The organism is Teichococcus aerophilus, from assembly GCF_014490485.1.
GTDB lineage: Bacteria > Pseudomonadota > Alphaproteobacteria > Acetobacterales > Acetobacteraceae > Pseudoroseomonas > Pseudoroseomonas aerophila.
In genome coordinates, this window is record NZ_JACTVA010000001.1 from 1 (window position 1) to 114,374 (window position 114,374).

The window sequence follows — 114,374 nt, forward strand, 5'->3', positions numbered from 1 at the left end:
TGGCGGGCGAGCCGCCCAACCCGGCTGCGCCGCCGCCCGGCTGCCGCTTCGCCGCCCGCTGCCCCTCGGCGCGCGAGCTGTGCCGGCAGGAGCCGCAGCCGGCCTTGCGCGGCATCGCCCAATGCCACGCCAGCGCCTGCCATTTCGCGGAATCCCTGCCGCCCTTCACCCTGCTCGCGGAAGCCGGTGCCACGCCGCCGGCCCTGGCCGCGCGCATCGCCGCCTACCGCGCGGCGCGGGACCAAGCGCGGATCGGAGCCACCCCGCCATGCGCATGATCGCCGGCCGCATCCTGGCGCTGCTGCCCGTGTTGTTCGGGCTGTGCGTGCTGTCCTTCCTGCTGCTCGCCGCCGTGCCCGGGGACCCGGTGACGGCGATGCTGGGGCTGGAGGCCGACCCCATCGCCATCGCCGCCCTGCGCGCCAGATACGCGCTGGACGACCCGTTACCGCTGCGCTTCCTCGCCTGGTTCTGGCAGGTGCTGCAAGGTGATCTCGGCCGCTCCATCCAGACCGGGCGGCCGGTGACGGCGATGATCGGCTCCGCCCTGCTGCCCACCCTGCAACTGGCATTAGCGGCGCTGGTCGTCTCCCTGCTCATCGCCATTCCGGCGGGTGTGGTCGCCGCCACGCGGCGCAACGGGCCATCGGATTTCGCTGCGTCCCTGATCGCGCTGTGCGGTTTGTCGTTGCCCAGCTTCTGGCTGGGTATCCTGCTGATCATGGGCTTCTCCATCGCCCTGCCGCTGCTGCCATCCTCGGGCCACGTGCCCTTCCTGGCCGATCCGTGGGAGGCGCTGCGCCACTTGGCCTTGCCGGCGCTGACGCTCGGCGCAGCCATGGCCGCCGCCACCATGCGGATGACGCGGGCGACGATGATCGAGATCCTCTCGGCCGACTACATCCGCACCGCCCGCGCCAAGGGCCTGCCCGGCCGCCGCGTAGTGTGGCGCCACGCCTTGCGGAACGCGCTGATGCCGGTGGTCACGCTGGTCGGCCTGCAACTTGGCCAGCTCATGGGCGGCGTAGTGGTGACGGAGAGCGTGTTCTCCTGGCCCGGCATCGGCAAGCTGACGGTGGATGCCATCTTCGCGCGGGACTTCCCGGTCGTGCAGGGCACCATCCTGGTCACAGCCACGCTGTTCGTGCTGATCAATCTGGGCACCGACCTGCTTTACACCGTCCTCGACCCCCGCCTGAGGAGCCGCCGATGAGCGCGATCGCCATGCGGGCACCGCTGTGGCTGCGCCTGTTGCGGGACCCGCGCGCGGCGCTGGGGCTGGGGCTGGTTGCGCTCGTGCTGCTGGGTGCGCTCGCCGCCCCGCTGTTGCCGGGCGCCGAGACGCCAGACTTCATGGCCACCCTCGCCGCGCCGGATGCCACGCACTGGCTGGGCACCGACGATCTGGGGCGGGACACGCTCTCCCGCATCCTGGCCGGGGCGCGGGTGTCGCTGCTGGTGGGGCTGTGCAGCGTCGGCGCCGCGCTGCTGCTGGGCGGCACCATCGGGCTGGTGGCCGGCTTCTTCGGCGGCTGGGTGGACATGGTGCTGATGCGGCTGATGGATGTGCTGCTGGCCTTCCCCGGCATCCTGCTGGCGCTGGGCATCACGGCGGCCCTCGGCGCCTCGGTCACCAACACCGTCATTGCCATCGCGGTGGTCAACCTGCCGGTACTGGCGCGGGTCGCGCGCGGCCAGGCGCTGGCGCTTCGGGAGCTGGATTACGTCAAAGCGCAGCGCGCGCTGGGCTTCGCGCCGCTTACCATCCTGTGGCGCGCGGTGCTGCCCAATGCACTCTCGCCCATCCTGGTGCAGGCCTCGGTGCTGCTGGCGGCCTCGATCATCACCGAATCCTACCTGTCCTTCCTCGGCCTCGGCGTACAGCCGCCGACGCCGAGCTGGGGCAACATGCTGCGCGACGCCATCGGCTTCCTCGACCAGGCACCCTGGCTCGCCTGGTTTCCCGGCCTCGCCATCTTCCTCACCGTGCTCGGCTTCAATCTGCTGGGCGACGGGCTGCGGGACCGGCTGGACCCGCGCGACTGAACACCCCTTCAACCCTCTCGTCGGAGCCTGCGCATGAACACCGTGACTGATCGTGGCGCCCTCGGCCGCCGCACCTTGCTGGCTGGTGCCGTCGGCCTGCCAGCCTTGCTCTCGGCCACGCGCGGCATGGCGCAGGGCGCTGCCGCCCGCACGCTCTCGATCGGGGTGGTGGCCGATCCGGTGACGCTGGACCCGGCCTTCTCCGGCTCCTTCTTCGAGAACCAGGTACTGTACAACCTGCACGAGACGCTGCTGGTCGCGGCGCCCGATGGCAGCATCTCCCCCGGCCTCGCCAGCTTCACGCAGCCGGACCCGCTGACCTACGTCTTCACCCTGAAGCCGAACCTGACCTTCCATGACGGCACCGTGCTGGATGCCGCCGCCGCCAAGGCGAATATCGACCGCTACCTGGACCCGGCCGTGGGCTCCATCCGCCGTTCCGATTTCGGCCCTGTTTCCGGCGTGAGCGTGACCGCGCCTCTGAGCTTCGAGATCAAGCTCTCCGCACCTTACGCGCCGCTGCCGCTGGTGCTGACCAACCGCGCGGGCATGATGGTTTCGCCCACGGCGGTAAAGGCGCTGGGCGCCGATTTCGCCGCGCGCGCCGTGGGCTGCGGCCCCTGGAAGCTCGCGAGTTGGACCAAGAACTCCGAGCTGGTCCTGGAAAAGTTCGATGGTTACTGGCAGGGCGCACCAGCGAATTTCGACCGCCTGCTGTTCCGCCCGTTGCCGGATGAGACGGTGCGGTTGGCCAACCTGCGGAGCGGTACGCTGCAACTGATTGATGCGCTGCCGCCGCAGGCTGTCTCGGGCCTGGCGCGCGAAGCCGCGCTGCGCGTATCGCAGATGCCGAGCCTGGGCTTCAACGCCTTCGCCTTCAACTGTACACGGCCGCCTTTCAACGACGTACGCGTGCGGCAGGCATTCACGGCCGCGGTGGACCCCGAAGTTGTCCAGCGTGTGGTCTACTTCAACACGGGGCGCCCGGCTCACGGCCCGCTTTCCCCCGCCGTGCCCTGGGCTTTCGATGCCTCCCTGCCCAACCGCGGCAACAACCCGGCCAGGGCACAGGCGCTGCTGAAGGAGGCGGGTGCCAGTGCGCCCGTGCCGGTGACGATCACCGTCACCAACTCGCCCGCCATGGTGCGCATCGCGCAGATCCTGCAAGCCCAGGCTGGCGCCGCCGGCTTCAAGGTGGAGCTGCGACAGATTGACCCCACCAGTCTGATCACCGTGCTGCGTCAACGGGATTTCGACCTGTGCATGGCACCGTGGTCTGGCCGCTATGACCCGGATGGCAACATGTACGCCTACTTCACCCAGGGCGGCCCCAACAACTTCGCCGGTTACGACAATGCGGAGCTGACGGCGCTCCTGAACCGGGCGCGCTCGCTCAGCGACCAGGGGGAGCGCGCCGCCCTGTACAAGAAGGCGCAGGGCATGGTGACAGAGGATTGCGCCATGCTGTTCGTGCATTTCGACGCCATTATCCAGGCGTCGCAGGCAAAGCTGCAATGGACGCAGTATCCGGATGCGGTGTTGCGCCTGTATGGCGCCAGGATGACCTAGATGCCCTCATCGGCCAAAGCTGTAGCGGATGCTGCTGCGGCGACACGCGGTTCGTGACATGCGCGGCGGCGCCGAGAGGACCCGTCACGCCGGGATCGCGCCTCGCCGGAGACGGGCAGCATCCGCATCGTGGACACAGCGGCAAGAGGCGCGATCCAACGTGAACTGAGGGTGGGATCGGGCCGGAGGTGATGGGCGCCGGCTTGATCTCCAGTCGGATAGCCTGGAGGCATGGCCGCTTTCGCGACGCCGGTCAGGTCGTCAACCTGGCGGGCGTCAATCGCGCGATAGGGACAGCCCCGCGAACAATGGTGCGTGCACGGAGAGCTTGCGGGCCATGAACTCAGTGAACAGCCGGACACGCTCCGTCTTGCGTGTCTCTCCCTGGGTGAGAAGCCAGACCGTTCCGTACATATGCAGGTCGGTGCCTGGCACCCTCACCAGCAGGGGGTCGGAATCGCCGATGAAGCACGGCAGTGTCGTGATCCCGAGCCCTTGCCGTACAGCAGCAATCTGCGCCGCGGCATCCGTGGTCCTAAAGGGAACTCCCGTGGTACGGACCTCACCCTCGCTGGCCCAGGCCGGAATGCCATGCATGCTGATGACGATCCAACGGATGGGATCAGGCGAGCCCGCACGCCACGCGGCTAGACGATCCCGGGACATATAGACGCCGCCGAACAGCTCCGGCCCCTTCAGGCCGTGCAGATTGAGCGGCAGGGTTTTGCGGTCGTAGACGACGCGGATCGCCACGTCGGCCTCCCGGTTGGTCAGGTTCGCCAACTCGCCGGACGACAGGATCTCCATCTCGATCTCCGGGTGCAGGCGCGCGAAGTCGGCGAAGTCCGGCATGAGCAGGTGTGCCGCCAGGATCGGTGTCAGCGTCACCCGCAGAAGCCCACGGACGCTGCGATCGCGCCCGAAGACGCGGGTTTCCAACTGGTGCGACGACGCCTCCATCTGCTCCGCGAGCTCCAGCACCTCCGTGCCCGCGGCCGTAAGGCGGTAGCCGGACGGCAGCTTCTCGAACATCTGCGCCCCGAGGCGCTCCTCAAGCTGGGCGATGCGCCGAAGCACGGTCGAATGGTTCACACCCAGGCGGCCGGCGGCGGCCCGTACTGAGCCGCCGCGCGCGGCGGCGAGAAAGTAGCGAATGTCATCCCAGTCGATCATGGTGCATTCCCGCGCCGCCAGTTGTGCCTTCCAGCGGCTCCTTCTAGCAGGCTGCACTGACGTGCGGCGGATTGCCGCGGCCTTCAATCATCCGGCCGGATGATTTTCGCACCACCGATATGCGCGGCCCCGCACTCACGCCCCATGTCGGCGAGCCCATCTTGGGGCTCTCGGGGATGTTCCTGCACAGCCAGAGACCCGAATGGCGCAACGAAGGATGGACCACATGGGCAGATTGAGTGGAAAGACCGCTGTCGTAACAGGCGGCGGTACCGGCATCGGGCGCGCCGCAGCGAGGCGGTTCATCGATGAGGGCGCATTCGTCTTCATCTTCGGCCGGCGGCAGGAGGTGCTCGATGCAACGGTCGCCGATCTTGGCCCCAACATTCGCGCGGTGAAGGGCTCGGTCTCGGACGAGGCTGACCTCGACCGCCTCTACGCGGCGGTGAAGGCCGAGCGCGGAAGCCTCGACATCGTCTTCGCCAATGCCGGGGCGGGTAGCCCGCTTGCGCTCGGCCAGATCACCGCGGCGCATATTGACGATACCTTCGATACCAATGTGAAGGGCACCATCTTTACGGTCCAGAAGGCGCTGCCGTTGATGGGGCCGGGCGGCTCGATCATCCTGACCGGATCGAGTGCCGGCACCACAGGCGCCCCGGCATTAACCGCGTACAGCGCGAGCAAGGCGGCGGTGCGCAACCTCGCGCGAAGCTGGGCGGAGGATCTGAAGGGCACCGGCATTCGGGTCAATGTGCTGTCACCTGGCGCGACGGCGACCGAACTTGCGAAGGAAGCCCTGGGTGAGGAGGGCCAGAAGGCCTACGGCGCGATGACTCCGCTCCAGCGCATGGCCGATCCGGAGGAGATCGGCGCCGTCGCCGCCTTCCTCGCTTCGCCGGATAGCAGCTTCATGACCGCCAGCGAAGTCGCGGTCGATGGCGGCCTGGCCCAACTCTGACGCGCTCGCACGGTGAGCTTCGTTGGAGCCGGCCGTGCGTGGTCAATAAAGGACACTTCATATGAGCTACGCAATTATCGGCTTCGGCAATCTCGGCAAGGCCCTGGCCAAGGCGTTTGCCCGCAAAGGCATCGAGGTATCCGTCGCAACCACGCGAGACCCGGAAAGCTTCGCATCCGATGCGGCTGCGATCGGGCCCACGGTCATTCCCGCAAAGCTGGCGGATGCGGTCAAGGCGGACATCGTTTTTCTGGCTGTCCGTTTCGAGTCTCATCCGGATGTCGCGAAGGTGCTGCCCAGCTGGCAGGGAAAGACCATTGTCGACGTAACCAATGCCTACGGCGTGCCTCCTGATAAGCTGGGAGGACAACCATCCTCCAGGTTCATCGCGCAGGCTTTCGCTGGTGCGAGGCTGGTGAAAGGCTTCAACCATTTGATCGCTGCCACCCTTGGCCAGGATCCGGCCGTGCAGGGCGGCGCGAGAGCTGTGTTCCTGGCGAGCGACGATGATGCCGCCGTGGCGGAGATTGCCACGCTCGCGGAAAGGCTTGGCTTCTCGCCGATCAAGCTGGGCGGACTGTCGGAAGGCGGGCTGCTGGTCCAGGCGCGCGGAAACAGCTGGGGTCATCTGGTCTTCAAGGATCTGGTCAAGTTCGACCGATGACGGCGATCTGCCGTCCGGCAGGGCCGCGATGCACGGATCGGCGACATGGTGATGAGTGCCGAAGGGCACTCACACCGTGAAGGGTTTCGTCGCCACGACTGGGGGCGGTGACCGGGATGGCCCGCTGGCACCGGTCGCCGAGGACCCCTCATGGATCGCCCTGTGCGAGGAATCGCGGCGGCGCAAAACGGCGCCCTGCATATGGGCGCTGTCCCGAAACCGATCCAGCCACCCGCGCCCTGTGTTCCGCAGGTTGCTCAGGCCAGGATGCGGATCGGTGCCCCCTGCTGCCACGCAGCGATATTCTCCACCATGTCGGTGAAGAACATGTCGTAGGTGCCCTGGGTGACGTAGCCCAGATGCGGGCTGAGCACGGCGTTGTCGAGGCGGCGCAAGGGATGCTCCGCCGGCAGTGGCTCGATGTCGTAAACATCCAGCCCGGCCGCGCCGATCCGCTTGTCCTGCAGCGCCTGTACCAATGCCGCCTCATCCACCAGCGGGCCACGTGATGTATTGATCAGGATGGCATCCGGCCGCATCAACGCCAGCTCCGCCGCGCCGACGATGCCGCGTGTCCGCTCGGACAACACCAGGTGCAGGCTGACGATATCGGATTGCCGGAACAGCGCCTCCCGCTCCACGCGGCGGGCGCCGACTTCGGCGCAGCGCTCATCGGTCAGGTTGGCGCTCCAGGCGATGACGTCCAGGCCAAACACCTTGGCCACTTCCGCCATGCGCCCGCCCAGGCGGCCCAGCCCCAGCAGGCCCAGCGTCCGCCCATGCAACGTGCGCCCCACCGTGCCCTGCCACAGGCCCTGGCGCATCCGCCTGTCCTCCAGCGGCAGGTGGCGCAGCGCGGCCAGGATCAGCGCCCAGGCCAGCTCGGTTGTCGCATGCAGGGATTCGCCGCCGCGCGTGTGGCAGACGCGGATGCCCGCCGCGCGCGCGGCGTCCAGGTCCAGCGTCCGGTTCTGGGCGCCGGTCACCACGATCAGCTTCAGCTGTGGCAGTTGTTGGATCAGCGCCGCTGGCACCGGCTGCCGTTCGCGGATCAGGCAGATCACGTCGTAACCCGCCAGCGCCGCGGCGGCAGCTTCCACCCCGCCCAGTGGCTGGGCCAGGAAATTCACCTGCACGTCCGGCCCCAGGCTGGCCCAGTCGGCCAGGCCGCGCCCCACCTGCTGGTAGTCGTCGAGAACCGCGATCCGCATCACGCCAAGGCTCCTCTTAGAACGTGATGGCTTGAGGCTGGATCACCGAGAAGCCTGAATCACGCGAACAACTACGGACGGAGAGCGTGATGCGTCTACGCACCTCGCTCTAGTCCAGCGTGATCTTGGCCCGCTGGATGACGGTGCGCCAGGAATCCATGTCTTCCTGCACCGTCTTGGTGAAGGCTTCCGGCGTACTGCCCACCGGCGTCAGGCCGAGGCCGGCCAGACGCTCCCGCACATTCGGCAGGGCCAATGCGTCGCGGAAGGCGGCGGCGATGCGCTGTACCACCGGGTCCGGCGTCCTCGCGGGGGCGAAGATGCCCAGCCAGTAGTCGACGGTGAATTCCGGCAGGCCGCTCTCGCGCGCCGTCGGCACCTGGGGCAGCAGGGGGGAGCGCTCGTCGCCCGTCACCGCCAGGCCGCGCAGTTGCCCGTCCAGCACCAGGGGGCGGGAGGTCTGCACAGTGTCGAACACGAACTGGATCTCGTTCGCCAGCAGCGCCGTCACGGCCGGCCCACCGCCTCGATAGGGCACATGCGTCGCCTCGATCCCCGCCTGTTGCGCGAACATCGCGCCGATGAGGTGACCGGAGGAACCGGTGCCGGCCGAGCCATACAGCAGCTTGCCCGGATTGGCCCGGCCATAGGCGATCAACCCCGCCACGTCGGTGGCCGGCAGGCGCGGGTTGGTGACCAGCAGGTAGGACCCGCGCACCGCTTCCGTCAGTGGCTGCAAATCCGTCATCAGCTTGTAGGGCAGGTTGGATTTCAACGACGGCTCGGTCGCGATGGCCGTGGTGTGCAGCAGCAGCGAGTAGCCATCCGGCGCCGCGCGCGCCACGTTCTCCGTCCCGATGGCGCCGGCGGCGCCGGAGCGGTTCTCCACGATCATCGCCTGCCCCAGCAGCGCCTGCATTTCCGAGGCCAGCAGCCGCGCCACGGGGTCGGTTGAACCACCCGGCGGGTAGGGCACCACCAGCCGCAGCGGACGATCCGGGAAGCCCTGCGCCAGCGCCCCACGCGTGGCGGCCAGCGGGAGGGCCGCGCTACCAAGCCCCAGCATCATCGCGCGCGAAAACGCACGGCGGTTCATCCGCATGGATCGTTCCTTCCTATCGGGGCCGGTCTTTGCCAGCCGTGGCGCGCAGGCGCTGTGCCGCAAAGCTAGCCACCAGGCGTCCGTACGAAAACCGCGCAGAACGCACATCATCCTTCCGGTAATCGGAACGATGGGGACGGGGGAAAGGCAGGGGAAGGAATTTCCCGGGCCCCTTCTTTTTTTCGAGTTAGGGGTGCGCTTGGGGGCGTGGCGTGGTGGAAGACGGCGAGCGGACGCGACACAGGCCGCCTTCGACATCAGGGTTATTCGCGGCTGAAGCCCAGCCGGCTTGCGCAGGAAAGAAGGACGGTATCTTCCCGGGCCTCCTGCAGCACCGGATGCGGGACCTCCTCCCGGAACAGCGCCGCCAGGAAGTCCAGGAAGGCGCGCAGCTTGGCGGGCATGTGGCGGGTTTGCAGGTACACGGCGTAGATGCCGTTCTCGAACTCCGAGTAGCTGACCGTATACTCTGGAAAGAGCCGCACCAGTTGGCCGGAGCGGAGCTCCCGGTGGATCGACCAGTCAGGCAGCAAGGCAATGCCGATGCCGGATTGCGCGGCGGCCACTACGGCGGGGCCGTTATCGGTGCGGAACGTGCCATCCACCGGCACCTCCGTCAGCCCGCCGGCCTTGTCCATGAAGCGCCGGACGGTGCGGCCCATATTGACGCGGTAGGTCAGGCAGTTCTGCCGCATCAGGTCCATCGGCTCCCGCGGCGCCGGGTGGCTGGCGAGGTAGCCGGGGGTGGCGCAGACGATCCGCTCGCTATTGACCAGCTTGCGCACCATCAGCGCGGAATCCACCAGCTTGCCGATGCGGATATCGACATCGACATTCCGCTCGATCAGATCGACCGGGGTGTTGGAGAGGGAGAGATCCACCCGTACCTCCGGATGCGCCGCCAGGAAGCGGGGCAGGGCCGGCACGATGTATTGCTGCCCCACCAGCATGCGGGAATGCACCCGCAGCGTGCCACGCGGCTGCAATTCCAGGCTGGAGACGCTGGCATTGGCTTCCTCCACCTGGTGCAGGATCTGCTCGGCCTGCCGGGCATAGAGCTCGCCGGCCTCGGTCAGGGTCAGGCGGCGGCTGGTGCGGTGGACCAGGCGGGCGCCCAACTCCTCCTCCAGCGTCTGCAGGTTGCGGGAGACGGAGGCCGGTGACATGCCGAGCAGCCGCCCGGCGGAGGACAGGCTGCCATTCTGCACCACGGTCACGAAGACCCGCATCGCCCGCAGCGATTCCACCGCATTTCCTCCCATCGTTCCGTTTTATGAAAAGAGACTACGTGCCCGGCGCCCATTTGCAAGCCACCGCCGCCTGCCTAGCCTTCCCGCCCAGAGCGAGGAGATGGCAGGCATGGCACTGGCGGGTGAGGGCAGGGCTGTCCTGGTAACCGGCGCGGCGCGCGGGGTGGGGCAGGCGATCGCTGCCCGGCTGCTGCACGATGGCTACAAGGTCGCGCTCTGCGACGTCACCCCCGGCGCGGCGGCGGAAACGGCGAGGAGCCTGGGCGCGGCGGCCGCCGGGTTTGATGTGGATGTGGGTGACGAAGCCTCGGTCGCCGCGCTGTTCCAGGCGGTCTCGGCCTGGGCGGGCGGGCGGCTATACGGGGTGGTGAACAATGCCGGCATCGCCCCCGCCGCGCCACCGCTGGTGGAAAGCATGGGGCTGGACCATTGGTCCCTGGTCCTGCGGGTCAACCTGAACGGCCCGTTCCTGGTCAGCCGTGCCGCCATTCCGCTGCTGAAGGCGCAGGGGGGCGGGCGGATCGTCAACATCGCCTCCCGCGCCGCGCGGACGCACTCACCCACCGTCGGCGGCGCGTATGCGGCCTCCAAGGCCGGGCTGGTGGGATTTTCCCGCAGCCTGGCGGGGGAACTGGGGCCGGAGGGCATCACCGTCAACGTCATCGCCCCCGCCCGCATCGCCACGCCGATGACACGCGGCGCGGCGGATACCGAGGCGCGGGACCAGCGCACCATCGACGCCACGCCGATGCGCCGGGTCGGCCAGCCGGAGGATATCGCTGGTAGCGTCGCCTTCCTGCTCTCCGCCGATGCCGGCTTCGTCACCGGGGCGATCCTGGACGTCACCGGCGGCTCCTTCATGGCCTGAACGCCTGATCTTTGCGGGAAGCGGAAGGATGCCAACCGGCCGAGGGGCGTTCCGCGCGGGATTCAGCGGTGATAGCCCTTGTCCCGAACGGCGCACCCACGACGCCGCCCTGGAGGACAACGCCATGCCGACCCGCCGCGCATTGCTGCTGGGCGCTGCCACCCTGGCGGCCCCCGCCCTGGCCACACGCCACGCCCTGGCACAGCCTGGCGTCCGGCCTATCCGCTTTGTCGTGCCCTTCGCGGCCGGCGGGGGCGCGGACATCGTCGCCCGCCTGTTCACCGAGGACCTCTCCCGCGCGCTGGGCGCGCCCGTAGTCATCGACAACCGGCCGGGCATGGCGGGCTCCCTGGGGGCGGACAGCGTCGCCAAGTCCGCCGCCGATGGCACCAACATCCTGATCTGCACCCCGGGCGTGCAGATGACCAACCCGTTCCTCTACCCGTCCCTGCCCTACAACGCGGAGACGGATTTCACTCCGATCATCCACCTGGCCGAACTGCCGAACCTGCTGGTGGTGCATCCCGCCGTCCCCGCGAAGAGCGTGGCGGAACTCGTGGCGTATCTGAAGGCCAAGCCGGGCTCGCTCAATTTCTCCTCCACCGGCCCAGGCTCCTCCAGCCACCTGGCGGCGGAGCTGTTCAAGGTGATGGCGGGGGTGGAGATGACCCATGTGCCCTACCGTGGCTCCGGCCCCGCCTTGATCGACCTGATGGCGGGAAGGGTGGAAGTGGCGGTGGATAGCTTCACGGCGATGATCCAGCCGGTGCGGGAGGGCTCGCTGCGCGCGCTGGGCATCTCCACCGTCGAGCGGCGGCCGGAATACCCTGACATCCCCGCCATAGCGGAGACGCTGCCGGGCTACGAGGCCTCCACCCTGCTCTACATAGCAGCGCCCGCCGGCGTGCCGCAGCCGGTGGTGCAGCGGCTAAATGCCGCCTTCAACGACATCCTGCGGACGCCGGGCATCCGCACCCGCTTCCAGGAGCTGGGCATGGTGCCGACCGGCGGCAGCCCACAGGCGCTGCAGGAGATCATCACCACGCAGACCGCGAAGTGGCGGCGCGTGATCCAGCTTTCCGGCGCCAAGGTGGAATGAGCCGCATGGACCTGACGACGCTTCAACTGCATGTCGCCGATGGCATTGCCACCGTGACGCTGGACCGCCCCCCGGTGAACGCCCAGAACCGCCGGCTGCGCGAGGACCTACTCTGGCTGTTCGATACGCTGAGCGACCGCGACGATATCCGCGCCGTCATCCTGACCGGTGCCGGCAAGAGCTTCTCGGCCGGCGCCGATATCAAGGAACGTGTGGGCCTGGTGCAGCAGCCGGGCGACTACCTGCGCCACAACCGGCTGACGCGGGAGTTCTTCCACTGCGTCGCCGATTGCGCCAAGCCGGTGATCTGCGCCGTCAACGGCCCCGCCATCGGCGCCGGCTTCGCGTTGATGAGCTGCTGCGACATCCTGCTGATGGCCGAGGATGCCTGGGTGCAGATGCCGGAGCTGGATGTCGGCCTGGCGGGTGGCGCGGCGTTCCTGCTGCGGCATTTCCCGCCTTCCGCCGCGCGCACCATGTTCTTCACCGGCCGCCGCGTCGCGGCCGCCGAGCTGTACCGCCGCGGCATCATCGAAGCCTGCCTGCCGCAGGCCGCGCTGATGGACGCCGCGCTGGAGTTGGCGCGCGAAATCGCCGCGAAGAGCCCTGTCGCGATGGCAAAGGCCAAGCACGCCTTTGGCACGGTGGAGGAAATGCCGTTCCGCGACGGCTACCGCTTCGAACAAGGCGTCACCGTCGAGTTGTCGCGCACCGAGGATGCGAAGGAAGCCCAGCGCGCCTTCGTGGAGAAGCGCAAGCCGGCCTTCCAGGGCCGCTGAGGGAGAGAACACACGCCATGGCCACCGGCCGATACACCAGCGACCTCGATACCGGCGATATGCTGGGCCCCGTCGAGTTCAAGCTGAGCACCTTCGTCGTGCGCGAATACTGCCACGGGAACGAAATGCACCACCCCTGGTTCCAGGATACCGACCGGCCGATGGTGCCACCGACCCTGGTGCATCTGCAGAAGCTGCGGCTCTACACCCATTCCTGCCCCGCCGGAACCGGCCCCACCGCCCGCGTGCACGTGGAATACGACGCCACCTGCCACGAGACGATCTTCGCCGAGCAGCCCTTGCGCGCGACCGGACGCGTCGCCCAGCGTTACGAGAAGCGCGGCCGCACCTATGTGCAGATCGAGATCGACCTGCGCGCGGCGGAAGATGACCGGCCACTGATCACCTACCGCGATACCGTCATCATCTCCTACAAGCCCGCCGCCGCGGAGGCCTCGTCATGACAACTCTGCAGCCCGGCACGGAACTGCGTGCCCACCCCCGCCGCATGACGCGGGAGCGCATGCGCTGGTACGTGGACCTGCTGCCCACCGTGGAAGCCGATGATGGCCGCGTGCATCAGGACGTGCCAACCATCCACGATGACGACGAATTCGCCCGCTCCCAGGGCCTGCCAGGCATCATCGCCGACGGCATGCTTTCCACCAACTGGCTGCTTTCCCTGCTGATGGATGCGTTCGGTGAGGACGCGCTGGCCCCCGGCAGCCTGCGCACCCGCTACATCGCCCCTGTGTTCGAGGACGTGGTGATTACCGCCGTGGCACGCGTGACCGCCGTGCAGACAGACCCCGATGGTACCGCGCGCTACGCGCTCGAACTGTGGTGCGAGGACGCGGAGGGCAAGAAGCTGACCGTAGGCGATGCCAGTGTCCGCGTGACCGGCTCTGTCGCGGAGCGGGCGCGGGCGCCGCGCTTCCTGGTGAGTGCCTGAGGGAAGAGGAAGGCCGGGGGAAGGAATTCCCCCGGACCCCCATCTTTTTTCTGGGAGTCTGGTGGCTGTGGCGGCGGCGGGCTTCTGGGGCATGCGCACGCAGCGGGCGGATCATCCCGGAGGCAAAAATGGTTACGCCATCCAGTGCTGCCGTTGGCCACCAAGCGCCTATCTGAAACTCGTAGAAGACAAAGAAGGGGTCCGGGGAATTCATTCCCCGGCCTTACTTCACTCGGCCGCCTGAGACGGAACCGCCCCTAACGCCCCGCCCGCCCTGAGCGCCGAGATCGCCTCTGCGCCGTAGCCAAACTCACGCAGCAATTCGTCGGTGTGCTCGCCATGGCGCGGCGGTGGGCGGCTGGCCTTGGTGGGCGTTTCGCTCATAGCAAAGGGGGCGGCGACCGATTTCACCATGCGCCCGCCCACCTGTTGTTCGACCACGGCGCCGATGGCGGCCAACTGCGGGTCATCCGCCGCTTCGCCCACACTGTTCACCTTGGAGACGTTGACCTTGGCGGCACCGAGGCGCTGAACCAGCTCCGCACAACTCATCCGGCTGGTGACGGCGGTCAGTTCGGTGATCAGCGTGTCGCGGTTCCGGCGGCGGTCGAAGGCGGTCTTGAACTCGGCGCGGTCCAGATGTGGGGCGTCCAGCGCAACGGTGAGGCGGCGCCACATATCGTCGGCGGGTGAGATGATGATGACGCTGCCATCGGTGGCCGGAAAGGCCTGGTTCGGCACGCTGAGGTGATTGGCGGTGCCCATGCGGCCGCGCACGGTGCCGTCCTGCCAGTACTCGGTGTAGAAATAGTTCATCAGATGCGCGCCGCTGCGCAGCAGGGAGGTTTCCACCCGCTGGCCCTGGCCGGTGCGTTCCCGGTGCAGCAGCGCCGCCAGGATGGCGGAGACCAGCCCCATGCTGGCATGCAGGTCCACCACCGCGGTGCCGGAGCGGACGGCGGGGCGGTCGGCCTCGCCGGTGATGCTCATCAGACCGCTATGCGCCTGCAGCGCCACGTCATTGGCGCCGAGATGGGACAGCGGTCCACGGTCGCCATAGGCGGAGAATTCGCAATACACCAGGCGCGGGTTGGCGGCGCGTAGCGCTTCGTAGCCCAGTCCGAATTTATCCATGCCGCCGGGGCGGAAATTATGGATCAGCACGTCGCATCGCGCCGCCATGGCCACAGCCACGTCGCGTGCCGCCTGTTGGCGCAGGTCGAGGACCATGCTGCGCTTGTTGCGGTTGAGGGCGAGGAAGGAGGGGCTGGCACCGAAGTCGCGCATCGCCTCGGCGGTCACGCCGAAGGTGCGGGCATCATCGCCGTGGCCTGGCTCCTCGATCTTGATGATGTCGGCGCCGAGATCGCCGAGGATCTGCGTCGCTGCCGGCCCGGCAAAGATGCGGGAGAAATCCAGTACGCGGATGCCGCTGAGCACGCTTTGCAATCGTCCGTTTCCCTCGCCCATGTGCGTCGCCTTTCATGCAGGCTACACCCGGGAAGGCGCCGCAAGAACCGCCGATGGCCGAGGAGCGCCTTTCCGCTTCCTGCAATGGTGGGCCCCGTGCATCCCGGTCTCGACAGTGTCGTCGTCGACCGGCGCTCGGACACGACAGGTCCGGCATCGACCTTGCCGTGTGCCATGGGGGCTACAGCATCAGCGCCGTCCGGTCTCCCCGCCGCTGCGCTTGCATGACGAAGCCGAGCACGCCCCAGGCCGGCGACGCCGGCCAGAACGGCACGGGTGGCGGCAGCAGGATGCTATGCAGTCCTCTCAGGCCGGGCATCGCCGCCAGGTGAAGTCCATCCTGGCGGATGCCTTTCATCCAACGCGCTCCAGATCCGGCAGAACCCAGTTCTTCGCGAAGAATGCAGCCTCCGGGTAATACAGGCGGAAATAGGCGAACCACCCGCGCCCCTCGGCGGTCGGGACCCAGTTGCTGTCCTGGCCAGAGGGCGCACGCGGGCCGAAAGAGAGGTCGATTGACCCATCCGCATTCTTGACCAGGGTGTTGCGGGAACCGCGGTCGGCGCGCTCGTGCGGCGTATCGATGAAGCAGCGTGTTTCCAGGTCGTAGGCCGTGACGGACCAGAACTGTCGCGCCGGCACATTGGCCGGGATGCGCAGGCGGTAGTGACGGCCGCCATCCAACCAGTCGCCGGCTGCATCCTTGTTGACACCCAGATAAACCTGCCCCGGGCCAGGCTGCCGGATGGCCATCGATTCCGCGGCGCCCACGGCCTCGTAGAACCATGTTGCACGCTCATCCAGCGCATCGTAGCCATCCTGGCGCTGATTGACATTGAACAGCATGAGCCAGTGCCACCTTCGGCCTTCCCAGAAGACGGCGCCGGGGAAGCGCTTCTCGACGTCCATGACGCGCGCGGTGGCTTCGCCCAGCAACGCGCCTTGCTCCAACAAGGCGGATTGCCGCGCATCGGGCTGGAAGGGTTCGCCTTTCCGGATGCCCAGCGGCCGCAGCATGGCCATGAAGAAACGGTCGCGCTCCTGCACCGGCTCGGCCTCCAGCACGGCGGCAAGGCGCTTCCAGAAGGCGATGCCGCGCGGCTGCGTGCCGCTCCATGCCCGGCCCTCCGGGCGTATCAGGCGGGTTGGCGGCGGTTGGTTCCGCTGGGCATAAGGATACAGGCGGTACTGGGCCAGCAGCGCGGCGCCAGCGGCGGGGTCGGTCGACAGGATGCGGAAGCCGTTGAAGACACTGTTGGTGGAGGACCGGAGTACATGATAGCCGGTTGACTGCGGATCATCCTGCCCTGGGCCGAGCAGGAGATAGCGGCCGCCCTGGCCACGGTCGGGCCCACCCTGGCCGTAATCCCCCACCGAACGCTGCCAGAAATCGCCGACGCCGCCGGCGGTCTCGCCGGCAGGCAGATCGATGACCAGCGGCCCGGTGCGGGCCAGGTCATGCAGGCCGAGAATATAGGGCGTCGTGGAGTTGGCGGTGAGGATGCCGAGCTTGTCCCTGAAGCTCTCGTACACAACCATGTCAGTCTCCGACACGCCGAAGACTGTCCTGTGCTGGTCTTGCCATTCCGCGAACGAGACGAGAGGCAGCGCCCAGATATAGGCCTGCACCGCGCGCTGCAGGTCCAGGTTGTCGAACAGCAGCTTGGTGGTGGCATCGTCCGGGTAGCCGCGCGCGAAGCGCAGGCGCCCGATCGATGTGTCCAGCCCGCCCGCCGGGGGCGCCACGAAGGGCGAATCCTTTGGCGAGGCGCCGCTGCCGGCGGTCTGCGCGACGGCGGGGAACGCGGCCAGGGAGAGGCCGATCTGCGCGAGAAGGCGACGGGAAACGGTCATCATGTAGACAGGCTCCTGCTCAATCGACACGGACAATGGCGGGCATGTTCCAATCCCCGGACTGCACTGCTGTGCTGGGCCCGTACATGCGCAGCACGACGTTGAACCCGCCCGAGGCGGGGCTGGGTAGCCAGTTCGCCTCCAGCTCCGGGCCCGGTGACGTCTTCTGCAGATAGAGCGTGACCGAGCCATCCGCCGCCGCCTTCAGCCCGGACCGGTCCCCGAGCGAGTAACGGTCGATCGGGTTGGCGGCGAGGAAGCGGCTGGGGAGGGTGTAGACTGTGGCCGACCAGAAGACGGAGGCCGGCGGCAAGTTCCCCTTCTCGAAGCGCAGCGTGTAGCGGTGATCGGCCGTGAGCGGCGCGCCATCGGCGTCCCGGTCCGAGCCGACATAGACGGCTTCCTGCTTGGACAGCCCGTACAGGCCCATGGCCGCCGCCACGGCGCGTTTCATGTTATCGTTGTGCAGTTCCTCCCGCGTGCCGAATAGGCCGAGCGAGGAGGTGGTGGTGGAGATGGCCTGCCGCAGCGCCGCCGCCCCCTGCGCCGCGCCCTGGGCAATGGCGTTCCGCAAGGGCGCTGGCAGGCTGGTGGCATCGAATGGCTTGCCACCGCCGATGCCGATGGTCCCGAAGCGTTGGAACAGCGCTGCCTCGCTGGGGTGGATGCGTGGATAGAAGCGCAGCAGCATGTTGAGATAAGCAACGAAATCGGTGCCCAGGGCCCGCTTCTCATCCCATGGCAGCCATTTCACTGGGGCCGGTGGTGGTGGCGCGGCCGTGTTGGCGAAGGCGCTGAGCGGACGCAGGCGATAGCCGGCCTGGATCTCCTTCAGGGCCGGGATATCGTCCTGGCCATGCAGCGCGGTTCGGACCAGCGCGGCGACGAACTGCGTCTCCGTCCGGTAGACCCGCTTGATGCCGGGCGGCAACGTGCCGTTCCATCCTGGTCCGGCAAACAGGAAGTTTCCGGCTTCCGTGCCCGTGGTGCGGCTGCCCAGAATGGCGAAGTTGTGGGTGAACAGATCGATGAACTGGCAGACATAGTAGCGGTCCTTCGCCACCTGCGGCACGCTGAGCACGACCGGCTCCGCCCGCAGGTCCAGCCAGGACCACGAGTATGGCGTGTCGTTGTTGGGGGTGACGACGTCGCGGTTCTCCGGTGTGAAGAACTGGGCGTAGTGGCGAAAGACGTTGAAGCCACCGACATATTCCGGCGTATGCGAGTCAAGGGCCTGCCGATACATCGTGTTGTAGTTCATGATCATGGGGTAGGCGTAGATCCACGCCTCCCGGGCCGTCGCCGTAGCGCTCTGCGGTGTGGCGCCTTGGACAGTCCCTTGGGCGGTGCTGCCGCCTGGTCGCACCAGAAGCCCGGCCGGGCCGGCCAGTAGCAGGAAGCGGCGGGAGAAAGCTGTATGATGCATGCGAACCATATCCTGCGTTTCGAAATCGCCGTCCTGAGGCCTGCCGCTGCGGCAGGTGGCGGAGTTGCGCCGACCCATCGGTCCCGGTGCGTGGTGGAGGGGCGCGCCTTTCACGCCGCTGCGGGCGGCGGTGCGCCGCATCAGGCGCCGCGTGATGCGGATGGCAGGTGAATCACGTAGATTGCCACTGGCGGGCCGCCCTCCGCTGCATTGCGTGCCGTCGTGGCTGCACTGCATGAAGGAAATCTAAGCTGGACGGGAGCCGGGTCGTATCAGGTGGAACCCTGAGGGCGGGGTGGAGAACGACGGAGGCAGCTTCACGGAAGCCGGGCTCAGGCTTGCGCCTTGACCGTGGCGATGACGATGGTGCCGCCGCCTTCTGCATCATTGATGCTCAGGCTGCCATTCAACTGGCGGATCCGCTCCGACATGCCGAAGATGCCCACGCCAAACTCCGTGATCGCGCGGCCATGGGCAGGGTGCATCGATACTTCCCGCCGCATCCCGCAGCCGTCATCCCGCACCATCAGCAGCAGCGTCTGCTCGTCCTCAGGCTGCAGGGAAACCCAGACTGTCGCGCAGCCGGCGTGCCGGATGGCGTTGGACAGCGCCTCCTGCACCACGCGGAACAGGGCGATCTCGACATCCCGTGGCGGCCGTTGCTCCATGATCGCGTCAGTGATGTGGACGTGGATGGCGATGCCGGTCTGCTTCATCAGCCCTCCCGCATACCAGTCCAGGGCCGCCCGGAAGCCGACATCGTCAAGCAGCGGTGGGTGCAGCAGGTAGGACACCGTCCTCACCTCCCGCTGGCTTTGCTGGACCAGGTCGCCCAGGCGCCGGAGCTCTTCCTCCGCAGGCTGGGGCATGTCGCCCAGCAGGCTTTGTAGTCTGGCCGCCGACATGGACGCGCCGGCCAGCAGCTGGGCCGTACTGTCGTGAAGGTCGCGGGCAATCCGGCGCCGCTCGTGGTCCTGGGCGTGCAGCAGCTGGGCGCTGATCTTGCGCAGGCCCTGCTTTGCCTCCCGCGCCTCGGTAATATCCTGTAGGCTGCCGAGTAATTGCGTGACATTGCCGGCCTTGTCGCGGGCAAAGACGGTTTCACTTGCCTGAAGCCAGCGCCAGCGACCGTCGTGGTGTTTCAGGCGGAATACCCGCTTCGCCTCAGCACCGTCGGACAAGCTCAACGCCATGGCCGCGGTGCGGTCGAACTGCTCGATATCGGCGGGATGAACGAGCAGGCGCAGGCCTTGGCTGCCGATCTTTGAAAGCGTTTCGGCATCATACCCCGTGACGGCGAAGACGCGCCGGTTGAGGTAGATCAGGTTCTGCTCGACGATATCGCGGATATAGAGGACGCTGGAGGTCGTGTCGGCGATCCTGGCGAAAAGATCGAAGGCCTGGTCCCGCCCTTCCTCGGTCTTTCTGCGATCCGTCAGGTCCACCAGGACGCCGGTGAGGCATGGATGGCCGTCCTGATGCACGATGCCGCCGCTGCCGACATAGAAGCGCAACGCACTCGTGCCGTCGCAGATACGAATTTCGAAATGCGCCGCCCTGCCGCTTCGCAGCGCGCTGTTCAGCTCAAGCAGCATGGCATCCCGGTCCGCCGGGTGAACGGACCGCATGCCCGGCAACGGGATGGTCCCCTGCGGTTCCCCGTCTGGCTGGTCGAGCCATTCGAGGTCACCCATGCCGGATGTCCATCGCCAGGGCACGATACCGGCAACGGAGCGTGCCTGCCGGAGCTGACCGCGGCTTTCCGCCAGGGCGGCGTCACTGCGTGTCTGCTGCGTGACGTCGCGTACGATGCCAAAGACCCTGCGAACCGGCGAGGGCGTGCCGTGAGGAGCACCCGAGGCTGTCAGCCGTACTTCGCACTGCCGCAGGTGGCCTGCGGCACCGAAGGACTGGATGAACGTGGCGCTGCCACCTTCCCAGCCACAGCGGCGGATGCCGGCCCGCAAGGCGGCAGCTTCCTGGGCGGCAAGCGCCATCCAGTCGGCCGTCTCGGGGGGCTCTGGCCGGCCTGCGATGCGCCAGAAGGCCGGGTTCGCCGCCACAAGGGCCACGTTGCCATCCCGATTGGCGTGGGCGATCAGCAGGCCGTCCTCCGCGTGATCCCAGAAGCCGGCCAGGCGCGCCTCGGCGTCGCTGCGGCGGAAGGATGCGAACCGCAGGGCGCTCTCCAACTTCCGGACCGGACGGGCAATGTCGGCCCGCAGGTGCCTGATGGTGCTGTCCATGACCTTGGCGAGGGCGAGCATGAACGCGATGATGCCGACCACATAGCCGGCGGAGATCAGGATTGGGTCCGACTCGACGAAACGGACGACAGCGGTCCCCTCCGTCAGCGCGGAGCGGTGAAACGCCATGCGCCGCGTGGTCGTCCAACCAGGCTTGACCAGGATGGTTCCTTCCTGCTCGGGACCGGCGTGGATGATATCCAGGCTGCCGGTGGGCTGTGCGGCGATGATGCGGCCGCCACGGTCGGCAAAACCCAACGTCCATGGGGTGTCCTCGCCGAGCGATTTCAGGATGTCGGTGAGGTGCCCGACCTGGATGACCTCCACCAGGCCGTAGTGGCGTCCGTTGGCGGCCGTCACCCGGACCTGGGCACCGAGTTCCGGGCCGCTGCCGGGTGGGAACCAAAGCATCCGGCCACCGCCTCCAGCCGACCCTGTGGCCAGAAAATCCGGTGCGGATGCCATCATGCCCGTTCGATTGCGGGACAGATGCGCCGGAGACATCCCGAACGGGTGAAGGGTATCGACGACAATCTGCCCCGTGTCGTCGTAGAGCAGGAACCAGTTGCCGGGTGGGCGTGCCGTCGCCTGCAACTGAGTGTGCAGCGCCGCGAAATCTTCCTCTCGCAGGCAGGGAAGCGCTGCTAGGGTCGTCAATCGGGCTATGGCCACCGCCGCTTCACGATCGGTCACCATGCTCATCGCGCGGGCCAGTTCCACCGCGTCGCGCCGATGCTCGGACGTCCTGGTGAGGACCCTGTTGATAGCTTCGGCGGACAGGGCGACGCCGACAACCAGCAGCGCAGCGGCCATGTACAGGCGCAGCCTGACCGCGAAAGGGGGCGCAAATCCGGTTCTGCCCACTCGCATCCCGATCGGCATCTGCGACCTCCAGATTGACCTACCTATACTGCCGGTTGTGTTCTACAGGACATCTCTACCAGGAGTACTAGGTAGCTCATTCCATCCAGCGGAACCATCGGAATCCGTAACGTTTTGAGATGAGTGCCTTCCGACGGGGATATCGCATTGTGGCTGCCGCCCTACCGTGCCTTCGCGGCTGCCGTTCGGGTGCTTCTCGCCGCAGCTCAGGCCTTCACGCATTGCCGGCATCCGGGCATCCTGGGCCTGAGGCGGTTCTTCAGCGGAGGGATTCGCGGCGCAGAGCGATACGCGGCCTACAGTCCTTATATCCGCGGCGCAGGGGTTCGCCCCGATCACGGTTCCCCGCCGCGACTATTAGACTCCGCGTTGTGACCCGCTCAACCAAGCCGAACGAAGCAAGGTGATATGCCGAAGGAACCTGCCCCGCTTCGTATTCTCCTCGCAGACGATCATGATGTTGTCCGCCACGGGCTGCGTTCGCTGCTGGAGAGCCATGAGGGCTGGCAGGTCTGCGCCGAGGCCCTGAACGGGCGGGATGCGGTGGATCTCGCAGGGCAGCTTCTGCCGGATATCGCGATTCTCGATGTCTCCATGCCCAGCCTGAACGGGCTCGACGCGACCAGGATCATCCGGAAGGCCTCGCCGAAGACCGAGGTCCTGATCTTTACCATGCATGAGAGCGAGCAGCTGATCCGCGAGGTCCTGGCCGCAGGTGCGAAGGGCTACCTGCTGAAGTCGGATGCCGCGCGGTCCGTTGTTGCGGCGGTGGAGGCGCTGGCCGCACACCGGCCCTACTTCAACTGGAAGGTCAGCGAGACCATCCTCGACGGTTTCCTCAGGGCTTCATCCACGACGCCGGTGGAGGGTGTTGCCGGCGAGCCGCTGACGCCGCGGGAGCGGGAGATCGTGCAACTGCTGGCCGAGGGCCTCAGCAACAAGGCCGTCGCCACGCGGCTCGACATCAGCATCAAGACGGTGGAGACGCACCGCTCCACCGTGATGCGAAAGCTCGATGCGCATTCGGTTGTCGACCTGGTGCGCTACGCCTTGCGGAACAACCTGACATCCATCTGACAGGGCCAGCGATGGCGTGGGTGGGCTGGCCGGGAACACGGCCGCCTCAGGTGTTCACCGGCAATAATCTGCCTCGTCTCAGGTCTTTGCCTGATCGTTCCTGTCTCGCTGGCGACATAAGCATAATGCCGCGCGTGCCAGCGATGCCTGGCAATGCCGCATCTGCGAGATGATTCATGCAGGAGGCAGAAGTGTCGCACAAACTGAACGGCGTGGTGGTGAGCACGCTGCTCGCCAGCCTTTCCCTGTATCCAGGCGGCGAGGCCGCCGCCCAGCCAGTTTCCGGCATCTATATCGGGGCCGGGGCAGGGTCGAACTGGTTGCAGGATAGCGATGTCAACGTCCGCGGCACAGCAGGCAGCGTGCTGCGCGGTGCGATCCCCGGCGCGGACTCCGACGGCAAGTTGGAGAGCGAGACCGGGTGGGTGGGCGTCCTGAGCGTCGGCTGGGGCTTCGGCAATGGCCTGCGGGCGGAGCTGGAAGGCAATTTCCGCGAGAACTCGACGGACTCCCTGTCCGGCTTCGGGGCCCAGCGCTTCAACAACATCGGTGGCAAGACGCGCAACTGGGGCGCCATGGCCAATGTGTACTATGACTTCGACCTGGAGGCGCTGTTCGGCGGGCCACGCTGGGTACAGCCCTATCTCGGCGCCGGCATCGGCTGGGCGCGGACGCAGCTGGATGGCGTGGATGGCGTCACCAGCAACGGCACCCGCCTGCTGATCGATGGTGAGGACGACGTCTTCGCCTATCAAGGCATCGCCGGCCTGGGTTTCCCGATCCAGTCGGTGCCGGGCCTGGTGATCACGACGGAGTACCGCTTCTTCGGCACCACGAAGCCGGAGATCGGCACCCGCGTCACCACCTCTGCCGGCGCCGTCGGCCGTGGTAATGTGGAGATGAGCAACGACAACCACTCGTTGATGGTCGGCCTGCGCTATGCCTTCAACACGGCCCCACCGCCGGCGCCGGTCGTGCCCATGGCACCGGCGCCTGCCGCCGCCCCGGCACCATCGCGGACCTATCTGGTGTTCTTCGACTGGGACCGCGCCGACCTGACCGACCGTGCACGCCAGATCATCGCCGAGGCAGCGCAGAACTCGGCCCGGGTGCAGACCACGCGGATCGAAGTGGCCGGCCATGCGGACCGCTCCGGCTCGCCGCAGTATAACCAGCGCCTGTCGCAGCGCCGCGCGGATGCGGTGGCCGCGGAGCTGACGCGCCAAGGTGTGGCCCGTTCCTCCATCATCGTTCAGGCTTTCGGCGAGAGCCGGCCCCTGGTGCCCACGGCCGATGGCGTGCGTGAACCGCAGAACCGCCGTGTCGAGATCGTTCTGCGCTAGAGCAGGATGCGTTCGCATCTGTCACGCATCATGCTCCAGGCCTTTGATGGGCGCGTGACCGGGGCTTCCGGTGATTCCGCCGGAAGCCGTCACGCTCTCAGGCGATACCGGGCCTGAAGTGGAGCATGCCCGCCGCAGGGTCGGCCGCGGACATGCTCTGAAAGCGAAGTGAAGCAACATGCCGCGCCGGGGGAACCAGGCGCGGCATGTGTCCATCAGGCTGGCGGGCGCCTGCCCTGGTCAGCCGGAATCACCCGGAGGGACACGGCCTCCGTGAAGGTGACATCGACCTCGTCACCCACGCGCAGCGATGGCAACAGGGCCTGCATGGCCGGATCCCGCAATGTCATTCGGCGCGGGACGCGGTCTTCGCCGATGAAGGCGACCGTATTGCTGGGCGCGTCCACGCCCTCGATCCTCACCCGCATCCGCTGGTGGTCGACGAACAGCCCGCCCGGCCGTTCGCCCGCCGCTGTCCGCGCCGCGGTGGCGGTGGATTGCGGCAACGGCTCGCCGGGCCGGGCGATGCGCGCGGCCACGGTGTTGACGACGTTGATGCTCACCCGGTCCCCGGGCCGCATCTGCGGCAGGTTCCGGACCTCGCGCGGGACATGCACGGTCAGCAGGTTGCCGGTCTCGCCCCGCAGCAGGACGGCGCGGTCCCGCATGTCGATCGTCTCGACGATCGCGGTGGCTCCGCCGGCATCCAGGATGGCGGCGGATTGCGCCAGGGCCGGGCCGGTGGCCAACGCCGCCACGATGCCAAGCAGGCCGGGCAGGGTAGACCGAGAGGGTTGGGCTGGCATGGGACGTCTCCTTCAACGGGGTTGGGTTGGGAGCGGAGATCCGGCGCCTCAGAACTTCGCGGATACCGCGAAGAACACACCGTCGCCGGAAGGCCGGTTCTGCGCGCCGAATTCGGTCACCCAGCGCAGGGATGCGTTGAGCTCGGTCTCGCCGATCTTGAAGGCGTACCGCGCCAGCGGACCGGCCGAGAAGGCGCGGCCCCGGAAGCCGCCGAGCTGCTGCGCCAGCCGGCCTTCATCGTCCTGCACCTGCTGCAGCGCCGATGCGGCGACGCCGAGGCCGAGACCCCCGCCGACATCCAGGCTCACCGACGTGTCCAGGTGGAGGATGGCGCCGCTGGTGTAGTCGGTCTTCGCATTCCGCGTGTTGATGTCGAGGCCGAGATTGAACGAGATGTCGAGGCCTGATGGCGGATGCAGGTAGGTGTAGGCAACGGTCGGCGTGAAGGTCCAGTAGTTCATGCTGACATTGGCCAGGGACGACGCATCGTACAGGCCTGTCGGCGCGAAGATGTCCAGCCTGGTCTGGAAGAAATGCGTGCCGCTTCGGTAGCCCAGGATGGCCGGGGACAGGATGATGTCGCCAGGATTGAAGTCGTTATCCGTGCGGGAGCGGCCGCCGGCATAGGCCCGTGCGCGCATGTACTGGACCGGTAGCGTCACGCCCATGGCGAAGGTGAAGTTCCCCATGTCGAGCTGCGGCACATACACGACGCCATAGGCCAAGCTGGCGAAGTCCACCTCCAGCCCCGCACGGATGGCGCCGGCGACCGGCAGGTTCAGCGAGTTGCTGGCGGATGCGCCGTAATAGAAAGCCGAGGTGCTCCAGTACACGCCCGGCTCCGGTGGCACGATGCCGGCCTTGGGGCCCGTATAGGCGCCGCTGATATAATGGCCGCCACCCCCTTCCGACGCCCCGGCGGCGGCCGGCGCCAGCGCGATACCGGCTGCGAGCAGAAAATAGGGGAGACGGGCATCCTGCCCATGGATGATTCGACGCATCGTCCGCCTCTCCCATTGCCTGGGCCACCTGGGCCGTGGCGTCGAGATTGAGGAAGAATCACCGGAACCGGCATCAGTGCTTCACCCGAACCGCATGCTGATTTTCGCTGTATGAAGACAGCCGCGCGGACACGCATGCAGCGCGTGATGCATAGCGGCGGCAATACGCGACTGCCTCATGCGGTAAAGTTCCATCCGGGGTGCAGCCCTTCGTATCCCGCGGCTTCTCCGCATCATTGCCATCAACGGATGATGCGGGAATGGACGGTGCCGCTGAACGTGCAGGCGGCGCGGATCGTCAGGATTGGCCCGGTGCCGGCCAGTATGCTTTTCGGACCCCTAGTTCCCCTGCGACGGCCGAAGACAGGCGCGGACTGGGGGTTTCGCTTCGGCATAGTTCCCTGTCCCGACCTGGAAGGCCTGTAGCCCGTGCTCAGCCCAGGGGCGGGGGCACCGCGATCCAGGCAACGGTGCCGCCTTCCATCACCGGCTGCAGCCAGTCCTGGCCGCAATGGTCGAAGCTGATGGGCCCGATGCGCTCCGGCTGGCAGCCTTCCGGCAGTTGCGCGAAGCGGGTGCCCAGCGCGTAGCGCGCACCCGGCGGGGTCGGTGCTGGTGGTGGGCTGGCCGGCTGCGGGGCTGCGGCGGCGGCCGCGCTCTGCGCCTGTCTCGCCGCCTGTTGCGCCTCGCTGGCCGCGCTTTGCGCTGCATCGGCCGATTGGCGAGCCTGGTCCGCAGCGGCAGGCGCGGCCGTCGCGGCAGACGGTGCGGGGGCCGCGACGATCACGGCCGGCGGGGCGTTGGCATTGCTGACGGCGCCGGCCACCAGGCCCGCCGTCGCCCCGGCCACCAGGCCGCCGGCAATCACCGCACCGGCATCCCAGCCCGAATTGCCGCCGACATAGACGGGGTAGGCCACGGGCGGTGGCCGGTATCCGCCGGCGGCGCCGGGCGGAACCGGCCGCGCGCCGTGGCCGGCGACCACGGTATTGCCGGCGTTGACCGTGACCTGCCTGCCTCCCTGGACCTCCCGGCGCTGGCTGGTGCGTTGGCGGGAATGGTCGGCGTGCTGAACCCCGGCGGGCCTGTTCGGGTTTGGCTGAGGCCGCCGCGCCCCCTCCGCCCGCTGCGGCCGTTCGCCGCGCGAATGGCTCCCTTCGGCGCGGCCGCCGCCAGCGTGGACGCGGCCGCCCGCTGCGGCGCGCGGCCCGCCACCATGGGCATGCCGTCCACCCGCGCCGGCTGGCGCATGGAAGCTACCGCCCTGCATCCCGCGCCCGCCATCTCCCAGCCGCGCCTCTGCCTGCGGCGCGGCCAGAACGCAGGAAGCGGCGATCAGCAGGACTGGCCCGCAAGACTTCATGGCGTGTCTCCTGCCTGCCGGACGGCGAAGGGGATCGGGCGTGTGCCGGGCGGCGGGGTGAACTGGAACAACCGTTCGGCGATCTGCGGCGCCACCCGCCAGGCATCGAAGCGCAGCAGCAGGCGCCGGCCATCCCGTACCACCGAGGCCAACAGGGGTAGCGGCAGGCCGGACTGATCGATCCACAACTCCCAGGCGGTCGGCCCGCTCTGCAGCACCAGATGCCAGGCCAGGCGGCCGGACACATGGGTGGTGGAGACGACATCGCCCGTGGTGCCGGGCGCCAGCCGGGCGTGCGGGTCGGCAACCAGTAATGCGCCCAGTTCCAGCGGCACGCCCAGCCGTTCCTGCAACAACGCCAGGGCGCCGTCGATGGATGGCGGGGCATCCGCCTGCGCGTAAGCCTGCTGTGGAATGGCATGCACCGTGACTTGGCGGCCATCGTAGTAGACGTCGGCCAGGACGGCGTCGCCGCGAAGGTCGGCGCGCAGCCGGTTGGGGCGCCGGATGGCGATGGTCATGTCCGTGAGGAGGGATGCGGTGCGGCCATCCGCCAGTTCCACCTCCCGCAGGCTTGTCACGTCGAGGGCCAGGCTGGGCGCACCGGCCAGGGCGGCGGACATCTGGCGAAGCAACTGGTCGGCTTCCTCGCTCAAAACTGGCGTGGGCGCCGGCTGCGCCAGGACCGGCGCGCCGCCCAGCACCAGCGCGAGCCCTGCGCCCGCCCAGGCATGAACGGCGCCGAATGCGGTCATGGCCGCGACTGCGAGCCCTGCTCGTAGCCCCGCGTATAGGCGCGTTGCTCGGACTGCCGGCTCTGGTCGTACAGGTAGCCGCCCGCGGCACCGACACCGGCGCCGATCAGGGCGCCCCAGCCGAAATCCCCCGTGAAGGACCCGATGGCGCCGCCGGCCAGGGCGCCGGCCCCGGCCCCGGTCAGGGTCCGGCGGCTGGTGTCATTCATATCGGCGCAGCCGGCGATACCCAGGCCGGCGGCGAGCAGGGCGGCGGCGAGGCGGAGCGAGCGGCGAGGCATGGCGGCTGTCCTTTCCATGGTGGCGGTCCTCACGGGTTTCGCCGCCCGCCACGGGCGGGAGGCGCGGCTGGCTGCGGCGGGCAGGGATAGGTGGCCTTGGCCCAGCGAGCGACGCCATCGATGGCGCGGTCCGCGGCGTATTGCGGGTTGGCCTGGGCCCAGGCGACCAGGGAATCCGTGACCTGCATCAGGCTCGGTGCCGGGGTGGGCGGGCAGAACAGCGGGCCGGGCCGGGCGGACGCCGGAAACACGGCGGCATGGAAGTCGCCCACGCCCAGCAGGTAGCCATGGCAGAACGCCAGTGCCTCCACCTGCCGTGCCTGCCCCGCAGGCGTGCCGCAGATCGCGGCCAGCTCACCGAGGGAGCGTGGCCTGGCGGTTTCCGGCGTCGGCTGGGCCAGGGCCGTGGTGGCGGATAGCAGGAACAGCCCGGCCGGAAGCCAGACCTGGTGTCGGCAGCGTGTTCGCACGGCATCCCTCCTGTTGCGGCTGCGGCGCGTGGCGCGATGTCCCGCCCGTGCCGGAGGAGAGCTTAGAGCGTGCGATCCGCGCCTGATGATCGGGTGAACTACCGACCGAACCGACACGGAGACCCGACTGGACGACGAGAATGAAGGCAGATGAGGCAAGTTTCCGCCATGCCTCGGTAGTTGGCCTGATAGCGGCCACCGGTCCTTCGCTCGAATGCTCCCCACGCCGCACATCGCTCAGGGGATACCCGCATGCCGCACCACCCGCCCCCCGGATCCCGTTGGCTGGCCTGGATGCTGGTGTTGCTGCTGGCCGCCTGTGCGGCGCCCGTGACCGTCGAGCAGACGGATACGCGCAGCTCCTACCACCGCCTCAACCGCAATGCCCTGTCCAGCAACGAGCCGAGCGAAGTCAGCCTGACCACGCTGCGCCAGCGGGCCCTGCTCGACACCTATGCGATGTTTCCGGTGGAGACGATCCGCGCCCTGCATGGCTGGATGCTGATCGACGAGGAGCCGGCGGACGACCTGTTCGCCCTCGCCGAGCTCAGCTACCTGCAGGCGCGTGCCTTGCAGGGGCGCGGGGAGGACGCCCGGCCGGACTACCTGGCCGCCACCCTCTACGCCTACGCCTTCCTGTTTCCCGATGACCCGCGGCAGCGGCCGGACCCTTACGACCCCAGGTTCCGCTGGGCGTGCGATCTCTACAACCTTGCCCTCAGCGCCGCACTTTCCAACCCCGACGGCACCAGCGCCGCGTTGCTGGCCGGCCGGTACGCCCTGCCTTTCGGCACCATCGACATCACCGCCGATGTCGCGGCGCTCAGGCTGGAGGAAGGGCAGGTCGTCTCCCTGGTGCCAACGATCAACCTGTCGGTGGCAGGCTTCCGCAATCTCTATCGCAGCGCCGGCATCGGCGCCCCGATGGCGGCAAGCCCGAACAGCCAGCCGGCCGCCAACGAGGGGCTGGAAGTCGCGCCCAGGTTGCGTGTGCCGACAGCTGTTCTGCTGCGGCTCCCCCACGCGAGGCAGCAGCTTGCAGGCCGGGCCTTGCAGGGCACGCTGTCGATGCACTCGATTTTCGAGGCGTCCAGCATCCGGATCGCCGACCAGCAGGTGCCGCTGGAGTTCAACCAGACGGCAGCACGCGCCTTCAGCGTGGCGCAGACCGCGCCGTGGAGCTCAGAACTGCGCGGCTTCCTGTTCGGGGATCTCTTTGCCGGCCGCGACACGTCCCGCCTGGCGGCGCTGGAGCCGCACCGGCGCGGACGCATGCCGGTAGTCCTGGTGCATGGCACGGCGTCCAGCCCCTTCCGGTGGGCCGACATGGTCAACGACCTGCAAGAAGATCGTGTGATCCGCGAAAATTTCGAATTCTGGTTCTTCGCCTACGCGACCGGAAATCCCATCCCGTACTCCGCCCTCGCGTTGCGGGACGCGCTGCAAGCGGCCATCCGGCAACTGGGAGGGGTGGCGGCGGACCCGGCGCTGGGCAACATGGTCGTCATGGGCCACAGCCAGGGCGGCCTGCTGACCAAAATGCTGGTCATCGACCCCGGCGATAGCCTTTGGAACGCCCTCAGCACCAAGCCGCTGGATGCGTTGACGCTCCGCCCCCAATCGCGCGACCTGCTGCGGCGCGCGCTGTTCCCGCAGCCGATGCCGCAGGTCTCGCGCGTCGTGTTCATCGCGACGCCGCATGGCGGCAGTTATGTGTCCGCCTACAGCATCGCGCATCTCGTCGGGCGCCTGGTAACCCTGCCGGCCGCCGTGGTGGCCGCAACCGGCGACATGCTGACCAACAACGCCTCCGCCCTTTCTGTGGACCGAAGCAACCTGCGGATCGGCAGCGTGTACGGCATGACGCCGGGCAGCATCTTCGTGGAAGCGTTGAGCCGGCAGCCCATGGCACCAGGCGTGCACGCGCATTCGATCATCCCGACGCTGGGTGGCGGCCCGCTCGCCGACCGTACCGACGGCGTGGTGGCGTATTCCAGCGCGCATATCCAGGGGGTGGAGTCGGAGCTGGTGATCGAGGGTTCGGGGCATTCGACCCAGGCCGATCCGCGCACGATCAATGAAGTCCGGCGTATCCTGCGGCAACACCTCGCCATCGTGTGCCGGGACACACGGCGCTGCGGTCCGCCGCGGCCGTGACATACCGGGTTGCTCCCCATCGTCTCAGGGCTTCCACTGATAGCGTGCATCGCCGCATACCCTATCGTTCCCAACGGCAGCGCCGCTCAACGACACGCGGCGCGGCCAAGGCAACAGGGAAGGGCAAGACATGCTACCGGACATCTCCCGTCGCGCTTTGCCAGGCATCCTAGCCGCGCTGCCCGCGGCCGCCGTGGCCCAGCCGGCCGGCCCAGCGCCGGCACCGCAGGGCACCCAGGCCAGCGTCGCCCTATCCGGGCTCACCGAACGAATGCTGCACCGCCGGGCTGTCGAGGCGGCGATCTGGGGCATGCCGGCGGTCAACTTCGAGCTGATGGCGCAGGCCATGGCGGATGCAGGGGCCACCTTCAACCAAGTGGTCTACTGGTCGCGTCCGCTCACCTGGAAGAACCAGACGCTCACGCCCAACCCCGACACGATCTACGTCATGCCGTTCTACAATACCAAGGATGCTGGCCCTGTCGTGCTGGAGATTCCACCCGCCGGCGAGGGTTCGATCACCGGCAGCATCGATGATGGCTGGCAGACGGCGCTGGAGGATGTCGGCCCGGCCGGCGTCGATAAGGGCGCTGGCGGCAAATACCTCATCCTGCCTCCGGGCTATCAGGGCGCAGTGCCAGACGGGCACATCGCCCTGCCGTCCGCCACCTATGCCGGCTTTGCGCTGCTCCGCTCCAACCTGCGGGGCGGTAGCGACGAAGATCGCGCGAGGGCAGTCCGCTATGGCCGGATGATCCGCTTCTACCCGCTCGCGCAGGCAGCGAGCCCGCCGGAGACGCGCTTCGTGGACGCGGCCGACATGCCGTTCGACAGCACGATCCCCTATGATCTGCGCTTCTTCCAGGCTCTCGACAGATTCGTACAGCGCGAGCCCTGGATTGAACGGGACCGCGCGATGATAGACCCGTTGCGCACGATCGGCATCGAGAAAGGCAAGCCATTCTCACCAGAGGCGAGGCAGCGCGAGATCCTGGCCGCCGGCATGCGCGAAGCCCACGAGTTCCTCGAAGCCAGCTACGAGGCCCTGTACACGCCCCCTTATTTCGAGGGTTCGCGCTGGGCGCTGCCGGTCAGCCCGGCCCTCGCCAAGGGGATGCAGACCAGCTTTGGCGACCGCGACAGCTACCCGACCGATGGGCGGGGCATTGCCTACTCCTTCGCATTCTTCAGCTCGAAGCATCTGGGGGAGGGTCAGTTCTACCTGCTTTCCATCCAGGACAAGGCGGGGCAGCCGCTGGATGGCAGCGCGACCTACCGCCTGCGGGTGCCTGGCGCTGTTCCGGTCCGGCTGTACTGGTCCGTCACGGCCTATGACCGCGTGACGCATGCCCTGATCCGGGAGCTGCCCTGGTCCAGCCGTTCCTCCAACACGCAGGGCCTGAAGCAGAACGGCGATGGGTCCGTCGATCTGCTGTTCGGGCCTGCCGCCCCGCCGGGCCAGCAGGAGAATTGGATTCCAACACGGGCCGACGGCCGGTTCGAAGTGATGTTCCGCTTCTACGGCCCGGAGCGTCCTTTGTTCGACAAGAGCTGGCGACTTCCGGATATCGAACGACAGTCGTAGGCGCGAGAGGGCGATGAGCTCATAGGCTGAAAGGGGAAGGCAGGAGATGCCTTCCCCGTGGTACCACCACCAGACCCGCGCCGGCCAACGCGACCGGCGCGGCTCCCGGATTATCGGTCAAACCATCAATACGCCGTCGAGCGCATGGCAGTATCCGTTGCTGGCCTGGATGTTCGTGTAGGTGATGGGGAAGCCAGCCAATCTTGGCTGCCCGCTACCGGTCACAAGGGTCAAGCTATAGCCGGCCTTGGTCCGGATACGCTGGGATTCAGACGTCCCCTCGGAGCCGCCGAAGCCGTTGATCATGGCGCTGAAATCGGTGATGTGGTTCAGCACGACCTTCCGGGCATACTCCTTGTCACCCCGGAAGCGCTCGACCTGCAGGGCGGGCACCCTCTCGATCGCCCCGTTCACCGGAATGAAGAAGCCGAAGCTGCCGGAAGCGCTGAATTCTTCTTCCAGCCCGTGGTTCTTGATGATCTCGGCAAAGATCGAAACCGCTGGCGCCGACTTGATGAGATCGAGCGCCGAGCGGGCCTGCGCAACAGCGCGGGACGGACGCAGCGCCAGAAGCGCCGGCGCAGCCACGGCAAAGCCGCCTGCGGCCAGGACGAAGCTGCGCCGCCGGACCGTTGGTGCGGCTGAGTTGGAAGGGGAGGTCGGGACCATAGGGCTGTCTCCATGTGGCGGCCCATTTCGTACGCAACCTGTCAGCCGGGCCTGCCAACGGTTGGTCCGACGCTACGGGCAGACCGAACCTGCCTTCGCGCAGGCTGACGAATCTACGCAATGACGGTAGTTCAGCTATCGGGCAAAGACCTGACAGGAGCGGAGACATTGCCGTAGCTGGGGCTGTACCGGGAACCAGGTGCCACTGACGGCGAAGGCAGTGGATCGACCCGAGGGTAGCAGCCCTGCTGGTCCGCACCGTTCGGTGGGACCAGCCTGCTCACGGCATCGCGGGATAGGGTGACCTTACAGGAGGCGCGGGCAGGGGCGCCTCGCCTCTCACCGTCGCCCTGGGGCCAAGCTTTCAGCCCAGCGCAGCGCAGGCGTTGGAGATGGAGCGCGCCGTCTCCATCACCAAGGTGGCGTATCGGCGTTCCATCTCTTCGAGCGCAATACGGGAACGGAGCGATGCCACGTTCACCGCCCCCAACGGTCGGCCGCGCCCGTTGACGATCGGCGCGGCGACGGCGACGTCGCCGTGATAGATTTCCTCGGCTGTGGTCGCATAGCCGCGTGCCGCGCTGAGGGTGATCTTTTCCATCAGTGGCTCCATCTCCCAGACCGTCGCTTCGGTCAGACGCTTCCGGTCCGACTGCAAAAGAACAGACCGTGCCTCCTCCGTCGGCAGGGTGGACAGGATGGCGATACCAAATGACGTGCAGTAGAGCGGCATCCGCGTCCCGATGGGCACATCCACATTCAACACATGTTGGCCCAGCAGACGGTTGACGAAAACGGTATCCGTTCCGTCCCGCATACTCAGATTGACCGTCTCGTGAGTCGTCTGGCTGAGATGCAGCAGATAGGGGCGCGCTACCGCGACCAGGGGATCGGTACCCAGGAAGCGTGCGGTAAGATCCATCACACGTACATTGAGCGTGAACCGCTTGCTGCGCGCGTCCTTGCGAAGATAGCCCAGTGGTTCGAGCGTGTGGGCGAAGCGTTGCGTCGCGCTGCGATCCAGCCCAGCGGCGATGGCCAGCTGTGTCAGGCTCAGGCTTGGGTTGCGGGCGTCGAAGGCGGAGAGCAGTGCGAAAGCCTTGCCAACCGAGCGGACGAGCAAGGGGTCCCGGTCCAAGTCAGGCTGCCGCGCCATCTGTGTGTCTTTCATCCCGGTCTCCCCCGTACCAGGGAGAGCCTGAGGCTACATTCATCGCTATGCAATAACTCAATGCGCAGTGCGCTTTTCCGCTTCCCACATCCCTGCGGATCGGCTGATAGTTGCGGCGGGAAGACACACCATCACCGGAAACCACGATCGGCGAAGCAAGCGTGACGGCGATAGGCCGCGCGTTCGCCAGCTGGATCGTCATGACACCCGCGCCTGCCGGCACGGGTAATGACGGAGGTTTCGGATGGCTGCGCGCAGGACGATGAGCCTTGGGCTTTCCATAGCCAATCTCGGCTACCATTACGCCGCCTGGCGCCATTCCGGCGTCCCCGCCGATGGCAACATGCGCTTCGCCCATTTCAAGTACTGTGCGCAGCTGGCGGAGCGCGGGAAGTTCGACCTGATTTTCCTGGCCGATTCCTCGGCTGTCAGGGACCTCGACAACACTGCCATCGCCCGGGAGCTGGAGCACCAGCTGGTCAAGCACGAGCCCATGGCGCTGCTGGCGGCCATGTCGACCTGCACCAGCCGCGTCGGCCTCGTGGCGACCGGTTCGACCACCTATAACGAGCCGTACAACCTCGCCCGGCAATTTGCCACGCTGGATAATCTCAGCAAGGGCCGGGCCGGTTGGAACATGGTCACCAGCTTCTCCATTGATGAAGCCCGCAATTTCGGCCTGGACCGTGTGCTGCCGTCCGACCACCGGCATGAGCGTGCCGCCGAATTCCTGGACGTTTTCAAGGGGCTGTTTGACAGTTTCGACGACGGCGGAATTCCGCGCGACAAAGCCAGCGGCATCTTCTTCGACCGGTCCCGCACCCATGTGCTGAACCACAAGGGCAAGCATTTCCAGGTGCGTGGCCCGCTGGACTGCGAAACCACGCCGCAACGGCAGATTCCCGTCTTCACGGCCGGAGACAGCGAGAACGCCCAGGAACTGGCCGCCAGCTCCGCAGATGTCGTCTATGGCGGTCAGCCGGATCTGGAATCAGCGCGCGCCTATTACGCCTCCCTGAAGGGGCGCCTGGCAAAATATGGCCGTACCCACGACGACCTGAAAGTGATGCCCGGCATCATGCCCTTTGTCGGCCGCACCATGGCGGAGGCGGAGGCGAAATTCGAGCGGATGCAGGCGATGATCCTACCTCGCCTCGGCCTCGGCCTCCTCGTGGTCAACGGGTTCCCCGACTATACCGGCTATGACATCGATGGCCCGGTGCCGGACATCGCCATGCCGGCCAATCGGAAGGGCCATTTCTCCTCGCCCCTGATGCAGAAGGTGAAGCAGGACGGCCTCACCATCCGCCAACTCTACGAGAAGGTTTCCGCCGGGTTCTGGCACATGGGCGTGGTGGGCACGCCAGAGAGCATCGCCGACCTGATGGAGGAATGGTTCACCACCGGCGCCGCCGATGGGTTCAACATCCAGTCGCCCTGCATCCCCGTCGACTCGGAGGATTTCGTCAATCTGGTGATCCCGGAGCTGCAACGGCGCGGCGTGTTCCGCACCGAGTACGAAGGCGCCACGCTGCGCGAGCATCTCGGCCTGCGGCCCGCTGTCAGCCGGCATGCCTTGCAGCCCCTGTACGCGGTGGGGGGCTGAGCCATGGCGCAGCGGATGATGCGGCTTGGCCTTTCCGTCGCCAACCAAGGCTACCACTACGCCGCCTGGCGCCTGCCGGAGAGCCCACCGGATAACGGCCTTTGCCTGGAGCATTACCTGAACTGCGCGCGGATTGCCGAGCGCGGCAAAATGGACTTCCTGTTCTTCGCGGACCAGGCAGCGGTACGCAACACCGATGACCCACGCATCCGTCGGGACATGGAGCAGGGCCATATCAAGCTGGAGCCGACGCTCCTCTGTGCCGCCCTGGCCGCCGTCACGGAGCATGTGGGCTTCGTGATGACGGCTTCCACCAGCTATTCGCATCCTTATGCGCTGGCGCGGCGGCTGGCCTCCATCGACCATATTAGCAATGGCCGCGCCGCCTGGAACCTCGTGACCAGCACCAGCGTGGACGAGGCGCGCAACTTCAACCAGCAGGGCCCTGATAGTTCAGCCAGTCGGCATGAGCGGGCCGCCGAGTTCCTCACCGTGATGCGCGGGCTGTGGGATAGCTGGGACGACGATGCCTTCATGCGTGACAAGGCCAGCGGCCAGTATTTCGACCGCGACAAATTTCACTTCCTCGAGCATCAAGGCGCGCACTTCAAAGTGCGTGGGCCGCTGGACACGGCACGGCCGCCCCAGGGCTCGCTACCCATCGTTACGGCCGGAACCTCCGCCAATTCGCAGGATTTTGCGGCCGAGCACGCAGATCTGCTCTACAGCGCCCAGCCAACACTGCCGCTGGCACAGGAATACTATGCGTCTGTGAAGCAGCGGATCGCGGCGCATGGACGGGCACCGGACGCGCTGCGGGTGATGACGGGCATCATGCCCGTCATCGGCCGAACGGAGGAGGAGGCGAGGGCGAAGTTCCAGCGCGCGCAGGATCTGCTCGACCCGCGCGTCGGCCACGGCATGCTGCTGATCAATCATTTCCCCGATCTCAGCCGCCTGCCGCTCGATGCGCCGGTGCCCGACCTTACTATGACGGACCACCACAACACGCCCGGCCGTGACGCCAGCTTCACCCTGACCATGATGGAACGGGCGCGGCGTGAGAAGATGACCATCCGCGACCTCCTCGCCGCCGTCTCCGCCGGCTTCTGGCATCTCGGCGTCATCGGTTCGCCGGACATGGTGGCGGATACGATGGAACAGTGGTTCAGCGAAGGTGCCGCCGATGGCTTCATCATCCAGCCGCCCTGGCTGCCCGGCTCGGCGGATGATGTCGTCGAACTCGTGATTCCCGAATTGCAGCGCCGTGGTCTGTTCCGCACCGAATACGAGGGCAGCACCTTGCGCGAGAACCTGGGCCTGCCCTGGATTCCCAGCCGATACACCATGCCCGGCGCCGCCTGACATCCCCTGTAACCGGAGACCGTGCCAGATGACTCTCTCCCGTTTCCCGAACCTCATCCTGCCACGCCGTGGCCTGTTGGGCGGCGCCATGGCGCTGGGTGGGGCGGCCGTGGCCGGCCTGCCAACGCGCGCGGGGTACGCGCAATCCGGCGTCGCGCCGCGCAAGGGTGGCGTGCTGCGTTTCTGCCGGCCCGATCCGCCGGACATGCTGGACCCGATGCAGACGAATTCCTTCTCCGGAATGGAATTCGGGCAGATGGTCTATGACAACCTGGTCACGCTGGACGACAAGGCCCAGCCAACGCCGCAACTGGCAACCGAGTGGACCGCCGAGAAGGGCGGGCAAGAATGGGTGGTCACCATCCGGGAGGGCGTGAAGTTCCATAGCGGCGACACCCTGACATCGGCGGATGTCGTTGCCACGATCGAGCGTTCCATGGATCGCTCGCGGGCTGGCGCGGGCCTGGGATGTTTCGGCCCGGTTGCCGCGGTTTCGGCGGAAGGCCCGCACAAAATCCGCGTGGCGATGACCATGCCATTCGGCGAGTTCCCCGTGGTGCTGGCGTACCGCGCCTGCCGCATCCTGCCGGCCAAGGGTATCGACAGCCTGCGCGATACGCCCAACGGCACCGGTCCGTTCAAGTTCAAGGATTTCCAGCCCGGCGCCTCCATCACCATGGAGCGGAATCCGGATTACTGGAACCCGGACGTGCTGCATCTGGATGGTGTCCGCATGGTCTTCATCCGCGAGGCCGTCGCCATGCAGGCGGCGATCCGTGGCGGGCAGGTCGATCTCATTACCCAGATCCCGCTGGAGACCTATCTGACCATGCGCAATGCGCGTGGCTTCAAGGCCTACTCGGCACCGACCGGCGACTATCACACCATCCAGATCATGGCGAACATGGACCCCTTCAAGAACGCCAAGGTGCGGGAGGCGTTCCAGTACATTCCAGACCGCAAGGCCATCGTTGCTTCCGCGCTGTTCGGCCAGGGCGTGCCCGGCAACGACGTCGTACTGCCGCCGGGAAGCTTCTATCTGCCGGAACTGCCGGTCATCGACCAGGATCTGCCGCGGGCGAAGAAGCTGCTGGAGGAGGCAGGTGTCTCCAACCTCACCATCGATGCCTACACCACCAGCGACCGCCAGCCGGCGCCGAAGATGATCCTGGCCTTCTCCGAGGCCGCCGCGAAGATCGGCGTCACCGTGCGGGTGCGGGACATTCCCTATACCGAGTACGCCGCCAATGTCGCGCGCAAGATGCCGATGTACTCCTCCTATTTTTCGGGATCCGCGACCTTGTATGATGCGATCTACAAGATCCATCACAGCAAGGGCATCTATAACTACGGCAACACGGAAGTCGCGCCAGGCCTCGATGGCAAGCTGGACGCCATGATAGCGGAGGTCGATACCGCCAGGCGCAAGGAGATCGCCGCCGACGTGCTGCGTCTGCTGCAACGACACAGCGACCGTATGGTGCCCTATTTCCGCAACTATGTCGGCGTGACCTCGGACAAGGTGCAGGGCTTCCAGCCGCCGAAGTACGGTACGATTGAGACCCGCGGCACGTGGCTGAGTGCCTGAACCATGCAGGCGCTCGGCTTCATCCTGCGCCGCGTGCTGCTTCTGGTCGTGGTGCTGTTCGCCGTGTCCGTCCTGACCTTCGCCATCGTCAACGTCCTGCCAGGGGATGTGGCGACGGCGGTGCTGGGTGACATGGCCACGCCGGATCAGGTCCTCGCCGTGCGTAAGACGCTTGGCCTCGACCAGCCCCTGGCTGAGCGCTATCTGCGATGGCTACTTGGCGTCCTGCAGGGGGATTTTGGCCGCTCCCTGCAACATGGGCAGCCGATCGGCCCCATTCTCATGGGCCGTCTCGGTAACTCCGCCATTCTCGGCCTGATCACGCTCGCCATCGCGGCACCGTTGGCCGTGGCGCTCGGTGTCATGGCCGCGCTGAAGCCAGGTGGAGTTCTGGATCGTGTGATCGGCGGCATCGCTGTCGGCGCCTATGCCCTTCCGGAATACGTCATCGGCCTGTTCGGCATCCTCGCCTTCAGCATCTGGTGGCCCGTCCTGCCCGGCTCCAGCCTGATGGACCCGAATGAGAATCCGCTGGCGCGCCCGGAAGCCCTGATCCTGCCCATCGGTGTCCTCATAACCGGCATGCTGGCCTTCATTAGCCAGGTCACGCGGGCCAGCATGATCCAGGTGATGGGCAGCGCTTATATCCGCACGGCGGTTCTCAAGGGTGTGCCGCGCTGGCGCGTGGTGATGAAGCACGCGATGCCGAACCTGCTTCCCCCGACCATCGCGGAGATCGGCATGTATTTCGGCTATGTCATCGGCGGCCTGGTGGTGGTCGAGACGCTGTTCTCCTACGCCGGCCTGGGCCAGTTGGTCACCAACGCGGTCAGTTACCGCGATGTGCCGGTCATCCAGGCCGTCGTGCTGATTGTCGCTGCCGCCTACGGCATCGGCAACCTGCTGGCCGATGTCGCCGCGCTGCTGATGAACCCGAGGCTGCGGTCATGAGCGGCGTAGCCCTGCCGGCCCACCGGCGCATCGTCTTGCCGCGCCTCGGCGTGGCGGATCTCGCGGGCGCCGCGATCGTGCTGGGGATGGTGATGCTGATCCTCGCCGGCGCGTCTCTCTCACCCTACTCGGCGACGGCCTTCAACCCGATGCACTCGCTGGAAGCGCCCAGCCTGGCCTTTCCCTTCGGCACCGATGAATTCGGGCGGGACGTGTTCTCCCGTGTGTTGGCCGGCGCTCGGCCGACGCTGCTGCTCGCCGTCGGCGCCGCCGCCCTCGGGGTGGCGCTGGGTACGGTGACGGGGCTCACCGCGGGCTACCGTCAAGGCCCGGTGGACGAGACCATCATGCGCTTCATGGACGCGCTGATGTCCTTCCCCGGCCTCATCCTGGCGATGCTGGTGGTGGTCATGCTGGGCCCGGCGCCCATCAATGTGGTGGCTGCCATCGCGCTGGTGTTCTGGCCGCGCTCAGCCCGCCTGGTGCGCAGCATCGTCGTCGACCTCGCCCACCGCGAGTTCATCGAGGCAGCGCGCTCGCGCGGCGAGAGGGCCTCCTTCATCCTGTTTCGCGAGTTGCTGCCCAATGTATTGCCCATCATCGTTGTGGATTTTTCCCTGCGCGTGACATCGGGAGTCCTGCTGGCGGCCTCGCTGGCCTATCTCGGCATCGGCGTCACGCCGCCAACGCCGGCCTGGGGCCTGATGGTACGGGATGGGCAACAGTTCATCGAGATCGCGCCGTGGCTCGTGGTCTTTCCCTGCCTCGCCATCGCGCTGGCCTCCATCGGCACCGTGTTGCTGGGTGAGCGGTTGCGGCACCGGCTGGCCCTGCCGGGTGGGGGACGCGCGCAATGACCGTCATGTCGAAGATCGAGCCGCCCGTCCTCGCGGTGCGTGACCTTTCCATCAGCTACGGGCCGCTCCAGGCCGTGCGCGGCGTATCCTTCTCCATCGCGCCCGGCGAGGCGATGGGGCTGATCGGTGAGAGCGGCTCCGGCAAGAGCAGCGTGGCCTACGCGGTCATGCGCTATATCAAGGGCCAGGCGAGCGGCGAGGTGCATGTCGCGGGGCAGGACGTCATGGCGCTGTCCGAGCAGGCGCTCGGCAAATTGCGCGGCCGCACCGCCGCCATGGTCTACCAGGACCCGATGAGCGCGCTGAACCCCGCCATCAAGGTGGGCGAGCAGATCGCCGAAGCCATCCGCCTGCACGGCAGAATCGGCAAGGCCCTAGCCTGGAAGCGCGGCGTTGCGCTGCTGGAGCGGGTGCATCTGCCACGCCCGGCGGAGATCGCGCATCGCTACCCGCACCAGCTTTCGGGCGGGCAGCAGCAGCGTGTCGTCATTGCCATGGCCCTGGCCTGCGATCCGCAGCTGCTGATCATGGACGAGCCCACCACGGGCCTGGATGTGACGACGGAGGCCGTCATCCTCGACCTGGTCAATGAGCTGCGCCGCGAGACCGGCGTGGCGGTGCTGTTCATCAGCCACAATATGGGCGTCGTTGCCCAGGTGTGTGACCGCGTCGGTGTCCTCTATGCCGGCCAGCTGATCGAGGAGGGCACGACGGAGCAGGTGCTGCGCCAGCCGCGCCACCCCTATACCGTGGCGCTGATGCGGGCCATGCCGGCCATTGACGGCCCGCGCCGTCGGTTGGCCGCTATTCCGGGCCGGCTGCCGGATTTGCGCAGCCCGCCTCCGGGTTGCATCTTCACCCCACGCTGCGCCATGGCCACAGCGGAGTGCGAGAGCCGCATGCCGGACCTGGCCAATAGCAGCGGCGGCGGCCACCGGAGCCGTTGCCACTATCGCGATGAGGTCGCGTTGCGCCTGCCGCCCGAGCCGCTGGTAGCCGAAGTGCAACTGGTCGAGGCGCGGCAGGAGCGTCCGCGTTTGCAGATCATCGCTGTCAGCAAGCAATTTCGTGCCCGGCCGGCGCTGCCGTTTATGCGCGGCCCCGCCCCGGTGCGGGCGGTGGATGATGTGACGCTGGACATTCCGCCGGGCCGCACCCTGGCCGTGGTGGGTGAAAGCGGCTCAGGCAAATCGACCCTCGCGCGTTGCGTCGCCGGGCTGATCGTGCCGGAAGATGGCGCCATCCGGCTGGAGAACGAGGTGTTGGACCCGTTGGTGCAGAAGCGCGGCCGCGCGGCGCAGCAGGCCGTGCAGTTCGTCTTCCAGAACCCCGACGCGGCGTTGAACCCGCACTGGACCGTGGCCGAGATCGTCGGCCGCCCCATGCGTCTTTATGGCGGGCAAGGGGAGGGCAAGGCGCTGCGCCATCGCATCATCGAGCAGTTGGAGGCGGTGAAGCTGGGCGAGCGCTATCTCGACCTCTATCCGCGCGAGATGTCGGGCGGTGAGAAGCAACGCGTCTCCATCGCCCGCGCCTTCGCCGGCCGCCCCCGGCTGGTGATTTGCGATGAGCCGACCTCGGCGCTCGATATCTCCGTGCAGGCCGCCATCCTGAATGAGTTGCTGGCGTTGCAACGCGAGAACGGCACTTCCTACCTCTTCATCTCGCACGACCTTGGCGTGGTGCGGCATGTGGCGCACGAGGTGGCCATCATGCGCCACGGTCGTATCGTGGAAAGCGGGCCGCCCGCCGCTGTCTTCGGCGACCCGCGCGAGGAATATACGCGTAACCTGATCGCGGCCATCCCGACGCTGGAGCGGCGCGAAGCCGCGCCGGCGCTGCTCACTGCCTGAATAGTATCGACAAGGACAGGATTTCTTCCATGGCAACCCGCAAGATGAGGCTCGGCATGTCGATGCGTGGCATCGGCTACCACCCCGCGGCCTGGCGGCATCCGGACGTGCCGGCCGATGGCACTCTGCGCATCGATCACTATGTCCGCAACGCGCAGACAGCGGAGCGCGGCCTGTTCGACATGATCTTCTTCGCCGACGGCATTGCGATCCGTGAGAAGGACCTGCCGCGCGGGTCGCTCGCACGCTCCGGGTTCGAGCTGGCGGAGATGGAGCCACTCACCCTGCTCCCCGCTCTCGCCATGGTCACAAAGCATGTTGGCCTCGTGACCACGGCGTCCACGACTTATAACGAGCCGTATCACCTGGCGCGGAAGTTCGCGACGCTGGACCTCATCAGCCATGGCCGTGCCGGGTGGAATATCGTCACCTCCTGGTCCGATGCCGAAGGCCGCAACTTCAACCGCGACAAGCACCTGGATTACGACACGCGCTATGAACGCGCCGCCGAGTTTGTCGAAGTCGTCAAGGGACTCTGGGATTCGTGGGAGCCCGGTGCGCTGGTCTATGACCGTGAATCGGGCGTCTTCTACGACGAAAGCCGGATGCATGAGCTGAACCATGTCGGCAAGCACTTCAAGGTCAAGGGTCCGCTCAACGTCGCCGAGATGCCGCAGGGACGGCCGGTGCTGTTCCAGGCCGGCGCGGCGGGGCAGGGGCGCGACATCGCCGCCCAGCATGCCGAGGTGATCTACGCCGCGCAGGACACGATCGGGGATGCAAAGACCTACTATGACGATGTGAAAGGCCGCCTGGCCCGCCACGGCCGCGACTGGGATGACCTGAAGATCATGCCGGCGCTCCGCCCGGTGGTGGGCAGGACCCGCGCCGAGGCCCAGGCGAAGTTCGACGAGTTGCAGGAGCTGCTGGATCCCATGGTCGGTCTCGCCCGCCTGTATAACGAGTTCGGCGATCTCTCGGGCTTCGACCTCGACGGCCAGGTGCCTGAGCCGCAGGGCGAGCCGCAGGTCCGCAGCGGCGCCGAGCATATCCTCGCCCGCGCACGTCGGCACAACCTCACTATCCGGCAGCTGGGGCGGCAGCTCGCGGGCGAGGGCAATTCCTGCGTCATCGGCACCGCCGCTGATGTGGTGGACCGGATGGAAGAGTGGTTCACTGGTGGCGCCTGTGACGGCTTCAATATCACGCCCAACGTCCTGCCCGGTGGATGCGATGATTTCGTCGAGCTCGTAACGCCGGAACTGCAGCGGCGCGGGCTGTTCCGCACGGCCTACGAAGGGCGGACCCTTCGGGAGAATCTGGGCCTGAAGCCCCACGTGAACCGCTATGAAGCCGCCCGCCGCGCCGCAGCGGCCGAGTAGCGACTGAGGCCTTCAGTTCCCGGCCACGTCAGCGCGCAAGGTTACGCTGATGCGGGCCGGGTGCAGGCCCGGTCCACCGAGGTGGGTCGCATGCTGGCGGAGCCGGCCCGCGCCCCGCAGCGGTTGAGGCGCGGCCACGCCCGGCTTGTGGCGTCGTGTCTGCGGGCATCCAGAGGCGATGCCGCGCGCGGGTCGCGGCACCGGCGGCGCGCCCGCTTCCCCCTGCGCATGTTCCGGTCCGCCGTCGGTGAGATTGCGCCACGGCGTTGGCCGGGAACGGCTGGGGTCAGGCTAATGGCCGATAGCTGGCGTCGTTTGCTTGCGGCCGCCGGGCGGGAAGCCATGGGCGCGGGCCGACCAGGCCAGGAACAGCGCAACCAGGATCAGGGACAGCACCGCCCAGGGGAACGAGATCACGCCCCAGCTGCGTAGCAGGACGCCGCCGAGAATTCCCCCGCCGGCTATGGCGGCGTTCCACGCCACCACGTTCACGGACAGGGCCACGTCCGCCCCGTCCCGGGCGCTGTCAGCAAGTGCGGTTTGCAGCAACGTTGCGGCACCGCCGAAGGTCAGGCCCCACAAGCCGACGCCGGCATACACCATGGCGGGTGATGCGGTCGTGATGCCGAATGCCAGCGCCGCCAGCCCGAACACGACCAGGCTGGCGAGGACTGCACTGCGGAGCGCACCCTCCACGACGCGGCTGGCGATCCAGATGCCCATCAGCGCCGTAATGCCAAACACCAGCAGGACGAGGTCGACCCGGTCTTCCAACCCGGCAGGGGCCACGAACGGCGCGACATAGGTGTAGAGAATATTGTGCGCCAGCATCCAGGCCATGACCACGCCCAGCACCGGGAGGACGCCCGGGGTCATGAGCACACGGGTCAGAGGCATGCGGGATGTCGCGGGCTGTCCGGGGTAGTTGGGGACCTTGATCAGCACCCAGCCGATCAACATCACCGTCAGCAACGACATGACGCCGAAGGCGGCTCGCCAGCCGATGGTGCCGCCCATCCACGTACCGAGCGGCACGCCGAGGGACAAGGCCAGCGGTGTCCCCACCATGGCGACAGCCATGGCCCGCCCTTGCAGATGCGGTGCTACCATCTGGCGCGCGTAGGCGCCCAGAATGCTCCACGCCAGCCCTGCCGAGATCCCGGCGAAGAACCGGGCAACCAGGGTCAGCCAGAAATCCGAGGAGAGTGCGGTGACGGAGTTGAACGCCAGGAAGCCGAGGATCGTCGCGAGCAGCACATGGCGCCGTGGCCAGCTGCTGGTGGCGATGGTCAGCGGAATGGCAGCGACGACAGACCCCAGCGCATAGGCCGTCACCAACTGACCGGCCATGGAGGGCGACACCGCGAGACCCTGGGATATCTGCGGCAGGAGACCGGCGGGCAGCGTCTCCGTGGCGATGCACAGGAAGCCGGTCATCGCGAGCGCCAGCAGCGCGGCCATGGGCAGTGTCCCTGACGACGGATCGGCTGTGGCATCCATGCGGGTCGGCTGGGTGTCCATGCGAATGCTCCAATTATGGATCGATTGATCCACAACTACCCAGCCGGCGGCCCCTGGGCAAGCCGTTCTGGACCGATTAATCTAGAAGTCAATGAGGGAGGTCATGATGCCGAGGACGGGGCGCCCCCGCGGGTTCGACAGGGACCAGGCCGTGGAAGCGGCGATGGAACTGTTCTGGGAACACGGCTACGAGCCGACCTCGCTCAGCCAGCTGAAGGCCTGCATGGGCGGCATCTCGTCGGCCAGCTTCTATGCCGCCTTCGGTTCCAAGGAGGCCCTGTTCCAGGAGGGTCTGGCCAGGTACCTGGCGACGCACGGGCAGGTCATGGCGCCCCTGCACGACCCATCGTTGAAGCCGAGGGAGGCGGTTGAACAGGCGCTGCGGCGATCGGCCCGGATGCAGTCGGGACGTGATCACCCGCTCGGCTGCTTCGTGACGCTCTCGGCCACCAACTGCTCCCCGGAGAACCGTCACCTTCGGGCACTGGTGCAACAGGAGCGGGAGCGAAACCGGACCGCGCTTGCAGACTGCATCCAACGGGCGGTGGATCGCGGTGAGCTGCAGGCCAAGACGGACACTGCGGGGCTGACCACCCTCTTCAACACCTTTCTGCTCGGCATCTCCCTGGAGGCGCGCGACGGCACGGAGCTGGAGAAGCTCGATGCGGCGGCATCACAGCTCATGCGGATGTGGGACGCACTCGCGGAACCAGAGCGTCCCTAGACGGGCGTGCGAAGGTGGGAGGTCGAGCCATTAACGGCTAGCCAGCCCCGCATCGGCAGTTCTGGCTCGCTCCGTCCAGCCGCACCGTTGCCGACCGGCCAGTTCCGGTTCTTCGCCCCGGCGCCGAATGTATCCATTCCTGCACGCCTGCTCCTCGGCATTGGCGGGCCAGCCCCTGCGCACGACACCGATCCGCCGCACCAGGCATTTTCGGCACCGGGCGATGGCCGGACTTCTGGTCCTCCGCGCGCCGTCCGAAGACCTGCGGTCAGGGGAATCAAAGTCCCTGTCGCCCTGCCGGCCGGCTGTGATCACAGTTTCGCGTGCGGGACGAAAAGGCGTGGGCTAAACCTCGAACTGATCGTTTTGCATAGAATATTACCCCCCAGGCTCGCGTGACCCTGCGCGGTGAATTATGATACGAATCCGAAAACATATTACGTGGCGGCGGTCGTCTTAATGGGCCATTGAGGTCCAGGTGACGCTCTTAGATGGACCCATCATGCTGATAGCCTTGACCATCCTGGCGGCCGTGGCCGCGTTCGGATCCTTCGCCTGGGGACTAAAGCACCATTTCCGGATCGAGGGCGGGATGCCCTCCCGGATGAGCCGGCTGTCCGCGTGCAGCACCGCGGCCTTCGTCCTCTTCGTGGCGCTCGTCCTGTTCCGGGGTGTCGGCTTCGGGACGGGTCTCGCGGGGATTGCCCTGTTCCTGGCCGGTGGCGCGCTGTTCTGGTGGGCGGTCCGCACGACCAAGACACGGCCACCGGCCATTGCCCATACCGACAACATCCCGACCATGATCCATATGCGCGGGCCCTACGCCTATTCCCGCCATCCGTTCTACCTGGCCTACAGCCTCGGCTGGCTCGGCACCGCCGTCGCTGGCGGGCCCATCCAGTGGCTCCCCGCGCTTCTCATCATCGGCTGGTACTACAAGACGGCGCGTGAGGAAGAGGTGCATTTCGCGACCTCGGGCCTGGCGACCGAGTATGCGCAGTACCGGAACAAGACAGGCCTGATCCTGCCACGCTTACGGTAATGGGGCCCACGGTGCTGAAGCTTGTGGCGCGGATCCGGGGCATCCTCGGCCGGATAAAGGACGTCATGGTCGTCCGGCCGCCGGCGAATGCGCAGGAAGCAACGGTCATGGGTGACCAGTGCAACCTGCTGTTCCTGCTCTGCAAGCTGTTCTCGGCCACCGGCTGCGTCAACGTCGTCGTCAACTCGATCGCCTTCGGCGTATCGCGCGACCCATTCATGATGGTGATGGTCGCGGCCATCCTCCTGCTCTACGCGGCCATCCTCCGCGTCGCCCTGCGATGGAAGCGGGAGAGGGACGACTACCGTTTTCTCTCGCAGGCCCAGACCCTGTTCACCGGCCTGGGCTTCGCGTGGGGGACGACCATCATCCTCTTCGCGCTCAACGGCACGGCGGACCAGACCGTCCTGCTGCTGGGCCTTGCCTCCGGCGTCGTCTCGACGCCCATCATCAGCGTGCCGATGGCTGTGGCCTTCGGGTTCTTCATCCCCAATGCCCTGCTGTCGATCTACGCGGTCTGCCTGGTCATGCCGCATGCCGACATGTTCTCGGCGACGGCCTTCATCTCGTTCTGCTGCTACGCCGCCATCGGCATCATGTTCACCAACATGACCTTCAGCGGCCGCTCGGAAGCCAGGGCCGCCCTGCAGCGGGAGATCGAGACCGTCAACGTGTTCCTGCGCGAGTACGAGCAGGGCTCGCCCGACTGGCTGTGGCAGACCGACCGCGATGGGCGGATCGCCGAAGCCACGCCCCGGATGGCCGAAGCCGTCGGGCTGGCGCCGGCTATCCTGAATGGCCGCAAGTTGGCCGGCCTCGTCTCCACTGTACGCGACAATGAGGGGGCGGAGGACCGGAACCGGCAGGACCTGGCCGGCTGCTTCCAGGACCGCCAGGCCTTCCGCGAGATGCTGGTCCGCCACGAAGGGGCCCATGGCGTCCGCTGGTCCCGGCTCACCGGCCATCCCGTCTATGACCACCGGGGCAGGATCGCCGGCTTCCGCGGCATCGGCCGCGACGTGACGGCCGAGCACGAGGCCCGTGAGAAGGTGAACTTCCTGGCCAGGCACGACAGCCTGACCGGGTTGCTCAACCGTCGCGCCTTTGTCGAGGTCGTCGCGGATCTCTGCAAGGAGAAGCGTTCCTTCGCGCTCGTTTTCATCGACCTGGATAACTTCAAGGGCATCAACGACACCTACGGCCACCATGCTGGCGACCAGTTGCTGCAAAGCATCGCCGGCCGGATTCACCACTCCATCCGGCCGCAGGATACCGGCGCGAGGCTGGGTGGCGACGAGTTCGCTCTGCTGGTCATGGGCGCGGATGGGGAGGAAGGCCTCGCGGTGGCCGAGAGGCTGGCGCAGCAGTTGGGGCAGACCTTCGCGGTGGACGGCATCAAGATCCACCCGGGCGCCAGCATCGGCGTCAGCGCCTGCCCGAAGGACGCCCACGATCCGCAGCGGCTGATGATGCTGGCCGATCTCGCCCTCTACAAGGCCAAGGAGCAGGGCAAGGGCAAGGCCTGCTTGTTCGAGCGCTGGATCGAGGAAGAGCACCACAGCCTGATCACCCGCGAGGCCGAACTGGCCGAGGCCATCCGGAAGGACCAGATCGGGGTGCACTACCAGCCGATCGTCGACCTCAAGTCGCACCGGATCGTCTCGGCCGAGGCACTGGTGCGCTGGAACCACCCGACCCGTGGCTGCATCCCGCCCAGCGAGTTCATCGGCACGGCGGAACGCTGCGGCCTGATGGAGGAGCTGGGCGAAGTAGTGCTGCGGACCGCCTGCCGCGACGCCATGACCTGGACCACGCCGATCCAGGTCAACGTCAATCTCTCGCCCCGGCAGCTCCGTTCGGGCCGCTTCCCGGAGATCCTGGCGCAGGCGCTGGAGGCAAGCGGGCTGCCGTCGGAGCGGCTGGGCATCGAGATCACCGAGAACGTCCTGCTGGACCAGGACGACAAGACCCTGCGGCAGCTCGATAGCATTCGCAGCCAGGGTGCGAAGCTGATCCTGGATGATTTCGGCACGGGATATTCGTCCCTCACCTACCTGCACGAGGTGGAGGTGGACGGCATCAAGATCGATGCCGCCTTCACCAGCAAGCTGCCGGAGAAGAAGGTCGCGATGATCTATCGGATGATCGCGCGCCTGGCCCTGGACCTGAATATCTACGTGGTTGCCGAAGGGGTGGAGGAGCCGAGCCAGATGGAATGGCTCAACCAGAACGGCATCCGCTTCGCCCAGGGCTACCTGCTGGGCCGCCCCGCGCCGTCGCCCCCCGCCACGCGGGTCGAATACCTGGCCTGACGGCTTGGGCTAGAACCGGTAGGTCAGGCCCACCGTGACGGAAATCGGGTCGGGATCGATGCCGACGCGCACCGGGGCACCACCCGCCACGCCCTTGGCGTCGAAGGAGAGCCAGGTCTTGCGGGCATCGAGGAAGGCGGAGACGCTCTCGGTGACATGGAACTGGCCGCCGAGCTGCACATAGGGCCCGGCATTATCGGCCACGTTGAGCTCGGACATCGAGCCGCCACGGGTGCGGAAGATCGCCGTGTAGCTGATGCCGGCACCGATGACAGGTTCGAACCGCCCCAGCCTGAACGGGTAGTACTGGGCGCCGAACATCACCGAACCATAGGTGACCTTGCGCAGCACGCCCTGGGCCGCGAAATCCCCCCGGCCATGCAGCGCCACGGTGGGCGGCAATCCGCCAAGGACGGACACGCTCCAGTTGGGCGCGAATCTCCAGCCTGCCTCGAAGGCCGCGAAGGAAACGCCGCCCAGCGCCACGCGCGCACCATCCAGCGGCTGGCCCGCCACGGAGGCGCGACCCGTCGTGCTGTAGGTGGCATGGCCGTAGCCCAGGCTGAGGAAGAAGGGCCGCTCGCCCTCCTGCATCTCCTGGGCGAAGCCTGGGCTTGGCAGGATGCCGGCGGCTGTGACGAGGGCGAAAGCAAGAAGGTGGGGAAGGCGTATGCTGGACGGCACTATCAGCATCCTGAACGCAGTGCGCGGGTTGTGCCATACGCCGAACGTATCTGGAAACGATATTCGTATCCTTAACCTTTAAAAATCCCCCGATATTTACATACGCCGCCGTCGGCCAAGGTCGTCCCTTGCAGGGGACGACCCGGTGACGGCTCAACGGGTGAGGGTGAGCCACACAGGCTCGCCCTTGTAGAAGCCTTCGAGGTTGTGGGTGGTGTCGCCCATCGGGTCCATCATCGGCACCTTCAGGCGGATCTGGTCGTAGCGGCGCCGGTCGCTCGCCATGAGGAGCATCTTGCAGCTGAGGCCGGGATAGGGCTTCGGCTCCGACGCGGCCGAATAGCCAAGGCGCTTGTAGAATGGCGCGTGGTTGGAGCGGACGCAGGCCAGGAAGATCTGCGTGTGGTGGCAGAGCGCGATGTAGCCGGCCAGCCGGTACAGCAGGAAGATCAGCCCCTGGTTGTTCTCGGCCTCCGGGCTGCGGACGAGGCGTGTTACCTCAATGGCCCGGCCGGCGAAGGCGTCATTCGGGCGGGCGTTCAGCAGGGCGCCGACTTCCTCGGGGAAGGTATCCATGGCGGGGGACGTGTAGTTGGTACCGCGTTCCAGCAGGCAGACGCGGACGGATGCGATGGGAACTTCGTCGCTGTAGAGGACCACCGTGTCCGCGTTCGCCATGTCATCGTAGTGATCGTGGAACAGGCCTGCCGGGTTCTCCCGGATGAAGCCGCCGGCCAAGTAGCTGCGGTAGCGCAGGCGGTAGGCGTCTTCCCGGACCTTGGCCGATACCGCCAGGCGCGCGGCATAGGTTGTGCCCCGGGCGGACGTCCCGGTAACGATATGCCGTTCCCGCGGTGGGGTTGGCTGGGTGAGCGCGCTTTGGGATACTCCCGCCGCAGTCGCCAACGTCATGGACTCAGGGCGGATGGTCTCGTTATCGTGCTGAAGCATCGTTACTCTCCTGTGGGGCTTTTGCCGCAGGCAGAGGGTAACTAGCGTTCGCAGCCAAAGCACCACTACGCTCGCTTCCGCACACCTCACGCCAACGGCCGGGAGCAGGCCTTTCGACCGTCGCGCGCCTGAAAACCGAATGATGTCAGGGCATGCCCCGATGGAGTGTCGGAAGCGGCCAAGACCGGGTAAGCCCGGCGCCGTGGCCTAATGTGAAGGGGATGACGTGAATCTCGAGGCGGTTAGGGACGTCGCGGATTTCCGGACGCTGGATGAGTCGGACGTCCTGATCGGCTATATGGACGGGATGGCCGGCCTGGTCGGCGCGAAGGACATGACGCGCTCCTATTGGCATGGCTGGCGCAACGGCGTCGTCGACGCTGGCTTCCTCGAACCCGACGAGGCCCAGTTGGAGCTTGACGCGGATTTCGCCAAGCTGGCGAGGATCTGACTGTCTGCCCTGGCCACCCCTGGTCGCCCGGGGCAGCGTCATGGTGCCCCTGTTCACTAACGGCGTTTATGCTTGTGGAGCTGGGGAAGCGGCCATAGCCCTCCAGGCGCAGGTGCTACGCAGGCCGATCCCTTCCGGACGAAGACCAGCGAGTGGGCCTACGGCAGTGCCGTGAAGAACGGTGCGGCACAGCGATACGCTGCGAGCCCGGCGACAGCTCAAGCTTGAAAAATCCCGAACGACCGATGCCGCAGCAGGCGGGCCGAAGCACCGGCTAACCCCGGCTGCCGCATGTCCGGATGCAACAAACCGCCGCGACCACTGGTTCTAGGAAGGTGCCCGGACGTGTCCGTGCCGAGGCGTGCTCAGGAGATGAGGGACTGGATGTTTTTCGACAGTTGGTTCGCCCTGCTCCGCGTGGTGGTGGTCGGAACCCTTGCCTACACGGCGCTCGTGGTGCTGTTGCGCACGTCCGGTAAGCGAACACTGGCCAAGCTGAATGCCTTCGACCTGGTCGTCACCGTGGCATTGGGCTCGACACTGGCCACCGTGATCCTGAGCAAGTCCGTCGTCCTGCTCGAAGGCGTGGTTGCTTTTCTTCTGCTGGTCAGCCTGCAATATCTGGTCGCCTGGCTCTCGGTCCGCTGGCCTCGCTTCAGTGATCTGGTGAAGTCCGAGCCAACCCTGTTGTTCCACCGTGGCCGCTTTCTTGACACCGCGCTGCGCGCCCAGCGACTCACCCGGGCCGAGATCCTGGCCGCCATCCGCAGCGCGGGCGCAGCAAGCGCCGAACACGTCGCGGCCGTGGTGCTGGAGACGGATGGCACACTGAGCGTCATCCGGGACACCAACGCGGCCGGCGGCACCAGCAGCCTGGCGGACGTCCACGGCGCTGGCAGCGACGGCCGCTAGAGACGCGCCACCCCACCGGCTGATCCGCGCCTTTCACACCGCGCACTCCGCCGCCGCAAGCCCTCGTCAGGCCAGACGGTGCTTGTCGAAGCTGGAGGCGGGAGGCCGCCTGGCCCGTGCTGAGGGGAGCACGGGCCAGCACGGTCAGCCCTTCGCGAAGCCGTACAGAGTAGCTGGATTATCGACCAGCACCCGCTTGCGTGCCGCTTCGTCCGGCACCCAGTCGGTCAGCAGGTCGAACAGCGCCGCGTCATCGGGCTTCTCGGCCGGCTCGGTGACATGCGGCCAGTCGCTCGCCCATACGCAGCGCTCCGGCGCGCCCGTCGCGTAACCCTGCGCGACGGGCACCGTATCGGACCAGCGGCCCGCCGGCCCCACCTTCGTGTCCATGTAGGCGCCGGAGAGCTTCACCCAGGTCCTGCCGCGCTCCATCAGCCGCCGGACCGTCTTGTAGCCGGCATGTTCCACGCCCTTGTCCATCGGGATGCGGCCCAGGTGGTCAAAGACGATCGGGGCGGGCAGACGCATGAACAGGGCTTCGTGCTCCGCGATCTGGTCGCCCAGCATGTGGATCTGCGTGTGCCAGCCCAGCGCCTGCACGCGTGCGGACAGCGGTTCCAGCATGTCGACCGTGGTGACGCCCGCCTGCACCAGGTTGAAGCGGATGCCACGCACCCCGGCTTCATGCATCTCGCGCAGCTGCGCGTCCGTCACGCTCGTATCCACGACCGCGACCATCCGCGCCCGCTCCGGCCCCAGCTCCCGCATCGCCTGCAGGTGCAGCCGGTTGTCGGTGCCGTAGGTCGAGGGCGTGACGAGCACGGAGCGCTGGGTGCCAAGCCGGCGCGCCAGCGCGCGGTAATCCTCCGGCGAGGCATCTGGCGGCCGCAACTGCGTGCGCGGGTCGGCCGGGAAGCGGGCATCGTAGACGTGGTGGTGGCAATCCGTCGCCAGGGCGGGCGCGGGCGTGCGCGGGGGCGCCGTTCCGGTGGAGAACTTCACCGGCCCGGCAACCCCTCTCACCATGTCGGTCGCCCCGGCGACAGGCTGGGCGCTGGCGGAGACGCCTCGCAGCACGCACCCGGCGGCAACCAGCCCGGCGCCGCCCAGGATGGCGCGGCGAGACTGAGGATGAGCCATTCGTTTTCTCCCATCGCGCCTGTTTCAGCCGGCGCTTGCGGGAGCATGCCAAGGGTCCGCGGGAAGGTCGACAGCCTTCATTCTCCGCGGCGCCTGACCCTACCGATGGATCTGGGCGAGCATGGCGGGAAGCAGCCACGCCCGCCCCGGCTACACCATGTGCTCCATCCGCATCGGCAGTTCGCGCAGCCGTCTTCCCGTCGCGTGGAAGATGGCGTTGCCGATGGCCGCGGCCACGCCCACCATGGCGACCTCGCCCAGCCCTTTCACGCCGGCCTGGTTCAGCAGCAGGTCCGGCCGGTCGATGAAGCCAACATCGATGCTGCCGATGTCGGCGTTCACCGGCACCACGTATTCCGCCAGGTCGTTGTTCAGCACGCCACCGAAGCGCGGATCGATCTCCGCTGCCTCGCGCAGCGCGGCACCGATGCCCCAGACGACGGCGCCGCGCACCTGGCTATCCGCCGTGCGCGGGCTGACCACGCGGCCGCAATCGATCGTGCTGACCACGCGCGGCACGCGAATGCGGCGGGTGGTGGGCTCCACGCGCACCTCCACGAAATGGGCCGCGAAGCTGAAGCTCACGAAGTCAGGGTATTCAGGGCCGCCGGCTGCCGGCAGCCCGTTCTGCAACCGGCCGAAGACGGCATCGGGCTGGCCCGGCGCGTGCCCCCGCACCTCGACCTCGATGTGCGGGCGGCGCAGGCGGGCCAGCATCTGGTGCAGGTCGCCCCGCATCTGCCGGCTGCCGCGCAGCTCAGCCAGGCGCTGCCGCACCTCCAGCGCCGCCTGGCGGACCACGGGAATGGCGCTGGCCGTGCCCCAGGAACCGGCGGTCAGGTGCTGGGGCACGGCCTCGGTATCGCCGACGCGGATATCGACGCGCGCCGGGTCGATCGACAGGTGCGCCATCAGCGTCGCCAGGATGGCGTTGCGCATGCCCTGGCCCATCTCATGCCCGCTGACGGACAGGCGCGTGGTGCCGTTCGCCCGCACCCGCAACCGTGCGATGGCGGGGGACATGGCGGCCTTGTAGGCGCCACTGGCCACGCCCCAGCCAACCAGCATGCCGTTCTCGTCCCGCATGGACCCCGGCTGCGGGGTCCGCCGCGCCCAGCCGAAGCGGTCCGCGCCCTGGCGCAGACAATCGGCCAGGAGGCGGGAGGAGAAGGGGCGGCCGGTGACCGGGTCGCGCGTCGCCTCATGCGCCAGCCGGAAGGCCAGCGGGTCCTGCCCGGTTGCATGGGCCAGCTCGTCCACCGCGCTTTCGAATGCGAAGGCGGCGGGGTGCTCGAAGGGTGCGCGCATATAGCCGGGGGATTGCACGTCGGTGCGCACCAGCCGCTCCGCGCTCCGGTAATTCGGGATGTCGTAGAGGCGGGATGTGATCTCGCTGAAAGTGGGGCGCAGCGTATCGGCGCGGCTGTTCTGCATGTCCGCTTCATAGACGGCGGCAACCATCCGCCCTTGCGCGTCGGCGCCGAGCCGGACGCGGTGCCGGCTGGCCGGGCGGAAGCTGGCGGTGTGGAACAACTGCGCGCGGGGCATCACCAGCTTCACAGGGCGGCCCAGCAGCATGGCGGCGCGCGCCACCAGCACCGTCTGCAACTGCATTGAGTTCTTCTGGCCGAAGGCGCCGCCCAGATGGGCGCTGTCCACCCGCACCTGCGCGGGATCGAGGCCAAGGGCGGCCGCGAGGCCGAACTTCACCGCGCCCGCGTTCTGCGATCCCTCATGAATGGACAGCACGCCGTCGCGCCATTCGGCCACGGTCGCTATCAGCTCCATCGGGTTCTGGAACTGCGCGGGGTGGCTGTACGCGGCGTCCACGCGCGTGGCGGCGGCAGTCCAGGCAGCCTCCGCATCGCCGACATTGTAGCTCTGCTGCGGCGGCGTCACCTCTTCCCCGGTTTCCCCCAGGGCGGCGGCGAAGGGCTCCGCCTCGCAGGTGGCGCGCACCAGGGCGGCGGCCGCGGTCGCGGTCTCCAGCGTCTCCGCCACCACCAGCGCGACGGGCTCGCCGCGATGCACCAGCCGGTCCGACAGCATGGGCTGGTGGCTCTGGAAGGCACGACCACCGCCCAGCAGGTAGCCGGCGGATGCCACCCCGGCGAAGTCCCGCCAGGTCAGCACCGCCAGCACACCGGGCATGTCGCGCGCCGCGCCGGTCTCGATGGCTGTGAGGCGGCCGCGCACGATGGGGGAGGGCACGGTCATGGCATGCGCCAGGCGCGGCAGCGGGGTGTCGGCGGCGTAGCGCGTCGCGCCACGCACCTTGTCCCGTGCATCGACCCGCGCGCGGTCGGGGAACGTGTTCTCGCTCATGGACGTTGGCTCCGTTCGGCGGCGATCATCACGGCGTCGGCCACGGCTTCGGTGCCCAGCACCACCTTGAAGCCGTTGTGGCGCCCGGGGCGGGCCGCGGCGAAGGCGGCGCGCCCGGCTTCCAGGGCCAGGGCACGATCCAGGCGGCGGCCGGCGAGCACCGCCTCGGCCTCCGGCACGCGCCAGGGCCGGGTGGCAACGCCGCCCAGCGCGATGCGCGCCTCCCGCACCACGCCTTGTTCCATGTCCAGCGCGACGGCGGCGGAGACCAGCGCGAAGGCGTAGGATTCGCGGTCGCGGATCTTGTGGTAGGTGGATGCGCGGCCGATCGGCCCGACGGGCACGCGGATGCGCAGGATCATCTCGCCCGGCTCCAGCACCGTCTCCTGCTGCGGCGCGTCGCCGGGCAGGCGGTGCAGCGCGGCCACTTTCAGGCTGCGCGCGCCGCGCGGCCCCAGCAGGTCCAGCGTCGCGTCCATCGCCACCAGCGCGACGGCCCAGTCACCGGGATAGACGGCGATGCAGGCCTCGCTGCCGCCGAGCAACGCATGGCCACGGTCCAGCCCTTCCAGCGCCGCGCAGCCGCTGCCCGGCGCGCGCTTGTTGCAGGGATAATGGGCACCGTTGCGGAAATACGGGCAGCGCGTCCGCTGCAACAGGTTGCCGCCGAGCGTCGCCATGTTGCGCAGCTGCTGCGACGCCGCCTTGGCCAGGGATTCCGCCAGCACAGGGCAGCGCCGCAGCACCTCCGGGTGCTCGGCCGCATCGCTCATCCGCGCGAGCGCGCCGAAGACCAGCTCATCCCCCGCAAACGCGATGCCGTCCAGGCCCGGGATGGTCGTGACGTCCAGCAGCGCGGCAGGCGTCTCGATATCCAGTTTCATCAGGTCATACAGGGTGGTGCCACCGGCGATGATGCGGGCCCCGGTGCCGGGCACCGCCTCTGCCGAACGCGCCTGGGTGTAGGTGAAGCGCTGCATCGCTCAGCCCTCCCGCATGCGTGTGGCGGCGTCCTGGATGGCGGCGACGATGCCGGTATAGGCGCCGCACCGGCAGATATTGCCGCTCATATACTCACGGATCTGCGCCGCGTCCGTGACGTGGCCTTCCCGCACGCAGGAGACCGCCGCCATGACCTGGCCCGGGGTGCAGTAGCCGCATTGCAGGGCGTCGTGATCGATGAAGGCCTGCTGCATCGGGTGCAGCGCGCCGCCCGGCGGCGCCAGCCCCTCGATGGTCAGCACCCGCCGGTCCTGCGCCTTGGCGGCGAGGGTGAGGCAGGAGGCGACGCGGCGGCCGTCCAGATGCACCGTGCAAGCACCGCACTGGCCGTGGTCGCAGCCCTTCTTGGCGCCGGTGAGATGCAATTGTTCCCGCAGCAGGTCCAGCAGCGAGGTGCGCGGGTCCACCATCGTGTCCACGGCCTTGCCGTTCACGCGCAGCACGAGCCGCAAGGTGGCGCCGGGGGTGGCCTGCGCCGCCTGCGCCGCCGCCGGAGCCAGGCCGGCCACCAAGGCGGCGCCCAGGCCGGCCTCCCGCCGAGTGAGGCAGGGGCTTATGGCCGGGGGCACGCCGGCCGGGTCATCGTCCATCGTCGTTTCCTCCGCTGTATGTCGGGTCACGCGGCGGTGCCGGGCGGCCGCCATATCGCCCGGCGGTAAGGCGTGGGCTCGATGACCCGTCGGTGCTGCCGCATTGTCGTGGTCGCGCATCTCTCCACTCCACACATCATGGAAAAGCGTACATCTTCGTCAGGACGGCACAATTCACCCGAAATCGACATCACGATTCGTCTGGAGCGAACAATCGACTATGGACAAGCTGGACGTCATGCGGCTTCTCGCCCGCATCGTGGAGCGCGGCAGCTTCAGTGCCGCCGCGGTCGACCTGGGCCTACCGCGATCCACGGTGACCGAGGCGATCAAGCAACTGGAAGCCCGGCTTGGCGTGCGGTTGCTGGACCGGACCACCCGCCACGTATCGCCCACCCTGGACGGGGAAGCCTATTACCGGCGCTGCCTGGCCATTCTGGCTGAGGTCGAGGATGCGGAAGGCAGCTTCTCCGACCGCAAGCCCCGCGGCCTGCTGCGCATCGACGTGCACGGCCGCATGTTCCGCCAGATCATCCTGCCGGCACTGCCGGACTTCCTGACCCGCTACCCCGAGATCGCGCTGCGCATCGGCGAGGGCGACCGCCTGGTGGACCTTGTGCGCGAGGGTGTGGACTGCGTCGTCCGCGCCGGAACCCCGGCCGATAGCGGCATGATCGTCCGCCGGCTGGGATTGCTGCGGGAGACAACCGTGGCGAGCCCGGACTATCTGGCGCGCCACGGTACGCCGCGCACCCCGAACGATCTGGCGGGGCATGAGATGATCGGCTTCCTGTCCTCGGCCACTGGCGATGTCCTGCCGCTGGAGTTCACGCGGGACGGGCAGGTGGAGATCAAGCTGCCGTGCCGCTTTACCGTCACGGCATCCGAGACCACCGTGGCGCTCGCGCGGCTCGGCTATGGCCTGCTGCAGGTGCCGCGCTACGGGGTGGAGGCGGACCTCGCGTCCGGTACGCTGGTCGAGGTGCTGCCGGATTTCCCACCCTCTCCCACGCCGGTATCGGCGCTGTATCCGCAGAGCAGACAGCTTTCCCCGAGGGTCCGGGTCTTCGTGGACTGGGTGATCCAGGTCTTCCGGCCATATCAGGGTTGAGGGGCGCAGCCGACGACGGCAGGCGTGCTGCGATCGCGATAGCCGCGAATTCCCGCGGGCAGGCGCTGTCTCCTGACCCATAACCGCATGTCATGACCCCTGGCTATGACTGCCGTGGACGCCTCTCGCCCGGCGCCACAGACTGCCGGCCAGCAGCAGGGAACATCGCATGCCCATGATGGTCGGGGTCGATATCGGCGGCACCTTCGCCGATTTCGTGGCGCTGGATCCGGAGAGTGGCCGCATCACCACGCTGAAGGTCCTGACCACGCCGCAGGCGCCGGGCCAGGACGTGGCGGCGGGGCTGCGGCGGCTGGCCGGCGAGGGCATCGCGCCCGGTGCCATCGCGCGCTTCGTGCACGGCACCACCGTGGGGGTGAACACCATCATCCAGCGGCGCGGCTGCCGCCTGGCGCTGCTCACCACCGCCGGCTTCACGGACATGCTGGAACTCGCGCGGCTGCGCATGGCCGATCCCTACAGCCTGTTCTGCGAGCGCCCGGCGCCGCTGATCCCGCGCGAGCGCGTCTTCGGCATTGCCGAGCGCATCGGCGCCGACGGCGAGGTGCTGCAGGCCCCGGCCCGGGCCGAGGTCGCCTCCGCCCTGGCCGCCGCCCGGCAGGCCGGCTGCGAGGGCATCGTCGTCTCCTTCCTGCACGCCTGGCGCAACCCGGCGCATGAAGACCAGGTGGCCGCCCTGGTGGCGGAGTTGGAGCCGGGCCTGGTCGTGTTCCGCGGCAGCGAGGTCTGGCCGGCGATCCGCGAATACGAGCGCACTACCACGGCCGTGCTCAACGCCTATGTCCACCCGCGCATCTCCCACTATCTTGACCGCGTGGCCGACGAACTGCGTACCGCCGGCATCCCGGCGCCGCTGCTGCTGACCACCTCGGCCGGCGGCACCATGACCGCGCAGGCCGGGCGGCGGGACTGCGTCGGCATGCTGCTCTCCGGCACCGCCTCGGGCGTCGTCGGCGCCGGCGTGGTGGCGCGCGCGGCGGGGGAGGCGGCGGTGCTGACGCTCGATATCGGTGGCACCAGCGCCGACATCGCGCTGCTGGAGGACGGCCAACCCTCCTTCGCCACGGGCCACGCGATCGGCGAGTTCCCACTGGCCATCACCACCGTCGCCGTCTCCTCCTCCGGCCAGGGCGGCGGCTCGCTGGTGCGGGTGGACGCGCAGGGCGTGCTGCAGGTTGGGCCGGAGAGCGCCGGCTCCACCCCTGGCCCCGCCTGCTTCGGGCGCGGCGGCACCGGCCTGACGGTGACGGATGCGGCGCTGCTCTGCGGCATCCTCGGCCATGGCGATCTCGGCTTCGGCGCCATCAGCCCGGAACTCGCGCTGGCCGAGGCAGCGGCGCGGCCACTGGCGGAACGCCTCGGCCTCGATATCCACACCCTGGCGGAGGGCGTGCTCAGTGTCGCCATCAGCGGCATGCTGGTGCCGGTGGAGCAATTGCTGGCCCGCGCCGGCATGCATGCCAGCGAATTGACGCTGATGCCCTTCGGCGGCGCCGGGCCGATGCTGGGCGCGCTGACGGCGGAGGCGGCTGGCATCGGCCGGGTGCTGGTGCCGGCGGTGCCGGGCACGCTCTGCGCCCTCGGCGCGCTGGCGGCCGCCATCCGCCGCGACACCATGCGCACCGTGCTGCTGCCGCTGGACGACGCGCACTGGGCCGGCATGGCCGCGACGCTGGACACGCTGGCCGCCGAGGCCGCCGAGGCGGTGCGGGCCATGGCCGGGCCGGGCGAGACCACCGTGGTCCGCGCCGCCGACATCCGCTACCGCGGCCAGTCCTTCGAGCTGACGGTGCCGCTGGACGCGGACACCGACCTCGCCGAGGCGGCCCGGCTGTTCCACGCCGCGCATGAGAAGAACTTCGGCCATGCTGAGGCGGGCGCGGCGCTGCAGGTGGTCAGCCTGCGTGCCTCCGCCTCCCGCGCCGCGCCGCCGATCGCCATGCCGCGGGAAGAGGCGGTGCCGCATGCCGCCGTGCCGCAGGGCCAGGGCCGCCTCTTCGCGCAGGGGCACTGGCAGCAGGCCGCGCTGTTCAACCGCGACGGCCTGGCACCCGGCGCCGCCTTCCGGGGCCCCGCCATCGTCAGCCAGTCCGACTGCACCATCCTGGTCCCGCCCGGCTGGGACGCGGAGGTGGACGGACTGCGCAACCTGATCCTGCAACACGGCGCCGGAGGGCACGGCTGATGCGCACCAATCCCGTCATGCTGCAGGTGCTGCGCAACCACGCGCGCGCCGCCGCCGAGAGCATGGCCACCACGCTCTACCGCACCGCCCACTCCACCTTCGTGAAGGAGACGGAGGACTTCACGATCCAGCTGCTGGACGCCGAGGGCAAGTCCTGCGCCGTGCCGGTGGACCTGGGCGCCACCTGGTACCCGGGGCTCGACTACGGCCGCGCGCTGCCGCTGGTGCAGGGCGGCTACCAGCCCGGTGACATCGCCATGACCAACGATCCCTATTCCGGCTTCCTCGCCACCCATTCGCCCGACATCGTCATGTGGAAGCCGGTGTTCCACGAGGGGCGGATCATCGCCTATGCGGGCGGGCACATCCACAACGTCGATGTCGGCGGCGCGGTGCCGGCCAGCCTGTCGCGCACCCTGACCGAGGTGCACCAGGAAGGCATCCGCATCCCGCCCGCCAAGCTCTACCGCGAAGGCGTGCTGGACGAGGGGCTGGTGCGCGTGATGCTCGCCAACGTGCGGGTGCCCGACCAGAACTGGGGCGACCTGAAGGCGCTGGTCGCCGCCGTCAACACCGGGGAGCGCCGCGTGCTGGACCTGGTGCGACGCTTCGGCGTCGACACGGTGGTGGACGGGCTGGCCGACCTGCTGGACTACGCCGAGGCGCAGGCGCGCGCCGTGCTGGCCGGCATCCCCGACGGCGACTACGACTTCACCGAATACGCCGACGAGGACGCGGCTGGCGGCAACCCGCTGCGCCTGTGCCTGCGCCTCTCCATCCGGGGCGATTCGGCCGATCTCGACTTCGCGGGCACCGACCCGCAGACGCTGTCCTCCCTCAACGTGCCGACCGGCGGGCACCCGCGCCACTCGCTGCTGCTGGTCGGCGCCTACTACGTGCTGTCCGCGCTTCATCCCGGCATCACGCTGAACTTCGGCACCACCCGCGCCTTCACCTGCCACGTGCCGGAAGGCAGCGTGCTGAACCCGCGCTTCCCCGCCGCCGTCGGCATGCGCAGCCTCACCTGCGGGCGGCTGCGCAGCCTGATCTTCGGCGCCTTCGCCCGCGCGGCGCCGGACCGGCTGCCGGCCGCGCCCGCCGGCGCCACCTGCATCGTCAACATGGCGGCGGAGAACCCGCGCACCGGCCAGCGCAGCATCTCCGCCATCGCGCCCATCGTCGGCGGCGGCGGCGGCATGCCGCACCGGGACGGCACCGATGGCTCCGGCGCCGACGCCGCCTACCTGAAGAACAGCCCGATCGAGATCACGGAATCCGAGGCGCCGGTCCGCATCCTGCGCTACGGCCTGATGCCGGATACCGGCGGCCCCGGCGCGCATCGCGGCGGCATGGCGCAGGTGATGGAGTTCCGCACCACCGCGCCGGATGCCTTCGTCACCGCGCGCAACCGCGACCGCTCGCTGTTCCAGCCCTGGGGCATCGGTGGCGGGCAGCCCGGCGCCGCCGGCTCCTTCACCCTCAACCCCGGCACCGCGGGGGAGCAGGACCTCGGCAACACCGACGCTCTGCGCCTGACCGCCGCCGATACGCTACGCATCGTCTCCCCCGCCGGCGGCGGCCGCGGCGACCCCTTCACCCGCGACCCGGCCGCCGTGCTGCGCGACCACCGCGCCGGTCTGGTCTCCACCGCGGGCGCCGCCCGCGACTACGGCGTGGCGATCGTGCAGGACGCGGTGGATGAGGCGGCCACCGCAAACCTCCGCGCCGGCCGGGTGGCGCCCCCCGCCTTCACCCCCGGCGCCTTCCGCGTCGCGCACGAGGCGCGCTGGACCCCCGCCGCCTACGCCGCCATGCACGAGGGGCTGGCGACTCTGCCGCCTGGATGGCGCCCCGCCATGAAGGCGACGCTCTTCGCCGCCGTTCGCGCGGCGCCGGAGGAGGCGGCGGAGGCGGTGATCCGGCGGATTCTCGCGGGGGAGCAGGCCCTGGCGGCGGAGTAGGGGGGCGTCCCCCAGGCTAGCGGGGGAAAGGTCAGGGGATGAATTCCCCTGAGACCCCTTCTTTTTTCCGATGAGTTCTTGGGCGTGCGGGCGGTTCGGTGTCGCGTCACTCATCGGCAACAGCGTCGTTACCCCAGCCGGTGGCGCTAGCGTGCCCGACGCGCCCGCAACAAAGATCAAATAGAAGATGGAGTTCGGGGAATTCTTTCCCCGACCTTCCCGCAACATCCCAGGACAGGCGCCCCACCCGATGAGCATCTTCACGGAGGATTTCTCGACCGACCCCTGGTGGTGGCAGGGTTTTCGTCCCCCCGAGGCGACGGGTGAACTGCCCGCCCGGGTCGGCACGCTGGTGATCGGCGCCGGCTATGCCGGCACCGCCTGCGCCCTGCGCCTGGCCGAGGCGGGGGAGGAGGTGCTGGTGGTCGAGGCCGGCGCGCTGGGCCAGGGGGCCAGCACGCGCTCGGGCGGGCAGGTCTCGGGTGGGGTCAATGTCGGCAAGGGGGCGTCGCGCAAGCCGGTGCCGGGGCACCGCAAGGCGGCGCTGCTACGGGACGCGGCGGCCGGGTTCACGCTGTTCGAGACGCTGCTGGAGCGGCACCAGATCCGCTGCGGCTACCACCGCACCGGCCGCATCAACGGTTTCTGGACGCCGGCCCACGCCGCCGGCTGGGCCGCCCGCCTGCCGGAGCTGAACGAGCACGCGCGCAGCGACGCCCGGCTGCTGGACCGGGAGGAAGCGGCGGCGGATCTCGGCACTCGGTTCTACCATGGCGGCGTGCTGATCAACCGTGCCGGGCACATCCAGCCGGCGGAATTCTTCGGCGGGCTGCTGGCGGCGGCGATGCGGGCGGGCGCGTGCTTCGCGGGCGGCACGCCGGTGCTGCGGGTGCAGCGGCTGCCCGGCGGCTACCGGGTGGAGACGCCGCGCGGCACCGTGCAGGCGGCGCGTGTGGTCTTCGCCACCAATGCCTATACCGGCGCGGCCGCGCGCGGGCTGGCGCCGGAGCTGCGGCGCAGCCTGGTGCCGGTGACCACCCACATGATCGCCACGGAGGAACTGCCGGAGGCACTGGCGCGAACCGTGCTGCCGGCCAACCGCGGCGTGTCCGAGACGCGGCGGGTGATCAGCCACTACCGGTTGTCGCCGGACGGGCGGCGGCTGCTATTCGGCGGCCGCGCCTCGTTCTTTCCGCTGGAGGAGCGGCGGACGGCGGCGCTGCTGCACCGGGCCATGGTGGCGCGCTTCCCGCAGCTCGCCGGCGTGCGGATCAGCAACGCCTGGGGCGGCCGGGTGGCGATGACGCTGGACCGCCTGCCGCATCTCGGCGGCGGCGAGGGGCGCTTCTTCGTGGCCGGCTGCCAGGGCAGCGGCGTGACCATGATGACCTATCTGGGCCACAGCCTGGCGGAGAAGATCCTGTCCGGCCGGAGCGATCCGGTGAATGCCTACGACGACGGGCTGCCGCCGCACCACCCGCTGTATGACGGCACGCCCTGGTTCATGCCCGTGCTCGGGAGCTGGTACCAGTGGCAGGACCGGCGGGAGCGGATGCCGGCGTGATGCGATGCGCCTGCAGCGCGTCCGCGACATGCTGCAGGAAGCGGTTGGCGAGGCGTGAGGTAGGCCGCAGCGTGGAGGTCACGACATTGACCGGCAGCATCACCTGCGGCGCGAAGGGCCGCCACACCAGCCCGGGGAAGCCGGCGCCTTCCATGTAGCTGTCCACCAACGCCACGCCGGCGCCGCGCAGCACCAGCGCCGGTGCCTGAATGGCCGTGGCCAGCTCGATCATCACGCGCCGCTCGGCGCCGTCGGTGGCAAAGGCCTCGTCCAGCAACTGGCCAAAATAGGTGCTGCTGCTGAAGGAGATCAGCCGCTCCCCGCGCAGGTCCCGCGGGCGTACCACGCTGCGTGCCGCCAGGGCGTGGCCGGGCGGCAGGGCGCAGGCGATGGGCACGGTGGCCAGGCTGTGCAGCACCGTGCCCGGCGTGACGACCGGCGAGAGGCACAGCCCCACATCCACATGGTTGCCCGCCACCAGTTGCGCCGCCGCGCTGGCGGGCACGAAATGCGACACCACCTTCACCTTCGGCAGCACCTGCGCGAAGCTCGCGACGGCCTGCGGCACGATGACGATGCCGATGGAGGAGGAGGCGGCCACCCGGAGCAATCCGCTCTCGCCGTCCCGCATCTCCGTCGCCGTGGTGCTGAGGCGGGCGATGTCCTGCATCAGCCGCGCGCTTTCGGGGAACAGGCTCTCCGCTTCCAGCGTCGGGTGCAGGCGGCCCTTGATGCGGCGGAACAGCGGCATCCGCAGCTTGTCCTCCAGCCGCTTCAGCGCTTTGCTGAGCGCCGGCTGCGATACGCCGAGCGATGCCGCCGCCTCCGTCAGCGAGCGTGACGACATGACGGCGTGAAAGATCTCCAGCTCGCGCGAAGTCATCGGCCTGCCCCTCTGTTGCGCGCAGATCATAACCGGATGTTATCGGTCGTCGACGCATCGTTGCTCGACAGAGGCGAAGCCGGCGCTTGACACTGCGGAAGAACCTCGCCGGAGCCGCCGCGCATGCCCGTCCGCGTCCTTCCCATCGCCCTCGCCCTCGCCGCCATGGTGGGGCTCGCCGGAGCGGCCCCCGCCGGCGCGGCGGATCTGCGGATCGGCACGCAGAATGTGCCGGTACTGGACCCGCACTTCCTGCTGCTGGACTCCAACATCGCCTACAACCAGCATATCTATGGTGCGCTGACCGAGACGGACGCGCAGGGCCGGCTGGTGCCGGATCTCGCGACCGAATGGCGGCCGCAGGGCGACAACGCGTGGCGCTTCACCCTGCGGCGCGGCGTCACCTTCCACGATGGCTCGCCCTTCACGGCGGACGACGTGGTGTTCAGCCTGAACCGCGTGCCGAACGTGCCGAACAATCCCTCGCCCTATAGCGGCCAGTTGCTCGGCGTCACCGAGGTCCGCAAGGTCGATGACTTCACGGTCGACATCGTCACCGATGGTTTCCTGCCGCTACTGCCGGCGCAGATCGCCAAGCTGTCCATCCTGTCCGAGCGCGCCATGGCAGGGCGCACGACGGAGGACATGAACCAGGGCCGCGCCGCCATCGGCACCGGCCCCTACCGCGTCACGCGAGTGGAAGGGCGCGAGCGGATCTTCCTCTCGCGCTTCGAGAACTACCAGGGCCAGAAACCGGACTGGGAGAATGTCGAGTTCCGCGTCCTGCCGTCGGAGGGCGCGCGCAGCGCCGCGCTGCTCTCGGGCGACGTCGACCTGATCGAGTTCGTGCCGTTGCAGGACGCGGCGCGGCTGGCGAAGACGCCGGGCATCACTGTGCATAGCGGCGGTTCGCCGCGCGTGATGTTCGTCGGCGTCAATGTCGATCCGAAGCTGGAAGCGGCGGGCGCGCCGATGCGCGACCCGCGGGTGCGGCAGGCCATCTCGCAGGCGCTGAACCGCGACGGGCTGGTGCGCAGCACGCTGGAGGGCTATGGCCGCGTCGCCACGCAGGTCGGCGTGCCGGGGATGCTCGGCTATCTGGAGGACCTGCGCCCCGATCCCTACAATCCCGACGCAGCGCGCAAGCTGCTGGCGGAGGCGGGCTATCCGGACGGCTTTACCACCAGCCTGGTCTGCCCCAACGGCCGCTACGTGGCGGATGCGCAGACCTGCCAGGCAGTGGGGCAGATGCTGGCGCGGATCGGCATCAAGGCGAGCGTCGAGACGCTGCCGGCCTCGGTCTTCTTCAGCCGCATCCGCACGGGGGCGAATTCCGCGCCGCTGTTCCTGACCGCCTGGAGCAACGTGATGGGGGATGCCGGCTACACCCTGAACAACCTGTACCACAGCTTCGACCGCGCGGCGAAGATGGGCAGTGCCAACCGCTCTGGCTACGCCGATGCCGAGACCGACCGGATGATCGATGCCGCGTTGCGCGAGGCGGATCCGGCGCGGCGGCTGGCGTTGCTGCAGGGTGCCGGGCAGCGCGGTATGGAATCCCGTGTGTTGCTGCCACTGTTCAGCGTTCCCGTGGTCCTCGCCTCCCGCAACGGCATCCGCTACGACGTCGGCACCAGCGGCAGTTCCGAGATGACCTCGGCGATGCGGGCACATCCGCGCTGACGCGGTTTCTGAGAGGGCGGTGTCCTCTCAAACTCTTCCGCAATTGACCATCTGCGGGGCTGGCACAGGTCGGCGGGTTGCCGGATGCGCATGCTGGTCAGCCTGGGAACATGGTCGTGGATGGAACCCCAGGCCAGGGTTTGATGCCGAGCGCGGTGATTGCCACACGGCACCGCCTCATGCCCGCGCCTACCATTCCTTCGTCCGCATCACGATGGAGACCACCGCGAGCACGGCGGGCACTTCGACCAGGGTGCCCACCACCGTGGCCAGCGCGGCGCCGCTTTCGAACCCGGACAGGACAATGGCGGCCGCGACTGCAACTTGAGGCGCCGATCAGGACGGTGGGGGCCGGCTACGCCGTGCGCCGAACCGCATTGGCGGTTCAGCGCATAGGCCAGCCCCGCTCTGAAGCAGGCCTGGATCAGGATAGGCACCGCCAGCAACAGGGATCTGTTCTCCCTGGAACGATACGCTGTGCGGTGCTGGACACGCGGCCGTGCGGTCAGGAACGCCGGCGGATACTCCAGAAGATTGGGAAGCCCGCCACCCGGTCCTGCAGGCTCTTCTGGAGTGCGGTGGATTTGTAGATGGCGCCGAGCGGTATGCAGGGCAGCTCGTCCATGCCAACGACCTGCATCTCCCGCGCAAGACGCTTCTGGTCTTCCAGAGTGGTGGCACCCAGCCAGGCGTTTCGTAGTTCCTCCAGCTTCGGCACGTCCGGCCAGCCGAACCAGGCATCCCGGCCGTTGCCGCGCAGCAGGATATGCGTGCCCGGATTCTCGAACCACAGGCCGGGGAAGGACCAGTTGGTGACGGACCAGCCACCCTTCTCCACCGGCTCCATCGAACGGCGGCGCTGCGTCACGCTGGCGGAATCCAGCAGGGTCGGCTCGAAGTTGAAGCCGAGGCGGGGGAAGAGGTCCGCCGTCACCTGTGCCATCGCCGCCGTGGCGACAGTGTCGGTGGGGCCCAGCAGCCGCACAGCTTCGTTGTTGTAGCCGGCTTCCTTGATCAGGCGTCGCGCCTTGTCGATGTCGCGGGGCCCCATCAACGGCTCCAGCCCGGCATCGCTCGCCATTGGGGAACCGGGCGGGAAGAAGCCGGTGCCGATGCGGAAGTTGCTTTCGTCTGTACCCGTGGCGGCCATGACGAAATCGGCCTGGTTGATGGCGGGCAGCAACGCCTGCCGCATCTTCTTGTTGTTGAACGGCGCGTGCAGCCAGTTCAGCCGCATGACGCAGACCAGCGGCAGCAGTTCCATCCGGCTGATATCGACATTGCGGTTCCGGCGCAGCAATTCCAGGATTTCCGCCGGCGGGTCGGAATACCAGTCCACCTCGTTCGTCTGCATCGCGGCGGCGGCGGTGGAGGCATCGGGGATGCGTCGCCATTCCACGCGGTCGAAATGCACCTGCTTCGCGCCGGCCGTCAGGCTGGCAGCGCCGTTGGCGGGCTTGTAGCCCGCGAACTTCTCATAGACGGAGATGTTGCCGAGCTGGAACTCATCCTGCTTGAAGCGGAAAGGGCCGGAACCGGTCAGGTCGGTGATCTGCTTGCTGGGATCGGTCTGCGCCACGCGCTCCGGCATGATGAAGGGTACGGGCGCACTGACCTGTGCCAGTACCTGGATCAGCAGCGGGAAGGCGCGCTTCAGGCGGAAGCGGATGCGGCGGTCATCCAGCGCGGAGAGCTCGTCCGTCAGCGCGTTGAGCGTCTGGCCCATGGGCGCCACGGCCATCCAGCGCTTCAGGCTGGCGACGCAATCCTGCGCCCGCACCGGGGCCCCATCATGGAAGATGGGCCCAGTCCGGAGGGTGATGGTGCAGACGCGGTTATCCTGCTCGTAGACGAAGCCCTCCGCCAATTGCGGCTGCGGCTTGAAGTCGCTGTCCATGCCGAACAGCGTGTCATAGACCATGTATCCGTGGTCACGGACGATGTCCGCCGTTGTCCAGATCGGGTCGAAGATCGCGAGGTCGGTATATGGCACGAAGCGCAGCACGCGCTGGCGCTCGGACTGCGCCAGGGCGGGGCGCTCCAGCACGGCACCGGCGGCCGCAGCGCCGGCGAGAAAGTGACGTCGTTGCATAAGCCTGACTCCAGTTGCCAGTGGCGTCGCCGTTTCAGGAAGTCTGATTCTCGGGCAGCAGAGTTTCGATCTCGCGCGTGGCGAGGCGAAGTGCCTGCAAGGCACGGTTGGCCTGCCGGCGCAGCACGACTCTTGCCATCCGTGCCTCGTCGGCGGGAAGGGAGGCCAGGCGCAGGGCTGGAGCCAGGCCCGGCAACAGGCGGGTGGCCCGGCCGAGGTCATAGGTGAAGTCGCTGCCGGCATGATGCAGCACCGGGTTGAGGTGTCGGGCGATGCGCAGCAGGGTGTCGTTGAGCGCAGCGCTGGGGGCGGCCTGCCGCAAACGGGCGGCGGTTTGCTGGAACACTCGCGTCTGGGCGATCAGTTCCACGATGCCCGGCGCCTCCGGCGCCGCTTCTGCATACTCACGCAGGCTGGCCAGGATATCGGCGGCGGTGGCGGTGTAGTCGAAGGGCAGGGCTTCGGCGTTGACCAACCCTTCCACCAGATGTCGGTACACCAGCGTGTCCTGCGCCAGGATGGCGGGATCGCACCGCTCGGCGGTATCCTGCGCCGTCTGCCACCACCAGGGCAGCCCGCTCTGCGGCAGGTGCTCGGCGCTGGCGGCGGGCAGGAAGCTGCTGACCTGGGCGCCGGAGAGGCCGATGCCGCTGAAGCTCTGGTCCGACCCGCGGGAGGAACGCCGTGGGTCCACATACTTGTCCTGCCGCTTCAGTGCCAAGCGGACGAACGCCTCTTCCTCATCCGGCAATTTACCGGCGACTGACTCGACGACACTGGCAGAGTAATCGGCCAACTCACCCGTCACATTACGCAGCGCCTTGGTGGTGGCCCCGCGCACACCGACGATATCGACATTCAGATAGGCGATGGCGTGGTCATACAGCGCCGCCCTGGCATGGTCGGCATACCAGGAGGAACCGGCATAGCCACCTTGCTCATGCCCGGTCCAGAAGGCGAAGCGGATGCCGTAGCGGGGCTTCTCGCCCTTCGCGTAGAGCCGCGCCAGTTCCAGTAGCAGCGCCACGCCGGCGAGGTTGTCGGTCGCGCCATCCTGCCAGGTACAGTAATGCGCGCCCAGCAGTACGAAGTGCGGCTCCCGACCAGCGATCTCGGCCACCGGCATGCGCACGTCGCGCCACTCGCGGCGCGTTTCCGCCAGCATATGCACCTCGGTGCCCAGCCGTGCGCGCAGGACCGCCCCGTCCCCGTGCGAGACCTGCACGGCGGGAATGGGCGGCAGCAACGCGACCTGCTCCGCCCCCGCAGGTGCGCCCCAGATGGGGGAGGCCTGAACAAAGTGCCGCTGCGGGCCAGTGGAAATGGCGATCAGCCCGACCGCGCCAGCCTTCGCCGCCGCCATGCAGGCATCGTAGCGCGCCAGCCCGTCGACCAGCACCACGCAACCCGTGAGGTCGCGCCCCGCCTTCAACTCGGCCAGACGACCGGTGACGCCGGCCGCGCCGGTATCGGCGGTAAAGGCCACGCCGGTCGCCTCCAGCACCGCGCCATCCAGCGTGACGGCGGAGCGGAAGGGCCAGCTGATATACGCCTCGAACCGGTGCACCTCATACGGTACGCCGTACCGGTCCAGCCGTGCGCCGATGGCGGCGCAGGCGGCTTCTTCCTCGGCCGAGCCAGGCAGCTTGCGGCCGAAGGCGCACAGCTCACGGACGGTGCCGTGCAGTTCGTCGGGGGAGATAGTGTGTTGCATGTTCATTGTGCCGGGCGGATGCCAGTGGCCAGGGTGTACTGGTCGCCGCGTGGTTCCATGGTCAGTCCCTGGCGCAGGCCCCAGGCGCCTTTCAGGTAGAACACCGGGATGGTAGCGAGGTCCTGCTCAAACACGATGCGCGTCGCCTGTTCCAGCACCGCCTGCCGTTCTGCGGGGTCGAAGGTGGCGGCGGCCTTGTCGATCAGGGCGTCCAATTGCGGGTTGCTGAAGCGGCCGAGATTGGAGGTGCCGCGCCCGCGCGCCGGGTCGAATGTCTGGACCAGGGAGGTGAAGGCATTGTCGGGCAAGCCGGCGGCACTGCCGAAGATGCTCATGGAGGCGGAGAATTCAGGCTGGCCATTCGCACCGGTCAGGGCGCGGCGGAAGAAGATGGAGGAAGGCAGCGCCTCCACCGTCGTGCGGATACCGATGGCGGTGAACATTTGCCCCATGGCCTGGCACGTCTTGGAATCACCGTAGAAGCGGTCGTTCAGGCAGTGCAGGGTCAGGCCGAAGCCCTGCGGGTACCCGGCCTGCACCAGCAGGCGGCGGGAGAGGGCAGGGTCGTAGCTCGCCGGCTGCACATCTGGCACGTGGCCGAGGAAGCCCGGCGGCATGTATTGCCCGGCCGGCACGGCGCCGCCTTCCATGGCGCGCTCAGCGGTGGCGGTGCGGTTGATGGCATGGCTCATCGCCTGCCGCACTTCCCGCCGGGCCAGCGGGTTCTCGGCCATGGGCTTGCCGTCGGGACCGGTGACGAAGTTGGATCGCGCACGGCTGTCCAACGTCAGGTTCAGCGCGAAAAGGGACGTCGCTGCCTCCAAGTGCGTCTTTCCGCCGCTGTTCCGCACGCGGTCGTACAGCCCGGCGGGCACGGCATCGACGACATCGACATCGCCGGAGAGCAGCGCGGCGACCCGGGCGCTGTCATTGCCCAGGAAGCGGAAGCTGACGCGGGACCAGGGCTGCGGGCCGGCGCGGTAATCCTCGTTCCGCTCCAACGTCACGTCCTGGCCGGGTGTCCAGCGGCCCCATCGATAGGGGCCGGTGCCGATGGCGGCGCGACCGCCGTTGAAATCCTCGCCCGTGGCGCCCTGCGCCGCGCGGGCGGAAGCAATGCCGAAGGTCGAAAGATTGTTCGGCAGCAGGGGGGAGGGGACGCTGGTGCGGATCAGCACCGTGTGTGGCCCGGCAGACTCGACTGAGGCGATGTCTCGGATGTAGGCGCGGTAGGTTCGCACGCCCTCGATGGTCTGCGCCCGGCGGATGGAAAAGACCACGTCCTCCGCCGTCAGGGGCGAGCCATCGTGGAAGCGCGCGTCTTCCCGCAACTTGAATTCCCAGGTCGTTGCATCGACAGGACGCCAGGAATGGGCGAGGCCGGGCGTCGGCTTCACCTGCGCATCCTGCACCACCAGGGGTTCCCAGACATGCAGTTGCACGTTCCGGCTGGGGGTGAACAACAGATGCGGGTCGGCGCTGTCGATCGCCGCCTTCATGCCGATCCGCAACTCCTGCGCCGCCGCCATGCAGGGCCAGGAGAGAACCGCCAGCAGAGCAGCCGAACGCAGGCTGCGGAAAGCGAGTGGGGCCATCAGACACGCCTCCGGAAGAGGAATTGGTACCGTGCACCCAACAGGGCATTTCCCGGTAATGAACCGGTGGTTCATTTTTGTCGTCGGGCAGATTGGTACCAGCCGGTAAGCGGGCCAGCAATCCGCTTTCAGTGATGGCGCATCGATTCTTTCAGACCGGACGCCGTCACCGTCCGGAGGGGTCCGCTATTAGCCGTGGCCCAGTGCCTGGGAGAGCTTCTGGCTGCCTTCCCGTGCCAGGGCCAGCAACTCGGAGGCTCGTTCACCCGCCGCCCGCACTAGCGGTGCCGCGATCAGCAGCGCCGCGACGACCTGGCCGCCCGCATCCACCACGGGCACGCCAACGGAAAAGGCTTCGGGCGAGACCTCGCCCCGGCTGAAGCAGTGGCCGCTATCCCGGATGCGGTCCAACTCCCGCAGCAAGGCCGTGGCCTCGGTGGGGGTTTCGGTGGTGAAGCTGTGGCGCTGGCTCGCCAGCACCGCGCGTTGCACGGCGTCCGGTGCATGCGCCAGCAGCACCTTGCTGGCACCGGCGTAAAGAGGCGAGGTGCCTCCCACCGTGGCGTGGTAGCGCACGATCCGGCTGGTTTCCCACTTGCTCAGGCACAGGCTCTCCAACTCCTGCCGCACGCGGATCTGCACGGTTTCGTCGCAGCGCTTGCCGATCTCCTCCAGCACCGGCTGGCCCAGCCGCACGAGGTCGATCTGCTGCTCGGCCCGTGCCGCCAGTCGCACCGCCTGGTAGCTGAGCCAGTAGGTCGCCTCGCTGCCCTTGCGGCGCACGAAGCCGGTAGCCTCCAGGGTCTGCAACAGACGGAAGGTACGGGCCTTGCTGTTGCCCGAGGCGCGCGCAAGGTCCGACAAGCCCAGGCCGGGCGTGTCGCCGACCAGGATCAGCAACCGCAGGGCACGGTCGGCCGCGGCGATCAGGTAGCTGTGGGAGCCGTCCTCGCCGTTATCCGCGGGCTCGGGCGGCGCGCTGCGCGGCTGTGTCGTGGTCGCCATGTCTCGTCGGCCCGTTCGTGGTTCCGCATGGGCGTAGCAGAGGCGGGCCGGCCTGTGGAGGTCAGGGGGCTTCCAGCGCCTCGATCGCAAGTCGCAGCGCATGGGCGGCGCGGTTGCTGGCCTGCAACGCGCTGACACGGCGGAACGGCGCCTCCGCCGTGCCTGCGGCATCCGCCAGGTGGCGCAGGGGCTGCAGGCTGGGCCAGGGGTGTTGCTCCAACGCCGGGTCGTGGCGGAAGCGGTCACCCTGCGTGTAATCCAGCGGCACCAGGGCGCGGGAGGCGCGCATCAACGCCGCGTTGAAACGGGACAGTTCCATGGCTCCGGCCGCGCTCGAGGCCAGTGCGGCAGCGGCATGCTCCAGAGCGTCGGTACGCTTCAGGAGCAGGGAGATATCGAGCAGATCCCCCAGCCGCGCCTGCAAGGATTGCAATTCGCCGCGCATCGCCCTGGCATGGTCCGCGTAATCCAGCGGCAGCAGCGGTGCCGTCAGCAGACGCCAGACGACATGCACGAAGACGCGCGTGTCCCGTGCCAGCCGCTCCGGGTCGATCTTGTCCAGCGTATCGGACGCCGTATGCCACCACCAGCCCAGGGCCATATGGGCTTGCGGGTCCGTGCCTTCTGGCCGCGCATGCCGGCTCAGGCTGTTGAAAATGGCAGGGATGCCGATGCCCCAGAAGCTCTGGTCGCCATTGCGGCCCGAGCGGACGCGCGCATAGTCCTGCCTGGCCTGGGCCGAAACGGCTTCCGCCGCCAGTGCCCACAGTTCCGACCCCGCGCCGGAATGGGCGAGGTCGTCAGCGCCGCGGCCGCCGGTGGAATCGGTGTTCACATGCGCGACGCAGCGGCGGTCCAACTCGTCCCAATACGCGTCGGCATACCAGGCGGAGCCGGAATAGCGGCCCTGGGAATGGCCGGACCAAAAGCAGAAGCGCAGGCCACGCTGCCATTCGCCGCGCCGCCCGGCGCAGAGACGCGCCACTTCCATCATGGTGGCGTTGGCGGCGCCATTGTCCATCACGCCCTGATGCCATGTGTCGTGATGGCCGGAGAACATCACGAAGGGAGCTTCCCCGCCTGCATCGGGACCGTCCAGCTCCGCGACCAGGAGAGGGGTTTCGCGCCAGCCGGTATCGACCTCGGCGAAGAGGGTGGCGTCCAGCGGGCCGCCTGCCCGAAGCCTGTCTCGCAGCGCCAGCCCGGCCTGCCGCTCCACCGTGACGGCGACGGTCGTCGGCAGATGCGCCCTCGTAACGTCCGAAGGGCTGCCCCAGACGGGGGAGATGCACATCTCGTGCAACTGGTCGTCGGGCGAGATGTGGAGCTGCCCAGCGGCACCGGCGCGGTTGGCCCGGGCCGTGGTGGCGGGCGTCGCCATCCCTTCGATCAGCACAATCTTGCCGCGCACATCCTGCCCGGCGAAATCCGCCGGCCGCCCCGTGCCGAGATCGGCCAGCGGCGCCGTCAGCCCGTCCGGGCCGGAGGAGAGGGAGAAGGAGTGGGTGATGCAGGGCAGCGCCATGCCGCCGGCCGTGACGCGCGCGGCACCGGGCAGGCTGATATAGGCGGGGTGGTGCAGCACGGTGGTGCGGTAGCCGAAGCTCTGCATCCGTGCTTCGACGAAGCGCAGGCTTTCCAGTTCTTCCGGCGTGCCCGCCAGCTTCACGCGCTCTGCCATGACGCCGAGGTTCCGCATCATCTCATCGGCGGAGACGGCTGAGGTCAGCTCGCACAGGCTGGCATGGGTCACAGGAAGCCTCAGTCTTGACGGCCTCTACTGTCGGCGGAAGTCTTCCCGGTGTCAATATTCTGAACCGTCGGTTCTCTGTGCGATCCTGCGCGCGACGCTTAAGACGGCACTCCGGTCGAAGGGTCACTCGATCAACCATGGCGTGCCGCAGGCGGTGATCGACGGCGCCCTCGCCGCAGCCAGGCAATTCCATGACCAGCCGCTGGAGAAGAAGCTGGAATTGCGGATCAATACGCATAACCTCGGCTACCTGCCCATGCGTGGCAACACGATCCGCCATTCCGGCCTGAACAAGAACAACATGGAGGAGAATGAGTTCGGCCTAGCCCCGCATACCGACACCGGCTTCATGACCCTGTTGGCGCAGAACGATGTGCCGGGGCTGAACATCGGCACGCGGGATGGGCGTTGGATTGACGCGCCGGCCATTCCCGGCACCTTCATCGTCAACGGCGGAGACATGCTGCGGCGCTGGACGAATGACCGCTTCCTGGCCACACCGCACCGGGTGATCAACCGCTCGGGGAAGGAGCGATATTCCATTCCGTTGTTCTTCGACACGACGCTGGATGACCCGATGTCCTGCCTGCCCAATTGCAGCAGCCCGGATAATCCGCTGCGTTATGAGCCGATCACGCTCATGCAATACATGCTGTGGCACCAGAAGAAGAACCTGGATGCCCTGGCGGCGGCCGATACGCCTGGCCGGTGAATGACCCAACTCCGGCGGTCCTGGCAGGGTCACCGGCTGGTTTCCCACACAGCGGCTGCGGACAGGTGACGCCCGCACGCTGGCATCATGTGCCAGCCGGGACATCCCGCGGACAGGTTGGTGCGAAGGTCCTGTCCGCTGCTGCTATCTCAGATGATTTCAGACACTTGGCGCTGGCGGATCTGCTGTAAGTTCCGGTGGTTGCCGTGGACCGGATCGCGGTGGGCAGCAGCCCGATGCAGGCCGTATCGCCCTTCCGGAATGCGTCGAGGCCGGACTGGCGGGCGCGCATGCCCTGCCAGGCAGTGGAGGCCCCGCAGCTTGCGGAGATTATTTTCAGTGATTAAGATCAAATAACTCAATTAAATCGTAAGAATGTCGGGTGCCGGAGCCTTGCTCCCCCCGAACATCACAGGGGACGCAGCATGACCCAGGGCCATCCCGAGACCATTGTTCTGCATGCCGGCTGGCGGCGGGACGAAGCCACCAAGGCCGTCGCGGTGCCGATCTACCAGACCACGTCCTACCAGTTCGACGACACCGGCCAGGCGGCGCGTCTGTTCGCCTTGCAGGAGCTGGGGAACATCTATACCCGCATCGGCAACCCGACGAATGACGTGCTGGAGCAGCGCGTCGCGGCGCTGGAGGGCGGCTCGGCCGCGCTGGTCGTCGCATCGGGCCAGGCGGCTTCCGCGCTTTCCGTGCAGAACCTGGCGAGTGTGGGCGACAATATCGTTGCCTCCACCGACTTGTACGGTGGCACCTGGAATCTTTTCGCCAACACGCTGAAGGGCCAGGGTATCGAGGTACGCTTCGTCGACCCCACGGATCCGGAGAATTTCCGCCGCGCCACCGATGACCGCACCCGGGCCTATTACGCGGAGGCGCTGCCGAACCCGAAGCTGGAGGTCTTCCCCATCGCCGAGGTCGCGGCCATCGGCCGGCCGCTCGGTATTCCGCTGATCATCGACAACACCGCGGCACCGTTGCTGATCAGGCCCTTCGACCACGGCGCCGCCGTGGTGGTGCATTCGCTGACGAAGTATATCGGCGGCCATGGCAGCAGCATCGGCGGTATCATCGTCGATGGGGGCAATTTCGATTGGGAAGCCCATCCGGCGCGCCAGCCCGCCCTGCACCAGCCTGACCCGTCCTATCACGGCGCCAGATGGGTGGAAGCCGCCAAGCCGCTGGGCCCGGTGGCCTATGTGCTGAAGGCACGGACGACGCTGTTGCGGGACCTGGGCCCGGCCCTCAGCCCCTTCAACGCCTTCCTGATCCTGCAAGGTCTGGAGACGCTGCCGCTGCGCATCCGTGAGCACAGCCGCAACGCCGGGCTCGTGGCCGATGCGCTGGCGGCCCATGCGGCGGTGAGCCGCGTCATCCACCCGGCGCACCACCAGGGCGAGGCCGCCGCGCGCAGCGCCAGGTACCTGACGCGGGGCCATGGCGGTTTGGTGGGCTTCGAGTTGAAGGGAGGGGCGGAAGCCGGCCGGCGCTTCATCGATGCGCTGAAGCTGTTCTACCACGTCGCGAATATCGGCGATGCGCGTTCCCTGGCGATTCATCCTGCCAGTACCACGCATTCCCAGTTGAGCGAGACCGAGCAGAAGGCGACGGGCGTGACGCCGGGTTATGTCCGGCTCTCGGTCGGGCTGGAACACGCGGATGATATCCTGGCCGACCTGAGACAGGCGCTGGACGCCGCCGCGCAGTCCGCCGGGTAAGCGGCGTGGCGGCCGGCCCCACCCAGTGGCGCGGCCTGCTGGCGGGGAGGTGGACCCACTGCTGACCGCTGCGGCACAGCAGATCCGGCGATCGACGGCCTGAACAGTTCCGGCATCACTCCACGCACCTCCGGCCGGATGATCCGGATTGCCAAGCCGCCAGCAGTGGCCGCAAGCCGGATCACGCGAGCGTCGTGCCGTACCAACGCACACACGGCGCCCGTGGGTCAGGCGGGGGAGAGCCGCTGCGTGGTCGTCGCCGTTTGCCCGATCGCGGCCCAGTCGTAGCGCATCGGCACCATGCGGCAGGCTGCCCACTCACTGGCCTGGTCTGTGTAGTGCGGGCTGCCCGGTTGGCCGGACGCGCCGTGGAACACGGCCCAGCGGCAGTTCTCCCATCCACCGACATCGAAGACGTAGCGGCACAGCGCGCCATAGGTCGCGGCCGGGCCGGCGGTGGGGACAAGGCCGATCGCCATCACCGTATCGCCATCGCCGCCCAGTGGCATGGCGGGCGGGTCCAGCAGCGCCGCCGCCTGCGGGAACAGCGGGGAGAGCGGGTGCTGGAAGGTGGGGCGGTGCATCTCGCCCCACGGGGTCGCGGGCGCTGCGGCGGTTTCTTCCAGCGCCGCCCGCAGCACGTCGTCCCAGCTCCAGCCATCCAGCATGGCGGCGTCGTCGTTCCGCAGCAGGGTCGGCAGCACCCACCACAAATTCCCGACCGCCGAGATGCCGGGCGGCACCGCCGCCCAGGCATGCGCGGTCAGGCCTAGCAGGCCGGAGCGGCGGGCCAGGATCGCGGTCATCGCCCGGCGCAGCGTGTTGTAGCGCCCGGCGCCGACGGAGTTCGCTTCCATCCTGCGGTCCCAGGCCAGCAGCTCCTCGCGCAGCGAGGCCGCACGCGGGTCGGGCGGGGTGGCCAGCGCGCGCAGCCGGGCCTGGAACAGCGCGGCGTTGGGCGACAGCGCGTCGGCGTGGATGGCGGCGGCGTCCTCCACCCCGAAGCGCGGCAGGGCGTCCAGCAACTCGGCGATGCGGGCTGCGCGGTAGGGCGGGTGGCAATCGGTGCAGAGATACGGCTCGGCATCCGCGACGACGCGGTTATTGGCGGTGACGATGGTGCCGCCGGCGGGGTCGATCACTTCCGGCATGGCCTCGTGCGGGATGTAGCCGTCCCACTCGCCCTCGCCGGTCCAGCCCGGAACGGCGAACCAGCCATTGGCGCGGGGGCGGAGCGGCACCATGGCGCGCACGCGGTGGCCGATGCGGCCTTCCACGTCGCCGGCGACCAGATTGTGGTCGATTAGCCCCCAGCCCCGCGTCGCCTCGAACAGCTCGGGCACGCTGGTGGCGCGTAGCATGCGGGGCAGGCAGTCGAAGGACAGGTCCGTATCGGCGAACTGGACGGAGCGCAGCACCAGCGCGGCGCCGGAAGCCGGGTCCCCGGCCACGACCGGGCCGTGGCGGGTCTCCTGGATCGTGACGACGCGGTCGGCCCCGCCACGCACATGGATGGTCTCGGTGCGGCTGCGCACGGGCTCACGGCCGTCGCGGAACAGGCAGTCGCCATCCTCGAAGCGTTCCAGGAACAGGTCGTGGATATCGACGAAGGCGTGCGTCACGCAGCAGGCGACGCGCGCATTGTGCATGAAATGCGGGAAGGCGGGCACGCCCGGCACGGTCAGGCCGACCGCGTCCCACTCGTCGCAGGCCAAGTGGTGTTGCGTGTACATGCCAGGAATCTCGAACACCCGGTGCGGGTCGCCGGCCAGGATCGGCCGCCCGGTGGCGCTGCGGCCGGGGCCGACGGCCCAGTTGTTGCTGCCGCCGCCCGTCTCGTCCGAACCCATGGCACCGAGCAGCGCCTCGATCGCCGGGCGGAGCGCGGCGAGGTCGGCCGCCATGCGGGCCCCCGTGGCACCGGGCGGGATGCAGAGCAGTTCGTTCTCGCCATCGTCGTAGCGCAGCTTGGCCGCGTTCTCGGCGCCCACCAGCGGCAGGGCCAGGATGCGCGCCAGCTTGAACCAGACGGAGCCCATCAGCAGGCCCAACCGGCGCATCACCGCAATGGGGTGCCAGCCCTCCCACGGTTCCGGCGTGGCGCCGAGCAATGCGTACTCGACCGGAAGCGGCGGCTGGGCGCCGAGAAAGGCATTCACGCCCTCCGCATAGCGGTCGAGCATCGTCCGCGCCTCGTCGCCCAGGGCGGCGTAGTCGCGCCGGCAGGCGGCCTCCATGCCCAGGCGGCGGCACAGCGCGTCGCTGCCGGCCGCCTCCGCGCCGAGCCACTCGGCCGCCCGGCCCAGGGCGCGGCGGCGGGTCAGCTCCATCTGAAAGAGCCTGTCCTGCGCATGCACGAAGCCGAGCGCGAAATGCGCGTCCGCCGCCGTGCGGGCCTTGATGTGCGGGATGCCCCATTCGTCCCGCTGCACCGTGACGTCGTCCCGCAAGCCGGGAAGCATCTGCGTGCCACGGGTGTCGGAGAGCGCGGCGCGCAGCGTGGTGTCGTCGATCATCAGGCGTTCCCCAGCCGCACGCCCCAGAAGATGGGGTAGGAGGATGCCACCAGCCCTTGCAGCCGCGTGCGGTAGCCGGCCGGGCGGGAGAACTGGCCCCACATCACCGAGGGCGTGGTGCGATAGGCATCTTCCTGGATGGCGGCGGCGATGCGCGCGCGGGCCGCGTCATCCGGCGCGGCGGCGAACTGGGTCAGCAGGGCGGACATCGGCTCGCTGCAGCTCCAGCCAGGGTAGTCGCCGCAATTGTTGGAGATGTAGAAATGGGTGAGCGGGGAGGCCATGTCGACGCCGTTGGAATAGACCGGGAAGATGCTCCAGCCCTCCTTCCGGCCCCGGCGCTGCAGGACCGTGCCCCAGTCCATCACCTGTTCGTCCACGGTGAAGCCGGCTTCGCGCATCCGCTGCGCCAGCATGCTGCCCGCCGCCTGGGAGATCGAGGCCGAGACCTGCAGCATCACCACCGGCTCGCCCTTGTAGCCGGTGCGGGCAAGGGCGGCCTTGCCGGCGGCGGGGTCGAAGGTGGCGGCCGCGGCGCCGGCATTGCTGCCCAGCGGGGCGTCGCACATGAAGAAGGCGGCGCAATGGTCCATCCGCAGATCCGGCGCGATGCCGGCGGCCTGCAGCATCTCCTTCTGGTCCACCAGTTGCCACAGCACGGCGCGCACCGCCGGGTCTGCGAAGGGTCCGCTGGCGGCATTCACGCGGAAATTGCCCTGGAACATGTCCAGGCCCTTCAGCGTCATCACCTTCACGCCCTGCGAGCGCGCCAGCATCGGCACCAGGTCGAAGGGCAGGTACTGCATGTAGTCGATCTCGCCGGCGACCAGGGCATTGGCGCCGGTGGTGTCGTCGCCGATGGTCCGCAGCACCACCTCCGGCACCTGCACCGTCTTGCCGCCGGAGAGGAAGTCGGACGGTTCCGGCCGGGGCACGTAGCCGGCGAACCGCGCCAGCACCATGCTGTCGCCCACCCGCCAGCGGTCGGCGGCGAAGCGGAACGGGCCGGAGCCGATGACCTCCTTGATCCGCCCATCCCCCGCCGCGGCGGCCACGCGCGCCGGCATGATGGCCGGCAGCGGCGCGTTGGGCTTGCCCAGCACGTTGAGCATCAGCGGGAAGGGCTTGGTCAGCGTGATGGTGAACACGCGCTCGCCCTGCGCCGCCATGGTGGCGCCGGCGGCCAGCAGCATGCGGCCCAGCGAGTCCCGCGGCGCCCACCGGGCCAGGGAGGCGATGCAATCCGCCGCCGTGACCGGCGTATCGTCATGGAAGCGCAGGCCGGGGCGCAGGGTGAACTGCCAGCGCAACTGGTCGGCGGAGACTTCCTGCGTCTCGACCATCTGCGGATGGATCTGCCCTTTGGCATCGCTGCCGTAGAGCATGTCGAACACATGGTAGGCGAAGGTCCGCGTGATGGCGGCGGTGGTCATGTGCGGGTCGAGGATGACGACCTCGGATTCCAGCATGACGGTGAGTGGCTTCTGCTGGGCCGCCGCCGGGCGGGGCAGAAGTGCCGCCGGGAATGCGAGGGCGGTCATGCCGGCCAGAACGCCCCGCCTCGATGCCGTGATGGTGCTCATAACGCCCCTCCGGTCTTGCGGCGCCCTGCTTGATCGCGGCCCGCTGTTGATACACGATATATCCGATATCAGGCAGGGCAAGACATTTCCGCGCCCTCCGCCCGCAGGAGGCTTCCCACGATGTCCGACGACGACCTTTCGTTCATGCCAGCCACCCAGGCGGCGGCCCTGATCCGCAGCGGCGCGCTCTCGCCCGTCGAGCTGACGCAGGCGGTGCTGGCGGCGGCCAGGCGGGTACAGCCACGGCTCAACCCCTTCGTCGTGCTGTTGGAGGAACAGGCGCTGGCCGATGCGCGCGCGGCGGAGGCGGCGGTGCGGCAGGGCACGCCGCTCGGCCCGCTGCACGGCGTGCCGGTCAGTATCAAGGACCAGGTGGATGTGCGCGGCGTGCGCACCACCAATGGTTCCGCCATCTTCGCCGGCAGTGCCGAGGCGGCGGCGGATGACGTCACCGTCGCCCGGCTGCGCGCGGCGGGGGCCATCATCTTCGCCAAGACCACGCTGCCGGAATTCGGCCACAAGGCGCTGACGGACGGGCCCGCCTTCGGCACCACGCGCAATCCGTGGGACCCGTCGCGCACCGCCGGCGGGTCCAGCGGCGGGGCTGCGGTGGCGCTGGCCACCGGCGTGGGGCCGATCGCGCTGGGGATGGACGGCGCCGGCTCCATCCGCATCCCCGCCGCCTGCTGCGGCGTGGTGGGGCTGAAGCCGACGCTGGGCTCCATTCCCTGGCAGCAGGGGGCGGATGCCTTCGGCAACTATACCTATGCAGGGCCGATGGCGCGCAGCGTCTCGGACCTCGCCGCCATGCGGGCGGTACTGACCGGGCCCGATGCCTCCGACCCCTGGAGCCTGGGCGCAGCGGACCTGCCGCTCTCGCCCGTCCTGGCGGGGCGTGACCTGCATGGGCTGCGGATTGGCGTGATCGAGCATGCGGCCAATGCGCGGTTGCAGCGGGAGATGGCGGCGAACCTCCACGTCTCCATCGCGGTGTTCGAGGCACTAGGCGCCCGTGCCGAGGCCGCCGGCAGCGAGATTGACTGGATGGAGATGCCGGGCCGCGTGATGTACCAGGCCAACTTCGCGATCTCCCAGCGCCGCCACCTGGCGGAATGGCGGGACCGCATGGACCCGACGTTGCTGGCCTTCATGGAGCGCGGCGAGGGCTTCAGCCTGACCGAGTTCCGCGAGGGCCAGTATGCCCGCACGCGGCTGTTCCACGCCGTTCAGCGCCTGTTCGGGCAGTTCGACGTACTGGTCACGCCGACGCTGAGCCGCACCGCCCTGCCGGCCGATTTCGACGCCGCGCATGACGAGGTGGAGGTCGAGGGCGAGTTGTGCGGCATCACGCGGCAGGGCTGGAGCAGCTACGTCTACCCCTTCAACCTGACCGGCCACCCGGCGCTGACGGTACCCAGCGGCTTCGACGATGCCGGGCTGCCGACCGGCGTGCAGCTGGTCGGCCGCTGGGGTGCGGAGCTGGACCTGCTGCGGCTGGGCGCGGTGTTGGAGGAGGCGCGCCCCTGGGCCGGCCGGCGCCCGCCGGAAGCCGCCTGACCCCCCGCGCGCGCCGCTGGCCGGCTGGGCGGGACGCGCCCCTGCTAGGCCACAGCCTGCAGAGGATCGGGGTCCGGCCCATCGGTGAAGGGGGCCTCGCTAAGCCGCCCGGCATCCAGGTCCTGCAGCAGGCGCAGCAGGGCCGTGCCGCCCTCGATCATGTCCGCCTGGATGGCGGCGCGGACCCCGGCGCCGTCCCGCGCCCGCAGCGCGTCCAGCACGTCCAGGTGCCGGTGGCGGCCGGGATAGCGGGGCGCCGCGTGCGGGTAGAGGTAGGTCAGCAGCGGGCCGTTGCGCAGCCACAGGCCCTGGATCAGGTGGAACAACTCCGGCATCGCCGCGGCCTCGTACAGCCGGGCGTGGAAGTGCCAGTTGCTGCGCACCGCCTCGGCCGCGTTGCCGGTCTCCTCCGCCTTCAGCAGCCGGTCATGCAGCTTGGCGAGGGCCGCGATGTCTCGCGCCGAGACCTGCGTGGCGGCGCGGGCGGCGGCCAGGCCTTCCAGCTCCAGCCGGATCTGTCGCAGCTCCAGGTACTGGGTGGCGGACAGGCGCGGCACGGTGAGGGAGCGGCTGGTCTGCAACGTCAGGGCGCGCTCCCGCACCAGCTGCATCACCGCCTCCCGCACCGGGGTCTCGGAGACGCCCATGGCCGCGGCGAGGTCGCGGATCTTGAGGCGCTGGTGCGGCCGCAGCCGGCCTTCCAGCAAAGCGGCGCGCAGGGTCTCGTAGACCCGGTCGTTCAGGCTGGTGCGGGTCAGGACGGGCAGAGAGACGGTCGGGGACATGGCGGCCAGGATATCCCACCACACCCCCGCAAAACTAGGCGTTGGCGCCACCCAGATGCTTTCTATATGATATATCCGAATAGCCCAGCAAAGGAGGCGCGGAATGACTGACAGCCACGTGGTCCCGCAGCCGAACAGCGCCGACCAGGCCCTGCGCGCCCGGGCAGAACGCGTCATTCCCGGCGGCCTCTGGGGGCACATGACAGCGCGCATCCTGCCCGAAGGCTACCCGCAATTCTTCGACCGTGCCGAGGGCTGCCACCTGGTCGATGCCGATGGCCGGCGCTTCGTCGACATGATGTGCTCCTGGGGTCCCATCGTGCTCGGCCACCACCACCCGGCGGTGGATGCGGCCGTGGCGGCGCAGGCGGCGCGGGGCGACTGCATGAACGGCCCGGCCCCGGTGCTGGTGGAACTGGCGGAGCTGGTGGTCGCCACCATCCCGCATGCCGACTGGTGCCAGTTCGGCAAGAACGGCACGGACGCCACCACCACCTGCGTCACCGTCGCCCGCGCCGCCACCGGCCGGCGCAAGGTGCTGGTGGCGCGCGGCGCCTATCACGGCGCGGTGCCCTGGTGCTCGCCCAGCGTGGCGGGCGTGACGGCGGAGGACCGCGCGCACCTGCTGTTCTACGACTACGACGACGTCGCCAGCCTGCATGCGGCGGCGGAGCAGGCGGGCGATGACCTCGCTGCCATCATGGCCTCCGCCTTCCGCCACGACATGGGGCAACCGCAGGTCATGCCGACGCCGGAATTCGCCCGTGCCGCCCGCGCGCTGTGCGACGAAACGGGCGCGGCGCTGGTGCTGGACGACGTGCGCGCCGGCTTCCGCATCGACCTCGGCGGCTCCTGGGAACCGCTCGGCGTGCAGCCGGACCTGTCGGCCTGGAGCAAGGCCATCGCCAACGGCCACCCGCTTTCCGCCGTGACGGGGCGCGAGCGATTCCGAGAGGCGGCGTCACGGGTGTTCTCCACCGGCTCCTTCTGGTGCGGCGCGGCGCCGATGGCGGCGGCGGTGGCGACGCTGACGGAGTTGCGCCGCGTCGATGGCCCGGGGCGGATGCGCGCCCTCGGACAGCGCCTGCGGGACGGCATGGCGGAGCGCGCGGCGCGGCACGGGCTGCGGATCGACCAGAGCGGCCCACCGCAGATGCCGACCATCCTGTTCGCCGACGACCCCGAGTGGAAGCGCGGCTTCGCCTTCTGCGCCGAAGCGCTGCGCCAAGGCGCCTACCTGCACCCCAAGCACAACATGTTCCTCTCCTGCGCCCATACCGAGGCGGATATCGACCGGGTGCTCGATGCCGCCGATGCGGGGTTCCGTCATGTCGCACGCTGAGATCACCGGGATCATGCCGGCCACCGCCGCGTTGCAGCACTGGGTGGAGCGCTTCGGCGCGGCGCTGGCGGCGGGGGATGCGCGCGGCACCGCCGCGCTGTTCGGCGCCGAGTGCTACTGGCGGGACCTGGTCGCCTTCACCTGGACGCTGTGCACCCTGGAAGGCCGCGAGGCCATCGGCGCGATGGTGGCGCGGCAGGCCGGGTTGGTTCGCCCTGCCGCCATCGCGGTCGAGGGCGAGGCGAAGCAGGGCGTGGATGGTGGCATCGAGGGCTGGATGACCTTCGAGACCGCCACGATGCGCGGCCGTGGCTATGTGCGGCTGCGGGACGGGCTGTGCTGGACCTTGCTGACCGCCGCCCGCGAGCTGAAAGGGTTCGAGGAGCGGGAGGGCCACCGCCGCGAACGTGGCGCCCCATCGCCCGACGAACGTGGCGGGCCGAGCTGGCTGGAGCGGCGCCAACGGCAGGCCGAAGCCCTGGGGCGCTCGGAACAGCCGGAGGTGCTGATCGTCGGTGGCGGCCAGGGCGGGCTTGGGCTGGGCGCGCGGCTGAAGCGGCTGGGCGTGCCCACCCTGATCGTCGATACGCATGAGCGGCCCGGCGACAACTGGCGCAAGCGCTACAAGTCGCTCTGCCTGCATGACCCGGTCTGGTACGACCACATGCCGTACCTGCCCTTCCCGGCGCACTGGCCGGTGTTCACGCCGAAGGACAAGCTGGGCGACTGGCTGGAGATGTACGCGACCGTCATGGAACTGGATTGCTGGAACCGGACACGCTGCACCCACGCCGCCTTCGACGACGCAGCCGGGCGCTGGACAGTGACGCTGGACCGCGATGGCGAGGCGGTGACGCTGCACCCCCGGCAACTGGTGCTGGCCACCGGCATGGCCGGCCTGCCGCAGCTGCCCAGCTTTCCCGGCATGGAGACCTTCCGGGGCCAGCAGCACCATTCCAGCCGCCACGCCGGCGGCGGCGACTATCGCGGCCAGCGCGTGGTGGTGATCGGGGCCAACAACTCCGCCCACGACATCTGTGCCGATCTGTGGGAGCACGGCGCGAAGGTGACGATGGTGCAGCGTTCCTCTACCCTGGTGGTGCGGACGGACACGATGCTGCGCCGTGGCTGGGGCGCCCTGTATTCCGAGGAAGCCACCGAGGCCGGGATCGACACCGACACGGCGGATCTGCTGGCGGCCTCCATGCCCTACCGCGTGCAGCCGGCGCTGCAACGCCCGGTCTGGGACGACATCGCACAGGAAGACGCGCCGTTCTACGACCGCCTGCGCGCGGCGGGCTTCCTGCTGGATTTTGGCGAGGACGGCTCGGGCCTCTCGCAGAAGTACCTTCGCCGCGGTTCCGGCTACTATATCGATGTCGGTACGTCCGAACTCATCGCGGACGGCCACATCAAGCTGGCGCAGGGCGCGGTCGAGGCGATCGTGCCGGAGGGCGTGCGGCTGGCCGATGGCACCGTTTTGCCGACCGATGTTATCATCTACGCGACCGGCTACGGTTCGATGAATGGCTGGGCGGAACTGCTGATTTCCAAAGAGGTCGCCGACCGGGTCGGGCCGTGCTGGGGCCTGGGCAGCGGCACCACCCGCGACCCGGGGCCCTGGCAGGGCGAGTTACGCAACATGTGGAAGCCCACCGCGCAGCCGAACCTTTGGTTCCACGGGGGTAACCTGGCGCAGTCGCGCCATTACTCCCGCTACCTGGCCCTGCAACTGAAGGCGCGGTTCGAGGGGATGGCCACGCCCGTCTATGAGCCTGCGCCCGAAGCGTAGCGTGCACAGGGCCAGGGCCTGCCGCGCACCGGGTGCGGACAGCGGCGGCTGGGGCGCGCGTCACTGGTGAAATGGGCAGGGAAGCGGTGCCCGCGGGCAAAGGCGCGGCGGATTACTGCGTGCGGAGTGCTTTGACGAAACGTTGTTCCATCACCTCCTTGCCCCATTGCTGGCCCGTCCGCTCCTCCACCAGTTGAAAGCCCTGCGCCTCGTAGAGGCGCCGGGCGGTGTGCAGGCCTTGGAAGGTCCAGAGGTGGATGGAATCGAAGCCTTGCGCTTCGCAGAACCTGAGCGCGGCCGACAGCAGCCGCGTCCCGGCCCCGCTACCCCGCGCCCCGTCGTCGACGATGAACCAGCGCAGATGCGCGATGCCGTTCCCCATGTCCTCGCCATCGATCGCCACGGTGCCGACGATCCGGTCGCCCCGCCGCGCCAGCCACAGGCCGTTGCAGGGGCGGTCGAGCCGGGCGGAGAACTCGGCGAGGCCGGACGCCACCAGAGCCTCGAAGGATGCGCCGAACCCGGCCTCGCGTGCGTAGTAGCGGGCATGCATCTCCGCGCAGCGCCCCAGGGCGCCGGGGCGGTATCCGGCGTCGATGCTGATGGAAGCAGGCGCTGGAGCCGCGCCCCGGCTGGCGGCGAGGGCATCCGCGTAGAGCCGCAGCCCCTCCACGATTACCCGGTGCTGGGCCGGGGGCAGATGTTCCAACGCCCCCGCCACCTGGCGGCGGGCGAAGCCGTTGATGGCGGCAACCGTGGCGCGACCCTGCGGCGTCAGGGAGAGCAGCTTGGCCCGGCCATCGTTGCCGGCCGGCGCTTCGGCCACCTCTCCGGCCTCCACCAGCTTTCGCGCCATGCGGCTGACGCTGGATTTCTCCAGGCCGAGAAGGCCTGACAGTGCGGCGGCGGTGACGTCGTCGCGCGCTTCGATCTCCAGCAAGGCATGGACGGCGGAAGGGGGCAGGTCCACGCCGGCCAGGCCCTCCCGCATGAAGCCAAGCTCACGGACCAGGCGGCGCGAGGCGTCGCGGATGGGCTCGACCGACGTGATAGCCACGATACCATCCCCTTGGCAATAAAGTTGCACGATACAACTATTAAAGAGGGCCGCCAAGCGATGTGATTGCCACAGGGGTGGGGCAGGACGCTGGCGCCCGCGATTGCCCAATCGGGCCCGCGGTGGCCCTGTTCCGTGGGAAAGCGACTAGCCATGCGGGTCAAAGCTCCGCATTCTTTCGCCTCCAAGAAAGAACTGGACAAACAGGTCCGGGAGGAACGTCGCATGATCACACGTCGCACCGCGTTCGCAGCGCTCGCCGGCGCCAGCGGGCTGTTGCCGGCCGGCCTTCGGGCGCAGGACGCCTATCCCAGCCGCAGCGTGACCATGCTGGTCGGCTTCGCTCCAGGCGGTGGCACGGACATCATCGCGCGGCTGCTGGCGCCATCGCTGCAGGCCGAGCTCGGCCAGGCCGTCGCGGTGGACAACCGGGCCGGCGCCAGCGGCACCCTGGCCGCCGCGGCGGTCGCCCGCGCGCGGCCCGATGGCTACACGCTGCTGATGGGCACGGTGTCGACCCAGGCCGTGGTGGCGCCGCTGATGCGCAACCCGCCCTATGACCAGAACAACGACTTCACGCCGATCGGCCTGGCCGGAACGGTGCCCCTGGCGGCGGTGGTGCCGGCGCGGGCGCCGTACCAGGACCTGAAGGGCCTGATCGAGTTCGCCCGGCAGAATCCCGGCAAGCTGAACTACGCGTCCTCCGGCATCGCCACGCAGCAGCATCTGGCGGCCGAGATGCTGTGCCAGGCTGCCGGCATCCAGATGACGCATGTGCCCTATCGCGGCACCGGCCCGGTCCTGAACGACCTGATGGCCGGTACGCTGGACCTGGCGATCGACACCCTGCCGACGCACCTGCCGCATCTGCGCAGCGGCAGCACGCGCGCCCTGGCCGTGACCACCGCCCAGCGCGTGCAGGCCCTGCCGGATATCCCCACCGTGGCGGAAAGCGGCTTCCCGGGCTTCGAGATTACCGTCTGGTACATGATGCTCGGGCCGGCCGGCCTGCCGCCGCAGGTGACGCAACGCTGCGTGCAGGCGCTGAACAAGGCGTTGCAGGAGCCTGCCAACCGCTCCCGGCTGGAAGAGGCCGGCTTCCTGCCCGGTGGCGGCAGCGCCGCCGACGCGGCGGATCTGGTGCGGCGCGAGGCAGCGCGCTACGGCGCCCTGGTGCAACGCGCCGGCATCCGCGTCGACTGAGCGGAGGCCGGGCACGGGGGCGGGAGGGCTGCGCCTTTCTGCCCCTCCCTGCCGTCAGAGTGCGATGGATTCAAACGGGAAGCGGGCTCACGTGCGGATGTCGGCACCCCCGAACACGATCTGGTTGCGGAGCTGCGGCTGAAACAGGTTGTAGAGGAAATTACGGCCGCCCCCGCTCGCCGTGTCGAGCAGCTCCAGATGCTGGGGTGAAAGGGCGAGGCCGAGCGCGGCCACATTGTCCGTCACCTGCCCGGCACGGCTCACACCCATCAGGGTGGAGGCGACGCCGGGCCGTCCCACCACCCAGGCCAGCGCGACGCGGGCCGGGCTTTCGCCCATCTCGTCCGCCACCTGCTTGAGGCCGGCGACGATGGTCCAGTTGCGCTCGGTGAACAGGCTGTCGCCGAAGGGGTTGTCGCCATCCAGCCGCTTGTCGTCCTCGGCGCGCGCGCGGCCGCCCGCCTCCGCCTGGTTCGGCACACCGCCCTGGCGCGGCTCGGCGGCTTCGACGGCGGCGCGGTCGTACTTGCCGGTCAGCAGGCCGTAGGCCAGCGGGCTCCACGGCACCAGGCCCATGCCCATCGCCTGGCCCAGGGGCACGTGCTCGTTCTCCACGCCACGCTCGACCAGCGAGTAGAAGTACTGCAGCCCGACGGGGGCGGGCAGCCCACGCAGCCGCGCCAGCGTGGCCAGCTGCGCGGCATACCAGGCCGGGGTGTTGGAAATGCCCCAGTAGCGGATCTTCCCCGCCTGGATCAGCGCCGCCATCGTCTGTAGCAGCTCCTCCGCGGGGGTGATGCCATCCCAGATATGGACCCAGTAGAGATCGATGAAGTCGGTCCGCAGCCGCTGGAGCGAGCGCCCGACCGCCGCGTGGATGTGCCGCGCGCCGTTGCCGCCCTGGTGGAACCCCTGGCCGGTCGCGAAGCCGGATTTGGTGGCGATCACCATCCGGTCGCGCAAGCCTTGCTCGGCGACGAACTGGCCAACCAGCTCCTCCGACCTTCCGGCGGAATAGGCGTCGGCGGTGTCGATGAAATTGCCGCCCAGCTCGGCATAGCGCTGGAAGATGGTGCGGCTGCCGGCCTCGTCCGCGCCCCAGCGCGCGGTACCGAAGGTCATCGTACCCAGGGCCAGCGGGCTGACCAGCAGGCCCGAGTGGCCGAGCGGGCGGTAGGTCTGAAGGTTCATCGGCATCACATCTCTCCCGGATACGCCGCAAAGATGGACTGTGGCCGGAGGGTCGATTAGTGCCTGAACGGCGCATGGGTTGCTGAAGGATTTTCACCAATGGACCGCGAGCTTTGGTCGGGCCTGGCCGTGTTCGCCGAGATCGTGGCAGCCGGCAGTTTCGCGAAGGCGGCGACGCGCCTTGGGCTTTCGGCATCGGCGCTGAGCCATGCCATGCGCGCTCTGGAGGGCCGGCTGGGCATCCGCCTGCTGGACCGGACCACCCGCTCGCTCTCACCCACCCGCGCCGGCGAGCAGTTGCTGCTGCGGCTGCGCCCGGCCATGGCCTCGGTGGAGGATATGCTGGCCGAGCTGGACCTGGCGCGCGACCGCCCGGTGGGGCTGGTCCGCGTCAATGCGCATCGGTCGGCCGCCGTCCACGCGGTGCTGCCTCGTCTTACGACGCTCGCGCGGCGCTGCCCGGACGTCGCGGTGGACCTCGTCGTCAGCGACGGGTTGGTGGACATCGTGGCCGAGCGGTTCGATTGCGGCGTGCGGCATTCCGGCGGGCTGCAGGCGGACATGATCTCGGTCCGGATCAGCGAACCCATGGAACTCGTCTTCGCGGCATCGCCGTCCTATCTCGACGCGCATGGCGCGCCGGCGACGCCGGATGACCTCGGTGCCCACCGGTGCATCAGCTACCGCCATACCTCCTCTGGCGCGCTCCATCGCTGGGATTTCGTGCGGGAGGGCGAGATGTTCGGGCGCGCGGTGCCCGAGACCTTCATCACCAACGATGTAGACGTGATGCGGGACGCGGCGCTGAGCGGGCTTGGCATCGTGTGCCTCCTGCGGGTGCAGGCCGCCCCCTATCTGGCGGACGGGTCGCTGACCGAAGTGCTGGCGGGATGGGCACCGATGCTGGCCCCCAACCACCTGTACTATCCCAGCCGCCGCCAGCCGAGCGCGGCGTTCCGCGCCTTCCTGGAGGTGATGCGGGCCTGAGGGCGCGGCCCTGCCTCACAGTGCGCGCCTGCAGGCCGATGCGCCGATGAACGTGCCGGACCATGCCACCTACTATGGCGGCACGGCCAACGGTTACACCGACTACCCGGCCCTGAGCGCCTGACCTCGCCGCGCGTCCGTCAATCAGGCCCGGCGGACGTTCCAGAACACCGGGAAGCCCGGCAGCACGCCGGTCAGGTCCTTGCGGTAGGACGTGGCGTAGAAATACTGGCCTAGCGGGATGTAGGGCACATCCTGGAAGGCCTGGCGCTGGATGTCCGCCGCGATGCGCTGTTGCGCGGCGACGTCCGGCGCATCCAGCCACTGGCCGCGCAACTCCTCGATACGGGGGCTGTCGGGCCAGCCATAGGAGGCATTCTCCCCGTTGCTCCACAGCAGCGCATGCGTGGCGGGGGTCGCCTGGTCCAGCCCGCCCCAGAAATTGCTCAGCACGCTCCAGCCGCCCTTGGCCGGCGCTTCCTTGCTGACCCGGCGCTGGACGACGCTGCCCCAGTCCGTCGGCTGGTAGTCGACGGTGAAGCCGAGCCTGGTCATCAGGTCCGCGGTGACGTCGCCGGCGGCCTTCAGGATGGGCAGGTCCGTGGCGCCGAGGACGACGACCGGCTCTCCCTTGTAGCCGGCGGCGAGGATGGCGGCCTTGGCGGCGGCCAGGTCACGCGGGCTGGTGAGGGCCTCGAGGCTGGCATCGGTCGCCATGGGCGTCTTGGGGCAAAAGATGCCGACGCCCTCGCCCCACAGGTCGGGATCGGTCCCCGCGGCGGCCTGCATGAAATCGGACTGCGTGACGGCGGAGAGCACCGCGCGGCGGATGGCTGGATTGTTGAACGGAGCTTGCAGATGGTTCATCCGCATGCAGCCGATATAGCCGGACTTGTCCAGCACCTCGACGGCGATGCGGCGGTCCCGCTTCAGCAGCGGCAGCAGGTCCGGCGGCGGCAGCTCGTACCAGTCCACCTCGCCGGCCTGCAGGGCGGAGACGGCGGAGGACGGTTCCGGCATCACCAGCCATTCCACCCGCTCGAAACTCGCCCGCTTGGGGCCAGCGGTGCCGGAGGGGGTGCCCTCCTCGCGCGGTACGTAGCCATCGAAGCGGGCATAGGCCACGCGGGCGCCGGGCACCCGCTCATCCGCCAGGAAGCGGTAGGGGCCGCTGCCCACCATCTCCGTCACCTGCTTGAAGGGATCGGTGCGCGCCAGCCGCTCCGGCATCATCGCCGCCATGTTGTTGGCGGTCTTGGCCAGCGCGGCGGGCAGTTGCGGGAAGGGGCGCTTCAGGCGGAACAGGATGGTCTTGTCGTCGGGGGCGGAGAGTTCCTCGGTCGCCGCCATCAGGGTGCGGCCGTAGGTGTCCCGCTTGCTCCAGCGCTCGATACTGGCGACGCAGTCCCGGGCCAGCACCGGGGTGCCGTCGTGCCACTTGAGGCCGGGGCGCAACGTCAGCGTCCAGCGCAGCCCGTCCGCCGCCACCTGGTGGCCGACGAGCATCTGCGGCACGGGGCGCAACTGCTCGTCCTGCCCATACAGGGTGTCGAACACCATGTAGGCGTGGTGGCGGGTGACGTAGGCGGGGGTCCAGACCGGGTCGAGCACGGCGAGGTCGGCCTGCGGCACGAAGCGCAGCGGCTTCGCCGCCTGGGCGCGGGCAAGGCGCGGCGCGGCCAGGGGTGCGGCCAGCAGCGCGGCGGAAGCGCCGATGAGGTCACGCCGTTTCATGATGTCAGGTCCTGTTCCGGGAAGTTGTAGATGCGGGCCGCATTGTCGTGGAACACCGCGCGCTGCTCAGCGGCGGTGAAGGGCTGCAGGATGGTGCGGATGCTGTCGCAGATGGCGGCATAGGTCATGGTGCGGCGGGCAACGGGGAAGTCGGTGCCGAACAGGCAGCGCGCGGGGCCGAAGATCTCCAGGATAGGCAGCACCACCTGCCGCAGCGCCTCCACGCTCGTGTCCGGAGCGTAGGCGCTGGCGTTGGAGAGCTTGATGGCGATGTTGGGCCGTGCCGCCATCGCCCGCAGGCCGTCCCGCCACCTTGCCAGCCCCTCGGCGTCCCGGTCGAGCGGCGAGCCGCAATGGTTGACGATGAAGCGCTGCTCGGGATGCTCGGCGGCGAGGGCCGCGAGGTCCTGCGCCTGATAGGGGTTCATCAGCAGCTCCAGCACCAGGCCGTGGCGGCGCAGCAGCGCCAGGCCCCGGCGCCAGGCGGGGTCGGCCAGTACCTGATGCTCGGTCCAGCGGCGGGCGGGGTCGGGGTGCCAGCGGATGGTTTCCCGCACGCCGATGACGCGGGGCGATGCGGCGAGCTGGCGTTCCAGCGTGGCCTCGGCATTCGCCGCCGCCAGAGGCACGGAGGCGATGTAGCGCCCGGCGATCTGGCCCGGGCGATCCAGCCCTTCCAGCCAGGCGGTTTCCTCAGCGGGGTCGCGCGAGCGGTCCCACAGCGCCTCGACATGCACGGAGCCGGTGACGCCCTGTCCCGCCATGTCGGCCAACAGGTCGGCGATCAGGTAGTCCCGCCGCAGGTAGCCGATATCGCCCAGCGCGCCGATGCCCTGGCCGGCGAGCCAGGGATGCCGCCCGAGCGAGAGGTCCCAGAGGTGGTGGTGGGCGTCGATGATCGGCCCTGCGTAGCGGCGCTCGCCCATGCTGTTCCTGCGGCTGCTGCGGAAGCATGCATGATTGCGCCGCTGGCCACGGTTGTCGCCCCGCGAATCGCGCCATTGGCGGAAAGGCCGGCGCGTGTCCCGCCTCCGGCTGCCTAGGCCCGGAACTGCGCCAGCAGGTCGGGCGCGCCCATCTGCCCGCCCTTGAGCATGATCTCGACGCCGTGCAGCGCCGGGTCGTCGCTATGGCCGTGGCACAGCGCGACGCCGGGGGCGATCGTCCCCGCGTGGGACAGGCCCCACAGATCCAGCGCCTGGACGCCGATGCTGGAGGTATCGCCGCCCGCGATGCCCAGGCGCCGTACCGGCCGCTCACGCATGGCGGCGGCAAGCAGCCGGGCGGTTGCCGCCGCGGCCTCGCCCGGGGGCAGGGGGGTGTCGCGCGGGGTCTCTGTCAGCAGCAGGACGTCCTGGCCGGCATCCAGCAGCCGGCCGGCCTCCCGCACCAGGGCCTGGATCGCGCCGGCATCCGCGGCCAGCCGCGCCGGGTCTAAGGTCAGGTGGCGGTAGCCCGAGGCCGCCTCCACCTGCGCGCGGGTGACGGGCGACAGGCTACCCGCCAGCACCAGCACCGGCCCGGGCTTCGGGCCCAGCGCCGGGCGGCCGGGCAGCCTGGCCCGGTCGGCGCACCAGGCCTGCGCCACGCTGCTCGGCCCCACCGCCAGCAGCGGGGCCCGCGCCGCCTGCCGGCGCAGCAGCGCGCCGATCGCGGCCAGGTCATCCTCGCGGCTGACATCCATCAGCACGGCCTGCGGGGCAGATTCCAGCAACCGCTCCAGCGCCTGCTCCAGCGCCGCCCCGTCCTGCTGGTAGGCGGGATAGGGCAGGTGCGCGGCGGTGAGCCCCTGGGCCGCCAGATGCAGCCGCAGGTCCGCCTCCCCCATAGGAGTCACGGGATGGCGGCTCATGGTCGGGTGGCGGTCTATGCGGTGCACGGCGCCGCCGGTGCCGGCGGCGGCGAACAGGTTGGCGAACAGCAGATAGCGGCCGAGGTTCGGCTGGCCGCCAATGACCGGCCGGAAGCCGTGCGGGAAGCCGGGCGCCAGTGCCGCCATGGCGGCAGCGAGATTGCCGACCTGCGGCGCGCTGTCGAAGGTCGAGCAGCATTTGTAGTGCATCAGCCGCACGCCGAGCGCCCGGAAGAAGGCGCCCGCCGGCCGCAGCGCCGCCGCCATGGCGTCCGGCGCCATGGTGCGGGTTGCACCGGCGATGCCCACCGCATCCAGCGCCCCGGCGCGTTCCAGCCGTGCCGCATCGGGCAGGCCGAGGAACAACAATGCGCGCATTCCGCGGGCGGCGAGTTCCGCCAGCGTGTCCGTCGCGCCGGTGAAATCGTCCCCGAACCAGCCGTATTCAGGCGCGGTCATCGGCCACCGAAGAAGCCGAGCGCCTCGCGCAGTGCCGGATGCCCGGCGGCGGCCCGTTCCAGCGGCTCGCCGCGCGCCGTGGCGTCCCAGGCCTCGCGGATGCTGGCAACGCCGGCGGCGGGGCCGGACGGATGCGCCATGATGCCGCCGCCCGCCATGAACAGCAGGTCCTCATGTCCGATGGCGGCGAAGGTGGCGGGCGCCGTGCCGGCCCACTGGCCGGAGGAGAAGGCGGGCATCACCCGGTCGTCCACCTCGCCCGCGAGCGGCGTGACGCAGTCATGGGCCGATTCGACGACCTCGCTGTCCTCCTGGGCGAACTTCCCTTGCAGGCCGTGCACGTGCATGTGGTCCACGCCCGCCAGCCGCCACAGCACCTGGTAGGCCTGGAAGCCGATGCCGAGCAACGCGTGCCGCGACATCGCGCCATAGCCGTTGCGGTGGCCGTGCAGCGCCAGGTCGGTGGAGCGGCGCAGCGTCTCGATGCCGGAAAAGCCGCACCAGTTCAGGCTGGCCATGACGCAGGAGCCGCCTTCGCGCGCCACCAGGTCGGCGTGCCGGCGCATGGCGTCCGTCTCATCGGTGATGTTGAAGGCGACCATGACGTGCTTGCCGGTACGGTCCTGGTGCCGGCGCACCGCCGCCATCACCGCGGGGACGCGCTCGCGCAACGGTGCGTGGTCCGGGTCGGCGTTGATCTCGTCGTCCTTGATGAAGTCGAGGCCCGCGTCGCACAGCCGGCCGACCAGCTCCGCGGTCTCGGCGGCACTCAGCCCTACATTCGGCTTGATGATGGAGCCGACCAGCACACCCTGCGGCACGCCCGCCAGCCGCCGCGTGCCGGCCAGCCCCTGCGCCGGCATGGCGAAGCGGCGGCGATAGGGGGGTGGCAGGTCGATCCGCTCCAGCCGCATGCCGGTGACCTCGCCCAGGTCGAACAGGTTGCCGGCGACGATGGAGGCCAGCGCCGGCAGGTTGGCGCCCACATTGGCCACGGGGAAGTCCAGCACGATGCGGGCGCGCTGCCAGGGGCCCGGCACGCCGCGCCGCTCCAGCCAGGCGTTGGAGAGGGACGGCGCCTCCGCCGCTTCCAGCCGCTCGACCGAGACGACGGTCGCGCGGGCGCGCTCGCGCAGCGCGTCCGTCTCGCCTTCCACGCGGGTGAAGGTGCCGCAGGACTGCTCGCCCGCCATGACCTCCGCCACCTTGGCGGGGTCCAGCGGCGTCTCGATCAGGTAGGTCGCCTGGAAGCGGTCGTCGCGCATCGGTTCAGAGCTTCGACAGGTCGGGGAAGGGGCGCACCGGGTCGCTGCCGTCCCAGCCCTCGGACGCCTCGCGGATCAGGCGGAACATCTCGCCCTTGGGCCCCGCAACCTCGGACAGCTCGATCACCGTGCCCGGGTGATAGTAGGTGTCGAAATACACGAAGCGGCCGCGCGTGCCGACCTCGCCGCTCATCACCGGCTTGAAGCCCTCGGCGGTCAGGCGCGCCAGGTCCGCATCATAGTCGCTGGTCCAGTAGGCGACATGCTGTAGCCCGCTATGCCCGGCGTCGGTGAAGTCCTTGTACATGGACGGCACCGCGTTGCGGCACTGGATCAGCTCCACCTGCAAGGCGCCGGAATTGGCCAGCGCCACCGAGTTGTGCGGCTCGTAGCTCTCGCCCTTGTAGCGGTAGTTCTCGATGGGCACGCGCGGGTTGTAGAAAAAGGGCCCGACGCCCAGCTCGCGGGTCCAGTAATCCATGGCGGCCTCGATATCGGGCACCACGTAGCCAAGCTGGCGAATCTCGCCGAAGAAGCGACTCATCGTTCGTGTCTCGCTTGCGGAAGGAGGAAACGGCTTAGAGGAAGCCGATGGAGAACCAGGGAATGGCGGCGACCAGCACCAGCCCGACCAGCAGCGCGGCCATGTAGCCCCAGATGTAGCGGAGCCCCTCGTCCGGGTTGACCTTGCTGGTGGCGCAGGCACCGTAGTAGCCAACCCCGAAGGGCGGCGCGAAAAGCCCGATGCCCATCGCGAAGATCACCACCATCGCATAGTGCACTTCGTGCACCCCCGCCGCCTTGGCCAGCGGGAAGACCAGCGGGCCGAACAGCACGATGGCGGGAATGCCTTCCAGCACCGAGCCGAGGATGATGAAGGCGACGATGGACACCGCCAGGAAGCCATAGGCGCCGCCGGGGATGGCGCCCATCATGCGTGCCAGGCTCTGGCTGAAGCCGGATTGCGTCAGGCCCCAGGCCATCGCCGTCGCGCAGCCGACGATGAAAATGATGGCGCCGGTCAGCGCCGCGGTATCCGCCAGCATGGGGCCAAGGCGCCGCCAGTCGAACTGCCGGTATACGAACAGCCCCATCAGCGTGGCGTAGCCGATGCCGATGGTGGAGACCTCGGTCGCGGTCGCGACGCCTTCCACCACCGCCGCGCGGATGATGAAGGGCAGCGCGATGGCCGGCAGCGCCACGATGGCCAACCGCCCCACCTGCGGCCAGGACGGCCTGGTGACGTGGCTGAGGTCCTCGTGCCGGTAGCGGCGCCAGACCACGAAGCAGAGGCAGGCGCCCAGCACCAGCGCCGGCACCATGCCGCCGGTGAACAGCGCCGCGATGGACACGCCGGTGACGGAGCCAATGGTGATCAGCACGATCGACGGCGGGATGGTCTCGGTCTGCGCCCCGGTGGCGGACAGCAGCGCCACCAGGTCACCCGGCTTGGCACCGCGCGCCTTCATTTCCGGGAACAGCACCGGGGCCACCGCCGCCATGTCGGCGATCTTGGAGCCGGAAATGCCGGAGACCAGGTACATCGCGCCGATCAGCACGTAGGACAGGCCGCCGCGCACATGGCCGAGCAGGCCTGCCAGCACGCCGATCATGGCGCGCGCCATGCCCGTCATCTCGATCAGCGCGCCGAGGAAGACGAACAGCGGCACCGCCAGCAGGATGAGGTGCGACATTCCCTCGTCCAGCCGCCCCACCACCACCAGCAGTGGCGTGGAGGTGGTGCAGGCGAGATAGGCGAAGGTGGCGAGCGCGAAGGAGAAGGCGATGGGCACGCCGGCGAAGACGTTCACCGCCACCAGGCCGACGAAGAAGATGATGAGGTTCACTTGCCCCAGCGGCTTCAGCGTCGGCCCCAGCAGCCAGAAGGCCAGCACGGTGCCCGCCGTCAGCGCCACCGCCAGCAGCACGGCCAGCGGCTGTCCGAGACGCAGCAGGCGCACCAGCCCCACCGGGATCATCAGCGCCAGGCCGACCGGCAGCGCCGAGGCGCGCCAGGCGTTGCTGATTTCCAGCGCCGGCGTGACGATGAAGGATTCTTCGCTGGCGTATTCCATCGCGTGGTGCAGCACCAGCAACACGAAGGCGAGCGAGGCGGTCAGCGCCAGCGCCTCCAGCACCGCGCGGGTGCCGGGGCCGACGCGGCTGACCAGCCCGGTCATCCGCATGTGCTCGCCCCGCCGCAGCGCCACCACGGCGCCGAGCATGGACAGCCACAGGAAGAGGATGGAGGCCAGCTCATCGGTCCAGATGATCGGCGCGTGGAACACGTAGCGCGCGGTGACGCCGGCGCCGAGGATCAGGATCTCGGCCAGCACCAGGGCCGCGGCGGTGGCTTCCAGCACGCCGCCCAGCGCGCGGTCGAAGCCGAAGGCGGCGCGCGCGAGCATGCCGCTGGGCAGCGCCACGGGATCGACGGCGGTGAGCTGGCCGGCCATGGTGCGGTCCTCAGGCCAGCTTGCCGACGGCGTTTTCGAGCAGGCCCCAGGCCTCGTCGCCGAAGCGCGTTTTCCATTCGCCGTAGAAGCCGGCAGCACGCAGCTTCGCGCGGAAGCTGTCCGGGTCCGTGCGGTTGAAGGCCAGGCCCTTGGATTGCAGGTCGGCCTGCACGGTGGCATTCAGCCCCGCGATGTCGCCGCGCTGGGCGAGTCCGGCCTCGTTGATGGCGTTGGACACGATCGCCTGCAGGTCCGCCGGCACACCGCGCCACACGCGGCCGCTGGCGATGAACCAGTAGCCGTCCCAGATGTGGTTGGTCAGCGCACAGCTCTTCTGCACTTCGTAGAGCTTGGCGACCTGGATGATCGGCAGCGGGTTTTCCTGCGCGTCGACGATCTTGGTCTGGAGCGCCGAATAGACCTCGCTGAATTGCAGGCTGGCCGGGGAGGCGCCGAGGCCGCGGAACATCGAGATCGACAGGGGGGAGACCGGTACGCGGATCTTCAGCCCGTCCATCGCGGCGGCGTCGGTGATGGCGCGGCCGCTGGTGGTCATCTGGCGGAAGCCGTTGTCCCACATCTTCTCGAAGGCGTGCAGGTTGACCTTGCTGATCGCCTGCCGCACCGCGGCGCCGACCCCGCCATCCATCGCCTTCCAGACCTGGTCGTAGTCCGCGAAGGCGAAGCCCACCGCGTTGATGGCGGCCACAGGTACCAGCGTGGCGATGACCAGCGCGGAGGGGGTGAAGAAGGTGATGCCGCCGCTGCGCACCTGCGACAGCATGTCGGTATCGCCGCCGAGCTGGTTGTTGGGGAAGATCTTGATGTCCACGCGGCCGTTGGTCTCACGCGCGATGCGCTCGACCGCCTCCTGCGCGCGGATGTGCAGCGGGTGGGTTACGGGCAGGTTGTGCCCGTATTTCCACTCGAACTCCGCCGCGCGGGCGAGGCGCGGCGTGGCGAGCAGGGCTGCCGGAATGCCGGCGGCGAGGCCGAGTGCTGCCCGGCGGGTGATGATCGTCATGTCCTGAACCTCCCCTCATTTTTTGATATGATTTGATGCGTTTTGAGGTGACCCCACGCTATATGCATCAAATATGCAGCGTCAAACCCGTTTTCTGATGGATTCTGATGGATAAGCCCCTGGCTCGGATGCGCGTGGCCGATGTGGCGCGGGAGGCCGGCGTTTCGACCGCGACGGTGGACCGCGTGCTGCACGGCCGTACCGGCGTGCGCGCCATGACGGTGGAACGCGTGGTGCGCGCGGCGGCGGCTCTCGGCTACATCCTGGACAGCAGCCCCTACATCGCGCAGGCGCGGCGGCCACAGCGGCTGGTGTTCCTGCTGCCGGAAGGCTCCAACCGCTTCCTCGCCATGCTCGGGCAGCTGGTGACGGAGACGCGGGCGCGGTTCGAGGCTTTCGGCTTCACCGCCCGGGTGGAGTTCATCCGCTCCTTCAACCCGGCGCTGCTGGCGCGCGCGTTGCGCGATGCGGGGCGGGAGGCCGATGGCGTCGCGTTCATGGCGCTGGAACATCCGGCGGTGCGGGAAGCGGTGGATGCGCTGGCGGAAGCCGGTACGCCCACCGTGACGCTGATCTCCGACATCGCCAACACGCGGCGCGCAGCCTATGTCGGGTTGGACAACCGCTCCACCGGCCGGACTGCCGGCTCCCTGATGGCGCGCTTCATCGGCCCCCGCCCCGCCAAGGTGGCGATGATCGCCGGCAGCCTCAGCTACCGCGCGCATGAGGAGCGGGAGATGGGCTTCCTGCACCTGTTCACCGAGCTATTCCCGTCCATCGAGGTGCTGGGGCTGCGCGAAGGCCATGACGACGAGGCGGAGAATTACCGCCAGGCCAAGACGCTGCTGATGCGCCACCCGGACCTGGCGGGCCTGTACAATATCGGCGGTGCCGCGGCCGGCATCGCCCGCGCTTTGCGGGAGGCGCGGCGGGACCAGGATGTGGTGTTCATCGGCCACGGCCTGACGCCGGATACCCGCGCCCTGCTGATCGACGGCACGATGGACGTGGTGATCACGCAGAACCCGCGCGCCCTGCTGATGGATTGCGCGGCGATCTTCGACAACATCCGCGCCGGCAACGCCCCCGACCTGAATATTGGCCGGCCCGTCGGGGAAATTATCCTGCGGGAGAACCTGCCGTGAGGCCTGGGCGGTCGGCCGCCTTTCGCCGTTGATCGTGGGAGGGCACCCAAAAGGCCGCCTCGGGGATCATGGCGGCGTCCGGAGGATGGGCAGGCGGCCGGGACCTCCGGGCCGTTCCGGAACCACCCTGCCGGGCCAGCGCCGCAGCACGCTTACGGTTGCGGGGTGTAGCGTGCGGTGCAATACAGAGGCCGGGTGTTCGTTCCGATCCGGACGGGCAGGGTTAATCGTTGGTCGGGCCGCCAGCGTGGACACACCTGTCGACAGGCCCATTGATGGTTCAGCACCCGCACGCCCGCCCCAACGTCTTTCGCCGTTTTCTGGATGGCCAGTCCTCCGGTGGCCTGGTCCTGATGGCCGTGGCGCTGCTCGCCATCGTCACCGCCAACTCGCCGGTGTCCGGCAGCTATTTCGGCGCGCTCCACGCCTATATCGGCCCGCTCAGCCTCCAGCATTGGATCAATGATGCGCTGATGGCCGTCTTCTTCCTGATGGTCGGGCTGGAGATCAAGCGGGAGATGCTGGACGGCCAGCTCTCCACCTGGGGGCGGCGCGTCTTGCCGGGCGTCGCGGCGGCTGGCGGCATGCTGGCGCCGGCGCTGATCTATGTTGCCTTCAATAGCGGCGATCCGGCGGCACTGCGCGGCTGGGCCATTCCCGCCGCCACGGATATCGCCTTCGCGCTGGGCGTCTTGTCGTTGCTGGGGCCGCGTGTCCCTGTCTCGCTCAAGGTGTTCCTGGCGGCGCTGGCCATCATCGACGATTTGGGCGCCGTGGTCATCATCGCGATCTTCTACACCAGCGACCTTTCGTTGCCGGACCTGGCGGGCGCGGCGGCGCTGCTGGTGGTGCTGATGGCGCTGAACCGGCGGGGCGTGCGCAGCCTGCTGCCCTACATGGCGCTGGGCGCGGTGCTGTGGGTGCTGATGCTACGCTCGGGTGTGCATGCGACCCTGGCGGGCGTGCTGCTGGCGCTGACCATCCCGATCCGCCTGACGCCCGGGAAGCCGGAAGCCGCGCCGGTCGATTCGCCGCTGCACCGGCTGGAGCATGCGCTGCATCTGCCCGTGGCCTTCTTGGTGGTGCCGATCTTCGGCTTCGCCAATGCCGGCGTGTCCTTCTCCGGCGTCAGCGCATCGGTGCTGACGGAGCCGTTGACGCTCGGCGTGGCCGGCGGGCTGGTGCTGGGCAAGGTGCTGGGCGTGTTCGGCGCGGCGGCCGTGATGGTCCGGCTCGGTGCCGCGGACCTGCCGGCGGGTGCCAGCTGGGGGCAGATGTTCGGTGTGTCGCTGCTTTGCGGCATCGGCTTCACCATGAGTCTGTTCATCGGCCTGCTGGCCTTCGACGCGCCCGCGATGCAGGACCGCGTCAAGTTCGGCATCCTGGCCGGCTCCCTGGTCGCCGGGGTGGCCGGGTATGCCGTGCTGCGGATGAGCCGGCGCGAAGGCAAGGCGCCGGGGACCGCCGCGAGCTGATGTGGGCGGGGAGGGGCATGTCCCCTCCCCAACGTCCGGCGGAACGTCCTTTCGGCTGGCGGCCCGACCGAGGCGGCCGCCGCTAACTGAACAGATGCGGCAGGCCGCCGAGGCGTTGCGTGAGGTCCAGGGCCGCCGTCCGCACCGCTGCCTGGTGCGAAGGGTGGCTGCGGGTGGTCGGCATGATCAGCGTCAGCGCACCCACCAGTTGCCCGGCGGCGTCGAAGACCGGGGCGGAGGCGCCCGCCAGGTCCGGCACCCGGTCGGCGCTGATCATCACGGATTTGTCCCGGCGGATACGGTCGTAGATCTCGCCCTCCGCGCCGCTGAAGGCCATCAGCACGCGCCCGCCGGAGCCGCGGTCCAGCGGGAACAGGTCCCCAACCCGGCCGTGATCGCGCAGGGGCTGGGGCGAGTCGACCCGGTAAAGGCACAGCCGCTGCTCGCCCTGGCGCACATGCAGCGCAGCGCTCTCCCGCGTCTCCGCGCTCAGGCGGCGGAGCACGGGCATCACCGCTTCCCCCAGGTTGAACGACGCAGCATGGACTGCGTGCAGGCGGCTGACCTCGTTGCCCAGCGCGTAGCCCTGGCCCTGCTTCCGCAGGAACCCGGCATGCACCAGCGAGGCCAGCAGCCGCAGCGCCGTGCTTTTGACCAGCCCGGTCCGGGCCGCGAGTTCCGCGAGGCCCAGCACGCTATCCCCCGCGCCGAACGCCTTGAGCAGCATCAGCGCCCGGTCGACGGCCGCGACGCCGCCATCGGCGGCGGGCTGGGGCAGCTGGCGGGACTGGTAACGCGGCATGGCGAGGCTCCTCGGCCACCTTTCCGGTTGACAGGACACGGCAAGGCTTATTCTATCAATAGAAATAGCGTTCTATTAGATAGAATTGCAAGACGCCGATGGGCAGGAGGGAAACAAGGCCGATGGATGTCCTGGTCAGCGAAGTCGGCCCGCGCGACGGCCTGCAAAGCATCAGCCGCACCATGCCCACCACCGCCAAGCAGCGCTGGGTACGCGCCCTGGCCGCCGCTGGCCTGCGGGAGATCGAGGTCGGCTCCTTCGTCCACCCCAAGCTGCTGCCGCAGATGGCCGATGCGGCGGAGGTGGTGCGGGACGCCATCCAGATCCCCGGCCTGACCGTGCTGGCGCTGGCCCCCAACATGAAGGGGGTGATGCGGGCGGTGGAGGCCGGGACGCGCAAGATCACCATGCCGGTCTCGGCGTCCCACCTGCACAGCCTCGCCAATATCCGCATGAGCTGCGACGAGGCGATCGAGGAAGTGGCGCGGGTCTGTGCCTGGCGCGACAGCCTGCCGGAGGCGCAGCGGCCGGAGATCGAGATCGGTATCTCCACCGCCTTCGGCTGCACCATCCAGGGTGTGGTGGAGGAGGACTGGGTATTCACCATGGCGGCGCGGCTGGCGCGGGCGGGGGCGGACAGCATCGGCCTCTCGGACGGCGTGGGCTATGCAAACCCGGCGCAGGTGAAGCGCATGTTCACCCGCCTGCGCGCCGAGCTGGGGGAGCGCGCGGGCGGCGCGCACCTGCACAACACGCGCGGCCAGGGCCTGGCCAATGTCGCCGCGGCGCTGGAGGCGGGGGTGACGACCTTCGACTCCTCGCAGGGCGGCATCGGCGGCTGCCCTTACTCGCCAGGGGCGACCGGCAACATCGTCACCGAGGACCTAGTCTGGATGCTGGAGGCCATGGGCCTCGACACCGGCATCGACCTCGACCTGCTGGCCGAGGCGCGGCGCGTGTTGGCCGAGGGCCTGCCGGGCGAGGCGCTGTACGGCTATCTGCCGGATGTCGGTACGGAGAAGGGGTTCCGCTACGCCCGGCGTGGCGAGGCGCCGGAAGGCACCGGCCGCGCGCGCGGCAGCGCCGCCTGCCAGCCCGCCGATTCAGTGGCGGCAGCCGGATAACCGGCCCGCGCAGAAGACAGGCCAGCGACCCCGGCAGAGGGCGCGGCGGGAGGAGGAGAACGGACATGATTGCGAAGGCACCCTGGCGGCGAGGAATGTGGCTGCTGGCCGGCCTGGCCGCGTTGGCCACGCCTCTCTCGGCACGGGCGGCGGACCTGCCGAACAAGCCGATCAAGCTGGTGGTGATCGCATCCGCCGGCGGGCCGACCGATCTGGTGGCGCGGCTGCTGGCCGATGGGCTCAGCCGGCGCCTGCCGCAGCGCGTCCTGGTGGAGAACCGCACCGGCGCGGGCGGCAATATCGCCGCCTCCGCCGTGGCGCATGCGGAGGCGGATGGCGCCACGCTGCTGTTCACCAACACCAGCCACGCGGTGAACCGGGTGCTCTACAACAACCTGGATTACGACCCGGTGGCGGACCTGGTGCCGGTGACGGTGGTGGCGGAAAGCCCGATGGTGCTGCTGGTGCCGCCCAACTCGCCGGACCGCAGCGTCGCGGACCTGGTGGCGCGGGCGAAGCGGGAGCCGGGGCGGCTGCGCTATGCCAGTGCCGGCAATGGCGGCGCTTTGCAGTTGGTCAGCCTGCTGTTCCTCCGCGCCGCGGGCGTGAAGATGGAGGAAGTGGCCTATCGCGGCAGCGCCCCCGCCGTGCTGGATATCGCCGCCGGGCGCATCGACATGCTCTACGACGCCGGCATCACCGCCTTCGCCAGCGCGCAGGGTGGGCAGGCGCGGGCGCTGGTGGTCTCCGCCCCGAACCGCAGCCCCGTCGCGCCCGATGTGCCCACCGTGGCCGAGGCCGGCCTGCCGGACGCGACCTTCAGCGTCTGGCAGGTGATGATGGCCCCGGCGCGCACGCCGCCCGCCGTCATCACCACCCTCCAATCCGCCACGGCGGCGGTGCTGGCGGAGGATGCGGTGCGCCGGCAACTCGCCACGCTCGGCGTCGACCGCATCGTTGGCAACAATCCGGCCGAGGCGCGGGATTACGTGGCGGCGGAAGTGGCACGCTGGGAAGGCGTGCTGCGCGAAGCCGGGGTTTCCGTGCAGTGATGGGCCTGTTTCCGCTGCCGGTCATCACCGACACCACCGTGCTGACCGAGATGCCGCCGGCGCTGCGGCGGACGGTGGTCAGCGAGTGGTCGCGCGCCAACAAGCGCGGGCAGGCGGTGGAGAGCTTCATCGAAGGCCCATGCTACGACGCGCGCGGGCGGCTGCATGTCACGGATATCCCGCATGGCCGCATCTTCCGCATCGACGCGGGGGAGTGGCACTGCATCGCCGAGTATGACGGCGAGCCCAACGGCCTGGCCCTGGCGCCGGATGGCCGCCTCTACATCGCCGACTACAAGAACGGCATCCTGGCGCTCGATGGCGAGAGCGGGCGGATCGAGCCCATCCTGACCCGCTGCAACAGCGAGCGGTTCAAGGGCGTCAACGACCTGACCTTCGCCACGAATGGCGACCTGTTCTTCACCGACCAGGGCCAGACCGGGCTGCATGACCCGACCGGCCGGGTGTTCCGCCTGACACGGGACGGGCGCCTGGATTGCCTGATCGGCAACGGCCCCAGCCCCAACGGTCTCGCCCTCTCGCCAGAGGAGGATATTCTCTACGTCGCCATGACGCGTGACAACGCGGTGTGGCGCGTGCCGCTGCTGCCGCAGGGCGGCACGGCCAAGGTGCACCGCTTCGCATTCTTCCATGGCGCGACGGGGCCGGACGGCATGGCGGTGGATGCACGGGGCAACCTGCTGATCGCGCATGCCGGGCTGGGCCATGTGCTGGTGCTGGGCGGGCAGGGCCAGCTCATCGCCGCGCTGCGCTCCTGCCGGGGCAGCTTCACCACCAATGTGGCGTTCCGCCCGGAAGGCGGCGTCGTGATAACCGATTCCACCACGGGAACCATCCTCCAGGCGGCGTGGGACCACCCCGCCGCCCAGACCAGTGAGAGAGCAGCATGAGCGATTTGCCGGAGAGCGTCGACATCACCGAGGAAGGCCCGCGCGAGGGCTTCCAGATCGAGCCAGGCCCTATCAGCACGGAACGCAAGATCGCGCTGATCGACGCACTCTCCGCCACCGGGCTGAAGCGCATCCAGGTGGCGTCCTTCGTCAATCCGAAGATGGTACCGGGCTGGGCGGATGCGGAAGCGGTGGTGGCGGGCTTCACGCCTCGCGAGGGCGTCGAGTACATCGCGCTCTGGTTCAACCCGGCCGGGCTGCAGCGTACTCTGGCGTTCAAGGACCGGCTGACGGTGAAAGGCTCCATCACCGTCAGTGCTTCCGAGGCGTTCTCGCTGAAGAACCTCAACCGCGACCATGCCGGGCAGATAGAGGCCATGCGCAAGCACGTGGCCGCGCACCAGGCGGCGGGCGTGCCGGTCAACCGCATCAGCCTGATGGCGGCCTTCGGCTGCAATTTCTCCGGCGATGTCACCGTGGCCCAGTCGCTCGCCGCGCTCGCGGGCGCCATGGCGCTGGCCAAGGAGACGGGCTGCACCATCGAGAAGATCGCCATCGCGGATTCCATGGGCTGGGCCAATCCGGCACAGGTGGAACGCGTGGTAGGCGCGGTGCGGGAACGCTACCCGGACCAGCGCATCGGGCTGCACCTGCATGACACGCGCGGCATGGCGGTGGCCTGCGCCCATGCCGGGCTGCGCCTCGGCGTGCGGGAATACGATGCCACGGCGGGCGGCCTTGGCGGTTGCCCCTTCGCGGCGCATCCCGGCGCGCCGGGCAACATCGCCACGGAGGAACTGGTGTTTTTGTGTGAGGAGCTGGGCGTGCGCACCGGCGTCGATGTCGAGGCATTGCTGGCGGCCTCCGCCCTGGCGGAGGAGATCGTCGGCCACGCCCTGCCAAGCGCCATGCTGCGCGGCGGCGGGCTGGGTTCCTACCGTGCCCGGGCACGCGCGGCATGAACACCGAACGCGACCCGTTGCCGCTGGACGGCATCCGCATCGTCGAATTCTCCCACATGGTCATGGGGCCGAGCTGCGGCATGGTACTGGCCGACCTGGGTGCCGAGGTCATCAAGGTCGAGCCACCGGGCGTGGGGGACCGCACCCGCGTGCTGACCAATTCCGGCACCGGCTTCTTCGCCGCCTTCTCCCGCAACAAGAAGAGCGTGCAGGTCGATATCAAGGACAAGGAGGAACTGGCAGCGTTGCTGCGGCTGATCGACACCGCCGACGTGCTGATCGAGAATTTCCGCCCGGGTGGGCTGGAGGCGCAGGGGCTGGGCTATGCCGCGCTGTCCGCCCGCAATCCGCGGCTGGTCTATTGCTCGTTGAAGGGCTTCCTGACCGGGCCTTACGAGAACCGCACGGCGCTGGACGAGGTGGTGCAGATGATGACCGGCCTGGCCTACATGACCGGGCCGGAGGGGCGGCCGCTGCGGGCGGGTGCGCCGGTCAACGACATGATGGGAGGCCTGTTCGGCTCCGTCGCCATCATGGCGGCGCTGCGGCAGCGGGAGATGACGGGGCGCGGCCAGCATGTGCAGTCCGGCCTGTTCGAGACCTCGGCCTACCTCGTCTCCACCCACATGCTGCAGGAGGCTATCTCGGGCAAGGAGCCGCTGCCGATGCCGTCGGGCAAGCGGGCCTGGGGCGTCTACGATGTGTTCGAATCCAGCGACGGCGTGCAATTGTTCATCGGCGTGGTGACGGACCGGCAGTGGCAGATCTTCACCGAGCGGCTGAACGAGCCGGAACTGGGCGATGCGCGTTGGGCCAGCAACACGCTGCGCTCCCAGGGGCGGCCGGAGCTGATACCGCTGGTGGGGCGGCTATTGCGCAAGCACAGCATCGCGGAGCTGGAGGCGATGTGCGAGGAAGCGGGCCTGCCCTTCGCGCGCATCACCAAGCCCTGGGACCTGTTCGAGGACCCGCATATGCGCCACGCGGGCGGGCTGGTACCGTTGACCCTGCCCGATGGCATGGAAACCGCGACGCCGGCCCTGCCGATCCAGTTCGGCGATGCCCGCCTCGGCAAGCGGAGCGACCCGCCGCAGGCGGGGGCGCATACCCAGGAGATCCTCGGCCCGTTCAGGAAGGTTGCTGACGCCGCCGAATAGTTCGCGTGCCTGCAGAAGCCATCAACGACCCGCCGGGCATGAACCGGCGGGCGCAGGGAGAGCACAGGGATGACCATCAACCTCAGCCGGCGCGGCCTGATCGGCGCCGGGGCCGCCTTGGCGGCGCCGTTCCTGGCCGGGCAGGCCCGCGCGGCCACGTGGCCGGACCGGCCGCTGCGCCTTATCATTCCCTATCCGCCGGCGGGTGGCACCGACGCCATCTCGCGCGAGGTGGCGCACCGCATCACCGAGATCGCGGGCTGGACGGTGGTGACGGAGAACCGCTCCGGCGCCGGCGGCAATATCGGGTTGGACCTCGTCGCCAAGTCGGACCCGGATGGCTACACGATCGGGATGGGGCAGACGGCGAACCTCGCCATCAACCCCAGCCTCTATCCATCCATGCCCTTCAACCCGTTGCGAGACCTGGCGCCGATTTCCACCGTGGCGCAGCAGCCGAACCTGCTGATCGTCCGCAAGGAGGCGCCATGGCAAGACCTGGCAGCGCTGGTGGCCGATGCGCGCAAGCGGCCGGGCGTGCTGAATGTCGGCCATTCCGGCGCGGGGACGACCGGGCATCTCTCCGGCGAGATGTTCGCCGTGCAGGCGGGGATCGAGATGGTGGTGGTGCCCTATGTCGGTGCCGCGCCGGTGCTGACGGACCTCCTCGCCGGACGGATCGACCTGTTCTTCGCCAACCCGCTGGCATCGCGCGGCGTGCTGGAGGCGGGCTCGGTGCGCGTGCTGGCGGTGACATCGCCGCAGCGGATGCGCGCCATGCCCTCCGTGCCCACCGTCGCCGAGCTGGGATTCCCGGGCTACGAGGCGGTGAACTGGACCGGGCTGGTGGCGCCCGCCAACACGCCGCCCGCGCAGATCATGGCGCTGAACAAGGTGATCCGGCAGGTGCTGCAGCACCCGGCCGTCGTCGCCCGGCTGGCGACCGAGGGCAGCGAGCCCCTCGGCTCGACGCCCGAGGATTTCGCCACCTTCCTGCGGGCCGAGAACATCAAGTGGGCCAAGGTGGTGAAGGAAGCCAAGGTCGTCGTGACCTGAGCCGGGTGGGGGAGCGCCGATGCGCGTTCCCCCACCGCGACCGCCGGCGCAATGCGACGGATGGCGTCAGCGGGGCTTGATCTCGACCGCCAGGACTTCCTCGTCGGCCCGTGCCTGATAGCTGAGGCGGGCCTGCCCCGCATTCACCGAACGCAGCAGGCCGACGCCGATGATCAGGCTTTCATCCACGGTGCGCTGCATCAGTTCGCGCAGTTGCTGCCCGCGCGAGGCATCGTCCAGCGTCGCGCGCGCGCGCTGGATCAGCGCATCCGTCTCCGGCGTCCCGAGCCCGGTGAAATTCAGCGTCCCAAGGCCCGGCACCACGCCCGCCGAGTGCAACTGCGAGCCGAGCAGATACGAGGTCTCGCCGGTCAAGGACCCGAAGCCGGTGACGAAGGCGCCGTATTCGCGCTTGTTGCGGCGGGTCAGGAACGTGGCCTGCGGCACGATCTCGACCGTGGTGCGGATACCGATGCGCGTCCAGGCGGCGGCCATGGCCTGGCAGATCCTCGGCGTGCGGCTTGGCGAGCAGAACAGGTTCAGGCCGAAGCCCTGCGGATAGCCGGCCTCGGCCAGCAGCGCCTTGGCGGCGTTCGGGTCCGCGGCCGGGACCGTGCGGTCAGGGATGGCGCCGAAGATGAAGGGCGGCGCCGGCTGGTCGGTCGGGTCGGCATAGCCTTCCATGATCTGGCGCGCGATCCCGTCCCGGTTCAGGGCGAGGGACATGGCACGGCGGACGCGGACATCCCGCATCGGGTTGCGGCCCTCTGCCTCGACGCCCGGCGGGTTCGGCCGCTCCACGTCCAGGTACAGGTTGGCGGCGTAGACGGAGGGGCCGTCGAACAGCGCGAAGCGGCGGTCGCCCTTGATGCGCGGCGCGTCCTGCAACGGAACGTTGTTGATGAAATCGACATCGCCCGCCAGCAGCGCGGCGACGCGGGCGCTGTCCACCGGGATCGGCACCAGGCTGGCCGTTTCCCACGGCACGGTGCCGCCCCACCAGGCCTCGTTGCGGCGCATCACCAGCGGCGCGCTGGTGGACCAGCTGGTGACGCGGAAGGGCCCGGTGCCGATGGCGGCCGCGCCGCTGTTGAACTCGGCATTGCCCTTCTCCGCAACCGAGCGGGGCACGATGGAGATCTGCGTCAGGTTGGTCGGCAGGATCGGTAGCGGGCCGCTGGTGCGGATGCGCAGCGTCAGGTCGTCCACCACCTCCACGCCCGCCACGCCGGCCAGGTAGATGGTGTACGGGTTCGGGTTGCCCGGCACGTTCGGCACGCGCTGGAAGGAGGCCGCGACATCCGCCGAGGTCAGCGGCGCGCCATCGTGGAAGCGGACGCCGGGGCGCAGCTTGAACTCCCAGGTGGTGTCGTCCACCACGCGCCAGGACTGCGCCAGCCCGGGCTTGAGCTGCATCTGCGCATCGCGCGTGACCAGCGTCTCGTAGATGTTGCGCAGGGCGCCGGTGTTGGACAGGTTGAGCAGCCAGTGCGGGTCCAGCGTGCTGGGTGGCGCCTGGATGCCGATGCGCAGGTCCTGCGCCATGGCCGGTGCGGATAGCAGCATGGACAGGCCCAGGGCCAGTCTCGGCAGCAGCTTCATGCCATCATTTCCTTGTTCATGGCGCCGGTCTCCTCGCATCGTGCCTCTGCCGTCCGGTCAATAGAGCTGGCCGGGGGCGAGGATGTTGCGCATGTCGTCCGGCCGCCGGTCGAGCCAGCACAGCAGGTTCTCACGGAAGATCGCCGCGATGCGCGCATTTTCACGCGCGACAGTGCTGGCGGAATGTGGGCTGATCAGCACGTTGGGCATGGCCCAGAGCGGGTCCTCCGGCGGCAGCGGCTCGGGGTCCGTCACGTCCAGCGCGGCGAAGCCGACTTGCCCGGCGGTCAGCGCCGCGCGCAGCGCCGAGTGATCCACAACGGGGCCGCGGCCGATATTCACGAAGGCCGCGCCTGGCCGCATGGCGGCGAAGGCGGCGGCGCCGAACATCCCCTCCGTCTCCGGCGTATGCGGCACGGTGATCACCACCGCATCCGCCGCCGCCAGCTGTTCCAGCAGGTCGGAGACCGGGGCGATCTGGTCGAACAGCCCGGCATGGGACCGCTCCAGCCCCGGGCGGCGGGCCAGGGCGACGACGCGCATGTCCAGCGCCTTGCCGATGCGGGCGCAGCCGCGCGCCAGGTCGCCGGCGCCGACCAGCAGCAGGGTGCGGCCGGCCAGATCCTCCCCGCAATAGCGTACCCAGCGACGTGCCGCCTGTTCCTGCCGCAGGTGGTCCAGGCCACGGACATGCTGCAGCAGCGCCATGAACACCCATTCGGCCAGCGGCCCGGCATGCACGCCGCGCGCGGTGGTGACGGTGACGCCCCGCTCCGCCAGGCGCAGCTTCTCCGCCAGCGGGCCGACGCCGGTGCTCGTCGCCTGGATCCAGCGCAGCTTCGGCATGGTGTCCAGCAACTCGGCCGGCGGGAAGTCCCACAGGATGTCGGCCCGGGCCAGCAGCGCACGCCACGCCTGCTCCTGCGCCGCATCACGCGTGAAGGGCGCCCCCTTGTGGTCGGCGGTGTAGCGGACCGGCGGCAGCAGGGCGGGCTCGTGCAGCACCTCCAGGCGGTCCGGTGCGATCTGTCGCAGGGCGGCGACGTGCTCCGCCTCCACCGGGCTGGCAATGACGATGGTCTGCCGCTCGCTCATGCCGCCACCTCCGCCTGACGGCCGCGGCAGAGGGGCAGAACCGTCCGGCTGAGGGTGTGCGGGGCCGGGGGTGTCACCGCCGTGCAGCGGCGGCGTGGGGCAAATGTCTCGGCCATGGCTGATTCCTTCGTCATCGCGGCGTGCGATCCGCGCCCGCATAGTCTGCCTGGCCGTGGGGCTACGGAAGGGGCGCGCAGCGCCAATTCTTCCCACTATGTGGAAGGAAGCACCGTGGCGGAGATGGGCGGCATGGCTCAACTGCCGCAGGCGGCGGCGACCTCCCGCGCGGTGCGCTGCATCTCGGCGATCAGACGGTCCGGCCGGCCGGCATCGATGCCGGGGCCGACCAGGCCGAGCGAAAGTTCCTCCCGCCCCGCCGCCGCCGGGATGACGAGGCCGAGGGCGTGGACGCCGGGATGGCGGAAGCTCTCCGTCACGGCGAAGCCGTCCTGGCGTGCCCGATCCAGCCGGCGGCGCAGCAGGTCCGGCGCATGGCGATGGAAGCGGCGGTAGCGGCGGTCATTGGCCTGCAGCAGTTCCTCGGCCTTTCCGGCCTCCATGCTCGCCAGCAGGGCGATGCCGCCGGCGCCGATGCCGATGGGCAGGCGCGTGCCGACCGCGCCCCGGATGGTGATGCCAGGGTCCGGGCAGGACACCCGCTTCAGGTAGATGGTTTCCCACGCGCTGCGCTGATTGAGCGCGGCGATGGTACCGGTGCGGGCGACGAGGGCGCGCAGCGGTTCCTCCGCCGCCGCGTGGCGGTCCATTCGCACGGCGGAGACGAGGCCGAGCTCGAACATTTGCGGGCCCAGCATGTAGCGCTTGCTGTCCAGCTTCTGCAGGAAGCCTTCCTCGACCAGGCAGGCGAGCAGGCGATGCGCCGTCGATGTCTCCAGCCCGGTGCGGCTGACCAACTCTGTCAGCCGGAGCCCGGCCTCGTCGGCTGAGCCGAGCTCCCTCAACAGAGCCAGGGCGCGCCGCAGGCTGGCTGTGCCCTCCTGGCGCGGAGGGCACGATAGGTTCTTGGGCATTATCGCGACCCGTGGGCGTATGGGACGAACCACCCTGGCGCCCCGCCAGGATGGAACAGGAGGATTTAGGACTACGCCGGTGCCGCGCCGGAAATATCAGGTCCCGCGTGAATCGTGCCGGGAAGGGCCTCCACATGGACCTGACACGCACTGCGCGCCACCCGGCTGGACGTTGGGATGGGCCCGGCGTGGCGCTTCCGGCCTTGCTATGCCTGTACCGTGTAGGGGACATGCTGGAAGCAATCCGTCCGCTGCCGGCAGGGCTAGAGACCGCCGGCCGGGAGTGGCTACTCCATCCGGGCGCCGGAGAGCTCCACCATCTCCTTCCACATCGGCCGCTCCTGGTCCATGCGGGCGCGGGCGCCGGCGGGTGTGGTGGCCAGCGCCTGGCCGCCGGCGGTGAGGAAGCGCTGGCGGACCGCCGCGTCGGCAGCGACGTTCTTCACCGCCGTGGCAAGCCGTTCCTGGATCGGGGCCGGAAGCCCGGCGGGGCCGATCAGCGCGGACCAGGCCGTGACCACGAAATCCGGAACGCCGGCTTCCGCCATGGTGGGAATCTCAGGCATCGTCGGCCAGCGCTGGGCGGTGGTGATGCCCAGCGCCGTCATCTGTCCCTGCTGGATGATGCCCGCATAGGAAGCCAGGTTGTCGATGGCGAAATCCACG

General features: G+C 68.8%; 94 protein-coding genes (1 of these 94 running past the window's edge). 47 read left to right on the forward strand and 47 right to left on the reverse strand.

The genetic code is table 11. The features are described 5' to 3' along the window. The 4 genes from IBL26_RS00005 to IBL26_RS00020 all read left to right on the forward strand — a co-directional run. Positions 1 to 278: oligopeptide/dipeptide ABC transporter ATP-binding protein (locus IBL26_RS00005; RefSeq protein WP_367615330.1), on the forward strand; the 278-nt coding region annotated here is incomplete at its 5' end. Then, complete coding sequence (locus tag IBL26_RS00010) at positions 269 to 1,213, forward strand: ABC transporter permease (protein WP_187782385.1); 945 nt, start codon at positions 269 to 271, stop codon at positions 1,211 to 1,213. The genes IBL26_RS00005 and IBL26_RS00010, both read left to right, overlap by 10 nt. Next, entirely contained in the window at positions 1,210 to 2,046 is an 837-nt protein-coding gene (locus tag IBL26_RS00015; RefSeq protein WP_187782386.1) for an ABC transporter permease, read from the forward strand. The genes IBL26_RS00010 and IBL26_RS00015 overlap by 4 nt, the downstream gene beginning before the upstream one ends. Positions 2,047 to 2,079: 33 nt before the next feature. Next, positions 2,080 to 3,615: an ABC transporter substrate-binding protein gene (locus IBL26_RS00020; protein ID WP_187782387.1), complete on the forward strand. Its 1,536-nt coding sequence runs from the start codon at positions 2,080 to 2,082 to the stop codon at positions 3,613 to 3,615. Positions 3,616 to 3,891: 276 nt separating this feature from the next. Here the strand turns inward: IBL26_RS00020 and IBL26_RS00025 are convergent, their stop codons facing one another. Then, entirely contained in the window at positions 3,892 to 4,788 is an 897-nt protein-coding gene (locus IBL26_RS00025; protein ID WP_187782388.1) for a LysR family transcriptional regulator, read from the reverse strand. Positions 4,789 to 5,014: 226 nt separating this feature from the next. Between IBL26_RS00025 and IBL26_RS00030 the strand changes: the two genes are divergently transcribed. Both IBL26_RS00030 and IBL26_RS00035 read left to right on the forward strand, forming a co-directional pair. Beyond that, complete coding sequence (locus IBL26_RS00030) at positions 5,015 to 5,749, forward strand: SDR family NAD(P)-dependent oxidoreductase (RefSeq protein ID WP_187782389.1); 735 nt, start codon at positions 5,015 to 5,017, stop codon at positions 5,747 to 5,749. A 61-nt stretch (positions 5,750 to 5,810) separates the two neighbouring features. Further along, positions 5,811 to 6,413, forward strand: coding sequence for an NADPH-dependent F420 reductase (locus tag IBL26_RS00035; RefSeq protein WP_187782390.1), 603 nt, complete (start codon positions 5,811 to 5,813; stop codon positions 6,411 to 6,413). Positions 6,414 to 6,670: 257 nt separating this feature from the next. On the opposite strand, the gene IBL26_RS00040 is transcribed toward IBL26_RS00035, so the two are convergent. The 3 genes from IBL26_RS00040 to IBL26_RS00050 all read right to left on the reverse strand — a co-directional run bounded on the left by IBL26_RS00040 (position 6,671) and on the right by IBL26_RS00050 (position 9,973). Continuing rightward, positions 6,671 to 7,624 (reverse strand): D-2-hydroxyacid dehydrogenase family protein, encoded by a 954-nt coding sequence (locus IBL26_RS00040; protein WP_187782391.1) that lies wholly within the window; start codon positions 7,622 to 7,624, stop codon positions 6,671 to 6,673. Between the two features lie 109 nt (positions 7,625 to 7,733). Beyond that, entirely contained in the window at positions 7,734 to 8,726 is a 993-nt protein-coding gene (locus IBL26_RS00045; protein ID WP_187782392.1) for a Bug family tripartite tricarboxylate transporter substrate binding protein, read from the reverse strand. 263 nt (positions 8,727 to 8,989) lie between these two features. Further along, a complete protein-coding gene (locus IBL26_RS00050) occupies positions 8,990 to 9,973 on the reverse strand; it encodes a LysR family transcriptional regulator (RefSeq protein WP_367615331.1) in 984 nt (327 codons plus the stop codon). Between the two features lie 112 nt (positions 9,974 to 10,085). Here IBL26_RS00050 and IBL26_RS00055 point away from each other — a divergent pair, with 112 nt between their 5' ends. From IBL26_RS00055 to IBL26_RS00075, 5 genes are all read left to right on the forward strand, one after another. Beyond that, complete coding sequence (locus IBL26_RS00055; protein ID WP_187782394.1) at positions 10,086 to 10,844, forward strand: SDR family NAD(P)-dependent oxidoreductase; 759 nt, start codon at positions 10,086 to 10,088, stop codon at positions 10,842 to 10,844. A gap of 124 nt (positions 10,845 to 10,968) precedes the next feature. Next, entirely contained in the window at positions 10,969 to 11,943 is a 975-nt protein-coding gene (locus tag IBL26_RS00060) for a Bug family tripartite tricarboxylate transporter substrate binding protein (protein WP_187782395.1), read from the forward strand. 5 nt (positions 11,944 to 11,948) lie between these two features. Then, positions 11,949 to 12,722, forward strand: coding sequence for an enoyl-CoA hydratase/isomerase family protein (locus tag IBL26_RS00065; protein WP_187782396.1), 774 nt, complete (start codon positions 11,949 to 11,951; stop codon positions 12,720 to 12,722). A 17-nt stretch (positions 12,723 to 12,739) separates the two neighbouring features. Further along, positions 12,740 to 13,186, forward strand: a complete 447-nt coding sequence (locus IBL26_RS00070; RefSeq protein WP_187782397.1) for a hypothetical protein — start codon at positions 12,740 to 12,742, stop codon at positions 13,184 to 13,186. After that, complete coding sequence (locus IBL26_RS00075) at positions 13,183 to 13,674, forward strand: MaoC family dehydratase (RefSeq protein WP_187782398.1); 492 nt, start codon at positions 13,183 to 13,185, stop codon at positions 13,672 to 13,674. Before IBL26_RS00070 ends, IBL26_RS00075 begins: the two co-directional genes overlap by 4 nt. A gap of 228 nt (positions 13,675 to 13,902) precedes the next feature. Here IBL26_RS00075 and IBL26_RS00080 read toward each other — a convergent pair whose 3' ends face one another. The 5 genes from IBL26_RS00080 to IBL26_RS00100 form a co-directional block, all read right to left on the reverse strand. Further along, positions 13,903 to 15,144 carry a CaiB/BaiF CoA transferase family protein gene (locus tag IBL26_RS00080; protein WP_187782399.1) on the reverse strand — a complete coding sequence of 414 codons (1,242 nt, stop codon included), beginning with the start codon at positions 15,142 to 15,144 and terminating at the stop codon, positions 13,903 to 13,905. A gap of 181 nt (positions 15,145 to 15,325) precedes the next feature. Further along, complete coding sequence (locus tag IBL26_RS00085) at positions 15,326 to 15,502, reverse strand: hypothetical protein (RefSeq protein ID WP_187782400.1); 177 nt, start codon at positions 15,500 to 15,502, stop codon at positions 15,326 to 15,328. Next, positions 15,499 to 17,001 carry a DUF1254 domain-containing protein gene (locus IBL26_RS00090; protein WP_187782401.1) on the reverse strand — a complete coding sequence of 501 codons (1,503 nt, stop codon included), beginning with the start codon at positions 16,999 to 17,001 and terminating at the stop codon, positions 15,499 to 15,501. Before IBL26_RS00090 ends, IBL26_RS00085 begins: the two co-directional genes overlap by 4 nt. A 16-nt stretch (positions 17,002 to 17,017) precedes the next feature. Then, the gene (locus IBL26_RS00095) at positions 17,018 to 18,424 is read right to left on the reverse strand and encodes a DUF1254 domain-containing protein (RefSeq protein ID WP_187782402.1); all 1,407 of its coding nucleotides are present in this window, start codon (positions 18,422 to 18,424) and stop codon (positions 17,018 to 17,020) included. A 332-nt stretch (positions 18,425 to 18,756) separates the two neighbouring features. Next, positions 18,757 to 21,483 (reverse strand): sensor histidine kinase, encoded by a 2,727-nt coding sequence (locus IBL26_RS00100; RefSeq protein ID WP_187782403.1) that lies wholly within the window; start codon positions 21,481 to 21,483, stop codon positions 18,757 to 18,759. Between the two features lie 477 nt (positions 21,484 to 21,960). Here IBL26_RS00100 and IBL26_RS00105 point away from each other — a divergent pair, with 477 nt between their 5' ends. Further along, a complete protein-coding gene (locus tag IBL26_RS00105) occupies positions 21,961 to 22,629 on the forward strand; it encodes a response regulator (RefSeq protein ID WP_187782404.1) in 669 nt (222 codons plus the stop codon). 191 nt (positions 22,630 to 22,820) lie between these two features. Further along, on the forward strand, positions 22,821 to 23,972 hold the full coding sequence (locus tag IBL26_RS00110) for an OmpA family protein (protein ID WP_187782405.1): 1,152 nt from the start codon (positions 22,821 to 22,823) through the stop codon (positions 23,970 to 23,972). A gap of 215 nt (positions 23,973 to 24,187) precedes the next feature. Here the strand turns inward: IBL26_RS00110 and IBL26_RS00115 are convergent, their stop codons facing one another. From IBL26_RS00115 to IBL26_RS00140, 6 genes are all read right to left on the reverse strand, one after another. After that, positions 24,188 to 24,778, reverse strand: a complete 591-nt coding sequence (locus IBL26_RS00115) for a preprotein translocase subunit YajC (RefSeq protein ID WP_187782406.1) — start codon at positions 24,776 to 24,778, stop codon at positions 24,188 to 24,190. A 48-nt stretch (positions 24,779 to 24,826) separates the two neighbouring features. Continuing rightward, positions 24,827 to 25,780 (reverse strand): SphA family protein, encoded by a 954-nt coding sequence (locus tag IBL26_RS00120; protein WP_187782407.1) that lies wholly within the window; start codon positions 25,778 to 25,780, stop codon positions 24,827 to 24,829. A gap of 433 nt (positions 25,781 to 26,213) precedes the next feature. Beyond that, entirely contained in the window at positions 26,214 to 27,143 is a 930-nt protein-coding gene (locus tag IBL26_RS00125; protein WP_187782408.1) for a hypothetical protein, read from the reverse strand. After that, the gene (locus IBL26_RS00130) at positions 27,140 to 27,898 is read right to left on the reverse strand and encodes a DUF2092 domain-containing protein (RefSeq protein WP_187782409.1); all 759 of its coding nucleotides are present in this window, start codon (positions 27,896 to 27,898) and stop codon (positions 27,140 to 27,142) included. The genes IBL26_RS00125 and IBL26_RS00130 overlap by 4 nt, the downstream gene beginning before the upstream one ends. Further along, positions 27,895 to 28,179 (reverse strand): glycine zipper domain-containing protein, encoded by a 285-nt coding sequence (locus IBL26_RS00135; RefSeq protein WP_241748808.1) that lies wholly within the window; start codon positions 28,177 to 28,179, stop codon positions 27,895 to 27,897. The genes IBL26_RS00130 and IBL26_RS00135 overlap by 4 nt, the downstream gene beginning before the upstream one ends. A 29-nt stretch (positions 28,180 to 28,208) precedes the next feature. Further along, positions 28,209 to 28,649 (reverse strand): Rap1a/Tai family immunity protein, encoded by a 441-nt coding sequence (locus IBL26_RS00140; RefSeq protein ID WP_187782411.1) that lies wholly within the window; start codon positions 28,647 to 28,649, stop codon positions 28,209 to 28,211. A gap of 252 nt (positions 28,650 to 28,901) precedes the next feature. Here IBL26_RS00140 and IBL26_RS00145 point away from each other — a divergent pair, with 252 nt between their 5' ends. Further along, the gene (locus IBL26_RS00145; protein ID WP_187782412.1) at positions 28,902 to 30,806 is read left to right on the forward strand and encodes an esterase/lipase family protein; all 1,905 of its coding nucleotides are present in this window, start codon (positions 28,902 to 28,904) and stop codon (positions 30,804 to 30,806) included. A 193-nt stretch (positions 30,807 to 30,999) separates the two neighbouring features. After that, the gene (locus tag IBL26_RS00150) at positions 31,000 to 32,391 is read left to right on the forward strand and encodes a DUF1254 domain-containing protein (protein ID WP_206684100.1); all 1,392 of its coding nucleotides are present in this window, start codon (positions 31,000 to 31,002) and stop codon (positions 32,389 to 32,391) included. A 117-nt stretch (positions 32,392 to 32,508) separates the two neighbouring features. On the opposite strand, the gene IBL26_RS00155 is transcribed toward IBL26_RS00150, so the two are convergent. Continuing rightward, positions 32,509 to 33,060 carry a fasciclin domain-containing protein gene (locus tag IBL26_RS00155; RefSeq protein WP_187782414.1) on the reverse strand — a complete coding sequence of 184 codons (552 nt, stop codon included), beginning with the start codon at positions 33,058 to 33,060 and terminating at the stop codon, positions 32,509 to 32,511. A 364-nt stretch (positions 33,061 to 33,424) separates the two neighbouring features. Beyond that, entirely contained in the window at positions 33,425 to 34,231 is an 807-nt protein-coding gene (locus IBL26_RS00160; protein WP_187782415.1) for an IclR family transcriptional regulator, read from the reverse strand. A 244-nt stretch (positions 34,232 to 34,475) separates the two neighbouring features. Here IBL26_RS00160 and IBL26_RS00165 point away from each other — a divergent pair, with 244 nt between their 5' ends. The 7 genes from IBL26_RS00165 to IBL26_RS00195 are packed head-to-tail and all read left to right on the forward strand — an operon-like array spanning position 34,476 to position 43,833. Then, positions 34,476 to 35,837, forward strand: coding sequence for an LLM class flavin-dependent oxidoreductase (locus tag IBL26_RS00165; protein WP_187782416.1), 1,362 nt, complete (start codon positions 34,476 to 34,478; stop codon positions 35,835 to 35,837). A gap of 3 nt (positions 35,838 to 35,840) precedes the next feature. Then, on the forward strand, positions 35,841 to 37,202 hold the full coding sequence (locus tag IBL26_RS00170) for an LLM class flavin-dependent oxidoreductase (protein WP_187782417.1): 1,362 nt from the start codon (positions 35,841 to 35,843) through the stop codon (positions 37,200 to 37,202). A gap of 28 nt (positions 37,203 to 37,230) precedes the next feature. Next, on the forward strand, positions 37,231 to 38,790 hold the full coding sequence (locus IBL26_RS00175) for an ABC transporter substrate-binding protein (protein WP_187782418.1): 1,560 nt from the start codon (positions 37,231 to 37,233) through the stop codon (positions 38,788 to 38,790). Between the two features lie 3 nt (positions 38,791 to 38,793). Then, positions 38,794 to 39,741 carry an ABC transporter permease gene (locus IBL26_RS00180; RefSeq protein WP_187782419.1) on the forward strand — a complete coding sequence of 316 codons (948 nt, stop codon included), beginning with the start codon at positions 38,794 to 38,796 and terminating at the stop codon, positions 39,739 to 39,741. Beyond that, on the forward strand, positions 39,738 to 40,598 hold the full coding sequence (locus IBL26_RS00185) for an ABC transporter permease (protein ID WP_187782420.1): 861 nt from the start codon (positions 39,738 to 39,740) through the stop codon (positions 40,596 to 40,598). Before IBL26_RS00180 ends, IBL26_RS00185 begins: the two co-directional genes overlap by 4 nt. Then, entirely contained in the window at positions 40,595 to 42,451 is a 1,857-nt protein-coding gene (locus IBL26_RS00190) for a dipeptide ABC transporter ATP-binding protein (protein ID WP_187782421.1), read from the forward strand. Before IBL26_RS00185 ends, IBL26_RS00190 begins: the two co-directional genes overlap by 4 nt. 29 nt (positions 42,452 to 42,480) lie before the next feature. Next, entirely contained in the window at positions 42,481 to 43,833 is a 1,353-nt protein-coding gene (locus IBL26_RS00195; protein ID WP_187782422.1) for an LLM class flavin-dependent oxidoreductase, read from the forward strand. A 291-nt stretch (positions 43,834 to 44,124) separates the two neighbouring features. On the opposite strand, the gene IBL26_RS00200 is transcribed toward IBL26_RS00195, so the two are convergent. Further along, positions 44,125 to 45,354 carry an MFS transporter gene (locus IBL26_RS00200; RefSeq protein ID WP_367615332.1) on the reverse strand — a complete coding sequence of 410 codons (1,230 nt, stop codon included), beginning with the start codon at positions 45,352 to 45,354 and terminating at the stop codon, positions 44,125 to 44,127. Between the two features lie 106 nt (positions 45,355 to 45,460). On the opposite strand from IBL26_RS00200, the gene IBL26_RS00205 reads away from it, so the two are divergent. The 3 genes from IBL26_RS00205 (at position 45,461) to IBL26_RS00215 (ending at position 49,432) form a co-directional block, all read left to right on the forward strand. Then, complete coding sequence (locus tag IBL26_RS00205) at positions 45,461 to 46,078, forward strand: TetR/AcrR family transcriptional regulator (RefSeq protein WP_187782603.1); 618 nt, start codon at positions 45,461 to 45,463, stop codon at positions 46,076 to 46,078. Between the two features lie 514 nt (positions 46,079 to 46,592). Continuing rightward, complete coding sequence (locus IBL26_RS00210; protein ID WP_187782423.1) at positions 46,593 to 47,120, forward strand: methyltransferase family protein; 528 nt, start codon at positions 46,593 to 46,595, stop codon at positions 47,118 to 47,120. A gap of 65 nt (positions 47,121 to 47,185) precedes the next feature. Beyond that, a complete protein-coding gene (locus IBL26_RS00215) occupies positions 47,186 to 49,432 on the forward strand; it encodes a putative bifunctional diguanylate cyclase/phosphodiesterase (RefSeq protein WP_206684101.1) in 2,247 nt (748 codons plus the stop codon). Between the two features lie 9 nt (positions 49,433 to 49,441). Here IBL26_RS00215 and IBL26_RS00220 read toward each other — a convergent pair whose 3' ends face one another. Both IBL26_RS00220 and IBL26_RS00225 read right to left on the reverse strand, forming a co-directional pair. Next, positions 49,442 to 50,116 (reverse strand): OmpW/AlkL family protein, encoded by a 675-nt coding sequence (locus IBL26_RS00220; protein WP_187782425.1) that lies wholly within the window; start codon positions 50,114 to 50,116, stop codon positions 49,442 to 49,444. Between the two features lie 153 nt (positions 50,117 to 50,269). Further along, on the reverse strand, positions 50,270 to 51,067 hold the full coding sequence (locus tag IBL26_RS00225; RefSeq protein ID WP_187782426.1) for an N-acyl amino acid synthase FeeM domain-containing protein: 798 nt from the start codon (positions 51,065 to 51,067) through the stop codon (positions 50,270 to 50,272). Positions 51,068 to 51,293: 226 nt separating this feature from the next. Between IBL26_RS00225 and IBL26_RS00230 the strand changes: the two genes are divergently transcribed. Then, on the forward strand, positions 51,294 to 51,518 hold the full coding sequence (locus IBL26_RS00230; RefSeq protein WP_187782427.1) for a hypothetical protein: 225 nt from the start codon (positions 51,294 to 51,296) through the stop codon (positions 51,516 to 51,518). 384 nt (positions 51,519 to 51,902) lie between these two features. After that, complete coding sequence (locus IBL26_RS00235) at positions 51,903 to 52,430, forward strand: DUF421 domain-containing protein (protein WP_187782428.1); 528 nt, start codon at positions 51,903 to 51,905, stop codon at positions 52,428 to 52,430. A 144-nt stretch (positions 52,431 to 52,574) separates the two neighbouring features. Here the strand turns inward: IBL26_RS00235 and IBL26_RS00240 are convergent, their stop codons facing one another. The 4 genes from IBL26_RS00240 to IBL26_RS00255 all read right to left on the reverse strand — a co-directional run bounded on the left by IBL26_RS00240 (position 52,575) and on the right by IBL26_RS00255 (position 57,487). Further along, positions 52,575 to 53,570, reverse strand: coding sequence for an amidohydrolase family protein (locus tag IBL26_RS00240; RefSeq protein ID WP_241748810.1), 996 nt, complete (start codon positions 53,568 to 53,570; stop codon positions 52,575 to 52,577). 150 nt (positions 53,571 to 53,720) lie between these two features. After that, positions 53,721 to 55,895, reverse strand: coding sequence for a xanthine dehydrogenase family protein molybdopterin-binding subunit (locus IBL26_RS00245; protein WP_187782429.1), 2,175 nt, complete (start codon positions 55,893 to 55,895; stop codon positions 53,721 to 53,723). Continuing rightward, entirely contained in the window at positions 55,892 to 56,875 is a 984-nt protein-coding gene (locus IBL26_RS00250; RefSeq protein WP_187782430.1) for an FAD binding domain-containing protein, read from the reverse strand. Before IBL26_RS00250 ends, IBL26_RS00245 begins: the two co-directional genes overlap by 4 nt. Positions 56,876 to 56,878: 3 nt before the next feature. Next, the gene (locus tag IBL26_RS00255) at positions 56,879 to 57,487 is read right to left on the reverse strand and encodes a (2Fe-2S)-binding protein (protein ID WP_187782431.1); all 609 of its coding nucleotides are present in this window, start codon (positions 57,485 to 57,487) and stop codon (positions 56,879 to 56,881) included. Between the two features lie 220 nt (positions 57,488 to 57,707). Here IBL26_RS00255 and IBL26_RS00260 point away from each other — a divergent pair, with 220 nt between their 5' ends. The 4 genes from IBL26_RS00260 (at position 57,708) to IBL26_RS00275 (ending at position 64,329) form a co-directional block, all read left to right on the forward strand. Further along, a complete protein-coding gene (locus IBL26_RS00260; RefSeq protein ID WP_187782432.1) occupies positions 57,708 to 58,598 on the forward strand; it encodes a LysR family transcriptional regulator in 891 nt (296 codons plus the stop codon). A 169-nt stretch (positions 58,599 to 58,767) separates the two neighbouring features. Further along, on the forward strand, positions 58,768 to 60,804 hold the full coding sequence (locus tag IBL26_RS00265; RefSeq protein WP_187782433.1) for a hydantoinase/oxoprolinase family protein: 2,037 nt from the start codon (positions 58,768 to 58,770) through the stop codon (positions 60,802 to 60,804). Beyond that, on the forward strand, positions 60,804 to 62,765 hold the full coding sequence (locus IBL26_RS00270; protein ID WP_187782434.1) for a hydantoinase B/oxoprolinase family protein: 1,962 nt from the start codon (positions 60,804 to 60,806) through the stop codon (positions 62,763 to 62,765). The genes IBL26_RS00265 and IBL26_RS00270 overlap by 1 nt, the downstream gene beginning before the upstream one ends. A gap of 250 nt (positions 62,766 to 63,015) precedes the next feature. Then, a complete protein-coding gene (locus tag IBL26_RS00275; protein WP_187782435.1) occupies positions 63,016 to 64,329 on the forward strand; it encodes an NAD(P)/FAD-dependent oxidoreductase in 1,314 nt (437 codons plus the stop codon). On the opposite strand, the gene IBL26_RS00280 is transcribed toward IBL26_RS00275, so the two are convergent. After that, entirely contained in the window at positions 64,268 to 65,212 is a 945-nt protein-coding gene (locus IBL26_RS00280) for a LysR substrate-binding domain-containing protein (RefSeq protein WP_187782436.1), read from the reverse strand. The genes IBL26_RS00275 and IBL26_RS00280 overlap by 62 nt on opposite strands. Positions 65,213 to 65,335: 123 nt before the next feature. On the opposite strand from IBL26_RS00280, the gene IBL26_RS00285 reads away from it, so the two are divergent. Then, positions 65,336 to 66,895 (forward strand): ABC transporter substrate-binding protein, encoded by a 1,560-nt coding sequence (locus IBL26_RS00285; RefSeq protein WP_187782437.1) that lies wholly within the window; start codon positions 65,336 to 65,338, stop codon positions 66,893 to 66,895. A 505-nt stretch (positions 66,896 to 67,400) separates the two neighbouring features. Here the strand turns inward: IBL26_RS00285 and IBL26_RS00290 are convergent. The 5 genes from IBL26_RS00290 to IBL26_RS00310 form a co-directional block, all read right to left on the reverse strand. Next, entirely contained in the window at positions 67,401 to 68,987 is a 1,587-nt protein-coding gene (locus IBL26_RS00290; protein WP_187782438.1) for an ABC transporter substrate-binding protein, read from the reverse strand. Positions 68,988 to 69,021: 34 nt separating this feature from the next. Continuing rightward, positions 69,022 to 70,701 carry a M28 family peptidase gene (locus IBL26_RS00295; protein WP_187782439.1) on the reverse strand — a complete coding sequence of 560 codons (1,680 nt, stop codon included), beginning with the start codon at positions 70,699 to 70,701 and terminating at the stop codon, positions 69,022 to 69,024. 2 nt (positions 70,702 to 70,703) lie between these two features. Then, positions 70,704 to 72,296 (reverse strand): ABC transporter substrate-binding protein, encoded by a 1,593-nt coding sequence (locus IBL26_RS00300; RefSeq protein WP_187782440.1) that lies wholly within the window; start codon positions 72,294 to 72,296, stop codon positions 70,704 to 70,706. Between the two features lie 189 nt (positions 72,297 to 72,485). After that, positions 72,486 to 73,301, reverse strand: a complete 816-nt coding sequence (locus tag IBL26_RS00305; RefSeq protein ID WP_187782441.1) for an IclR family transcriptional regulator — start codon at positions 73,299 to 73,301, stop codon at positions 72,486 to 72,488. 61 nt (positions 73,302 to 73,362) lie between these two features. Then, positions 73,363 to 75,054, reverse strand: coding sequence for a M28 family peptidase (locus IBL26_RS00310; RefSeq protein ID WP_367615333.1), 1,692 nt, complete (start codon positions 75,052 to 75,054; stop codon positions 73,363 to 73,365). 142 nt (positions 75,055 to 75,196) lie between these two features. Between IBL26_RS00310 and IBL26_RS00315 the strand changes: the two genes are divergently transcribed. Further along, entirely contained in the window at positions 75,197 to 75,766 is a 570-nt protein-coding gene (locus IBL26_RS00315) for a 2OG-Fe(II) oxygenase family protein (RefSeq protein ID WP_187782442.1), read from the forward strand. A 425-nt stretch (positions 75,767 to 76,191) separates the two neighbouring features. Continuing rightward, positions 76,192 to 77,493, forward strand: a complete 1,302-nt coding sequence (locus IBL26_RS00320; RefSeq protein WP_187782443.1) for an O-acetylhomoserine aminocarboxypropyltransferase/cysteine synthase family protein — start codon at positions 76,192 to 76,194, stop codon at positions 77,491 to 77,493. Between the two features lie 227 nt (positions 77,494 to 77,720). On the opposite strand, the gene IBL26_RS00325 is transcribed toward IBL26_RS00320, so the two are convergent. Together IBL26_RS00325 and IBL26_RS00330 are read right to left on the reverse strand one after the other, a co-directional pair. Continuing rightward, positions 77,721 to 80,009: a penicillin acylase family protein gene (locus IBL26_RS00325; protein ID WP_206684102.1), complete on the reverse strand. Its 2,289-nt coding sequence runs from the start codon at positions 80,007 to 80,009 to the stop codon at positions 77,721 to 77,723. Then, the gene (locus IBL26_RS00330) at positions 80,009 to 81,592 is read right to left on the reverse strand and encodes an ABC transporter substrate-binding protein (protein WP_187782444.1); all 1,584 of its coding nucleotides are present in this window, start codon (positions 81,590 to 81,592) and stop codon (positions 80,009 to 80,011) included. Before IBL26_RS00330 ends, IBL26_RS00325 begins: the two co-directional genes overlap by 1 nt. A 120-nt stretch (positions 81,593 to 81,712) precedes the next feature. On the opposite strand from IBL26_RS00330, the gene IBL26_RS00335 reads away from it, so the two are divergent. Next, positions 81,713 to 83,149 (forward strand): amidase, encoded by a 1,437-nt coding sequence (locus IBL26_RS00335; RefSeq protein WP_187782445.1) that lies wholly within the window; start codon positions 81,713 to 81,715, stop codon positions 83,147 to 83,149. A gap of 44 nt (positions 83,150 to 83,193) precedes the next feature. Here IBL26_RS00335 and IBL26_RS00340 read toward each other — a convergent pair whose 3' ends face one another. Further along, complete coding sequence (locus IBL26_RS00340; RefSeq protein WP_187782446.1) at positions 83,194 to 83,934, reverse strand: GntR family transcriptional regulator; 741 nt, start codon at positions 83,932 to 83,934, stop codon at positions 83,194 to 83,196. A 103-nt stretch (positions 83,935 to 84,037) separates the two neighbouring features. Here IBL26_RS00340 and IBL26_RS00345 point away from each other — a divergent pair, with 103 nt between their 5' ends. Both IBL26_RS00345 and IBL26_RS00350 read left to right on the forward strand, forming a co-directional pair. Continuing rightward, the gene (locus tag IBL26_RS00345; protein WP_187782447.1) at positions 84,038 to 85,276 is read left to right on the forward strand and encodes an aminotransferase class III-fold pyridoxal phosphate-dependent enzyme; all 1,239 of its coding nucleotides are present in this window, start codon (positions 84,038 to 84,040) and stop codon (positions 85,274 to 85,276) included. Next, positions 85,263 to 87,068: an NAD(P)/FAD-dependent oxidoreductase gene (locus tag IBL26_RS00350; protein WP_187782448.1), complete on the forward strand. Its 1,806-nt coding sequence runs from the start codon at positions 85,263 to 85,265 to the stop codon at positions 87,066 to 87,068. The genes IBL26_RS00345 and IBL26_RS00350 overlap by 14 nt, the downstream gene beginning before the upstream one ends. A 112-nt stretch (positions 87,069 to 87,180) precedes the next feature. Here the strand turns inward: IBL26_RS00350 and IBL26_RS00355 are convergent, their stop codons facing one another. Then, positions 87,181 to 88,125, reverse strand: coding sequence for a bifunctional helix-turn-helix transcriptional regulator/GNAT family N-acetyltransferase (locus IBL26_RS00355; RefSeq protein WP_367615334.1), 945 nt, complete (start codon positions 88,123 to 88,125; stop codon positions 87,181 to 87,183). Between the two features lie 225 nt (positions 88,126 to 88,350). On the opposite strand from IBL26_RS00355, the gene IBL26_RS00360 reads away from it, so the two are divergent. Next, entirely contained in the window at positions 88,351 to 89,328 is a 978-nt protein-coding gene (locus IBL26_RS00360) for a Bug family tripartite tricarboxylate transporter substrate binding protein (protein ID WP_187782449.1), read from the forward strand. An 87-nt stretch (positions 89,329 to 89,415) separates the two neighbouring features. Here the strand turns inward: IBL26_RS00360 and IBL26_RS00365 are convergent, their stop codons facing one another. After that, positions 89,416 to 90,525 (reverse strand): aldo/keto reductase, encoded by a 1,110-nt coding sequence (locus IBL26_RS00365; RefSeq protein WP_241748812.1) that lies wholly within the window; start codon positions 90,523 to 90,525, stop codon positions 89,416 to 89,418. Between the two features lie 93 nt (positions 90,526 to 90,618). Here IBL26_RS00365 and IBL26_RS00370 point away from each other — a divergent pair, with 93 nt between their 5' ends. Beyond that, entirely contained in the window at positions 90,619 to 91,506 is an 888-nt protein-coding gene (locus IBL26_RS00370) for a LysR family transcriptional regulator (protein WP_187782450.1), read from the forward strand. A gap of 144 nt (positions 91,507 to 91,650) precedes the next feature. Here IBL26_RS00370 and IBL26_RS00375 read toward each other — a convergent pair whose 3' ends face one another. From IBL26_RS00375 to IBL26_RS00405, 7 genes are all read right to left on the reverse strand, one after another. After that, positions 91,651 to 93,240, reverse strand: coding sequence for an ABC transporter substrate-binding protein (locus IBL26_RS00375; protein WP_187782451.1), 1,590 nt, complete (start codon positions 93,238 to 93,240; stop codon positions 91,651 to 91,653). Further along, positions 93,237 to 94,166, reverse strand: coding sequence for an amidohydrolase family protein (locus IBL26_RS00380; RefSeq protein WP_187782452.1), 930 nt, complete (start codon positions 94,164 to 94,166; stop codon positions 93,237 to 93,239). Before IBL26_RS00380 ends, IBL26_RS00375 begins: the two co-directional genes overlap by 4 nt. Positions 94,167 to 94,279: 113 nt before the next feature. Next, entirely contained in the window at positions 94,280 to 95,551 is a 1,272-nt protein-coding gene (locus IBL26_RS00385) for a four-carbon acid sugar kinase family protein (protein ID WP_187782453.1), read from the reverse strand. Continuing rightward, a complete protein-coding gene (locus tag IBL26_RS00390; protein WP_187782454.1) occupies positions 95,548 to 96,816 on the reverse strand; it encodes a ribulose-bisphosphate carboxylase large subunit family protein in 1,269 nt (422 codons plus the stop codon). Before IBL26_RS00390 ends, IBL26_RS00385 begins: the two co-directional genes overlap by 4 nt. 4 nt (positions 96,817 to 96,820) lie before the next feature. Continuing rightward, positions 96,821 to 97,360 carry a VOC family protein gene (locus IBL26_RS00395; RefSeq protein ID WP_187782455.1) on the reverse strand — a complete coding sequence of 180 codons (540 nt, stop codon included), beginning with the start codon at positions 97,358 to 97,360 and terminating at the stop codon, positions 96,821 to 96,823. A gap of 34 nt (positions 97,361 to 97,394) precedes the next feature. Continuing rightward, positions 97,395 to 99,272, reverse strand: coding sequence for a TRAP transporter large permease (locus IBL26_RS00400; RefSeq protein ID WP_187782456.1), 1,878 nt, complete (start codon positions 99,270 to 99,272; stop codon positions 97,395 to 97,397). 10 nt (positions 99,273 to 99,282) lie between these two features. Next, on the reverse strand, positions 99,283 to 100,296 hold the full coding sequence (locus tag IBL26_RS00405) for a TRAP transporter substrate-binding protein (protein ID WP_187782457.1): 1,014 nt from the start codon (positions 100,294 to 100,296) through the stop codon (positions 99,283 to 99,285). Positions 100,297 to 100,403: 107 nt separating this feature from the next. Between IBL26_RS00405 and IBL26_RS00410 the strand changes: the two genes are divergently transcribed. Next, positions 100,404 to 101,441 (forward strand): LacI family DNA-binding transcriptional regulator, encoded by a 1,038-nt coding sequence (locus tag IBL26_RS00410; RefSeq protein WP_187782458.1) that lies wholly within the window; start codon positions 100,404 to 100,406, stop codon positions 101,439 to 101,441. Between the two features lie 275 nt (positions 101,442 to 101,716). After that, on the forward strand, positions 101,717 to 102,916 hold the full coding sequence (nhaA, locus tag IBL26_RS00415) for a Na+/H+ antiporter NhaA (RefSeq protein WP_187782459.1): 1,200 nt from the start codon (positions 101,717 to 101,719) through the stop codon (positions 102,914 to 102,916). Between the two features lie 82 nt (positions 102,917 to 102,998). Here the strand turns inward: nhaA and IBL26_RS00420 are convergent, their stop codons facing one another. Beyond that, positions 102,999 to 103,718: an IclR family transcriptional regulator gene (locus IBL26_RS00420; protein WP_187782460.1), complete on the reverse strand. Its 720-nt coding sequence runs from the start codon at positions 103,716 to 103,718 to the stop codon at positions 102,999 to 103,001. 122 nt (positions 103,719 to 103,840) lie between these two features. On the opposite strand from IBL26_RS00420, the gene IBL26_RS00425 reads away from it, so the two are divergent. The 6 genes from IBL26_RS00425 to IBL26_RS00450 all read left to right on the forward strand — a co-directional run bounded on the left by IBL26_RS00425 (position 103,841) and on the right by IBL26_RS00450 (position 109,980). Beyond that, a complete protein-coding gene (locus tag IBL26_RS00425; protein ID WP_187782461.1) occupies positions 103,841 to 104,842 on the forward strand; it encodes a hydroxymethylglutaryl-CoA lyase in 1,002 nt (333 codons plus the stop codon). A gap of 65 nt (positions 104,843 to 104,907) precedes the next feature. Next, positions 104,908 to 105,894, forward strand: coding sequence for a Bug family tripartite tricarboxylate transporter substrate binding protein (locus IBL26_RS00430; RefSeq protein WP_187782462.1), 987 nt, complete (start codon positions 104,908 to 104,910; stop codon positions 105,892 to 105,894). Beyond that, a complete protein-coding gene (locus IBL26_RS00435) occupies positions 105,894 to 106,805 on the forward strand; it encodes an SMP-30/gluconolactonase/LRE family protein (protein ID WP_187782463.1) in 912 nt (303 codons plus the stop codon). The genes IBL26_RS00430 and IBL26_RS00435 overlap by 1 nt, the downstream gene beginning before the upstream one ends. Beyond that, on the forward strand, positions 106,802 to 107,767 hold the full coding sequence (locus tag IBL26_RS00440) for a hydroxymethylglutaryl-CoA lyase (RefSeq protein ID WP_187782464.1): 966 nt from the start codon (positions 106,802 to 106,804) through the stop codon (positions 107,765 to 107,767). The genes IBL26_RS00435 and IBL26_RS00440 overlap by 4 nt, the downstream gene beginning before the upstream one ends. Continuing rightward, positions 107,764 to 108,924, forward strand: a complete 1,161-nt coding sequence (locus IBL26_RS00445) for a CaiB/BaiF CoA transferase family protein (RefSeq protein WP_187782465.1) — start codon at positions 107,764 to 107,766, stop codon at positions 108,922 to 108,924. Before IBL26_RS00440 ends, IBL26_RS00445 begins: the two co-directional genes overlap by 4 nt. A gap of 69 nt (positions 108,925 to 108,993) precedes the next feature. Then, a complete protein-coding gene (locus tag IBL26_RS00450; RefSeq protein ID WP_187782466.1) occupies positions 108,994 to 109,980 on the forward strand; it encodes a Bug family tripartite tricarboxylate transporter substrate binding protein in 987 nt (328 codons plus the stop codon). A gap of 66 nt (positions 109,981 to 110,046) precedes the next feature. Here the strand turns inward: IBL26_RS00450 and IBL26_RS00455 are convergent, their stop codons facing one another. From IBL26_RS00455 to IBL26_RS00470, 4 genes are all read right to left on the reverse strand, one after another. Beyond that, entirely contained in the window at positions 110,047 to 111,582 is a 1,536-nt protein-coding gene (locus tag IBL26_RS00455; RefSeq protein WP_187782467.1) for an ABC transporter substrate-binding protein, read from the reverse strand. 57 nt (positions 111,583 to 111,639) lie between these two features. Continuing rightward, on the reverse strand, positions 111,640 to 112,677 hold the full coding sequence (locus IBL26_RS00460) for a D-2-hydroxyacid dehydrogenase (RefSeq protein WP_187782468.1): 1,038 nt from the start codon (positions 112,675 to 112,677) through the stop codon (positions 111,640 to 111,642). Positions 112,678 to 112,931: 254 nt separating this feature from the next. After that, positions 112,932 to 113,708, reverse strand: coding sequence for an IclR family transcriptional regulator (locus tag IBL26_RS00465; RefSeq protein ID WP_241748814.1), 777 nt, complete (start codon positions 113,706 to 113,708; stop codon positions 112,932 to 112,934). Between the two features lie 287 nt (positions 113,709 to 113,995). Beyond that, positions 113,996 to 114,374, reverse strand: the final stretch of a protein-coding gene (locus tag IBL26_RS00470) for a Bug family tripartite tricarboxylate transporter substrate binding protein (RefSeq protein ID WP_187782470.1). It continues 596 nt past the right edge of the window; 379 of the gene's 975 nt are visible here — the last part of the coding sequence; its start codon lies off the right edge, out of view — the gene reads right to left on this strand; the stop codon is at positions 113,996 to 113,998.

Bases quoted from the DNA above. Each gene is read 5' to 3' on its own strand.
- IBL26_RS00010 (WP_187782385.1), top strand. From the start codon at position 269: ATGCGCATGATCGCCGGCCGCATCCTGGCGCTGCTGCCCGTGTTGTTC.
- IBL26_RS00015 (WP_187782386.1), top strand. From the start codon at position 1,210: ATGAGCGCGATCGCCATGCGGGCACCGCTGTGGCTGCGCCTGTTGCGG.
- IBL26_RS00020 (WP_187782387.1), top strand. From the start codon at position 2,080: ATGAACACCGTGACTGATCGTGGCGCCCTCGGCCGCCGCACCTTGCTG.
- IBL26_RS00025 (WP_187782388.1), bottom strand. From the start codon at position 4,788: ATGATCGACTGGGATGACATTCGCTACTTTCTCGCCGCCGCGCGCGGC.
- IBL26_RS00030 (WP_187782389.1), top strand. From the start codon at position 5,015: ATGGGCAGATTGAGTGGAAAGACCGCTGTCGTAACAGGCGGCGGTACC.
- IBL26_RS00035 (WP_187782390.1), top strand. From the start codon at position 5,811: ATGAGCTACGCAATTATCGGCTTCGGCAATCTCGGCAAGGCCCTGGCC.
- IBL26_RS00040 (WP_187782391.1), bottom strand. From the start codon at position 7,624: ATGCGGATCGCGGTTCTCGACGACTACCAGCAGGTGGGGCGCGGCCTG.
- IBL26_RS00045 (WP_187782392.1), bottom strand. From the start codon at position 8,726: ATGCGGATGAACCGCCGTGCGTTTTCGCGCGCGATGATGCTGGGGCTT.
- IBL26_RS00055 (WP_187782394.1), top strand. From the start codon at position 10,086: ATGGCACTGGCGGGTGAGGGCAGGGCTGTCCTGGTAACCGGCGCGGCG.
- IBL26_RS00060 (WP_187782395.1), top strand. From the start codon at position 10,969: ATGCCGACCCGCCGCGCATTGCTGCTGGGCGCTGCCACCCTGGCGGCC.
- IBL26_RS00065 (WP_187782396.1), top strand. From the start codon at position 11,949: ATGGACCTGACGACGCTTCAACTGCATGTCGCCGATGGCATTGCCACC.
- IBL26_RS00070 (WP_187782397.1), top strand. From the start codon at position 12,740: ATGGCCACCGGCCGATACACCAGCGACCTCGATACCGGCGATATGCTG.
- IBL26_RS00075 (WP_187782398.1), top strand. From the start codon at position 13,183: ATGACAACTCTGCAGCCCGGCACGGAACTGCGTGCCCACCCCCGCCGC.
- IBL26_RS00080 (WP_187782399.1), bottom strand. From the start codon at position 15,144: ATGGGCGAGGGAAACGGACGATTGCAAAGCGTGCTCAGCGGCATCCGC.
- IBL26_RS00085 (WP_187782400.1), bottom strand. From the start codon at position 15,502: ATGAAAGGCATCCGCCAGGATGGACTTCACCTGGCGGCGATGCCCGGC.
- IBL26_RS00090 (WP_187782401.1), bottom strand. From the start codon at position 17,001: ATGATGACCGTTTCCCGTCGCCTTCTCGCGCAGATCGGCCTCTCCCTG.
- IBL26_RS00095 (WP_187782402.1), bottom strand. From the start codon at position 18,424: ATGCATCATACAGCTTTCTCCCGCCGCTTCCTGCTACTGGCCGGCCCG.
- IBL26_RS00100 (WP_187782403.1), bottom strand. From the start codon at position 21,483: ATGGCCGCTGCGCTGCTGGTTGTCGGCGTCGCCCTGTCCGCCGAAGCT.
- IBL26_RS00105 (WP_187782404.1), top strand. From the start codon at position 21,961: ATGCCGAAGGAACCTGCCCCGCTTCGTATTCTCCTCGCAGACGATCAT.
- IBL26_RS00115 (WP_187782406.1), bottom strand. From the start codon at position 24,778: ATGCCAGCCCAACCCTCTCGGTCTACCCTGCCCGGCCTGCTTGGCATC.
- IBL26_RS00120 (WP_187782407.1), bottom strand. From the start codon at position 25,780: ATGCGTCGAATCATCCATGGGCAGGATGCCCGTCTCCCCTATTTTCTG.
- IBL26_RS00125 (WP_187782408.1), bottom strand. From the start codon at position 27,143: ATGAAGTCTTGCGGGCCAGTCCTGCTGATCGCCGCTTCCTGCGTTCTG.
- IBL26_RS00130 (WP_187782409.1), bottom strand. From the start codon at position 27,898: ATGACCGCATTCGGCGCCGTTCATGCCTGGGCGGGCGCAGGGCTCGCG.
- IBL26_RS00135 (WP_241748808.1), bottom strand. From the start codon at position 28,179: ATGCCTCGCCGCTCGCTCCGCCTCGCCGCCGCCCTGCTCGCCGCCGGC.
- IBL26_RS00145 (WP_187782412.1), top strand. From the start codon at position 28,902: ATGCCGCACCACCCGCCCCCCGGATCCCGTTGGCTGGCCTGGATGCTG.
- IBL26_RS00155 (WP_187782414.1), bottom strand. From the start codon at position 33,060: ATGGTCCCGACCTCCCCTTCCAACTCAGCCGCACCAACGGTCCGGCGG.
- IBL26_RS00160 (WP_187782415.1), bottom strand. From the start codon at position 34,231: ATGAAAGACACACAGATGGCGCGGCAGCCTGACTTGGACCGGGACCCC.
- IBL26_RS00165 (WP_187782416.1), top strand. From the start codon at position 34,476: ATGGCTGCGCGCAGGACGATGAGCCTTGGGCTTTCCATAGCCAATCTC.
- IBL26_RS00170 (WP_187782417.1), top strand. From the start codon at position 35,841: ATGGCGCAGCGGATGATGCGGCTTGGCCTTTCCGTCGCCAACCAAGGC.
- IBL26_RS00175 (WP_187782418.1), top strand. From the start codon at position 37,231: ATGACTCTCTCCCGTTTCCCGAACCTCATCCTGCCACGCCGTGGCCTG.
- IBL26_RS00180 (WP_187782419.1), top strand. From the start codon at position 38,794: ATGCAGGCGCTCGGCTTCATCCTGCGCCGCGTGCTGCTTCTGGTCGTG.
- IBL26_RS00185 (WP_187782420.1), top strand. From the start codon at position 39,738: ATGAGCGGCGTAGCCCTGCCGGCCCACCGGCGCATCGTCTTGCCGCGC.
- IBL26_RS00190 (WP_187782421.1), top strand. From the start codon at position 40,595: ATGACCGTCATGTCGAAGATCGAGCCGCCCGTCCTCGCGGTGCGTGAC.
- IBL26_RS00195 (WP_187782422.1), top strand. From the start codon at position 42,481: ATGGCAACCCGCAAGATGAGGCTCGGCATGTCGATGCGTGGCATCGGC.
- IBL26_RS00200 (WP_367615332.1), bottom strand. From the start codon at position 45,354: ATGGACACCCAGCCGACCCGCATGGATGCCACAGCCGATCCGTCGTCA.
- IBL26_RS00205 (WP_187782603.1), top strand. From the start codon at position 45,461: ATGCCGAGGACGGGGCGCCCCCGCGGGTTCGACAGGGACCAGGCCGTG.
- IBL26_RS00215 (WP_206684101.1), top strand. From the start codon at position 47,186: ATGGTCGTCCGGCCGCCGGCGAATGCGCAGGAAGCAACGGTCATGGGT.
- IBL26_RS00225 (WP_187782426.1), bottom strand. From the start codon at position 51,067: ATGCTTCAGCACGATAACGAGACCATCCGCCCTGAGTCCATGACGTTG.
- IBL26_RS00235 (WP_187782428.1), top strand. From the start codon at position 51,903: ATGTTTTTCGACAGTTGGTTCGCCCTGCTCCGCGTGGTGGTGGTCGGA.
- IBL26_RS00240 (WP_241748810.1), bottom strand. From the start codon at position 53,570: ATGGCTCATCCTCAGTCTCGCCGCGCCATCCTGGGCGGCGCCGGGCTG.
- IBL26_RS00245 (WP_187782429.1), bottom strand. From the start codon at position 55,895: ATGAGCGAGAACACGTTCCCCGACCGCGCGCGGGTCGATGCACGGGAC.
- IBL26_RS00250 (WP_187782430.1), bottom strand. From the start codon at position 56,875: ATGCAGCGCTTCACCTACACCCAGGCGCGTTCGGCAGAGGCGGTGCCC.
- IBL26_RS00255 (WP_187782431.1), bottom strand. From the start codon at position 57,487: ATGGACGATGACCCGGCCGGCGTGCCCCCGGCCATAAGCCCCTGCCTC.
- IBL26_RS00260 (WP_187782432.1), top strand. From the start codon at position 57,708: ATGGACAAGCTGGACGTCATGCGGCTTCTCGCCCGCATCGTGGAGCGC.
- IBL26_RS00265 (WP_187782433.1), top strand. From the start codon at position 58,768: ATGCCCATGATGGTCGGGGTCGATATCGGCGGCACCTTCGCCGATTTC.
- IBL26_RS00270 (WP_187782434.1), top strand. From the start codon at position 60,804: ATGCGCACCAATCCCGTCATGCTGCAGGTGCTGCGCAACCACGCGCGC.
- IBL26_RS00275 (WP_187782435.1), top strand. From the start codon at position 63,016: ATGAGCATCTTCACGGAGGATTTCTCGACCGACCCCTGGTGGTGGCAG.
- IBL26_RS00280 (WP_187782436.1), bottom strand. From the start codon at position 65,212: ATGACTTCGCGCGAGCTGGAGATCTTTCACGCCGTCATGTCGTCACGC.
- IBL26_RS00285 (WP_187782437.1), top strand. From the start codon at position 65,336: ATGCCCGTCCGCGTCCTTCCCATCGCCCTCGCCCTCGCCGCCATGGTG.
- IBL26_RS00290 (WP_187782438.1), bottom strand. From the start codon at position 68,987: ATGCAACGACGTCACTTTCTCGCCGGCGCTGCGGCCGCCGGTGCCGTG.
- IBL26_RS00295 (WP_187782439.1), bottom strand. From the start codon at position 70,701: ATGCAACACACTATCTCCCCCGACGAACTGCACGGCACCGTCCGTGAG.
- IBL26_RS00300 (WP_187782440.1), bottom strand. From the start codon at position 72,296: ATGGCCCCACTCGCTTTCCGCAGCCTGCGTTCGGCTGCTCTGCTGGCG.
- IBL26_RS00305 (WP_187782441.1), bottom strand. From the start codon at position 73,301: ATGGCGACCACGACACAGCCGCGCAGCGCGCCGCCCGAGCCCGCGGAT.
- IBL26_RS00320 (WP_187782443.1), top strand. From the start codon at position 76,192: ATGACCCAGGGCCATCCCGAGACCATTGTTCTGCATGCCGGCTGGCGG.
- IBL26_RS00325 (WP_206684102.1), bottom strand. From the start codon at position 80,009: ATGATCGACGACACCACGCTGCGCGCCGCGCTCTCCGACACCCGTGGC.
- IBL26_RS00330 (WP_187782444.1), bottom strand. From the start codon at position 81,592: ATGAGCACCATCACGGCATCGAGGCGGGGCGTTCTGGCCGGCATGACC.
- IBL26_RS00335 (WP_187782445.1), top strand. From the start codon at position 81,713: ATGTCCGACGACGACCTTTCGTTCATGCCAGCCACCCAGGCGGCGGCC.
- IBL26_RS00340 (WP_187782446.1), bottom strand. From the start codon at position 83,934: ATGTCCCCGACCGTCTCTCTGCCCGTCCTGACCCGCACCAGCCTGAAC.
- IBL26_RS00345 (WP_187782447.1), top strand. From the start codon at position 84,038: ATGACTGACAGCCACGTGGTCCCGCAGCCGAACAGCGCCGACCAGGCC.
- IBL26_RS00350 (WP_187782448.1), top strand. From the start codon at position 85,263: ATGTCGCACGCTGAGATCACCGGGATCATGCCGGCCACCGCCGCGTTG.
- IBL26_RS00360 (WP_187782449.1), top strand. From the start codon at position 88,351: ATGATCACACGTCGCACCGCGTTCGCAGCGCTCGCCGGCGCCAGCGGG.
- IBL26_RS00365 (WP_241748812.1), bottom strand. From the start codon at position 90,525: ATGCCGATGAACCTTCAGACCTACCGCCCGCTCGGCCACTCGGGCCTG.
- IBL26_RS00370 (WP_187782450.1), top strand. From the start codon at position 90,619: ATGGACCGCGAGCTTTGGTCGGGCCTGGCCGTGTTCGCCGAGATCGTG.
- IBL26_RS00375 (WP_187782451.1), bottom strand. From the start codon at position 93,240: ATGAAACGGCGTGACCTCATCGGCGCTTCCGCCGCGCTGCTGGCCGCA.
- IBL26_RS00380 (WP_187782452.1), bottom strand. From the start codon at position 94,166: ATGGGCGAGCGCCGCTACGCAGGGCCGATCATCGACGCCCACCACCAC.
- IBL26_RS00385 (WP_187782453.1), bottom strand. From the start codon at position 95,551: ATGACCGCGCCTGAATACGGCTGGTTCGGGGACGATTTCACCGGCGCG.
- IBL26_RS00390 (WP_187782454.1), bottom strand. From the start codon at position 96,816: ATGCGCGACGACCGCTTCCAGGCGACCTACCTGATCGAGACGCCGCTG.
- IBL26_RS00395 (WP_187782455.1), bottom strand. From the start codon at position 97,360: ATGAGTCGCTTCTTCGGCGAGATTCGCCAGCTTGGCTACGTGGTGCCC.
- IBL26_RS00400 (WP_187782456.1), bottom strand. From the start codon at position 99,272: ATGGCCGGCCAGCTCACCGCCGTCGATCCCGTGGCGCTGCCCAGCGGC.
- IBL26_RS00405 (WP_187782457.1), bottom strand. From the start codon at position 100,296: ATGACGATCATCACCCGCCGGGCAGCACTCGGCCTCGCCGCCGGCATT.
- IBL26_RS00410 (WP_187782458.1), top strand. From the start codon at position 100,404: ATGGATAAGCCCCTGGCTCGGATGCGCGTGGCCGATGTGGCGCGGGAG.
- nhaA (WP_187782459.1), top strand. From the start codon at position 101,717: ATGGTTCAGCACCCGCACGCCCGCCCCAACGTCTTTCGCCGTTTTCTG.
- IBL26_RS00420 (WP_187782460.1), bottom strand. From the start codon at position 103,718: ATGCCGCGTTACCAGTCCCGCCAGCTGCCCCAGCCCGCCGCCGATGGC.
- IBL26_RS00425 (WP_187782461.1), top strand. From the start codon at position 103,841: ATGGATGTCCTGGTCAGCGAAGTCGGCCCGCGCGACGGCCTGCAAAGC.
- IBL26_RS00430 (WP_187782462.1), top strand. From the start codon at position 104,908: ATGATTGCGAAGGCACCCTGGCGGCGAGGAATGTGGCTGCTGGCCGGC.
- IBL26_RS00435 (WP_187782463.1), top strand. From the start codon at position 105,894: ATGGGCCTGTTTCCGCTGCCGGTCATCACCGACACCACCGTGCTGACC.
- IBL26_RS00440 (WP_187782464.1), top strand. From the start codon at position 106,802: ATGAGCGATTTGCCGGAGAGCGTCGACATCACCGAGGAAGGCCCGCGC.
- IBL26_RS00445 (WP_187782465.1), top strand. From the start codon at position 107,764: ATGAACACCGAACGCGACCCGTTGCCGCTGGACGGCATCCGCATCGTC.
- IBL26_RS00450 (WP_187782466.1), top strand. From the start codon at position 108,994: ATGACCATCAACCTCAGCCGGCGCGGCCTGATCGGCGCCGGGGCCGCC.
- IBL26_RS00455 (WP_187782467.1), bottom strand. From the start codon at position 111,582: ATGAAGCTGCTGCCGAGACTGGCCCTGGGCCTGTCCATGCTGCTATCC.
- IBL26_RS00460 (WP_187782468.1), bottom strand. From the start codon at position 112,677: ATGAGCGAGCGGCAGACCATCGTCATTGCCAGCCCGGTGGAGGCGGAG.
- IBL26_RS00465 (WP_241748814.1), bottom strand. From the start codon at position 113,708: ATGCCCAAGAACCTATCGTGCCCTCCGCGCCAGGAGGGCACAGCCAGC.